109 protein-coding genes and 1 pseudogene are annotated in these 99,356 nt (G+C 63.4%); 46 read left to right on the top strand and 64 right to left on the bottom strand.

The window, feature by feature from the left end; translation table 11 throughout:
• Positions 1 to 80: 80 nt before the first annotated feature.
• The gene (locus NKJ78_RS26765) at positions 81 to 617 is read right to left on the bottom strand and encodes a L,D-transpeptidase family protein (RefSeq protein WP_198026975.1); all 537 of its coding nucleotides are present in this window, start codon (positions 615 to 617) and stop codon (positions 81 to 83) included.
• Positions 618 to 762: 145 nt separating this feature from the next.
• Here NKJ78_RS26765 and NKJ78_RS26760 point away from each other — a divergent pair, with 145 nt between their 5' ends.
• Entirely contained in the window at positions 763 to 1,446 is a 684-nt protein-coding gene (locus NKJ78_RS26760) for a response regulator transcription factor (RefSeq protein ID WP_023670493.1), read from the top strand.
• Between the two features lie 177 nt (positions 1,447 to 1,623).
• Positions 1,624 to 2,079, top strand: coding sequence for a cyclic nucleotide-binding domain-containing protein (locus tag NKJ78_RS26755; protein ID WP_023670494.1), 456 nt, complete (start codon positions 1,624 to 1,626; stop codon positions 2,077 to 2,079).
• A 159-nt stretch (positions 2,080 to 2,238) separates the two neighbouring features.
• On the opposite strand, the gene xth is transcribed toward NKJ78_RS26755, so the two are convergent.
• The 6 genes from xth to tesB form a co-directional block, all read right to left on the bottom strand.
• Complete coding sequence (xth, locus tag NKJ78_RS26750; protein WP_352460309.1) at positions 2,239 to 3,045, bottom strand: exodeoxyribonuclease III; 807 nt, start codon at positions 3,043 to 3,045, stop codon at positions 2,239 to 2,241.
• A gap of 198 nt (positions 3,046 to 3,243) precedes the next feature.
• Positions 3,244 to 3,924 (bottom strand): outer-membrane lipoprotein carrier protein LolA, encoded by a 681-nt coding sequence (locus NKJ78_RS26745; protein WP_023683897.1) that lies wholly within the window; start codon positions 3,922 to 3,924, stop codon positions 3,244 to 3,246.
• Positions 3,925 to 4,061: 137 nt separating this feature from the next.
• Positions 4,062 to 6,731, bottom strand: coding sequence for a DNA translocase FtsK (locus NKJ78_RS26740; protein ID WP_352562734.1), 2,670 nt, complete (start codon positions 6,729 to 6,731; stop codon positions 4,062 to 4,064).
• A gap of 345 nt (positions 6,732 to 7,076) precedes the next feature.
• Entirely contained in the window at positions 7,077 to 8,525 is a 1,449-nt protein-coding gene (locus tag NKJ78_RS26735) for an ammonium transporter (protein WP_373420142.1), read from the bottom strand.
• A gap of 13 nt (positions 8,526 to 8,538) precedes the next feature.
• The gene (locus NKJ78_RS26730; protein ID WP_023670499.1) at positions 8,539 to 8,877 is read right to left on the bottom strand and encodes a P-II family nitrogen regulator; all 339 of its coding nucleotides are present in this window, start codon (positions 8,875 to 8,877) and stop codon (positions 8,539 to 8,541) included.
• A gap of 218 nt (positions 8,878 to 9,095) precedes the next feature.
• Positions 9,096 to 9,971, bottom strand: coding sequence for an acyl-CoA thioesterase II (gene tesB / locus NKJ78_RS26725; protein ID WP_023737983.1), 876 nt, complete (start codon positions 9,969 to 9,971; stop codon positions 9,096 to 9,098).
• Between the two features lie 115 nt (positions 9,972 to 10,086).
• Between tesB and NKJ78_RS26720 the strand changes: the two genes are divergently transcribed.
• Positions 10,087 to 11,343: a ubiquinone biosynthesis hydroxylase gene (locus NKJ78_RS26720; protein ID WP_023737984.1), complete on the top strand. Its 1,257-nt coding sequence runs from the start codon at positions 10,087 to 10,089 to the stop codon at positions 11,341 to 11,343.
• 22 nt (positions 11,344 to 11,365) lie between these two features.
• Here NKJ78_RS26720 and plsY read toward each other — a convergent pair whose 3' ends face one another.
• Both plsY and NKJ78_RS26710 read right to left on the bottom strand, forming a co-directional pair.
• On the bottom strand, positions 11,366 to 12,004 hold the full coding sequence (plsY, locus tag NKJ78_RS26715) for a glycerol-3-phosphate 1-O-acyltransferase PlsY (protein ID WP_031253450.1): 639 nt from the start codon (positions 12,002 to 12,004) through the stop codon (positions 11,366 to 11,368).
• Between the two features lie 16 nt (positions 12,005 to 12,020).
• Positions 12,021 to 12,551, bottom strand: coding sequence for a hypothetical protein (locus tag NKJ78_RS26710; protein ID WP_023670503.1), 531 nt, complete (start codon positions 12,549 to 12,551; stop codon positions 12,021 to 12,023).
• 197 nt (positions 12,552 to 12,748) lie between these two features.
• On the opposite strand from NKJ78_RS26710, the pseudogene NKJ78_RS26705 reads away from it, so the two are divergent.
• Positions 12,749 to 13,339 (top strand): annotated as a pseudogene (locus tag NKJ78_RS26705) (FGGY-family carbohydrate kinase); the annotation flags it as partial.
• Complete coding sequence (locus tag NKJ78_RS26700) at positions 13,336 to 14,943, top strand: GMC family oxidoreductase (RefSeq protein ID WP_023737986.1); 1,608 nt, start codon at positions 13,336 to 13,338, stop codon at positions 14,941 to 14,943. The pseudogene NKJ78_RS26705 and the gene NKJ78_RS26700, both read left to right, overlap by 4 nt.
• 12 nt (positions 14,944 to 14,955) lie before the next feature.
• On the opposite strand, the gene NKJ78_RS26695 is transcribed toward NKJ78_RS26700, so the two are convergent.
• A complete protein-coding gene (locus NKJ78_RS26695; RefSeq protein ID WP_023698373.1) occupies positions 14,956 to 15,312 on the bottom strand; it encodes a YciI family protein in 357 nt (118 codons plus the stop codon).
• Positions 15,309 to 15,524 (bottom strand): hypothetical protein, encoded by a 216-nt coding sequence (locus tag NKJ78_RS26690; protein WP_023737987.1) that lies wholly within the window; start codon positions 15,522 to 15,524, stop codon positions 15,309 to 15,311. The genes NKJ78_RS26695 and NKJ78_RS26690 overlap by 4 nt, the downstream gene beginning before the upstream one ends.
• A 220-nt stretch (positions 15,525 to 15,744) precedes the next feature.
• Here NKJ78_RS26690 and NKJ78_RS26685 point away from each other — a divergent pair, with 220 nt between their 5' ends.
• Complete coding sequence (locus tag NKJ78_RS26685) at positions 15,745 to 16,170, top strand: OsmC family protein (protein WP_023726055.1); 426 nt, start codon at positions 15,745 to 15,747, stop codon at positions 16,168 to 16,170.
• A gap of 206 nt (positions 16,171 to 16,376) precedes the next feature.
• Here the strand turns inward: NKJ78_RS26685 and NKJ78_RS26680 are convergent, their stop codons facing one another.
• The 7 genes from NKJ78_RS26680 to NKJ78_RS26650 form a co-directional block, all read right to left on the bottom strand.
• Positions 16,377 to 17,009: a YceH family protein gene (locus NKJ78_RS26680; protein ID WP_023737988.1), complete on the bottom strand. Its 633-nt coding sequence runs from the start codon at positions 17,007 to 17,009 to the stop codon at positions 16,377 to 16,379.
• Positions 17,006 to 17,752, bottom strand: a complete 747-nt coding sequence (locus NKJ78_RS26675) for a nucleotidyltransferase domain-containing protein (protein WP_023737989.1) — start codon at positions 17,750 to 17,752, stop codon at positions 17,006 to 17,008. Before NKJ78_RS26675 ends, NKJ78_RS26680 begins: the two co-directional genes overlap by 4 nt.
• A gap of 65 nt (positions 17,753 to 17,817) precedes the next feature.
• Positions 17,818 to 18,597 (bottom strand): succinate dehydrogenase iron-sulfur subunit, encoded by a 780-nt coding sequence (locus NKJ78_RS26670; RefSeq protein ID WP_023670510.1) that lies wholly within the window; start codon positions 18,595 to 18,597, stop codon positions 17,818 to 17,820.
• A 40-nt stretch (positions 18,598 to 18,637) separates the two neighbouring features.
• Positions 18,638 to 20,467, bottom strand: a complete 1,830-nt coding sequence (gene sdhA, locus NKJ78_RS26665) for a succinate dehydrogenase flavoprotein subunit (protein ID WP_352460312.1) — start codon at positions 20,465 to 20,467, stop codon at positions 18,638 to 18,640.
• 1 nt (position 20,468) lies between these two features.
• Entirely contained in the window at positions 20,469 to 20,867 is a 399-nt protein-coding gene (gene sdhD / locus NKJ78_RS26660) for a succinate dehydrogenase, hydrophobic membrane anchor protein (RefSeq protein ID WP_023683885.1), read from the bottom strand.
• Positions 20,867 to 21,286 (bottom strand): succinate dehydrogenase, cytochrome b556 subunit, encoded by a 420-nt coding sequence (sdhC, locus tag NKJ78_RS26655; RefSeq protein WP_023683884.1) that lies wholly within the window; start codon positions 21,284 to 21,286, stop codon positions 20,867 to 20,869. The genes sdhD and sdhC overlap by 1 nt, the downstream gene beginning before the upstream one ends.
• Positions 21,287 to 21,526: 240 nt before the next feature.
• Positions 21,527 to 21,997, bottom strand: coding sequence for a hypothetical protein (locus NKJ78_RS26650; protein ID WP_023736777.1), 471 nt, complete (start codon positions 21,995 to 21,997; stop codon positions 21,527 to 21,529).
• Positions 21,998 to 22,250: 253 nt separating this feature from the next.
• Between NKJ78_RS26650 and NKJ78_RS26645 the strand changes: the two genes are divergently transcribed.
• Complete coding sequence (locus NKJ78_RS26645) at positions 22,251 to 22,622, top strand: hypothetical protein (RefSeq protein ID WP_023687709.1); 372 nt, start codon at positions 22,251 to 22,253, stop codon at positions 22,620 to 22,622.
• A gap of 37 nt (positions 22,623 to 22,659) precedes the next feature.
• Here NKJ78_RS26645 and NKJ78_RS26640 read toward each other — a convergent pair whose 3' ends face one another.
• Positions 22,660 to 23,856 (bottom strand): GGDEF domain-containing protein, encoded by a 1,197-nt coding sequence (locus NKJ78_RS26640; RefSeq protein ID WP_352460313.1) that lies wholly within the window; start codon positions 23,854 to 23,856, stop codon positions 22,660 to 22,662.
• Positions 23,857 to 24,019: 163 nt separating this feature from the next.
• On the opposite strand from NKJ78_RS26640, the gene NKJ78_RS26635 reads away from it, so the two are divergent.
• Positions 24,020 to 24,331, top strand: a complete 312-nt coding sequence (locus NKJ78_RS26635) for a hypothetical protein (protein WP_023670517.1) — start codon at positions 24,020 to 24,022, stop codon at positions 24,329 to 24,331.
• Between the two features lie 107 nt (positions 24,332 to 24,438).
• Here the strand turns inward: NKJ78_RS26635 and leuC are convergent, their stop codons facing one another.
• From leuC to rplS, 8 genes are all read right to left on the bottom strand, one after another.
• Positions 24,439 to 25,848: a 3-isopropylmalate dehydratase large subunit gene (gene leuC, locus NKJ78_RS26630; RefSeq protein ID WP_023670518.1), complete on the bottom strand. Its 1,410-nt coding sequence runs from the start codon at positions 25,846 to 25,848 to the stop codon at positions 24,439 to 24,441.
• A 72-nt stretch (positions 25,849 to 25,920) separates the two neighbouring features.
• Positions 25,921 to 26,130: a hypothetical protein gene (locus NKJ78_RS26625; protein ID WP_196813720.1), complete on the bottom strand. Its 210-nt coding sequence runs from the start codon at positions 26,128 to 26,130 to the stop codon at positions 25,921 to 25,923.
• Positions 26,127 to 26,762, bottom strand: coding sequence for a class I SAM-dependent DNA methyltransferase (locus tag NKJ78_RS26620; protein ID WP_352460314.1), 636 nt, complete (start codon positions 26,760 to 26,762; stop codon positions 26,127 to 26,129). The genes NKJ78_RS26625 and NKJ78_RS26620 overlap by 4 nt, the downstream gene beginning before the upstream one ends.
• Positions 26,763 to 26,822: 60 nt before the next feature.
• Positions 26,823 to 27,629, bottom strand: a complete 807-nt coding sequence (locus tag NKJ78_RS26615; RefSeq protein ID WP_352562733.1) for an amino acid ABC transporter permease — start codon at positions 27,627 to 27,629, stop codon at positions 26,823 to 26,825.
• Between the two features lie 254 nt (positions 27,630 to 27,883).
• A complete protein-coding gene (locus tag NKJ78_RS26610; RefSeq protein WP_352460316.1) occupies positions 27,884 to 28,684 on the bottom strand; it encodes a transporter substrate-binding domain-containing protein in 801 nt (266 codons plus the stop codon).
• A 234-nt stretch (positions 28,685 to 28,918) separates the two neighbouring features.
• A complete protein-coding gene (locus tag NKJ78_RS26605; protein WP_023683877.1) occupies positions 28,919 to 29,416 on the bottom strand; it encodes a MarR family winged helix-turn-helix transcriptional regulator in 498 nt (165 codons plus the stop codon).
• Positions 29,413 to 29,841: an organic hydroperoxide resistance protein gene (locus NKJ78_RS26600; RefSeq protein WP_352460317.1), complete on the bottom strand. Its 429-nt coding sequence runs from the start codon at positions 29,839 to 29,841 to the stop codon at positions 29,413 to 29,415. The genes NKJ78_RS26605 and NKJ78_RS26600 overlap by 4 nt, the downstream gene beginning before the upstream one ends.
• Positions 29,842 to 29,994: 153 nt before the next feature.
• The gene (gene rplS, locus NKJ78_RS26595) at positions 29,995 to 30,555 is read right to left on the bottom strand and encodes a 50S ribosomal protein L19 (protein WP_023747377.1); all 561 of its coding nucleotides are present in this window, start codon (positions 30,553 to 30,555) and stop codon (positions 29,995 to 29,997) included.
• Between the two features lie 326 nt (positions 30,556 to 30,881).
• Here rplS and NKJ78_RS26590 point away from each other — a divergent pair, with 326 nt between their 5' ends.
• Positions 30,882 to 31,634 carry a sulfite exporter TauE/SafE family protein gene (locus tag NKJ78_RS26590; RefSeq protein WP_023683874.1) on the top strand — a complete coding sequence of 251 codons (753 nt, stop codon included), beginning with the start codon at positions 30,882 to 30,884 and terminating at the stop codon, positions 31,632 to 31,634.
• Here the strand turns inward: NKJ78_RS26590 and trmD are convergent.
• Together trmD and rimM are read right to left on the bottom strand one after the other, a co-directional pair.
• Entirely contained in the window at positions 31,616 to 32,314 is a 699-nt protein-coding gene (trmD, locus tag NKJ78_RS26585; RefSeq protein WP_023726048.1) for a tRNA (guanosine(37)-N1)-methyltransferase TrmD, read from the bottom strand. The two genes, NKJ78_RS26590 and trmD, sit on opposite strands and share 19 nt — an antisense overlap.
• On the bottom strand, positions 32,311 to 32,910 hold the full coding sequence (gene rimM / locus NKJ78_RS26580) for a ribosome maturation factor RimM (protein ID WP_023737996.1): 600 nt from the start codon (positions 32,908 to 32,910) through the stop codon (positions 32,311 to 32,313). The genes trmD and rimM overlap by 4 nt, the downstream gene beginning before the upstream one ends.
• A 96-nt stretch (positions 32,911 to 33,006) precedes the next feature.
• Between rimM and NKJ78_RS26575 the strand changes: the two genes are divergently transcribed.
• Both NKJ78_RS26575 and NKJ78_RS26570 read left to right on the top strand, forming a co-directional pair.
• Entirely contained in the window at positions 33,007 to 33,945 is a 939-nt protein-coding gene (locus NKJ78_RS26575) for a tyrosine recombinase XerC (RefSeq protein WP_023737997.1), read from the top strand.
• A gap of 73 nt (positions 33,946 to 34,018) precedes the next feature.
• Complete coding sequence (locus tag NKJ78_RS26570) at positions 34,019 to 35,080, top strand: TraB/GumN family protein (protein WP_352460318.1); 1,062 nt, start codon at positions 34,019 to 34,021, stop codon at positions 35,078 to 35,080.
• An 849-nt stretch (positions 35,081 to 35,929) separates the two neighbouring features.
• On the opposite strand, the gene lpdA is transcribed toward NKJ78_RS26570, so the two are convergent.
• The 11 genes from lpdA to mdh all read right to left on the bottom strand — a co-directional run bounded on the left by lpdA (position 35,930) and on the right by mdh (position 47,647).
• Complete coding sequence (gene lpdA, locus NKJ78_RS26565) at positions 35,930 to 37,336, bottom strand: dihydrolipoyl dehydrogenase (RefSeq protein ID WP_352460319.1); 1,407 nt, start codon at positions 37,334 to 37,336, stop codon at positions 35,930 to 35,932.
• Between the two features lie 23 nt (positions 37,337 to 37,359).
• Entirely contained in the window at positions 37,360 to 38,115 is a 756-nt protein-coding gene (locus NKJ78_RS26560; RefSeq protein WP_352460320.1) for an SDR family oxidoreductase, read from the bottom strand.
• Entirely contained in the window at positions 38,112 to 38,627 is a 516-nt protein-coding gene (locus tag NKJ78_RS26555) for a hypothetical protein (RefSeq protein WP_352460321.1), read from the bottom strand. Before NKJ78_RS26555 ends, NKJ78_RS26560 begins: the two co-directional genes overlap by 4 nt.
• The gene (locus tag NKJ78_RS26550; protein WP_352460322.1) at positions 38,624 to 39,208 is read right to left on the bottom strand and encodes a hypothetical protein; all 585 of its coding nucleotides are present in this window, start codon (positions 39,206 to 39,208) and stop codon (positions 38,624 to 38,626) included. Before NKJ78_RS26550 ends, NKJ78_RS26555 begins: the two co-directional genes overlap by 4 nt.
• 10 nt (positions 39,209 to 39,218) lie before the next feature.
• Positions 39,219 to 40,511, bottom strand: a complete 1,293-nt coding sequence (gene odhB, locus NKJ78_RS26545; protein ID WP_352460323.1) for a 2-oxoglutarate dehydrogenase complex dihydrolipoyllysine-residue succinyltransferase — start codon at positions 40,509 to 40,511, stop codon at positions 39,219 to 39,221.
• A gap of 47 nt (positions 40,512 to 40,558) precedes the next feature.
• The gene (locus tag NKJ78_RS26540; RefSeq protein WP_023736764.1) at positions 40,559 to 43,546 is read right to left on the bottom strand and encodes a 2-oxoglutarate dehydrogenase E1 component; all 2,988 of its coding nucleotides are present in this window, start codon (positions 43,544 to 43,546) and stop codon (positions 40,559 to 40,561) included.
• A 128-nt stretch (positions 43,547 to 43,674) separates the two neighbouring features.
• Positions 43,675 to 44,580, bottom strand: a complete 906-nt coding sequence (sucD, locus tag NKJ78_RS26535; RefSeq protein ID WP_352460324.1) for a succinate--CoA ligase subunit alpha — start codon at positions 44,578 to 44,580, stop codon at positions 43,675 to 43,677.
• A gap of 12 nt (positions 44,581 to 44,592) precedes the next feature.
• Positions 44,593 to 45,084 (bottom strand): DUF1579 family protein, encoded by a 492-nt coding sequence (locus NKJ78_RS26530; protein ID WP_352460325.1) that lies wholly within the window; start codon positions 45,082 to 45,084, stop codon positions 44,593 to 44,595.
• 3 nt (positions 45,085 to 45,087) lie between these two features.
• Positions 45,088 to 45,459, bottom strand: coding sequence for a cupin domain-containing protein (locus tag NKJ78_RS26525; protein ID WP_352460326.1), 372 nt, complete (start codon positions 45,457 to 45,459; stop codon positions 45,088 to 45,090).
• A gap of 6 nt (positions 45,460 to 45,465) precedes the next feature.
• Positions 45,466 to 46,659, bottom strand: a complete 1,194-nt coding sequence (gene sucC, locus NKJ78_RS26520; RefSeq protein WP_023687692.1) for an ADP-forming succinate--CoA ligase subunit beta — start codon at positions 46,657 to 46,659, stop codon at positions 45,466 to 45,468.
• Positions 46,660 to 46,678: 19 nt separating this feature from the next.
• Positions 46,679 to 47,647: a malate dehydrogenase gene (gene mdh / locus NKJ78_RS26515; RefSeq protein WP_023726040.1), complete on the bottom strand. Its 969-nt coding sequence runs from the start codon at positions 47,645 to 47,647 to the stop codon at positions 46,679 to 46,681.
• A 297-nt stretch (positions 47,648 to 47,944) separates the two neighbouring features.
• On the opposite strand from mdh, the gene NKJ78_RS26510 reads away from it, so the two are divergent.
• Positions 47,945 to 48,307: a GNAT family N-acetyltransferase gene (locus NKJ78_RS26510; RefSeq protein ID WP_352460328.1), complete on the top strand. Its 363-nt coding sequence runs from the start codon at positions 47,945 to 47,947 to the stop codon at positions 48,305 to 48,307.
• 208 nt (positions 48,308 to 48,515) lie between these two features.
• On the opposite strand, the gene zapE is transcribed toward NKJ78_RS26510, so the two are convergent.
• Positions 48,516 to 49,700 carry a cell division protein ZapE gene (gene zapE, locus NKJ78_RS26505; protein WP_352460329.1) on the bottom strand — a complete coding sequence of 395 codons (1,185 nt, stop codon included), beginning with the start codon at positions 49,698 to 49,700 and terminating at the stop codon, positions 48,516 to 48,518.
• A gap of 184 nt (positions 49,701 to 49,884) precedes the next feature.
• Complete coding sequence (locus tag NKJ78_RS26500; RefSeq protein WP_023687689.1) at positions 49,885 to 50,424, bottom strand: protease inhibitor Inh/omp19 family protein; 540 nt, start codon at positions 50,422 to 50,424, stop codon at positions 49,885 to 49,887.
• A 433-nt stretch (positions 50,425 to 50,857) separates the two neighbouring features.
• On the opposite strand from NKJ78_RS26500, the gene NKJ78_RS26495 reads away from it, so the two are divergent.
• The 8 genes from NKJ78_RS26495 (at position 50,858) to NKJ78_RS26460 (ending at position 57,993) form a co-directional block, all read left to right on the top strand.
• A complete protein-coding gene (locus tag NKJ78_RS26495) occupies positions 50,858 to 51,424 on the top strand; it encodes a hypothetical protein (RefSeq protein WP_352460330.1) in 567 nt (188 codons plus the stop codon).
• A 98-nt stretch (positions 51,425 to 51,522) separates the two neighbouring features.
• Positions 51,523 to 51,684, top strand: a complete 162-nt coding sequence (locus tag NKJ78_RS26490) for a DUF1328 family protein (protein ID WP_023671746.1) — start codon at positions 51,523 to 51,525, stop codon at positions 51,682 to 51,684.
• A gap of 73 nt (positions 51,685 to 51,757) precedes the next feature.
• The gene (gene dapF / locus NKJ78_RS26485) at positions 51,758 to 52,642 is read left to right on the top strand and encodes a diaminopimelate epimerase (RefSeq protein WP_352460331.1); all 885 of its coding nucleotides are present in this window, start codon (positions 51,758 to 51,760) and stop codon (positions 52,640 to 52,642) included.
• The gene (gene mtaB / locus NKJ78_RS26480) at positions 52,642 to 53,961 is read left to right on the top strand and encodes a tRNA (N(6)-L-threonylcarbamoyladenosine(37)-C(2))-methylthiotransferase MtaB (protein WP_352460332.1); all 1,320 of its coding nucleotides are present in this window, start codon (positions 52,642 to 52,644) and stop codon (positions 53,959 to 53,961) included. Before dapF ends, mtaB begins: the two co-directional genes overlap by 1 nt.
• Before the next feature lie 12 nt (positions 53,962 to 53,973).
• A complete protein-coding gene (ftsY, locus tag NKJ78_RS26475; RefSeq protein WP_352562732.1) occupies positions 53,974 to 55,959 on the top strand; it encodes a signal recognition particle-docking protein FtsY in 1,986 nt (661 codons plus the stop codon).
• Positions 55,960 to 56,020: 61 nt separating this feature from the next.
• Complete coding sequence (locus tag NKJ78_RS26470) at positions 56,021 to 56,692, top strand: septation protein A (RefSeq protein WP_023745428.1); 672 nt, start codon at positions 56,021 to 56,023, stop codon at positions 56,690 to 56,692.
• A 73-nt stretch (positions 56,693 to 56,765) separates the two neighbouring features.
• A complete protein-coding gene (locus NKJ78_RS26465; RefSeq protein WP_023683854.1) occupies positions 56,766 to 57,386 on the top strand; it encodes a pyridoxamine 5'-phosphate oxidase family protein in 621 nt (206 codons plus the stop codon).
• Between the two features lie 58 nt (positions 57,387 to 57,444).
• Entirely contained in the window at positions 57,445 to 57,993 is a 549-nt protein-coding gene (locus NKJ78_RS26460; protein ID WP_023683853.1) for an NADPH-dependent FMN reductase, read from the top strand.
• An 84-nt stretch (positions 57,994 to 58,077) separates the two neighbouring features.
• Here the strand turns inward: NKJ78_RS26460 and NKJ78_RS26455 are convergent, their stop codons facing one another.
• Positions 58,078 to 58,284, bottom strand: a complete 207-nt coding sequence (locus NKJ78_RS26455; protein WP_023683852.1) for a tautomerase family protein — start codon at positions 58,282 to 58,284, stop codon at positions 58,078 to 58,080.
• Positions 58,285 to 58,449: 165 nt separating this feature from the next.
• Positions 58,450 to 59,370: an SMP-30/gluconolactonase/LRE family protein gene (locus NKJ78_RS26450; protein ID WP_352461008.1), complete on the bottom strand. Its 921-nt coding sequence runs from the start codon at positions 59,368 to 59,370 to the stop codon at positions 58,450 to 58,452.
• Positions 59,371 to 59,656: 286 nt separating this feature from the next.
• Here NKJ78_RS26450 and NKJ78_RS26445 point away from each other — a divergent pair, with 286 nt between their 5' ends.
• A complete protein-coding gene (locus NKJ78_RS26445; RefSeq protein ID WP_023671737.1) occupies positions 59,657 to 59,824 on the top strand; it encodes a hypothetical protein in 168 nt (55 codons plus the stop codon).
• 185 nt (positions 59,825 to 60,009) lie between these two features.
• Here the strand turns inward: NKJ78_RS26445 and NKJ78_RS26440 are convergent, their stop codons facing one another.
• The 4 genes from NKJ78_RS26440 to ccmA all read right to left on the bottom strand — a co-directional run bounded on the left by NKJ78_RS26440 (position 60,010) and on the right by ccmA (position 62,405).
• Entirely contained in the window at positions 60,010 to 60,591 is a 582-nt protein-coding gene (locus NKJ78_RS26440) for a DsbE family thiol:disulfide interchange protein (RefSeq protein ID WP_023726030.1), read from the bottom strand.
• Positions 60,588 to 60,779, bottom strand: a complete 192-nt coding sequence (gene ccmD, locus NKJ78_RS26435; RefSeq protein WP_023738014.1) for a heme exporter protein CcmD — start codon at positions 60,777 to 60,779, stop codon at positions 60,588 to 60,590. Before ccmD ends, NKJ78_RS26440 begins: the two co-directional genes overlap by 4 nt.
• A gap of 122 nt (positions 60,780 to 60,901) precedes the next feature.
• Complete coding sequence (gene ccmB / locus NKJ78_RS26430) at positions 60,902 to 61,567, bottom strand: heme exporter protein CcmB (RefSeq protein WP_023824364.1); 666 nt, start codon at positions 61,565 to 61,567, stop codon at positions 60,902 to 60,904.
• A 229-nt stretch (positions 61,568 to 61,796) separates the two neighbouring features.
• The gene (gene ccmA, locus NKJ78_RS26425; protein WP_023738015.1) at positions 61,797 to 62,405 is read right to left on the bottom strand and encodes a heme ABC exporter ATP-binding protein CcmA; all 609 of its coding nucleotides are present in this window, start codon (positions 62,403 to 62,405) and stop codon (positions 61,797 to 61,799) included.
• 285 nt (positions 62,406 to 62,690) lie between these two features.
• Between ccmA and acnA the strand changes: the two genes are divergently transcribed.
• From acnA to NKJ78_RS26410, 3 genes are all read left to right on the top strand, one after another.
• Complete coding sequence (gene acnA, locus NKJ78_RS26420) at positions 62,691 to 65,381, top strand: aconitate hydratase AcnA (protein ID WP_023738016.1); 2,691 nt, start codon at positions 62,691 to 62,693, stop codon at positions 65,379 to 65,381.
• A 357-nt stretch (positions 65,382 to 65,738) separates the two neighbouring features.
• Entirely contained in the window at positions 65,739 to 66,518 is a 780-nt protein-coding gene (locus tag NKJ78_RS26415; RefSeq protein ID WP_023683845.1) for a DUF1223 domain-containing protein, read from the top strand.
• 609 nt (positions 66,519 to 67,127) lie between these two features.
• A complete protein-coding gene (locus NKJ78_RS26410) occupies positions 67,128 to 67,514 on the top strand; it encodes a DUF2794 domain-containing protein (protein WP_352461007.1) in 387 nt (128 codons plus the stop codon).
• A gap of 110 nt (positions 67,515 to 67,624) precedes the next feature.
• Here NKJ78_RS26410 and NKJ78_RS26405 read toward each other — a convergent pair whose 3' ends face one another.
• From NKJ78_RS26405 to NKJ78_RS26390, 4 genes are all read right to left on the bottom strand, one after another.
• Positions 67,625 to 68,215 (bottom strand): GNAT family N-acetyltransferase, encoded by a 591-nt coding sequence (locus NKJ78_RS26405; protein WP_352461006.1) that lies wholly within the window; start codon positions 68,213 to 68,215, stop codon positions 67,625 to 67,627.
• Positions 68,216 to 68,333: 118 nt separating this feature from the next.
• Positions 68,334 to 69,074, bottom strand: coding sequence for a Bax inhibitor-1/YccA family protein (locus NKJ78_RS26400; RefSeq protein WP_023671726.1), 741 nt, complete (start codon positions 69,072 to 69,074; stop codon positions 68,334 to 68,336).
• 239 nt (positions 69,075 to 69,313) lie between these two features.
• Complete coding sequence (locus NKJ78_RS26395; protein ID WP_352461005.1) at positions 69,314 to 71,863, bottom strand: ABC transporter permease; 2,550 nt, start codon at positions 71,861 to 71,863, stop codon at positions 69,314 to 69,316.
• On the bottom strand, positions 71,863 to 72,564 hold the full coding sequence (locus NKJ78_RS26390; protein WP_023715752.1) for an ABC transporter ATP-binding protein: 702 nt from the start codon (positions 72,562 to 72,564) through the stop codon (positions 71,863 to 71,865). Before NKJ78_RS26390 ends, NKJ78_RS26395 begins: the two co-directional genes overlap by 1 nt.
• Before the next feature lie 86 nt (positions 72,565 to 72,650).
• On the opposite strand from NKJ78_RS26390, the gene NKJ78_RS26385 reads away from it, so the two are divergent.
• Positions 72,651 to 73,313 (top strand): arylesterase, encoded by a 663-nt coding sequence (locus NKJ78_RS26385; RefSeq protein WP_502901629.1) that lies wholly within the window; start codon positions 72,651 to 72,653, stop codon positions 73,311 to 73,313.
• A 270-nt stretch (positions 73,314 to 73,583) separates the two neighbouring features.
• Entirely contained in the window at positions 73,584 to 74,180 is a 597-nt protein-coding gene (gene thpR / locus NKJ78_RS26380; protein WP_023671722.1) for an RNA 2',3'-cyclic phosphodiesterase, read from the top strand.
• Here the strand turns inward: thpR and NKJ78_RS26375 are convergent.
• Complete coding sequence (locus tag NKJ78_RS26375) at positions 74,084 to 74,611, bottom strand: low molecular weight protein-tyrosine-phosphatase (RefSeq protein ID WP_023671721.1); 528 nt, start codon at positions 74,609 to 74,611, stop codon at positions 74,084 to 74,086. The two genes, thpR and NKJ78_RS26375, sit on opposite strands and share 97 nt — an antisense overlap.
• Before the next feature lie 104 nt (positions 74,612 to 74,715).
• Here NKJ78_RS26375 and NKJ78_RS26370 point away from each other — a divergent pair, with 104 nt between their 5' ends.
• From NKJ78_RS26370 to NKJ78_RS26350, 5 genes are all read left to right on the top strand, one after another.
• The gene (locus tag NKJ78_RS26370; RefSeq protein ID WP_023671720.1) at positions 74,716 to 75,012 is read left to right on the top strand and encodes a 4a-hydroxytetrahydrobiopterin dehydratase; all 297 of its coding nucleotides are present in this window, start codon (positions 74,716 to 74,718) and stop codon (positions 75,010 to 75,012) included.
• 117 nt (positions 75,013 to 75,129) lie between these two features.
• Positions 75,130 to 75,492, top strand: coding sequence for a YkvA family protein (locus NKJ78_RS26365; protein ID WP_352461003.1), 363 nt, complete (start codon positions 75,130 to 75,132; stop codon positions 75,490 to 75,492).
• A 315-nt stretch (positions 75,493 to 75,807) separates the two neighbouring features.
• Positions 75,808 to 76,311: an invasion associated locus B family protein gene (locus NKJ78_RS26360; protein WP_352461002.1), complete on the top strand. Its 504-nt coding sequence runs from the start codon at positions 75,808 to 75,810 to the stop codon at positions 76,309 to 76,311.
• A 110-nt stretch (positions 76,312 to 76,421) separates the two neighbouring features.
• Positions 76,422 to 77,654 carry a dual-specificity RNA methyltransferase RlmN gene (gene rlmN, locus NKJ78_RS26355; RefSeq protein WP_352461001.1) on the top strand — a complete coding sequence of 411 codons (1,233 nt, stop codon included), beginning with the start codon at positions 76,422 to 76,424 and terminating at the stop codon, positions 77,652 to 77,654.
• Positions 77,651 to 78,118 carry a hypothetical protein gene (locus NKJ78_RS26350; RefSeq protein WP_352461000.1) on the top strand — a complete coding sequence of 156 codons (468 nt, stop codon included), beginning with the start codon at positions 77,651 to 77,653 and terminating at the stop codon, positions 78,116 to 78,118. The genes rlmN and NKJ78_RS26350 overlap by 4 nt, the downstream gene beginning before the upstream one ends.
• On the opposite strand, the gene NKJ78_RS26345 is transcribed toward NKJ78_RS26350, so the two are convergent.
• The gene (locus tag NKJ78_RS26345; protein ID WP_023694540.1) at positions 78,090 to 78,731 is read right to left on the bottom strand and encodes a LysE family translocator; all 642 of its coding nucleotides are present in this window, start codon (positions 78,729 to 78,731) and stop codon (positions 78,090 to 78,092) included. The two genes, NKJ78_RS26350 and NKJ78_RS26345, sit on opposite strands and share 29 nt — an antisense overlap.
• A gap of 187 nt (positions 78,732 to 78,918) precedes the next feature.
• Here NKJ78_RS26345 and NKJ78_RS26340 point away from each other — a divergent pair, with 187 nt between their 5' ends.
• The 3 genes from NKJ78_RS26340 to NKJ78_RS26330 all read left to right on the top strand — a co-directional run bounded on the left by NKJ78_RS26340 (position 78,919) and on the right by NKJ78_RS26330 (position 81,106).
• Complete coding sequence (locus NKJ78_RS26340) at positions 78,919 to 80,142, top strand: argininosuccinate synthase (protein ID WP_352460999.1); 1,224 nt, start codon at positions 78,919 to 78,921, stop codon at positions 80,140 to 80,142.
• A 145-nt stretch (positions 80,143 to 80,287) separates the two neighbouring features.
• Complete coding sequence (locus NKJ78_RS26335) at positions 80,288 to 80,596, top strand: hypothetical protein (protein ID WP_352460998.1); 309 nt, start codon at positions 80,288 to 80,290, stop codon at positions 80,594 to 80,596.
• 45 nt (positions 80,597 to 80,641) lie between these two features.
• The gene (locus tag NKJ78_RS26330) at positions 80,642 to 81,106 is read left to right on the top strand and encodes a hypothetical protein (protein WP_352460997.1); all 465 of its coding nucleotides are present in this window, start codon (positions 80,642 to 80,644) and stop codon (positions 81,104 to 81,106) included.
• 100 nt (positions 81,107 to 81,206) lie between these two features.
• On the opposite strand, the gene NKJ78_RS26325 is transcribed toward NKJ78_RS26330, so the two are convergent.
• Positions 81,207 to 82,004 (bottom strand): lytic murein transglycosylase, encoded by a 798-nt coding sequence (locus NKJ78_RS26325; RefSeq protein WP_023687663.1) that lies wholly within the window; start codon positions 82,002 to 82,004, stop codon positions 81,207 to 81,209.
• A gap of 293 nt (positions 82,005 to 82,297) precedes the next feature.
• On the opposite strand from NKJ78_RS26325, the gene NKJ78_RS26320 reads away from it, so the two are divergent.
• From NKJ78_RS26320 to NKJ78_RS26290, 7 genes are all read left to right on the top strand, one after another.
• Complete coding sequence (locus NKJ78_RS26320) at positions 82,298 to 83,395, top strand: zinc-binding metallopeptidase family protein (RefSeq protein WP_352460996.1); 1,098 nt, start codon at positions 82,298 to 82,300, stop codon at positions 83,393 to 83,395.
• A 62-nt stretch (positions 83,396 to 83,457) separates the two neighbouring features.
• On the top strand, positions 83,458 to 84,057 hold the full coding sequence (locus tag NKJ78_RS26315) for a DUF1236 domain-containing protein (protein ID WP_023683834.1): 600 nt from the start codon (positions 83,458 to 83,460) through the stop codon (positions 84,055 to 84,057).
• Positions 84,058 to 84,206: 149 nt separating this feature from the next.
• Positions 84,207 to 85,151, top strand: coding sequence for a CPBP family intramembrane glutamic endopeptidase (locus tag NKJ78_RS26310; protein WP_352562731.1), 945 nt, complete (start codon positions 84,207 to 84,209; stop codon positions 85,149 to 85,151).
• A 382-nt stretch (positions 85,152 to 85,533) separates the two neighbouring features.
• The gene (gene ffh, locus NKJ78_RS26305) at positions 85,534 to 87,120 is read left to right on the top strand and encodes a signal recognition particle protein (RefSeq protein ID WP_352562730.1); all 1,587 of its coding nucleotides are present in this window, start codon (positions 85,534 to 85,536) and stop codon (positions 87,118 to 87,120) included.
• Between the two features lie 7 nt (positions 87,121 to 87,127).
• Positions 87,128 to 87,454: a chorismate mutase gene (locus NKJ78_RS26300; protein ID WP_023671706.1), complete on the top strand. Its 327-nt coding sequence runs from the start codon at positions 87,128 to 87,130 to the stop codon at positions 87,452 to 87,454.
• A 105-nt stretch (positions 87,455 to 87,559) separates the two neighbouring features.
• Positions 87,560 to 87,961, top strand: a complete 402-nt coding sequence (gene rpsP / locus NKJ78_RS26295; RefSeq protein WP_023671705.1) for a 30S ribosomal protein S16 — start codon at positions 87,560 to 87,562, stop codon at positions 87,959 to 87,961.
• 88 nt (positions 87,962 to 88,049) lie between these two features.
• Positions 88,050 to 88,895 (top strand): acyl-CoA thioester hydrolase/BAAT C-terminal domain-containing protein, encoded by an 846-nt coding sequence (locus NKJ78_RS26290; RefSeq protein WP_352460993.1) that lies wholly within the window; start codon positions 88,050 to 88,052, stop codon positions 88,893 to 88,895.
• Positions 88,896 to 88,983: 88 nt separating this feature from the next.
• Here the strand turns inward: NKJ78_RS26290 and NKJ78_RS26285 are convergent, their stop codons facing one another.
• From NKJ78_RS26285 to NKJ78_RS26275, 3 genes are all read right to left on the bottom strand, one after another.
• Positions 88,984 to 89,247, bottom strand: a complete 264-nt coding sequence (locus NKJ78_RS26285; RefSeq protein ID WP_023687657.1) for a YMGG-like glycine zipper-containing protein — start codon at positions 89,245 to 89,247, stop codon at positions 88,984 to 88,986.
• A gap of 153 nt (positions 89,248 to 89,400) precedes the next feature.
• Positions 89,401 to 89,928: an SRPBCC family protein gene (locus tag NKJ78_RS26280; RefSeq protein WP_352460992.1), complete on the bottom strand. Its 528-nt coding sequence runs from the start codon at positions 89,926 to 89,928 to the stop codon at positions 89,401 to 89,403.
• 14 nt (positions 89,929 to 89,942) lie between these two features.
• Positions 89,943 to 90,353 (bottom strand): DoxX family protein, encoded by a 411-nt coding sequence (locus tag NKJ78_RS26275; RefSeq protein ID WP_023687655.1) that lies wholly within the window; start codon positions 90,351 to 90,353, stop codon positions 89,943 to 89,945.
• A 356-nt stretch (positions 90,354 to 90,709) separates the two neighbouring features.
• Here NKJ78_RS26275 and NKJ78_RS26270 point away from each other — a divergent pair, with 356 nt between their 5' ends.
• Positions 90,710 to 91,117, top strand: a complete 408-nt coding sequence (locus NKJ78_RS26270; protein ID WP_023671700.1) for an ACT domain-containing protein — start codon at positions 90,710 to 90,712, stop codon at positions 91,115 to 91,117.
• Positions 91,118 to 91,120: 3 nt separating this feature from the next.
• Here the strand turns inward: NKJ78_RS26270 and NKJ78_RS26265 are convergent, their stop codons facing one another.
• From NKJ78_RS26265 to NKJ78_RS26255, 3 genes are all read right to left on the bottom strand, one after another.
• Complete coding sequence (locus tag NKJ78_RS26265) at positions 91,121 to 91,345, bottom strand: GNAT family N-acetyltransferase (protein WP_352460991.1); 225 nt, start codon at positions 91,343 to 91,345, stop codon at positions 91,121 to 91,123.
• 11 nt (positions 91,346 to 91,356) lie between these two features.
• Complete coding sequence (locus NKJ78_RS26260) at positions 91,357 to 91,572, bottom strand: GNAT family N-acetyltransferase (RefSeq protein ID WP_023706770.1); 216 nt, start codon at positions 91,570 to 91,572, stop codon at positions 91,357 to 91,359.
• A 179-nt stretch (positions 91,573 to 91,751) separates the two neighbouring features.
• Entirely contained in the window at positions 91,752 to 92,786 is a 1,035-nt protein-coding gene (locus NKJ78_RS26255) for an aspartate-semialdehyde dehydrogenase (RefSeq protein WP_352460990.1), read from the bottom strand.
• A 423-nt stretch (positions 92,787 to 93,209) separates the two neighbouring features.
• Here NKJ78_RS26255 and NKJ78_RS26250 point away from each other — a divergent pair, with 423 nt between their 5' ends.
• The 4 genes from NKJ78_RS26250 (at position 93,210) to NKJ78_RS26235 (ending at position 97,167) form a co-directional block, all read left to right on the top strand.
• Entirely contained in the window at positions 93,210 to 95,051 is a 1,842-nt protein-coding gene (locus tag NKJ78_RS26250) for a DEAD/DEAH box helicase (protein ID WP_023698853.1), read from the top strand.
• A gap of 323 nt (positions 95,052 to 95,374) precedes the next feature.
• Positions 95,375 to 96,097 (top strand): DUF805 domain-containing protein, encoded by a 723-nt coding sequence (locus NKJ78_RS26245; protein ID WP_023730273.1) that lies wholly within the window; start codon positions 95,375 to 95,377, stop codon positions 96,095 to 96,097.
• Between the two features lie 193 nt (positions 96,098 to 96,290).
• Positions 96,291 to 96,719, top strand: coding sequence for an SRPBCC family protein (locus tag NKJ78_RS26240; protein WP_352460989.1), 429 nt, complete (start codon positions 96,291 to 96,293; stop codon positions 96,717 to 96,719).
• A 49-nt stretch (positions 96,720 to 96,768) separates the two neighbouring features.
• Positions 96,769 to 97,167, top strand: coding sequence for a MarR family winged helix-turn-helix transcriptional regulator (locus NKJ78_RS26235; RefSeq protein ID WP_352460988.1), 399 nt, complete (start codon positions 96,769 to 96,771; stop codon positions 97,165 to 97,167).
• Positions 97,168 to 97,176: 9 nt separating this feature from the next.
• Here NKJ78_RS26235 and leuB read toward each other — a convergent pair whose 3' ends face one another.
• The 3 genes from leuB to NKJ78_RS26220 all read right to left on the bottom strand — a co-directional run bounded on the left by leuB (position 97,177) and on the right by NKJ78_RS26220 (position 99,177).
• On the bottom strand, positions 97,177 to 98,280 hold the full coding sequence (gene leuB, locus NKJ78_RS26230) for a 3-isopropylmalate dehydrogenase (RefSeq protein WP_352460986.1): 1,104 nt from the start codon (positions 98,278 to 98,280) through the stop codon (positions 97,177 to 97,179).
• A gap of 149 nt (positions 98,281 to 98,429) precedes the next feature.
• The gene (locus NKJ78_RS26225; protein WP_352460985.1) at positions 98,430 to 98,780 is read right to left on the bottom strand and encodes a VOC family protein; all 351 of its coding nucleotides are present in this window, start codon (positions 98,778 to 98,780) and stop codon (positions 98,430 to 98,432) included.
• A 13-nt stretch (positions 98,781 to 98,793) separates the two neighbouring features.
• Positions 98,794 to 99,177 (bottom strand): RidA family protein, encoded by a 384-nt coding sequence (locus tag NKJ78_RS26220; RefSeq protein ID WP_023699291.1) that lies wholly within the window; start codon positions 99,175 to 99,177, stop codon positions 98,794 to 98,796.
• Positions 99,178 to 99,356: the final 179 nt, after the last annotated feature.

Genomic DNA, 99,356 nt, shown 5'->3' with positions numbered 1-99,356 from the left:
TCCCTACTCCCTACTCCCTACTCCCTACTCCCTACTCCCTACTCCCTACTCCCTACTCCCTACTCCCTACTCCCTACTCCCTACCTCACCACCCTCACCACCGTCCGGTCCGACACCAGCGGCAACAGCCGCGCCATTGTCCGCGCTGTCACCGCCACGCAGCCTTGCGTCGGTGTGAAGCCTGGGCGCGCCAGATGGAAGAAGATGGCGCTGCCGCGGCCGCGCCGGCGCGGCGCCATGTTCCAGTCGAGCACAAGGCAGGCGTCATAGAGGCGGTCGTCGCGCCGCATTCGCTCATGGCTGGCGCCATAGGGGATTTTCACCGGCCGGTTGTAGTTGCGGTCGTCCGGCACCTCGCACCAGCCGAGATCGGCGCCGATCGGCGCCATCGCCAGCCGGGTTTTGCGGCCGGCCGCGAAATGATCGCCCCGAAAATATCCTGACAAAATCCGCATCTCGCCAAGCGGCGTCGCACCGTCGCCTTCGCGCTTATGGGCCGAGATGCCGCCGCGCCCGAGCGCACAGGCAAACACCTTGCTGCCGGCCTGCAATATCCCCTGGCTGGGGTTGCCCGGCCTCGCCCGAACCACCAGCACACGCAGCCCTTTCGGCAAAATTGCGCCGGCTGCATTGCGATCGCGTTTTTTCTTGTATGATCGTGTCACGGAACAAATCACTGTGATCGGACTGTTGCGCCGGTCAGCTTCCGCATAAATGGGGGGCGGTCAACTGAAAATTCTTTTCAAAACAATGGATTGATCCATGACATCACGTACCATTCTGATCGTTGACGACGATGACGACCTGCGCGGAACCCTCGTCGAGCAACTGGCCCTTTACGAAGAATTCGACGTCTTGCAGGAAGCGACCGCCGCCAAAGGCGTCGCCGCGGCGCGCGGCGGGCTCATCGACCTGCTCATCATGGATGTCGGGCTGCCCGACATGGATGGCCGCGAGGCGGTGAAGATCCTGCGCAAGGGCGGCTACAAGGCGCCGATCATCATGCTGACCGGCCACGATACCGATTCCGACACAATTCTGGGCCTCGAGGCCGGCGCCAACGACTATGTCACCAAGCCGTTCCGCTTCGCCGTGCTGCTCGCCCGCATACGCGCACAACTGCGCCAGCACGAGCAGAGCGAGGACGCCACCTTTTCGGTCGGGCCCTACACGTTCAAGCCCAGCCAGAAGCTTCTGATCGACCAGCGCGGCGGCAAGGTGCGGCTGACCGAGAAGGAAGCCTCGATCATCAAATATCTCTATCGAGCCGACCAGAAGGTGGTGACGCGCGACGTCCTGCTCGAGGAAGTGTGGGGCTACAATTCCGGCGTCACCACGCACACGCTGGAAACTCACGTCTACCGGCTGCGCCAGAAGATCGAGCGCGATCCTTCCAATGCTGAAATTCTTGTGACAGAAAGCGGCGGCTACAAGCTGGTTCCTTAAACTTTTCATTGTTCAATAAGCGGTCGGGGCGGGACTGTTTCGGGGAGGATCCGGCTGGGGGAGCCTGGATCGGCCCGCTGCGCAGATTGAAGTGTTAGAGCGTCCTTTGCGCGTCCAATTGGACGCGCGGCGCTCTAAGGGAGGGATTGGACTGACCGTTCGGGGACGCAGCTAGAGATGGCGCTGGATGACGACATCCGCATCCTGTCCGCCGTGAAGCTCTTTGAGGGTTTCACGCAGGAACAGCTGCGCCTGCTCGCCTTCGGCGCCGAAGCCACCCATCTGCAGGCCGACCGCAAGCTGTACCGCGAGGATGACGAAGCCGACTCAGCCTATATCGTGGTCAGTGGCCGCATCGTGCTCTACCGCGAGCATGACGGCGACCGCATCCCGATCGGCACCGCCGGCCCCGGCACGATCCTCAGCGAACTGGCGCTGATCGCCGACTCAAGACGGCTGACCAGCGCCTCGGCCGAGACCGATTCGGAAGTGATAAGGTTGAGCCGCAAGATGTTTCGCCGCATCCTGGAGGAATATCCCGAAGTGGCGGTGAAACTGCACCAGCGCATCCTCGATGATTTTCAGGCCATGATCGCCCGCATCGAGAAGTTGGCCCCAAGGTTTGGCGGGTAGGTCCCCGCGACCGCGCTCACGCTTGGGTGTGTCGAGATTCAGGTCAGGCCGAGTCGAAAATGGCTGATACCGAGAACCGGAGCGGAGCGTACTCAAAGTACGCACCGGAAGCGCAGGTATCGGCCATTGCAGGCCGGCCTCACCTGAATATCGGCACGCCTAATCCAGGTCGAACCGCGCAATCACCGGCACATGGTCCGAGGGCCGCTCCCAGCCACGCGCCTCTCGCAGGATCTCATAGCCGGCAAAGCTCGGCACCAGGTTCGGTGACGACCAGACATGGTCGAGCCGGCGGCCGCGGTTCGAGGCTTCCCAGTCCCGCGCGCGATAGCTCCACCAGGTGTAGAGCTTCTGCTCTGGCGGCACGTCGAGCCGCATCAGGTCGACCCAGTCGCCGGCGATCCGCATCGCGTCGAAATTTTGCGTCTCGACCGGCGTGTGGCTGACGACGTTGAGCAATTGCTTGTGCGACCAGACATCGTGCTCCTGCGGCGCGATGTTGAGGTCGCCGACCAGGATCGAAGCCGACACCTCGTCATGCGCGGCGTGGATGGCGTTCATCTCGGCAACGAAATCGAGCTTGTGGCGGAACTTGCGGTTGATCTCCGGATCGGGCTCGTCGCCGCCGGCCGGCACGTAGAAATTGTGGACCAGGATTGCCTTGCCGCCGGCCTGCACCTTGACCGACAGATGCCGGCTGTCATCGATCTCGCAGAAGCGCCGTTTCTCGACAATCTCGATCGGCCGCCGCGCCACCGTCGCAACGCCGTGATAGCCCTTCTGGCCATGGAATGCGATGTGCTCGTAGCCGGCCTTGCGGAACGCCTTTTCCGGAAACAGCTCGTCGGGAACCTTCGTCTCCTGCAGGCAAAGCACATCGGGCGCCTGCTCCGTCAGCAGCCGCTCGACGATCGGCATGCGCAGGCGCACGGAATTGATGTTCCAGGTGGCGATGGAGAAGGACATGCGGCGATCCGAACAAGGTCGCCGATCTACTGCCAGCCGAGCGCCACAAACACAAGCCAGCCTTTGCGGGCGGCGGCCCTGATTCAGGTCAGGCCGAGTCGAAAATGGTGGTCTCCGAGAACCGGAGCGGAGCGTACTTAAACCACGTGAGCGCCGGAAGCGCAGGAGATCGCCATTTGCAGGCCGGCCTGACCGGATCTAGCGGTGGTTGGTGTTCAGCTCGCGGTTCGCCGTATAGTCGATGGCGAACGTATCCGCAGGGAAGCTGACGCCTTCCTTGGTGTTGTAGATCATCACCGTGGTGTCCTTGCCCTGCGCGTCGGTGATGGTCCACTGGCGCAGATCATAGGATTTCGGATCGAACATCATGGTGATCTTCGAATTGCCGAACACCGACTTGTCGGCAAGCTGGATGGTGGTGAGGTCGCTCTCTTCCTTGATCGATTTGACGCGGCCGCCCGAGAGGTCGATCTTGGTGTCGAGCAACAGCTTCAGCGGTGTCTTCGACAACGGATAGAGATCGGACGTTTTCAGCCGCTTGTTGAGGATGACCACCGACTTGCCGTCGGAAATCACCCGGAAATTCGACTTGCCGTCATAGTTGAAGCGAATCTTGCCTGGCCGCTCAAGGAAGAACTTGCCGCCGGTCTGCTGGTTGTTGGGGCCGAACTGGACGAACTCGCCGCTCATCGATTTGACCGAGGAGAAATGGTCGGCGATCTTTTGCGCCGTCGGCGGCACCGCCGCCTGCGCCGAGGCCAAGAGCTGGAACCCCGGCACGACGTTGATGGCCGCGGCGCCGGCAAGCATCAGGCCAAGGCCGAGCAACTGGCGACGGTTTGGAGCGAAATCGCTGATCGCGGAAAGATCGTTTTTCATGCCGGTCACTCTCGTGTGGTGTGTGTCTCGTTGCAGTCCGTGGACCCCCAGTTAGACTTAAGTTTGGCGGCCGGACAGCGCTCAGTCGCTGTAACGCGCCAAAAGGTTCAAGGTTGCCGCCGGGCCGTATCGGCTGATCAGAACTTGTCGTCCTCGGTCGGCACCAGAATTTCGCGTTTGCCGGCATGGTTGGCCGGGCCGACAATGCCTTCCTTCTCCATCTTCTCGATGATCGAGGCGGCGCGGTTGTAGCCGATGCCGAGCCGGCGCTGGATATAGCTGGTCGACGCCTTGCCGTCGCGCAGCACGACCGAGACCGCCTGGTCGTAGGGATCGTCGGAATCCTCGAAATTGCTGTTGCCGCCGCCGCCAGCGCCGCCCTTGCCCGACGGCTCGTCATCGTCCTCGCCGTCATCCTCGGTGATGGCGTCGAGATATTCGGGCACGCCCTGCAGCTTCAGATGGGCGACGATCTTCTCGACCTCGTCGTCGGCGACGAACGGGCCGTGCACGCGCTGGATGCGGCCGCCGCCGGCCATGTACAGCATGTCGCCCATGCCGAGCAGCTGCTCGGCGCCCTGCTCGCCCAGAATGGTGCGGCTGTCGATCTTCGACGTCACCTGAAAGGAGATACGGGTCGGGAAATTGGCCTTGATGGTGCCGGTGATGACGTCGACCGACGGACGCTGCGTCGCCATGATGACATGGATGCCGGCCGCGCGCGCCATTTGTGCCAGGCGCTGCACCGCGCCTTCGATGTCCTTGCCGGCGACCATCATCAAATCGGCCATCTCGTCGATGATGACGACGATGTAGGGCATCGGCTCGAGATCGAGGTTCTCGGTCTCGTAGATCGCCTCGCCGGTCTGGCGGTCGAAGCCGGTCTGCACGGTGCGCGAGATTTTTTCGCCCTTCTTTTCAGCCAACTGCACGCGCGCGTTGAAGCCGTCGATGTTGCGCACGCCGACCTTGGACATCTTGCGGTAGCGGTCCTCCATCTCGCGCACCGTCCACTTCAACGCCACCACGGCCTTCTTCGGGTCGGTGACCACCGGCGTCAGAAGGTGCGGGATGCCGTCATAGACGGAGAGTTCGAGCATCTTCGGGTCGATCATGATTAGCCGGCAGTCCTGCGGCGTCAGCTTGTAGAGCAGCGACAGGATCATGGTGTTGATGGCGACGGACTTGCCGGAGCCGGTGGTGCCGGCGACCAGCACATGCGGCATCTTGGCGATGTCGACGATCACCGCCTCGCCATTGATGGTCTTGCCCAGCGCCAGCGCCAGCTTGGACTTGGTCGCCTCGAAATCGCGGCTGGCCAGGATCTCCCGGAGATAGACGGTCTCACGCTTGGCATTCGGCAATTCGATGCCGATGGCGTTGCGGCCGGGCACCACGGCGACGCGGCAGGCAATCGCGCTCATCGAGCGGGCGATGTCGTCGGACAGTCCGATGACGCGCGACGATTTGATGCCGGGCGCCGGCTCCAGCTCATAGAGCGTGACCACCGGGCCGGGCCGCACCGCGATAATCTCGCCCTTGACGCCGAAATCCTCCAGTACGCCTTCGAGCAGGCGCGCATTCTGCTCCAGCGCGTCCTTGGACAGGCTGGCGTCGCGCACCACGTTCTTCGGCTCCGACAGGAAATGCAGCGACGGCATTTCGAATGTTTCCGAGCCGATCAGCGAGGTCTGCGCCTCGCGCTGGACGCGCGCGCCCGGAGCGGGACGCGGCGCAGGTGCGGCGACGCGGGTCGCCGCATCGGAGCGGAAGTTCTGCACCTTGGCGTTCGGCGCGGCACGGCGCTGGACCGGCTCGTCGTCGAGTTCGATCTCCTCGTCGCCATTGTCGAAACCGGCATCGAGGACGTCGTCATCGTCCGGATCGACGGAAACGCTGCGGTCATTGACCATGGCGGCGAAGAATTCCGGCTCGACGCGGGCGCGGCCATCCGGGCTCATCCGCGCTTCGGCGAATTCCGCCGATTCGACCCGTTCGGCGGCGCGGCGCCATGCGGTGGAGCGCTGCTCCATCTCCGGCTCGAACTCGTCGCGCTCCTGCTGGCGGCGCACAGCCCGGCGATGCATCCAGGCGCGGAAAGACAGCCACCAGTGGGTAACGGCGCCGAGCGCCAGTATCCCTTCGTCGCCCTCCTCGTCGTCTTCGTCGAAGAGCAGGTCGTCCTCTCGGGGATCGGGCTCCGCGGTGCGCTCCATGACGGCAAAGCCGTTCTTGCGCGCAATCAGCGCCGAGCCATAGGCAAACAGCCACAGCGCCGGCGCAATGAGCACCATGGCAATGATGCTGGCAACGATGCCGGTCGGGTAGCCGCCAATGACCAGGCCCGGAACATTGAGCACCATGTCGCCGAGCACGCCACCGAGGCCGGTCGGCAACGGCCACGTCTTGGGCGGCACCACGCAGCCGGCCATCGCCGCCGCGAGCAGCGCGAAGCCGAACCAGGCAAGGCCGCGCTTCGGCAGCCTGTCGACGCCGCGCGCCGAAAACAGAAGAAGGCCCCAGATCACCGCCGGCACCAGGGCGGCAACCGCGGCAAGGCCGAAGAACTGCATGGCGAGGTCGGAGAATACCGCGCCCGCATAGCCCATGGCGTTGGTGACGATGTTGTCGGTGGCGTGCGAGAAGCTGGGATCGGCGACGTTCCAGGTCGCCAGCGCCGCGACGCCAAAGGCGACCAGCGCAAACAGGCCGGCGCCGACCAGCCGCCCGACCTGGCGCCGCGCGAATGCCTGGATGCCGTGCCCCGTATCGGTCAGCGCGAGCGGTGCTGAAGCCCCTGAACGCATGCTTCGTTCCCCGTCTGTCATGGACTGGCCGGGCGCATGACGCACTCCGGCAGATTCGGATGTCAGACTATCGGGGGGAAGGTTAAGGCCGCATTAACTATACGCACCCAGAGCCACGATCTTGCTCACTCCACTGTAGGCAGTCTCAACAGTTCGGAACCAATCCGGTCGACGTCTCCCCGCCGGCGGCCATCACTAGAACGTGATTGCGCAGGGACGGAGGCCTGCCAGCACGGTTGCCAAAAAGAGAGGCCCGGAATGACCCGGGCCTCAAAGCGTGAACTCCTTTCGGGAGCGTCACGACGGGATGGGAGAATGCGGGCGGCCGAGGCCGCCCCGCAAGGCTTACGAGTGGTAGGCCGCTTCGCCATGCGAAGTCAGGTCGAGGCCTTCGCGCTCGGCGTCGGCTGTCGGACGCAGACCGATGATCAAGTCGACGACCTTGTAGAGGATTGCGCTGCCGATGCCCGACCACAGCAGGGTTACCAGGACGCCTTTGCCCTGCGCCAGGAGCTGCGTGGCCGTGCCGGCATAGCCGGCGGCGAAGTCGGCCGTCGAATAGTCGACGATGCCGGCGCCGCCGAGGGCGGGATTGACCAGAATGCCAGTGCCTAGCGCACCGATGATGCCACCGACGCAGTGGACGCCGAAGACATCGAGGCTGTCATCATAGTCGAACGTGTTCTTCACCACCGAGACGAAGAAGTAGCAGACGAAGGTGGCGACGATGCCAAGCACGATAGCGCCCATCGGGCCGGCAAAACCTGCAGCCGGCGTAATCGCGACGAGGCCGGTGACCGCGCCCGAAACAGCGCCGAGCATGGAGGCTTTGCCGCGCAGCAGCGATTCAAGCACGATCCAGGCCACTGCCGCCGCCGCCGTGGCGACGAAGGTGTTGATCATCGCCAACACCGCATAGGCGTTCGCTTCGAGGTTCGAACCGGCGTTGAAGCCGAACCAGCCGACCCACAGCAATGAAGCGCCGACCATGGTCAGCGTCATCGAGTGCGGCGCCATGATGTCCTTCTTGTAGCCGATGCGCTTGCCGATCATCAGCGCGCCGACGAGACCGGCAATGCCCGCATTGATGTGAACGACCGTGCCGCCGGCGAAGTCGATGGCGCCGAAGCTGAAGATCAGGCCGGACGGGTCGGCATAGGCGCTCGGGCCGCCCCAGAACCAGACCATGTGCGCGATCGGGAAGTAGATTAACGTCACCCATAGGATAACGAAAAGGATCAAGGCAGAGAATTTGACGCGTTCGGCGAATGCGCCGACGATCAGGGCGGGCGTGATGCAGGCGAAGGTCATCTGGAAGACGACGAACACCAGTTCAGGAATGGCGACGCCCTTGCTGAAGGTTTCCGAAAGCGTCGATACGTTGACGCCGGAGAGAAACATCTTCGAAAGGCCGCCGACGAAGGCGTTGCCCGGGGTGAAGGCGAGGCTGTAGCCGTAGAAGACCCAGATGATCATGACCACGCTGGTGATGGTGAAGACCTGCATCAGCACCGACAGCATGTTCTTGGTACGAACCAGGCCGCCGTAGAAAAGCGCAAGGCCGGGAATGGTCATCAACAGCACCAGCACGGTGGAAATCATCATCCACGTGGTGTCGCCCTTGTCGACGGTAAAAGCCGGCGCTGCTGGCGCTGCCGCCGCGACGGCGGGAGCCGCCTCCTGCGCGAAGGCAGCAACCGTGCCCAATGCTCCGAGCGCTAAGGAGCCCAGCAGCGCGGAGCGCGCCACTGACTTCAAGGTGGAAGGTATATTCATTGAACTCTCCATTGGAATACGTGTTCGCCGCTCAAAGTGCGTCGGTGTCTGTTTCGCCGGTACGGATGCGCACCGCCTGATCGATGCCGAAGACGAAGATCTTGCCGTCGCCGATCTGGCCGGTCTTGGCCGCCGCCGTGATGGCTTCGACGGCCTTGTCGACCAGGTCTGTGCTAACCGCGACTTCGATCTTGATTTTCGGCAGGAAACTGACCGCGTATTCCGCCCCGCGATAGATTTCCGTGTGTCCCTTCTGACGCCCGTAGCCTTTGACTTCGGTGACGGTCAGGCCCTGGATGCCGACGGCGGTGAGCGCTTCGCGCACCTCGTCGAGCTTGAACGGCTTGATGATTGCCATCACGATTTTCATAAGGTTTCACCCTTTGCTGTTGCGGTCCCCCGCGTTTGCACACCTTCACCGATCCCAAAAAGCCCGGAGAGTGCCCAACAGGATTCAAGCTCCGTGCCAGTTGCCGAAGCAGGGTGCTAACTCATTGTAAACAAACGGGTCGCTCGAGTCCCGGCGCCACGGTGCGCACTGTCAACGGACAGTCACTGATTAAAAAGTAGGCAATTTTTCGAAAACGCCTATTCCGCAGGCGGCCGCTTCAGCCGGATCAGGCCTTCCTGGGCAACCGAGGCGATCAGCGTGCCGTCGCGGGCAAACAGCGAGCCGCGGGTGAAGCCGCGCGACCCCTGCGTCGACGGGCTGTCCTGCGTGTACAGGATCCAGTCATCGAGCGGATGGCTGCGATGGAACCACATCGCATGGTCGAGGCTCGCCGCCTGGATGTCGCGGTCGAAAATGGCGCGGCCGTGCGCAAAGGTCGAGGTGTCGAGCAGCGTCATGTCGGAGAGGTAGGCAAGCACCGCCGCCTGGATGCCGCGGTCGGCCGGCACCGGGCCGGTGGTGCGGATCCAGATGTTCTGCTGCGGCTCCAGCTTTTCGCGGCTGGTGTAGTGCTTCAGCATCACCGGCTTCATCTCGATCGGCCGGTCGCGCTCCCAGTAGCGCTTGATGCCGTCCGGCACCGCCTCGCCGAATTTGCCCAGCAATTCGCGCTGCGACAACAGGCTGTCGGGCGGTGGCACGTCGCGTGGCATCGGCAGCTGGTGCTCGAGCCCGATCTCGTCCTGCTGGAACGAGGCCTCCAGCGAAAAGATCGCCTGGCCGTGCTGGATCGCCACCACACGCCGCGTGGTGAAGGAGCCGCCGTCGCGGATGCGGTCGACCTCGTAGACGATCGGCACCTTGGTGTCGCCCGGCCGCATGAAATAGCCGTGCAGGGAATGCACATGGCGCTCGGGCTCGACCGTGCGCTGCGCGGCGACCAGCGCCTGGGCGATGGTCTGACCGCCGAAGACCCGCTGCCAGTCGAGCTTGGGGCTGCGACCACGGTACAGATTGTGTTCAAGCTGCTCGAGGTCGAGAATGCTGAGAAGCTCGTCCATGGCCGCCGTCATGTTTCGTGACCTCGCCGTAAGATGCTATCGCGGTTTCCGACAGGAATGGCGGGCAGTCAAGGCCGGAATATCCTAGCACGGGGCCAAGATGGCCGAGGCTTCGAAAGGAATTGTCATGGCAGACCGCAAGACGGCCGCAAAAACCTCGCTCGACGTGCTGGTCACCGGCGCCGGCTATGTCGGCCTGGCTGCCGCCGTGTCGCTGAAACAGGCGCGACCGGGCCTCGCCGTCGCGGTCGTCGATGCCGCGCCCGCCGGCATCTGGCAGAAAGACGGCCGCGCCTCGGCGATCGCCGCCGCCGCCTGCCGCATGCTCGACCAGCTCGGCGTCTGGCAGGAAATCGTCGGGCAATCGCAGGCGATCACCGAGATGATCGTCACCGATTCGCGCACCGCCGACCCGGTGCGTCCGGTGTTTCTCACCTTCGATGGCGAGGTCGCGCCGGGCGAACCGTTCGCCCACATGGTCGCCAACAAGGACCTGAACGGCGCCTTGCGCCGCCGCGCGCAAAAGCTCGGCATCGACATCATCGAAGGTGTCGCGGTCGCATCGTTCGACGGCAATGGCGCCGGCATCACCGTGCATCTGGCCGACGGCGCGGCGATTGAGGCGCGGCTGCTGGTCGCCGCCGACGGCGTCAATTCCAAATTGCGCGACATGGCCGGCATCAAGACGGTGAAATGGGAATATGGCCAGTCCGGCATCGTCTGCACGGTGGCGCATGAGCGCCCGCACAATGGCCGCGCCGAAGAGCATTTTCTGCCGGCCGGCCCGTTTGCAACGCTGCCGCTCAAGCCCACCGAGGACGGCACCAACCGTTCGTCGCTGGTCTGGGTCGAACGTTCCGAGGATGCCGAAAAGCTGGTCTCGGGCGACGACCTCGTCTTCGAGCAGGAGCTTGAATTGCGCTTTGGCCTGAAGCTCGGCGAAATCCGCGTCACCGACAAGCCGCGCGCCTGGCCGCTCGGCCTGACCATCGCGCGCGCCTTCGTCGCCCCGCGCATCGCGCTTGCCGGCGACGCCGCGCACGGCATCCACCCGATCGCCGGCCAGGGCCTCAATCTCGGCTTCAAGGATGTGGCGGCCCTTGCCGAAGTGGTGGTCGAGGCCGATCGCTTGGGACAGGATATCGGCGCGCTCGACGTGCTCGAGCGCTACCAGCAATGGCGCCGCTTCGACACGGTGCAGATGGGCGTCACCACAGATGTGCTGAACCGGCTGTTTTCCAACGACATCGGCCCGCTGCGCCAGCTCCGCGACATAGGCCTCGGCCTTGTTGAACGGATGCCCAGGCTGAAGGAGTTCTTCATCCGCCAGGCGTCGGGGTTGTCCAACGGCACACCACGGCTGCTCAAGGGTGAGGCGATTTAGGCCGGGAATGAGTGCCGCTTTGTCATAGACGCGGCTCGGCTCCTGACATCAGCCGCGCAATGTTGGCGCGGTGGCGCACGATCACGTAGATGCCGCCGGCGATGACCAGCAACCGGTAGGGCAATGGTTGTCCCATGCCGCCGACGAGGGCGATCGCGGTGAGCGCCGCCAGCATCGAACTCAGGGACACAATTCGGGAAACTGCCAACACCACGGCAAATGCCGTCGCCACGCCTAGACCCACAGGCCAGGACATCGCCAACAAAACACCCAACCCCGTCGCAGCCGATTTGCCGCCGGTAAAATTCAGCCAGATCGAACGGCTATGCCCAAGCAAAACAGCGAGTCCGGCCAGGCATACAATCCAAGGAGCCCAAACGGGCATATCAGATATTGCCGACGGCGGCGCTGCGGAAGACCAGAAACAAAACCAACGGGCAAAGATGACCGCTGCCGCCCCTTTCAGCACGTCCACCAGAAGCACCACCAATGCTGGCCATTTCCCGAGTGTGCGCAATACATTTGTCGCACCGGTGGACTTGGAGCCGTGCTCCCGGATATCGATGCCCTTAAGCAGTTTCCCCGCCAGGTAGCCGGCAGGCGTAGAGCCGATAAGGTAAGCGGCAGCCGATCCTACCACGCTCGCTATCCAGAATGACATGCGCCCGGGCTGTTTCTCAGTTGACCTCAAACCCCAGCTTCTGCCGCAGTCGCAGCATGCGTTGGTCGGCGACCTTGAAACTCTGCTCGCCGCTCTTGGCAACACGATCCAGCATCTGCAGCAGGTCTTCGCGCTCATGCGGATCGAGGCGCTCGCGCAGGAAGGGCGCCAGCTTGTCGATGACGATCGTCGTGTCGTCGATCTGCGCCGCGGCCCATTTGGCGTAGACGACGGCTTCATCGGTCTTCTTCTGGTTGTCCGCAATCTGCGAGATCACCTCGCGGATGACCGTTTCGCGCTTCGGCAGGATCGGGCCGTGCTCCGCTGCCAGTGCGGTGATCAGCGTTGCCGCCGCCACCACCGGATCGTCGATCGCCGTCAGCGGCGACAGCGCCGCCTGCTTGCGCAGCTTCTTGCGCCTTATGTTGCCCTGGACGCGGCCGACGACGTCGGCGACCTCGCGCGCGGCTTCGTTCATGGCCTTCATGCGATACCACCAGAACGCCCCGGCTCCCAGCACGCCGAGAATAGCAATCAGGAAAGGCATGTCGAATTCCCCCGAAAATTGCGGCGACGATAGGAGAACTCCGGCGTTGCTTCAACACGCAGAATTGTATCTGATGAGAAAACAGAGCTGGCCCCCTAATCATCCAGACGCCGAGATCGGACGTCCTGGGTTCAGGTCGCTCGTCACGGGCATCTGATGGTGCAACCGCTTAGCGATAACGCCGACTTCGCATCGAGCGCGGTGCCCATCATGACGATCCGTTCGGCCACTGCAATGCGGCTGTCGGCGCGGTGACGCCGGCCTGGGACGATCCGATGTTCCACCCGTTTCTCTACGGGTCGGGGCATGGGGCGGAATACCGCGCCGGCTTCTACGGCCTTGCCGGCTGGCATAGGGAAGGCCATATGCTGCGCGCGCTGTTCGAGGGCGTGATGTTCGAGCATAGGCGCCACATCAATGTCCTGAAGGACGCCGGTGTCAGCTTCGACAAGGCGGTCCTGTCCGGCGGCGGCTCGCGCAGCGAGCACTGGCCGCAAATCTTCGCCGACGGGCTTGGGGTGCCGATCACCGTGCCTGAGGCGCGCGAGACCGGCGCGCTTGGCGCGGCAATCGGCGCCGGGGTCGCGGCCGGCCTGTTCGCCGACTATGAGGCCGGCGTCGACGCCATGACCCGGTCAAGCGCCGCCTATCGTCCGAACCCGGCCATGCAGGACCATTACAACAGGCGTTATCGCGCCTATTGCGGCCTTGCCGATACGCTGCGATCGTTCTGGGACGAACAGGCGGCAGAACCGAGTAGAACACCGCCGAGTAAACCACCGCAATGACCCAACGGCTCGATGGCGACTACGACTACATCATCGTCGGCGCAGGCACGGCGGGCTGCGTGCTGGCCAATCGGCTGAGCGAAAACCCGGCGACGCGCGTGCTGCTGCTTGAGGCCGGCGGCAGCGACAATTATCACTGGGTGCATATCCCGGTCGGCTATCTCTATTGCATCGGCAATCCGCGCACCGACTGGATGATGAAGACTGCCCCCGAAGCCGGCCTGAACGGCCGCTCGCTGGTCTATCCCCGGGGCAAGGTGTTGGGCGGCTGCACCTCGGTCAACGGCATGATCTACATGCGGGGACAGGCGGCGGACTATGATGGCTGGCGGCAGATGGGCAATGTCGGCTGGGGCTGGGACGATGTGCTGCCCTATTTCCTCAAATCCGAGGACCATCATGGCGGCAAGACCGAGCTGCACGGTTCCGGCGGCGAATGGAAAGTGGCGCGGCAACGCCTGTCCTGGCCGATCCTGAACACCGTGCAGGAGGCGGCCAAGGAATTCGGCATCATGCCGCGCGAGGATTTCAACGACGGCGACAATGAGGGGTCCGGCTTCTTCGAAGTCAACCAGAGCAAGGGCGTGCGCTGGAACACAGCCAAGGCATTCTTGCGCCCGGCGCTGCGACGGCCGAACCTCAGGCTGGTCGTCAACGCGCATGTCGAGACGGTGTTGTTCGAGGGCAAGCGTGCTATCGGCGTTTGTTATCGCGTCGGCGGCCAAACCATCGAGGCAAAGGCCAGGAGCGAGGTGCTGCTGACCGCCGGCTCGATCAACACGCCGAAACTGCTGGAGCTTTCCGGGGTCGGCGAGCCGGATCGCCTCGCCGCGCTCGGCATCGATGTGGTTCACGCCAGCCCCGATGTCGGCGAGAACCTTCAGGACCATCTGCAGATCCGCACTGTCTACAAAGTGTCGTCGGCGCTGACGCTCAACACGCTAGCCAACAGCCTGAGCGGCAAGGCGAAGATCGCGCTGCAATATGCCTTTGGCCGCTCGGGACCGATGTCGATGGCGCCGAGCCAGTTCGGCATGTTCTCGAAATCCGATCCGTCGATGGCGACGCCGGACCTGGAGTACCACGTCCAGCCCTTGTCTACCGACCGGCTGGGCGACCCGCTGCACCCGTTCCCGGCAATCACCATGTCGGTCTGCAATCTGCGGCCCGAGAGCGTCGGCTCGGTGCACGCTACGACGCGCGAGCTGGCCGTGCAGCCGGAGATCCGGCTGAACTACCTCTCTACGGCGCGCGACCGCGAGATCGCGCTGCGTTCGGTGCGCCAGGCGCGCAGCATCATGACCGCCAAGGCTCTTGCCGGCTTCCATCCGGAAGAAATCCTGCCTGGTCTCGCCCACCAGTCGGACGAGGACCTGCTGCACCAGATCGGCTCGATCGCGACGACCATCTTCCACCCGGTCGGCACCTGTAGGATGGGTGTCGATGGCCGCGCCGTCGTCAGCCCGGACCTGCGCGTGACCGGTGTCGAGGGCCTGCGCGTCGTCGACGCCTCGATCATGCCGCGCATCGTCTCCGGCAACACCGCCTCGCCAGTGGTGATGATCGCCGAGAAGGCGGCGGATATGATCCGCCGGCCTGCATGACGTCGCCGCCGCCTATGACCCCGGCACGTCGTAGATCGCCCTGACTTCGACGGTGCCGATTTCGGCCAGCGGAATTTTGCCGGCGATCTCCAGCGCCTTGTCGAGAGTGTCGGCTTCGATCATGACGAAACCAAGCAACTGCTCCTTGGTTTCGGCAAACGGACCGTCAGTGATCAGCCGCTTGCCTTGGCGCCGCCGCACCGTCTTCGACGTCTTCACCGATTGCAGCGCCTGCGCGATGATCAGCTTGCCTTGCTGGTCCAATGACCGATCATAGGCCATCGAATCGGCGTCGAGCTTGGCCAGACGCTCCGGCGTCATGGCATGGAGGTCCTTTTCCTCGCCGTAGACCAGACAGACATATTTCATTTCCAGCTCCCTTGCTGTGACGAAGCATATGCGATCACGGCGCCGGCGGCATCCCTGCCGGCAGCAGCGTGGTCGAGCACGCAGACCGCAATGCCGATCACAGTGACCGCAGCAAGCAGCCGGCCGAAGCCGGAAGGTCGCGAGCAGTCGATCTCGTGTAGACGCGCGCTTTTGTCGGCGTCGTTCCAATGGGCAGAAAACAGATTGTTCATCTTGGATCTCCATCCGCCACGAGAATCCGTGGACGCTCGCAGGACGGCCGGCGCCGATGCAAGTCGACATTTTTGCACGCACATTTTTTCAGAAAAAATTTGCAGGGCACGCCGGCGTCGCATCCCGCCGAAACAGCGCGGTGGTCTTCCCCTGCCGCCGCGCTATAGTTGGAGGGAACGCCGCGTGGCCGGCGCTGTCGCTGTAATCAAGGAGAATTTTATGGACCGCACCGCAAACGCCGTCTGGAAAGGCAATCTGAAGGAAGGCAAGGGCACGCTCGACAGCCAGAGCGGCACCTTGAAGGGCACGCCCTATTCGTTCAAGGCTCGCTTCGAGGACGAGAGCGGCAAATCCGGCACCAATCCCGAAGAGTTGATCGCGGCGGCACACGCCGGCTGCTACGCCATGCAGCTGTCGCATTTCCTGGCCGAGAACGGCACGCCCGCCACTGAACTCGACGCCAAGGCGGTGGTGACGCTGGTCCCCGGCACCGGCATCACCGGCAGCGCCATCACCCTGATCGGCAAGGTACCGGGCATCGATGCGGCGAAGTTCAAGGAATTGGCCGAGAAGGCCAAGGCCGAATGCCCGGTTTCGAAGGCGCTCGGCGCCATCAAAGTGTCGCTCGACGCGAAACTGGGGTGATCCGCCGATTTTGCCCGGGGTAGCGATCCTTCGCGCCCCCCTCTGCCCTGCCGGGCATCTCCCGGGGAGATTGGAAGCTCGGTAGCTGGCACTCTTCTTTCGACGTTCGTAATTGGCGAAGGCCGGCGTGACATCTGATCTCCCCACTTGAGGGGGAGATGGCCGGCAGGCCAGAGGGGGGTGCTGTCCCGCCGACGTCTCGGATACTATTGGGCGCCCAGCGCATCAAGCCGGGCGCGAAGGGCGGCGACTTCCTGCTCCAGAGCCTCCAATCTTGCTTCCAGGTCGGAAGCAGGCAAGGCCGGCGCACTCCGCTGCATCGATAACGCCGCGACGTCCACCGGTCCGGCGAGCAGATGCATAAAACGGTCCTCGCGCTGCCCCGGCCCGCGCGGTATTTCCTGGATCAGCGGCGGTCGGCGGCCGATCAGCATGTCGAGTTCAGCGCGCAGGTCTTCGATCGACGAAAACCGCGCCATGCGCTCAGCTCGCGCCAGCAACTCATGCGCCGTCTGCGGCCCGCGCAGCAAAAGCAGGCCGATCACCGCAGTCTGCGGCCTAGTCAGCGAGAAGCGCTGCGCCATCTGATGCTCATAGCGCTCGACGCGCGAGCCGAACATCTGACGCACCAGCCCCTTCTGCTCGAGCAGCTTCAGCGTCCGATGCACCTCTGTCGGCTCGAGCGCCATCACAGGCTCGCGCGCCGTCTTCTGGTTGGCGGCTGCAAGTGCTGCATTCAGCGTCAGCGGATAGACATCCGGCGTCAGCTCCTTCTTCTCGATCAGGCAGCCGAGCACACGGGCTTCGACGGGATTGAGAATGGGAAGGTCATCGCTCATTGAAGTTCAGCCTCCCGGCGGTAAAATTCGGTTGCAAGGGCATGTTTGCGCGCTTGGCCGGCTTTGTCCCTGACGGGGCCGACTAGGTTCATTTCGTGGTGACCATAGCGGGCTTCGAGATAGCGCGCGATTGCGGTCGGGATGAGGCCCGAGCCCATCTCCCGCGTCCGGCTTTTGCGCTCGATCAGGCCGCGGATTTCGTCGCTGGCTTGAGCCGGTATCTCGGTCTGATCGAGGCATTCGCCAAGGTTCATCGGCGGCAGGCTGGCAAAGCCGCGCTGTTCCATCCAGTCGAGCGCCACGAGCGGGCGGATCAGATAGAACAGCTTCTTCAGCTTCACCTCGCCGGAGAAACTGCCGATCTTGGCGACATGCGAACGCGCAAGGCCGAGATAGTGGTGCGATACCTTCGCCGGATCGACGATCTCGGCCAGCAAATCGAGAAGGCGCTGGCGAAACCCCGAAACCTCCTCATAGACGATCGGCGACTTCGCCCATTCGACTATGACGGCATTGCCGCCAAGCGCCAGCAGCAACGCCTTGCGCAGATCCCAGCCGCCGGCATCGATCTCGCCTTCGATCGGATACTCGATCACATCGCGCGCCTGCTGCAGCACGAGGTGATCGGTTACCGGTCTGATATAGACAAAGCGGCAGTCATAATCGCTGTCGGGAGACGGAAACCCCCAGGCGCGGCTGCCGCTTTCGATGGCAAACAGGATTTTTACAGGCTGGCTTCGCACCAGATCAAGGCGGGCGCGCAGCGCCGCGACGGCGTCCGGCGAAAAGTCGGCGGGTAGCGGTGGCGTCAGACTCTGCGCTCCACCATCATCTTCTTGATCTCGGCAATCGCCTTGGCCGGGTTGAGCCCCTTCGGGCAGGTCTGGGCGCAGTTCATGATGGTGTGGCAGCGGTAGAGCCGGAACGGGTCTTCGAGATCGTCGAGCCGTTCGCCCGTGGCTTCGTCGCGGCTGTCGATCAGCCAGCGATAGGCCTGCAGCAGCGTCGCCGGGCCGAGATAGCGGTCGCCGTTCCACCAATAGCTCGGGCACGAGGTCGAGCAGCAGGCGCACAGGATGCACTCGTAGAGCCCGTCGAGCTTTTCGCGGTCCTCATGGCTCTGCAGCCATTCCTTGGCTGGCTCTGGCGACACTGTCTTCAGCCATGGCTGGATCGAGGCGTGCTGGGCGTAGAAATTGGTGAGGTCGGGCACCAGATCCTTGACCACCTGCATATGCGGCAGCGGGTAGACTTTGACGGCGCCGGAAATGTCGTCGCAGCCCTTGGTGCAGGCCAGCGTGTTGGAGCCATCGATGTTCATGGCGCAGGAGCCGCAAATGCCTTCGCGGCAGGAGCGGCGCAACGCCAGCGTCGGGTCGATCTTGTTCTTGATCCAGAGCAGCGCATCGAGCACCATCGGCCCGCAATCGTCCATGTCGACGAAATAGGTGTCGATGCGCGGGTTCTCGTCATCGTCGGGCGACCAGCGGTAGATGCGGTATTCCCTGAGGTTGGTGGCGCCCTCCGGCTTCGGCCAGGTCTTGCCCGGCTGCACCTTGGAGTTCTTGGGAAGCGTGAGTTCGACCATTACCTCAGATCCTTTCGGATGACGGGCTTCGGCACCATGGTCAGTATACCCTGGCCTTCGGCGCGATCTTGGCAAGACTGATGCCGCCGTCCTTTTCCGCCACCAGCGGCTCGGTGTGCACGGGACGATAGCTGAGGCTCACCTGGCCGTCCTCGCTTAGCCGGGCCAGCGTATGCTTGCGCCAGACAATGTCGTCTCGGGCCGAAAAATCTTCGCGCGCATGCGCGCCGCGGCTCTCCTTGCGCGCCTCGGCGCCGTAGACCGTGGTGATGGCGTTGGCCATCAGATTTTCCAGCTCCAGCGTCTCGACCAGGTCGGAATTCCAGATCGTCGAGCGGTCGGAGACTTTCAGGTCCTTGAGCTCGGTCCATATCTGCGAAATGCGCTTGCAGCCGTTTTCGAGCGACTCCTGTGTGCGGAACACGGCGGCGTCTTCCTGCATCGCCTTCTGCATCTTCTCACGCAGAACGGCGGTTGGCGTCGAGCCATTGGCGTGGCGCAGCCGGTCGAAGCGGTCCATGATGTTTTCGACCGAGGCTTCGTTGGGCGAAGGGATCGCCGAATTGCGGTCGATGACCTGGCCGGCGCGGATTGCGGCGGCGCGGCCGAACACCACCAGATCGATCAGCGAGTTCGAGCCCAGCCGGTTGGCGCCGTGCACGGAGGCACAGCCGGCCTCGCCGACCGCCATCAGCCCGGGTGACACCCGGTCAGGATTCTCGACAGTCGGGTTCAGCACCTCGCCCCAGTAATTGGTCGGCACGCCGCCCATATTGTAGTGCACCGTCGGCAGCACGGGGATCGGCTCCTTGGTCAGGTCGACGCCGGCGAAAATCCTGGCCGATTCCGAAATGCCCGGCAGCCGCTCATGCAGCACGGCCGGATCGAGATGGTCGAGATGCAGGAAGATATGGTCCTTGTTCTTGCCGACCCCGCGGCCTTCGCGGATCTCCAGCGTCATGCAACGCGAGACGACGTCGCGCGAGGCCAGGTCCTTGGCCGACGGCGCGTAGCGCTCCATGAAGCGCTCGCCCTCGGAATTGACGAGATAGCCGCCCTCGCCGCGCGCGCCTTCGGTGATCAGGCAGCCGGCGCCGTAGATGCCGGTCGGATGAAACTGCACGAACTCCATATCCTGCAACGGGAAGCCGGCCCGTGCCGCCATGCCGCCGCCGTCGCCTGTACAGGTGTGCGCCGACGTCGCCGAGAAATAGGCGCGGCCATAGCCGCCGGTCGCCAGCACCACCATCTTGGCGGAGAAGCGATGGATGGTGCCGTCGTCGAGGTTCCAGGCGACGACGCCGGTGCAGGTGCCGTCCGGTTCCATGATCAGGTCGAGCGCAAAATACTCGATGAAGAACTGTGCATTGTTCTTCAGCGACTGGCCGTAGAGCGTGTGCAGGATGGCGTGACCGGTGCGGTCGGCGGCAGCACAGGTGCGCTGCACCGGCGGGCCGTCGCCATAATTCATCATGTGTCCGCCGAACGGCCGCTGGTAGATCTTGCCCTCTTCGGTGCGCGAGAACGGCACGCCGTAATGCTCGAGCTCGTAGACCGCCGCCGGTGCCTCGCGCACCAGATATTCCATGGCGTCGACGTCGCCCAGCCAGTCCGAACCCTTGACGGTGTCGTACATGTGCCACTGCCAGGAGTCCGGACCCATGTTGGACAGCGACGCGGCAATGCCGCCTTGTGCCGCCACCGTGTGCGAGCGGGTCGGGAACACTTTGGTGATGCAGGCCGTGCGCAGGCCCTGCTCGGCCATGCCGAGCGTGGCGCGCAGGCCGGCGCCGCCGGCGCCGACGACCACCACGTCGAACTTGTGGTCGACAAAGGTATAGCCGGTGGCCGATTTCGCGTCCTTGGCCAAATCAGCCTCCGAATGCCAGTTTGAGCAGGGCGAAGATCGAGGCGACGCCGACCGCTATGGTGAAAAACGTGCTGAGTGCGATCAGCGCCAGCTTCATGCCTTCGGCATGCACGTAATCCTCGATAATGACCTGCATGCCGACACGCATATGGGTGAGACCGGAAACGAGCACCAGCGCCAACACCAGCGCCACGAACGGACTGGCGAGCGCCGCCCGCACCTCGGCGAAGCCGGCGCCATTGAGCGCGATCAGGAACCCGACGAAGAACAGTATCAGCGGGATGTTGGCAATGGCCGTCAGCCGCTGTCGCCAGAAATGCCCGGTGCCTTCGCGGGCCGAGCCCAGACCGCGCACCTTGGCCAGCGGCGTGCGCATATCGTTGTTGTTCGTGCCGCTCATCACAAGGTTCCCCGCGCCATGTAGCCGGCGACCCAGATCAGCAGCGTGAGCAGGATGGAACCGGCGAGCGTCGCCCAGGCGATCTTCGATGCCGTGTGTTTCTCCAGCCCGGCGCCGGTGTCCCAGACGAGATGGCGCACGCCGCCCAGCATGTGGTGCATCAGCGCCCAGGTGTAGCCGAACAGGATGAGCCGGCCGAGCCAGGTGCCGAAGGCCCAGTTGATCCAATCGAAAGCGCCTTGCGAACTCGCCGCCGCCATCAGCCACGCGGCGACCAGCAGCGTGCCGAAATACAGCGCCCCGCCAGTGATGCGATGAATGATTGACATCGTCATGGTGATCGGTGGGCGGTAAATCGTCAGGTGCGGCGAGAGCGGCCGTTCACGTCTGGCGGTTCGGGTGGCTGGTGATTTGCTCATGGCTGCCCCAGTTCGATGTCCGGAGCCGCGGTGGAAAGCGGCACTTACCGCCTCGATATATGACTTCAGACAGCCGGTTTCTAATGCTCTTTTTGCACCGCGTCAAAGCCGGAAAATCGTTTTGAAAACGTCATTTAGTCTGACAAAAGGCTGCTGTTTCGCTTCAATCGATTTGGCCACCGTCGAAAGCCGGCGCACCGTTCGCTGCAGTGCGGCATTTCCTTTGCAATCGACGCCAGGCTATCGTTTGCAGGTCTGTGGTGTCGAGCCCCTCTTCATCACCAGCGCCTCGCGCGCGTCGATCACGATTGCGTCATGCGACGCCGCTTCCTGGTAGCGGCTGGACTGGTTGGCGGGTGATGCGGCAAACTCCTCGGTCGTGCCGTCTGGCCTGACAACGCGCAGCGCCGTGCCGAGGTTCTGGATGGTGATCACACCGCCATTGCCGCATCTGTAAGTCGCCGTGCCGACAGCAGACCGCGGGGCCGTAAGGTCGGTGACAATCTTGGCTGGCGGTGCGGCAGGTGCTGCAGGAGCCGTTGCGGAAGCCGGGGGCGCCACAGGTGGGGCGGACTGCTGAGCCGGCGCGGGCGCGACAGTGGGTGGTACGGTATTCACCGCCGTCGGCGCGCCGTTCTGCGGCACGCAGGCTGCGGCAGTCAGCAAGGGGATCGACAACAGCGTCACCCGAAACGTCCGGCGTAACGCCATATGCTGTCCTCCTGCGCGGCTAACTAGCCGCGATGTTCCACCAAGATCAAGCTCACCCGACGTCAGCGTAGTTGTGTGCGTCGCGGCCGATGGTGCGGGCAAGCATGGCCGAATGATGACGCCCGGGTTTTCCATCCCGTCGGATATTAACCATGTTTGGCGAGAGATCGCCGCCGGATGCGCCTGCCCTCTTAACAAAGGTTAAGAAAAGGTTAATTTCCGATTCGATCGGGTCCACAGCAGAGAGGACACCATGCTTTCGAATTCAGGAAGAGCGCGCCTTGCGGCGCTTGTGCTGGCGACAGCCAGTCTCGGCTTCGCCGCCCCGGCAATGGCCTGGTCGCGCCATCATGACCGCGTCTATGCCGATTCCCTGGGCAATCTCGTCATCGACAGCGCCGCCGGCTACAAGCGCATCATTGTCGGCCAAGGCAGGCTGGCCAAGAAATTGTCCGACTACACCAGCGCCGGGCAGCCGGAAGCGGAACCGGAAGTCCTTTATGAAGACGAGGCGGATCACATCTCCAGGCGTGGCTGCTACCAGCCGCCAGTGTTCGTGAAGGGCCGCTCCTATATGTACGGCCTCTCCGATGGCGAAATGCCCAACCTCAGCCCTTGCCGCTGATGATCCGGCACGGCCGAGAGGCCGTTTAAGCGAGACGCTAACCGACGCTGCCTGGATCCGGGATGAACACCGTTTCCGCCCGCTCATAGGACAATCGCACACTGTCGCGGCCGTTCTTCTTGGCCTTGTAGAGCGCTTCGTCGGCGCGCCGCATCAGCGGCTCCAGCCCTTCGTCGCCGGTGCGCGCCGCGACGCCGAAGCTCGCGGTCACCCTGGTGCCCGGCGGCAACCCGTCGACACTGCCGGCCGAATAGTGCGTGCGCACGGCTTCGGCAAACAGCCGCGCCGTGGCAAGATCGCTCAGCGACAGAAGCACGGCGAACTCCTCGCCGCCGATGCGGCCGGCAACCGCACGCGTGCCGGCGGCCGCGCGAAGCTTGGCGGCGAAGTCGGCGATCACCTGGTCGCCCGCGGCATGTCCGTATTTGTCGTTGAGCGCCTTGAAGTGATCGAGATCGGCCAGCACCAGCGCGACCGGCACCTTGGTAACAGCGCAATGCTGCAGCACCAGCAAGGCGCGCTCCTCGAAACCCCTGCGGTTGAGCAGGCCAGACAGCGGATCGGTGTGCGTCTCGGTCTTCAGCGCCTTCATCACGTCGAGCGCAGCTGCCGAGAACAGGCAGAGCGCGATCAGCAACGACAGCAGCGCGTGCGTCAAAAGCGCCGTCGTCCAGTAGGACGAGCCATAAAACCCGTCATAGCTGGTGAACGGCCCGTGCGAGATGACGACGAGCAGCGTGCGGCCGATGAAGTTCAGCCCGGACAGCAGCGACAGTACGAACAGGATTTTTTCCGTCGGGCCGTTCTTGCGCACGGCGCGCAGCTCGGCGGCGACCAGCAGGCTGAGGCCGCCAAAGCCGAAATTGATCGACAGGATGCGCCAAGTTAAGTCCGGCTGGACGAACAGGAACCAGCAGAATGCGACCATCCCGCCACCCGCCAGAATGCCGATCGCGATATAGGGCACGCGCCTGCCGTAGCGCGAGATGATCGCACCGACGAGGCAGCAGGCGGCGAGCGTGAAGCAGAGGTTGGAGACCAGCTTGGTCAGCACCATGCCGCCGGGCAGCGTGAAATACTGCAGCAGGAAGCCGGGCGCGGACACGCAATAGCTCGTGCCGAGCACAGCCAGATAGGGCCGGTGGCGCTGGTAGAACCACAGCACGAGGAACGCCGCGCCGAGCGCCAGCGCGATCGTCGGATTGAGCAGCGCTATGAACAGGCCGGTGTCCAAAGGACGGTGACTTCCCCGCTTGACGTCAGGGAAGACCTTAGAGCGCAAGCCCCAACAAGCGGTTAAGCCGGGACGAAAATGCAAGTCGCCACTCATGAAGCTGCTGCACGGAACCGGGACCTGAGGCAGGCGTTTCGTGACAGCAATCAAGGAGAAGTTATTCATGGCCGACACGATCACGCTGACCGACCACGAAGCAATTCGCTCATGGGCCGCAGGGCGCGCCGGATTTCCGGCGATCGTCGATGTATCGCCCGAGACCGGAACGCAGCCGTTGCTGAGGCTCGTCTTCGGCCAGCACGCCTATCAGGACCAGGATCAGCCTGAACGCCCGGTCAACGCAGGCGGCTACGAGCTGGTCGAATGGGACGAGTGGTTCAAGATCTTCGACGAGCGCGAACTGGCGCTGGTGGTCGCGGCCGACGAACCCGGCAGCCGGGAGGAATTTCATGAAATCATCCGCCGTGCCGGCTAGGGCATATACCCCAAAGGTCTTAGAGCGGCGCGCTTTAAACAAAACCCCGAACGGTTTTGCCGTTCGGGGTTTTGCATACGCTCAGATCAGGCTTGAACCAGTCTGCGCTATTTCCAGTCGCGGATGTCGACGAAATGGCCGGCGATCGCCGCCGCCGCCGCCATGGCCGGCGATACCAGATGGGTGCGGCCCTTGAAGCCCTGCCGGCCTTCGAAATTGCGGTTCGAGGTCGAGGCGCAGCGCTCATGCGGCTTCAGCCGGTCGTCGTTCATGGCCAGGCACATCGAGCAGCCCGGCTCGCGCCAGTCGAAACCGGCGGCAATGAAGATCTTGTCGAGACCCTCGGCCTCCGCCTGTTCCTTGACCAGACCGGAGCCCGGCACGATCATCGCATCGACATGCGCACTCACCGTCTTGCCTTCGACCACCTTGGCCACCGCACGCAGATCCTCGATGCGGCCATTGGTGCAGGAACCGATGAAGACGCGGTCGAGCGTGATGTCGGTGATCTTCGTGCCCGGCGTCAGCCCCATATAGTCGAGCGCGCGGATCTTTGACGTCCGCTTGTTCTCGTCCGTGATCTCTTCCGGATTGGGAACGACGCCCTGCACCGAAACGACGTCCTCGGGCGAGGAACCCCAGGAGACGATCGGCGGCAGCTTGGCCGCGTCGAGCACGATCACCTTGTCGAAATGCGCGCCCTCGTCGGACTGCAGCGTCTTCCAGTATTCGAGCGCGGCGTCCCACGACGCGCCCTTCGGCGCGCGCGGCTTGCCCTTGACATAGGCGAAGGTGGTTTCGTCGGCCGCGATCAGGCCGGCGCGCGCGCCGCCCTCGATCGACATGTTGCAGATCGTCATGCGGCCTTCCATCGACAGCGCGCGGATCGCCTCACCGGCATATTCGATGACATAGCCGGTGCCGCCGGCGGTGCCGATCTCGCCGATGATGGCGAGGATAATGTCCTTGGCGGTGACGCCTTCCGGTAACTGGCCATCGACACGCACCAGCATGTTCTTGGCCTTGCGCTGGATCAGCGTCTGGGTCGCCAGCACATGCTCGACCTCGGAGGTGCCGATGCCATGTGCCAATGCGCCGAAGGCGCCATGCGTCGAGGTGTGGCTGTCGCCGCAGACGATGGTCATGCCGGGCAGCGTGAAGCCCTGCTCCGGCCCGATGATGTGGACGATGCCCTGGCGGATATCGTTTTCGGAGTAATATTCGACGCCGAAATCCCTAGCGTTCTTGGCCAAGGCCTCGACCTGGATGCGGCTTTCCTCGTTCTTGATGCCGAACTTGCGCTCGGGCGAGGTCGAGACATTGTGATCGACCACGGCCAGCGTCTTTTCCGGATGCCGGACTTTTCTGCCGGTCATGCGCAGACCTTCGAAGGCCTGCGGGCTGGTCACTTCATGGACGAGATGGCGATCGATGTAGAGCAGGCAGGTGCCATCATCCTGGCGGTCGACGACATGGTCGTCGAAAATCTTGTCGTAGAGGGTGCGCGGTGCGCTCATGTGCGTAAGTCCGTCGATTTGCAAAAAGGGGAAGGGCAGACGCGCCGAAGCCTTCGGCCCGGCGAAAGCGGCTTAGCTAAGTCGGCTGGTGAGCGCGCCGGAAATGCGCGAAGAGAAACGCGACGGCAGGCGCTTTCTGTCCTGCAGCACGAAACCCTTATAGGCCGGATCGCCAAAAAGCTCTTCCATGGCGTGGCTCATACCAATGTTTTGGCTTTTCGGCAATTGCGGCGTGTTTTCGCTTCTCCCCTTGTGAGAGAAGGCGAAGAGGGCGGCGCTCAAAGCACCTCGAACACAAAAGTCTTTACCAACGCATCCGGCTCGGCGATCGCATAGCAGCGGAACCATGGGCTTTGCTCGACCGGCTGCCATTTCCCGGCCCGTTCCAACTCATCGAACACGTCCTGGAAGCCGCCGCTGTCAAACACCTGGTCGCGCACGGTGAAGATCGCATGTCCGCCCTTGCGGGTGATGCGCACCAATTCATGCAGCCCTGAGGCCGGCGCATGGCTGATGGTGAAAACGCCGGTCGAGAAGAAGGCGCGGAAGTGGCCGTCCGGCCAGGGCAGCGGACCGCCCAACATCGCCTGTTTCAGTTCGCTGTAGGCATTGCGGCTGCCGGCGATCTTCAGCATGTCGTCGGAAAGGTCGAGCCCGGCAATTTCGGAATAGCCCAGCGCCTTGAGAGATGGGCCCGACAGGCCGGTGCCGCAGCCGGCGTCGAGCAGCGGCCCTTCACCAGCCGGCACATGGCGCGCCACCCAGGCGGTGATCAGGAACGGGAGCAAATAGCCGAGCGAAGCAGTCTCGCTGTCATAGGTCGCGGCCCAGTCGGCATAGGCTTTGGCCAGCTCTTCTGGCGTATCGGCTGTGTAGACGGAGTCCAACGCCGCATTGGCCTTGTCGACATTCATCGCTTGCATCCTCCCGGCACGATCTGTTCTTGCGATCGTAGCCGTGTCCGCGCCCGACTTCTATTCCTCCTGCGCCCGCCGCAGTCGCTGCTCCAGCGCCCGCAGCGCCAGCGACAGGCCGACGGTGAGGATGAGATAGATATAGGCGACGATCGAATAGGTTTCGAAGAAGCGGAACGAACCGGCGGCGTAGATCTTGCCCATCTGGGTGATGTCGGCGACGCCGAGCACCGAGACCAGCGAAGAGTCCTTGACCATGGCGACGAAGTCGTTGCCGAGCGGCGGCAATATGGTGCGGATCGCCTGCGGAAAGACGATCAGCCGGAAGCGCTGCGTGCGCGAAAGACCCAGTGCCTTGGCCGCTTCGATCTGGCCCTTCTCGACTGACTGGATGCCGGCGCGAAAAACCTCGGAGATGAAGGCCGAATAACCGATGGTCAGCGCCATGATGGCGCGCCACAACAGCGAGACATCGCGCACCAGCAATTCGCCCATCAGGCCGGCGTTTTGCAATGGCGCGGTCAGCGCGTTCCAGGCAGCGACGAAGGCAGGCGCGCCGGCAAAGGCGATCCAGAACAACAGGACCAGGATCGGCACGCCGCGGATGATCTCGACATAGAAGCGAGCGATCTGCCTGAGCCAGCGCGACCCCGACAGCCCCATCAGCGCAATGCCGAGCCCGATGGCCGATGCCAGCGCGAAGGCAACCACGGTGACGAAGATGGTGATGCCGATGCCTTTGGCGACGGTGGCAAAAACCTGGGCGTAGAGATCGCTGGCGGCAATGGAGAGCGCAGCGACGACGGCGAGCGCGATCGCGGCGGCAAGCCACCAGGGGAAATCGGATTTTGGGGTTGAGGCGAGCATCAATGCCCAACGCTGGTGAACAGCTGCGCTCGCAAGATCTGCCGATCTCCCCCCTTGCGGGGGAGATGTCCGGCAGGACAGAGGGGGGTGCTGTCCCTCCAACCTGTCAAACGGTTACAGTCACAACCTTTGGCCTCTTTGGAAAAGCTCAAAACAAAAGGGAGGCGATCCTTCACACCCCCCTCTGCCCTGCCGGGCATCTCCCCCGCAAGGGGGGAGATCGGCAGCTTCAGCGGCCGTCGCACCAAGACGGCCTACTGCCCCATCTTGTAGTCGAGAAACCACTTCTTGTTGAGCGCTTCCAGCGTGCCGTCAGCCTTCAGCGCCGCGATCGCCGCGTTGACCGGCTTCACCAGATCCGAGCCCTCCGGGAAGATGAAGCCAAAATCCTCGGTGCCGAGCGGGCCGCCGATCAGCTTGAGCTTGCCGCCGGAGGCATCGACATAGCCTTTGCCGGCGGTGCCGTCGGTCAGGACGACATCGACGTCGCCGGATTTCAGTGCCTGCACCGAAGCGCCGAAGGTCTCGAACTGCTTGATGCGCGGGTTCTGCTCATTGCCGTCGAGCACGCTGTAGACGGCGGTGTAGAACGGCGTCGTTCCGGCCTGCGCGCCGATCAACCCGTCGTTGAAGGCGGCGAAGGTCTTGGCGTCGGTGAAGCGGCTTTCATCGGCGCGCACCAGCATGAACTGCTCCGAACGCATATAGGGGTCGGAGAAATCGACCTTCTCCTTTCGGTCGTCCTTGATGGTGATGCCGGTCATGCCAATGTTGTACTGGTTGTCGGAAACCGCCTGGATCATCGCGTCCCAGGAGGTGTTCTGGTACTCCACCTTGAAGTTCAGCCGCTTGGCGATTTCGTCCATCGCGTCATACTCCCAGCCGATCTGCTTGCCGGTCTTGGCGTCGATGAACTGCAGCGGCGGATAGGCGTTTTCCGTCACCACCACGACCTTCTTGCCGCCGAGATCGGGCAGCGCATCGGCCGCCCATGCAGCGACGGGCGCGAGGAAACAGGCCGCGAGGGCGGCCAGCAGCAGCTTCGATTTGGTCATGACACGCTCCAGGATGAGAAGCCCGCTTGCAGCCGGGCTCGCATGAAAATCCAGGCGCGACTTTAGCCGTCCGCAGACGGCTTGCAAGCCGGTCCGGTGCTCAGCGTCCGGTGAAAGCGGATTCCAATGCCTTCAACCAACGCGGGTTTTAGAACGCCCCGTGGTCGGAATTTATTCCGTGATTGCGCCGCCCAGGCCCCCTCCTGGACACACGGGAACCCGTCAGATGACGGATCAGGATGGTGACGTAGCCTCACGCAGCTTGGCGACAAATCCGGTCAAGGTCCGGTGCAGCGACTTCAGCTCCTCGACTTCCAGCGGCATGGCGCAGGCAAGGCCTGCGGATACGTCCTTGATGCGGGCGCGCAGCGCCTGGCCCTTGGCAGTCGGTTCGACCAGCACGCGGCGCTCGTCGGCCGGATCGCGACGGCGGGTGACGAGACCAGCCGCTTCCATCCGCTTGAGCAGAGGCGTCAATGTCGCCGAATCCAGCCCCAGCGCCTCGCCGAGTTCGCCGACCGTGCTCGGCGCATGCTGCCACAGCGCCAGCATCGCCAAATATTGCGGATAGGTCAGGCCGAGCGGGTCAAGCAGCGGCCGATAGAGCTTGGTCATCAGCCCGCTCGCCGAATAGAGCGCGAAGCAGAGCTGCTGGTCGAGGCGCGGAACGGCGATCCTCCCGGCGGTGTCCGCCGGGACTTCGCTGGCCCTGGTTTCGGTCTTCGTCGTCATGCTGCCTTTGCCGGAAGCGCCACGGTCGAAAGCGCCACCTCGACATTGCCTTTGATCGCATTGGAATAGGGGCAAATCTGATGCGCGGCCGATACAAGCGCTTCCGCCGCCGCCTGATCAAGGCCTTTGGTCTCGGCGGCCAGTGCGACACCAAGTTTGAAGCCTTCACCATTGGGAAGCAGGCTGACGGTGGCGCTCACCACCGCATCGTCCAGCGGCAGCTTCTGCTTGCGCGCGACGAAGCGGATGGCGCTTTCGAAGCAGGCGGCATAGCCGACCGCGAACAGCTGCTCGGGATTGGTGGCGCCACCCTGTCCGCCGAGCTCCTTCGGCAAAGCGAGGTCGACCTTCAGCAGGCCGTCGCTGGTCTCGCCGTGGCCGGCGCGGCCGCCGGTGACGCGAGCCTTTGTGGTGTAGAGTGCCATGTCAGTTCTCCATTTGCTTTGTATACGATCATTTAGTGTACAAGATAATTCGAGTCAACAGCCGTGGCGCAACTCTCGGCCGGCAATCGTTCACAGTATGGTGAAACGAAAAAAGGCGGCCGAAGCCGCCTTTTCAAAATCCTTGGACCAGGTTTATTCGGCCGGGGTCGCTTCCGCCGCCTTTGCAGCCTCGTCGGCGGCCTTAGCGGCTTCGTCGGCGGCCTTCTTCTCGGCAGCTTCCTTGGCGGCCGTCTCGGCGGCCAGCGCCTGGGCAGCGGCAACCTTCTCGGCTTCGATGCGGGCCTTCTCGGCGTTCAGCGCGTCGCGCTCCTCATCGTTGAGCTTGCGGGCGCGCACGCCGGTGTTTTCCGAAATGCGGGCCGACTTGCCGCGACGGTCGCGCAGGTAATAGAGCTTGGCGCGGCGCACCTTGCCGCGGCGCACGATCTCGACGCCTTCGACCATCGGCGAGTAGACCGGGAAAACGCGCTCGACGCCTTCGCCGTAGGAGATCTTGCGGACGGTGAAATTTTCCTGGAAGCCGGCGCCGGCGCGGGCGATGACGACGCCCTCATAGGCCTGGACGCGGGTGCGGGTGCCCTCGGTCACGCGGACCTGGACGCGCACGGTGTCGCCGGGCTGAAACTCGGGAAGCTTGCGCTTGGCTTCGATCTTGGCGGCCTGTTCGGCCTCGAGCTGACGGATGATATCCATCTCAATAGTCCACTTCTTGTTCTTCCGACAGTCAGAGCGTCCGACACTCGCCTTGCAGTTCCATGGACCGCTCGGCTATGCCCTTTGTCCCCGAGACATCTTGTCTTCGAAACATTGGGCAGGGGCGACTACACCGTCATTGTTGACGGGTCCGGGAGATTTTTCTCGCCAGTACGGGCGGGCACATACAGCTATTTCACTGACTTGTCACGCCTTGGCCCTGTCTTTTTTGGTCGCATGCCACCACGCAATCGTCCAGTGCAGGGTTGCGCCGGCCCTTCAAGCTTCCTAATCCGGGAGCAGCACACTTGTCCGGCGGCCTCACAATGTCTGTTTTCGACGCAGTCCTGCTCTTCCTCGCGGGTTTTCTGTCAGGCGCCGTCAACGCGGTTGCCGGCGGCGGCACCTTCATAACCTTCGGCGCCATGACGCTGGCCGGCCTGCCGCCGATCGTCGCCAACGCCACGTCCTCGGTGACGCAGTTTCCCGGTTACATCACCTCGACGCTGGCTTACTGGACCGACATCAAGCATTTCTGGCGCGGCGCGCTGCTGCTTTGCCTGATCTCGGCTTTGGGCGCGCTGGCTGGTGCGCTCATCCTGCTGGCGCTCTCAAATCCGTCGTTCCGCGCCCTCGTGCCGTGGCTGCTGCTGGCCGCAACCGCCTTGTTCGCCGCCGGGCCGTGGCTGAAACCAACGCCGAAGCCTGGGCATGAAGCCACGGTCGGCTCTCTGGCCGGTTCTCTGGCGCAGTTCGCTACCGCCATCTATGGCGGCTTCTTCGGCGCCGGCATGGGCGTCATGATGCTGGCGACGCTCGGCCTGACGCAATCCGGCGACTATCACCGGCTGAACGCGCTGAAGAACATGCTGGCCGTGGTCATCGCCGCCGTTGCCATACTGGTCTTCGTTTCCGGCGGCGTTGTTGCCTGGCCTCAGGCAATCGTCATGATCCCCGGCGGCGCGCTCGGCGGCTATGCCGGCGTCTGGATCGCAAAGCGCGTGCCGCAAAACGCAGTACGCGGCTTCGTCATCGCCGTCGGCCTGTTTCTCGCCGTCTACTATTTTGCCAAGGGCTGAGCGGCGAGCAAATCCGGCCGGCGCTCCCTGGTCAGCTTCTCGGACTCGGCGCGCCGCCACGCGGCGATCTTCTTGTGATTACCGGAGACCAGCACGTCGGGGATGGGGCGGCCTTCGAACTCCTGTGGCCGCGTGTAATGCGGGTGTTCGAGCAGGCCGTTCTCGAAACTTTCTTCCTCGCCCGACACCGCATTGCCCATGACGCCGGGCAACAGCCGCACAACGGCGTCGAGCAGTACGAGCGCCGCCGGCTCGCCGCCCGACAGGATGAAATCGCCGATGGAGACCTCTTCCAGTCCACGCGCCTCGATCAGCCGCTGGTCGACGCCCTCGAACCGGCCGCAAACGATGACGGCGCCTGGCCCGCCAGCCAGTTCGCGCACGTGCGCCTGCGTCAGCGGCTTTCCACGCGGGCTCATCAGCAAACGCGGCCGCGGATCGCCCGCCGGCGACGTGTGGTCGATCGCCTTGGCCAGCACATCGGCGCGCATCACCATGCCGGCGCCACCGCCGGCCGGCGTGTCGTCGACGGTGTGATGGCGATCGCTGGCGAAGTCGCGGATCTGGATAGCTTCCAGCGACCATGTCCCGACTTCGAGCGCCCGTCCGGCCAGCGACAGGCCTAGCCCGCCCGGAAACATCTCGGGATAGAGCGTCAGCACCGACGCCTTGAACGTCACCGGTTGCCTCCGGCTTCGCGCGGCCCGCGCGGTCGGCCCTTCGCGTCGAAATCTTCTTCGCGCGGCGCGTCGCCATCCTCATCCTCGACAAGGCCGGCGGCTGCCGGGTCGACGCGGAGAAAACCTTCGGCGATCGAAACCTGAGGCACGGCGGCCTGGGTGAACGGGATCAGCACGCCTTTGCGCCCGCCGAGGGTAACGTCGAGAATGTCGCCGCCGCCGAAATTATGCACCGCCACCACCTTGCCGATGACCGCGCCCTTATCGTCGCGGACTTCAAGTCCGACGAGATCGGCGTGGTAGAATTCGTCCTCCTCGCCATCGTCGGGCAGCATCGAGCGGTCGACGAACAGCTCGGTTCCGGCCAGCGTCTCGGCGGCATTGCGATCGGCAATACCCTTGAAGCGCACCACCACGACGGTGTTGGCGGGCCTTATGTCGGTGATCTGGAAAACGCGGCCGTCCTTGGCATAGAGCGGCCCATAATCGGCCAGCGCCATCGGCTCGCCAGTGAAAGTCTTCACCCGCAATTCGCCCTTGATGCCGTGGGCGGCGCCGATCACGGCCATTTGCACGGGGTTCTGGGGCTTCGACATGGCTGATATCCTTTGCCCTGCTCTAACGCCCTACCGGCGTCATTTCAATGACAGGTTCTTCACCGCTTCCTAACCCGGCTGCCTGACAATGGCGGCATGCAGGAATTTCTCATCCCGGCAAAACCCGACCTCCAGGCAGCGCGCGAAAGTTGGCTGAAGATGCTGGCGCGCGAGCGCCGGCTGTCGCCGGCGACCGTCGAAGCTTATGAGCGCGACACGCGCCAGTTCCTGCATTTCCTCACAGGGCATTGCGGCGGCTCGCCTGGTCTTTCCGACATCGCCACTCTCCGCCCGGCCGATCTGCGCGGCTTTCTTGCCGCGCGGCGCAACGCCGGCGCCGGCGCCCGCACGCTCGGACGCGGCCTCGCCGGCATCCGCTCGCTGCTGCGCTTCCTCGAACGGCGCGGTCTCGCCAATGCCGCCGGTGCCGCGGCGTTGCGCGCGCCGCGCCAGCCGAAATCGCTGCCCAAGCCGCTGACCGCCAGCGATGCCAAACATGTCGTGTCGGTGGAAGGCCAGCTGGCTGAAGAGCCTTGGATCGCCGCCCGCAACGCCGCCGTGCTGACGCTGCTTTATGGATCGGGCCTGCGCATTTCCGAAGCGCTGGGCCTCAGCGCCGCCGACCTGGCATCGGAAGCCGACACCGTGCTGCGCGTCACCGGCAAGGGTGGCAAGACACGGCTGGTGCCAGTGCTGCCGGTGGCGCTGCGGGCAATCGCCGAATACCGAAAACTTTGCCCCTATCATCACGACCCCAAGGGCCTGCTGTTTCGCGGCGCCCGCGGCGGGCCGCTCAACCCGGCCATCGTCCAGCGCGACATGGCCAGGCTGCGCTCGGCGCTGAACCTGCCCGACACCGCGACGCCGCACGCGTTGCGCCATTCCTTCGCCACCCATCTGCTCGGGCGCGGCGGCGACCTGCGCACCATCCAGGAACTGCTCGGCCACGCCAGCTTGTCGACGACGCAGGTCTATACCGGCGTCGACACGGCAAGGCTGCTCGAGATCTACGAATCTGCCCATCCCCGCGCGTGACACTGTATAAGTCCAGGACAATTTCCCCACGCCGGTTAACCGTTTCGCCGCTTTTCAGTCCTAGAACCGCACCATGAAACGCGCCCTTGCCATCGCCGACCGCGCGGCCCTTGTGTCGCTGAAGCTGCTCGTCGCGCTCAACGCCCTGTTTTTCCTGTCTTTTCTCGTCGCGTTGCTGCTTGCCATGGGCAAGGCGCATGCCGAAGCCCCGGCCTGCGCCGGCGCCGATCTGCTATCGGCCTTGCAGAAGGAAGACCCCGCCGCCTATGCCAGGATCGAGACGGAAGCAGCAGCGACGCTGAACGGCAAGGGCCTGTTGTGGAAGTTGGAGAAATCAGGCGAAAAGCCGTCCTTCCTGTTCGGCACCATGCACATGACCGACCCGCGCGTGACCACTCTGCCGCCGGCAGCCAGGAAAGCCTATGACGCTGCCGGCACCATCATCATCGAGACCACCGACGTGCTCGACAAGCAGAAGATGATGGAGGCCATGCTCAAGGAACCCGAGCTGATGATGTTCACCGACAACACGACGTTGTCGTCGCTGTTGTCGCCGGAGGATGCGGCGGTGGTGAACAAAGGGCTCGATGCGCGCGGCATTCCGCCGGCGAGCGTCTCCAAGATGAAGCCGTGGCTGCTGTCGGCCATGGTCGCGCTGCCGGTCTGTGAGGTCGCCCGTCAGGCAGGCGGCGCACCGGTTCTCGACGTCAAGCTGGCGCAGGACGCCAAGGCTAATGGCAAGCCGGTGGAAGGGTTGGAGACCGCAGCCAGCCAGCTGCGCGCCATGGCCTCGCTGCCGCTTGCGTTCCACATCAAGGGGCTGGTCGAGACCCTGAAGCTCGGCGACAAGATAAACGACATCAACGAAACCATGATCGTGCTTTACCAGCGCGGCGACACCGGCACCTTCTGGCCGCTGTTGCGTTCGATCTCGCCCGACGAAGACGACGCAGGTTACGCCGAATTCGACCGGACGATGATCACCGGCCGCAACAAGGTCATGGCCGACCATGCCGCACCGATCCTGGCCAAGGGCAATGCCTTCATGGCCGTCGGCGCCATGCATCTTCCCGGCCCCGAAGGCCTGGTCGAGGATTTTCGCAAGGCCGGCTATACCGTCACCGCCGTCGACTGAGCAGCGCCCGTCTTGAATACCGAATCACGTAAGCCCGGCTCTGTGCGGTGCGCAACTGATTCGCAAAGCGGAGGCGGTTGGCCCTATTTTTGGCGGAAAAGGCCAGCTAAGCTCGTTCTACCTCGTTCGTGATTGATTTTGCGGGGGAAATACAGGCCAACAAGCGGTTGCGAATCAGAATTTTCCTGCGTTCGTCAATTTGAAGGCCTAGTATGAACCCGTTCAACGGTTGCGCGTTGAGGGGTGTTGATTGATGCTTTTCATCCACGGAGGACACTTTTATGGCGAACCCTAACGATCCAGCGCCCAGGTCGGGTGGTGGCAGCGGCTGGCTGATTGCGCTGGTCGTCGTCATCCTTGCGATTGTCGCGTACTATGTTTTCGGCAGAAGCGGCGAACATCCTGCGCCCGCAGAGCCGCCGGCAGCCAGCACACCGGCGCCCGCACCTGCACCGGCTGAGCCGATGAAGCCCGCCGAACCGGCTCCCGCACCAGCCCCTGCGCCCGCACCGGCTCCTGCGCCAGCCCCGGCACCCGCGCCCGCTCCGGCGCCGAGCCCGTAATCTGGCCAACTGATCTGGCATCTTGATTCCAGCCAAGAACGGCCCGCTGAAAAGCGGGCCGTTGTGTTTGGGGCACCTATCGGCGAGCGTCGCGATTCTTCACCGCCCCCTCTGTCCTGCCGGACATCTCCCCCTCGAGAGGGGAGATCGGCTGTCTCACGAACAGCGCCGGGTTAGAAACGTGAGAAACTTGAAAGCTCGCGACGCGGCGGTGAAGTCCAATCTCCCCCCTTGAGGGGGAGATGGCCGGCAGGCCACAGGGGGGTGCTGTCCCTCCAGCGTTTCCTTAAATATGGATCGGCTTGAAGAACGTCGCCAGCGCTGCTTCCTTCACCGCTTCCGACATTGTCGGATGCGCGTGGCAGGTGCGGGCGAGGTCTTCGGATGAGCCGCCGAATTCCATCAGCACCGCCGCCTCATGAATCATCTCGCCGGCGCCGAAGCCGACAATGTGGACGCCGAGCACGCGGTCGCTGGCTTTGTCGGCGAGGATCTTCACGAAGCCGTCCGTGTGCAGCATGGCGCGCGCGCGGCCGTTGGCGGTGAACGGGAATTTGCCGCTTTTGTAGTCGATGCCGGCCTTCCTCAGCTCTTCCTCTGTCTTGCCGACCGAAGCGATTTCCGGGCTGGTGTAGACGACGCTCGGAATGACGTCGTAATTCACATGGCCGGCCTGGCCGGCAATGGTCTCGGCCACCGCCACGCCTTCATCCTCGGCCTTGTGCGCCAGCATCGGCCCGGCGATGACGTCGCCAATGGCGTAGATGCCGGCCACGTTGGTCCTGAGATGCCCGTCGGTCTTGACCCGGCCGCGCTCGTCGACCTCGACGCCGGCTTCTTTCAACCCGAGGCTGTCGGAATAGGCCCGGCGTCCGGTCGAGATCAGCACCGCGTCGGCCTCGATGGTCTCGGCCGCACCACCCTTGACCGGCTCGAAGGTAACGGCGGCGCCCTTTTTGGCCTTGGTCACCCCTGTCACCTTGGTGCCGAGCTTGAACTCGAAACCCTGCTTGGAAAGCAGGCGCTGGAACTGCTTGGAGACCTCGCCGTCCATGCCGCCCAGGATGGTGTCGAGGAATTCGACCACGGTGACCTTGGCGCCGAGCCGTGCCCAGACCGAGCCGAGCTCCAGACCGATGACCCCACCGCCGACAACCACCAGATGTCCCGGCACCTTCTCCAGCGACAGCGCGCCGGTCGACGACACGATCACCTTCTCGTCGATGTCGACCTTGACGCCGGGAATGCCGGCGACATCGGAGCCCGTGGCAATAACGATATTTTTCGTCTCGATCTCCTCGACCTTGCCGTCCTCAGCCGTCACCGACGCCTTGCCGGCCGCAACCACCTTCCCGGTGCCACGGAAACTATCGATCTTGTTTTTCTTGAACAGGAAGGCGACGCCATTGACGTTGGCCGAAACGGTCGCGTCCTTGTGCGCCATCATCTTCTTCAGATTGAGTTTCGGCGCCGGTATCTCGACGCCCAGCGCATCGAAGGAATGGCCGGCCTCGGCGAACATCTCCGAGGCATAAAGCAGCGCCTTGGATGGGATGCAGCCGATGTTCAGGCAGGTGCCGCCGAAAGTGGCGTTCTTCTCGACCACCGCGACCTTGAGCCCGAGCTGTGCCGCCTTGATGGCACAGACATAGCCGCCCGGCCCCGACCCGATGATAACGACATCATAAGCCATGTTCGTTTCCCTTAGCTTGGGGCTCAGCGGCCGCCGCTTACATTCAGGATTGCGCCCGTCGTGTAGGACGCTTCATCCGACAAAAAATAGAGAACGGCATGCGCGACTTCATCCGCCGTGCCGGCTCGTTTCATCGGCAGCATGTCGCGGAACCGCTCGACCCGGTCCGGCTGGCCGCCCGAAGCGTGGATCTCGGTGTCGATGATGCCCGGCCGTATCGCGTTGACGCGCACGCCTTCGGTCGCGACTTCGCGCGCCAGGCCGAGCGTAAAAGTGTCGATCGCCGCCTTGGACGCTGCATAGTCGACATATTCGCCGGGCGAGCCGTGTAGCGACGCCGCCGACGAGATGTTGACGATGGCGCCGCCCTGGCCGCCATGCTTGCTCGACATGCGCCGCACCGCTTCGCGGGCGCACAGAAACGAGCCGATGACATTGATGCGCATCATGCGCTCCAGCCGCGCCAGGCTCATCTCGTCGACACGCGCCTTGACGTCGACGATTCCGGCATTGTTGACCAGGGCGTCGAGCCGGCCATAGGCGCTATCGACGGCTTCAAACACGGCGACGATGTCAGCCTCGACGCCGACATCGCCCTTGACCGCTATCGCTTCACCGCCACCGGCCTCGATCTCGGCGACCAGCGCCTGGGCCGCGGCCTCGTTTGCGGCATAGTTGACCGCGACGCGGTAGCCGGCCTTCGCCGCAAGCCGGCAAGTGGCCGCACCAATGCCGCGGCTGCCGCCGGTGACCAGAAGAACTTTCTTCGCCGCGCTCATTCCTGGCAACCTTTCAGCAAAAACACATCCCACGGCAGTTTCGAAAAACCGTTGGAGCCAAAGGCGGACGACATCTGCAACGATGGACCCAGGTCGGGGAAGATCAGGCTCTGCGGCGCGTCCGTGCCTTCGGCCGCCAGCAGCGCAATGTTGCCCTTGTCGTCGGCGCTGTAGACCACGCCCTGCCAGACCGTGCAGGCGGCAAGCTCGTCACCGGTGACGTCGCCGGTCGGGCATTTGTACATCAGCGAGCCATGCGGTCGCGAAACACCGGAGGTCCACATCACAAGGCCGTCGAGCACGATGCCCTTGTCGAGCACCATCTCGAAGGTATTGGTGACGGTGGCCGCACCCATCGTCGGCCGAAAATCGATTCCGGCATCGCTCTCGGCATCGCCATAAACGGCAAGCGCCAGAGGGCAGGCGGCGTGTGCGGGGATCGGCGTCGCCACCGCTGCTGCTAGCGACAGGGCCAGAACACGCTGCGAAATGCGGAAGGACCGGATTGTCATTCGTCGCCCTGAACATCCCGGTCGACAAGGAAGACCGCTGCTAGAAAGTAATCTATCTCAAAGACAATTTTCGCATCCCCGTCCACCGGAATGGTGTTGATCTCATACTTGAGGGTCAAATAGCGGGAGCCTTCCGACAGTTCGATATAGATGTCGCGCTCATCGCCGCCACCGATTGTCCAATTGAACTCAGGCTTGTTCAGGACCTGCAGCGCTTTCGGCAACGCGTGAAATGCAATCGGGTCGTTGCCAGCCAGAATGGTTGGATGTCTTCCCAGATTGAGTGCGAAATCGCCGCGCCAGGTCGCCATCATGCCATTGAGTGCCAAGGCGGTCTTGGAAGGCTCGACGCTGATCGATCGCAAGCGAAAATCGGGGCTGAAGAAGAATTCGCAATTGGCGCCATAGATACACCACGCGGACTCCGTGTCCCCGTGGCGATAATGACCGTCCGCCCGCACATCCTCCGCCTCGATCAGTTGTCGAACCGCCTCACGGCTGCTTTTGCCGAGTTCGAGAGGACCCGCGCGGCCAGTCGTCAGGAGTTCGAAAAGATCGATCGGCTGGGCGGGCTCGGCCATCCCGGATCACTCACAGATCGAGCACCAGCCGTTCGGGATCCTCCAGACTATCCTTGACGCGGACCAGGAAGGTCACAGCTTCCTTGCCGTCGACAATGCGGTGATCGTAGCTCAGCGCCAAGTACATCATCGGCCGGATCACGATCTGGCCGCCGACCACGACCGGCCGGTCCTGGATCTTGTGCATGCCCAAAATCCCGGACTGCGGCGCATTGAGGATCGGCGTCGACATCAGCGAGCCGTAGACGCCGCCGTTGGAGATCGTGAACGTGCCGCCTTGCATGTCGGCGACGGAGAGCTTGCCGTCACGCGCGGCGATGCCCAGCCGGCCGATATCCTTCTCGATCTCGGCAATCGACATTTGGTCGGCATTGCGCACCACTGGCACGACGAGACCCTTTTCGGTGCCGACGGCAACGCCGATATGGGCATAGTTCTTGAAGATGATGTCGGTGCCGTCGATCTCGGCATTGACCGAGGGGATTTCCTTCAATGCGTGCGTAACCGCCTTGGTGAAGAAGCCCATGAAGCCGAGCTTCACGCCATGCTTCTTCTCGAAGATGTCCTTGTACTTGGTCCTGAGCGCCATCACCGCCGACATGTCGACCTCGTTGAAGGTGGTCAGCATGGCGGCGGTCAACTGCGCTTCCTTCAGCCGGCGCGCAATGGTCTGGCGCAGCTTGGTCATGCGCACGCGCTCCTCGCGCGACGCATCGTCGCCCGAGGACGGCGCACGCACGGCGACCGGAGCCGGTGCGGCCTTCGGAATTTCGGCCGGCTGCGACGGCGCGCCCTTGGAAATCGCGTCGAGCACATCGCCTTTCAGCACCTGGCCGCGCTTGCCCGAGCCAGAAACCTGGTCGACCGACAGATTGTTCTCGGCGATCAGCTTTGCGGCAGCTGGCGCCGGCGGCATGGCGCGCGGCTCGACCGGCCCGGCATCGCCGGCAATCTTGGCGGTCTCGGCCGCGGCCTGCTTGGTCGTATGTGCCGCGTCGGGGCTCGACGCCTGCGACACAGCTTGCGGCTTGGTCTCCTGCTTGGACGCCGGGGCGGCGGCAGCGCCTCCAGCCGAGATCGAACCGAGCAGCGCACCGACGCCGACGGTCTCGCCTTCCTTGGCGGTGATCTCGCCCAGCGTGCCGGCGGCGGCGGCAGGCACTTCCACCGTCACCTTGTCGGTTTCGAGCTCGACCAGCGGCTCGTCGACGGCAATGGCATCGCCGACCTTCTTGAACCACTTGCCGATGGTCGCCTCGGTGACGGATTCGCCGAGAGTGGGAACGCGGATTTCGGTAGCCATTGTGCCTGTCCGTTTCTTCTCTGTCTGTTCTATTCGCCGGGTTTGTTCTATTCGCCGAGCGCGTCTTCGAGCAGGGCGGCGAGCTGCGCCAAATGCTTCGACATCAGACCGGTCGCCGGCGATGCCGCCGCCGGCCTGCCGGTGTAGCGCACCCGCTGATGCTTGGCGTCGATATGCGCCAGCACCCATTCCAGATAAGGGTCGATGAACGACCATGCGCCCATGTTCTTGGGTTCTTCCTGGCACCACACCATCTCCGCATTGCGGAAACGCGACAGTTCGGTGATCAGCGCCTTGGCCGGGAAGGGATAGAGCTGTTCGACGCGCAGCAGGTAGATGTCGTTGATGCCGCGCTTCTCGCGCTCCTCGTAGAGGTCATAATAGACTTTGCCCGAGCACAGCACGACGCGGCGGATCTTGGAATCCTTGGTGAGCTTGATCGCTTGGTTCTGCAGCAGCTGGGCATCGTCCCACAAAAGCCGGTGGAACGAGCTTTCGCCCGAAATTTCCGGCAGCGTCGACACTGCCCGCTTGTGGCGCAGCAGCGACTTCGGCGTCATCAGGATCAGCGGCTTGCGGAAGTCGCGCTTCAGCTGCCGGCGCAATATGTGGAAGTAGTTGGCCGGCGTGGTGCAGTTGGCGACTTGCATATTGTCTTCGGCGCAAAGCTGCAGAAAGCGCTCGAGCCGGGCCGAGGAATGCTCTGGACCCTGGCCTTCATAGCCATGCGGCAGCAGGCAGACCAGGCCTGACATTCTGAGCCACTTGCGCTCGCCCGACGAGATGAACTGGTCGAACACCACCTGGGCGCCGTTGGCGAAGTCGCCGAACTGCGCTTCCCAGAGCGTCAGCGCCTTAGGCTCGGCCAGGCTGTAGCCATATTCGAAGCCGAGCACCGCCTCTTCCGACAGCATCGAGTTGATGACTTCGTAGCCGGCCTGTGCCGCCGACAGATTGTTGAGCGGGATGTAGCGGGTCTCGTCGCGCTGGTCGTAGAGCACGGAATGGCGCTGCGAGAAGGTGCCGCGTTCGGAATCCTGGCCGGAGAGCCGGATCGGATTGCCGTCGAGCAGGATGGCGCCGAAGGCCAGCGCCTCGGCCGTCGACCAGTCGATGCCTTCGCCGGAGTCGATCGCCTGGCGGCGGTTTTCGAGGAAGCGGATGATGGTCTTGTGCGCCTCGAAACCCTTCGGCACCTCGGTCAGTTTCTTGCCGATGTCCTTCAGCACCTTGACCGGCACGGCCGTCTTGCCGCGGCGCTGTTCGTCCTGGTTGTCCGCGGTGCGCAGGCCAGACCAGGCGCCGTCCAGCCAGTCGGCCTTGTTGGGCTTGTAGTGCTGGCCGACTTCCCATTCGGATTCCAGATGGGCGCGCCAGTCGGCCTTCATCTTGTCGAGTTCGGCCTGGCTGATATGGCCCTCGGCGATCAGCCGCTCGCCATAGATCTGCACCGTCGTCTTGTGGTTGCGGATGTTGGCGTACATGATCGGCTGGGTGAAAGCCGGCTCGTCGCCCTCATTGTGGCCGAAGCGGCGGTAGCAGAACATGTCCACCACCACCGGCTTGTGGAACTTCATGCGGAATTCGATCGCCACCTTCGTGGCGTGCACCACCGCTTCCGGGTCGTCGCCATTGACGTGGAAGATCGGCGCCTCGATCATCTTGGCGACGTCGGACGGATAGGGCGACGAGCGCGAGAAGCGCGGATTGGTGGTGAAGCCGATCTGGTTGTTGATGATGAAATGCAGCGTGCCGGCGACGCGGTGGCCGCGCAGGCCCGACAGGCCGAGAATTTCCGCGATTACGCCCTGGCCAGCAAAGGCGGCGTCGCCATGCAGAAGCAGCGGCAGCACCTTGGCGCGCTCTTCCAGCGGCACGATCTCCTCGCGGCTGCGGCCGAACAGATAGTCCTGCTTGGCGCGCGCCTTGCCCATCACAACCGGATCGACGATTTCCAGATGCGAAGGATTGGCGGTCAGCGACAGATGCACCTTGTTGCCGTCGAATTCGCGGTCCGACGAGGCGCCGAGATGGTACTTGACGTCGCCCGAGCCCTCGACCTCGTCAGGAGCGGCCGAGCCGCCCTTGAATTCGTGGAAGATGGCGCGATGCGGTTTGGCCATCACCTGGGACAGCACGTTCAGCCGGCCGCGATGCGCCATGCCGAGCACGATCTCCTTCATGCCGAGCTGGCCGCCGCGCTTGATGATCTGCTCCAGCGCCGGGATCAGGCCTTCGCTGCCATCGAGGCCGAAGCGCTTGGTACCCTTGTACTTGACATCGATGAACTGCTCGAAGCCTTCGGCCTCGACCAGCTTCTGCAGGATCGCTTTTTTTCCTGTAGCGGTGAAGGAAATCTCCTTGTCGGCACCCTCGATGCGCGCCTGGATCCAGGCCTTTTCCTCGGGGTCGGAAATGTGCATGAACTCGACACCGAGCGTCGAGCAATAGGTGCGGGTCAGGATCTCCAGCATCTGCCGGATGGTGCCGAATTCGAGGCCGAGCACATTGTCGAGGAAGATCGGCCGGTCGTAGTCGGCTGCGGTGAAACCGTAATTTTCCGGGGACAGCTCGTTATAGTCCTCAAGCGGCTTGGCGATGCCGAGCGGGTCGAGATTGGCGTGCAGATGGCCCCGCATGCGGAAGGCGCGGATCATCATGATGGCGCGCACCGAATCGCGCGTCGCCTGATGCACGTCGGCATCCGACAGCACGACGCCATTGGTGACCGCCTTGTCCTTGACCTTCTTTTCCAGATGCTTCTCGACGATGCCCCAATTGCCGTCCAGCGCCGACACCAGTTCGCCATTGGCTTGCAGCGGCCAGGACGGCTTTGCCCAGGAAGCGCCCTTGGCGTTCTTGCGGACATCGCCGGCGTCGTCCTTCAGCCCGGCGAAGAAGTCCTGCCATTCGGGGTTTACCGACTCTGGATCATCCTCATAGGACGCGTACAGCGCGTCGATATAGTCGGCATTGCCGCCATACAGGAAAGAGGTGAGCGAAAATTGGTCGTTGGCCTGATCTTGTCTTGCCATTTTTGTCCGCGGAGCCTGGCTCCGTCTCCTTTTCAAAAGCGAATAGTGAGTAGCGAATAGCGAGTAGGGATTTTTCCCGGGTCGCGCCGTTGCTCTCTTTTCCCTATTCGCTATTCAGTACTCGCTACTCACTTAGCCTTGATCGCCTCAACCAGCGTCGTGCCCAGACGCGCCGGCGATGGCGATACTTTAATATCGGCCGATTCCATCGCCGCGATCTTGTCTTCCGCGCCGCCCTTACCGCCGGAGATGACCGCGCCCGCATGGCCCATGGTGCGACCGGCCGGCGCGGTGCGCCCGGCGATGAAGCCGGCCATCGGTTTCCTGCGGCCGCGCTTGGCCTCGTCCTTGAGGAACTGCGCGGCGTCTTCCTCGGCCGAACCGCCGATCTCGCCGATCATGATGATCGACTTGGTCTCGTCGTCGGCGAGGAACATTTCGAGCATGTCGATGAACTCGGTGCCTTTGACGGGGTCGCCGCCGATACCGACGGCGGTGGTCTGGCCGAGGCCGACATTGGTGGTCTGGAACACTGCCTCGTAGGTAAGCGTTCCCGAGCGCGAAACAACGCCGACCGAGCCCTTGCGGAAGATGTTGCCGGGCATGATACCGATCTTGCATTCGTCGGGGGTGAGCACGCCGGGGCAGTTCGGGCCGATCAGCCGCGAGGTCGAGCGGTCGAGCCGCGCCTTGACCCTGACCATGTCCATCACCGGAATGCCTTCGGTGATGCAGACGATCAGCGGGATCTCGGCTTCGATGGCTTCGAGGATGGCTTCGGCGGCGCCCGCCGGCGGCACATAGACCACCGAGGCATTGGCGCCGGTCTTTTCCTTGCCCTCGGCAACGGAAGCGAAGATCGGCAGGTTTTCGCCCTTGGCGCTGGTCCAGGTCTCGCCACCCTTCTTGGGATGGATGCCGCCGACCATCTTGGTGCCGTGATAGGCCAAGGCCTGCTCGGTGTGGAACGTGCCGGTCTTGCCGGTCAGGCCCTGAACCAGCACCTTGGTGTTCTTGTCGATGAGAATGGACATCGGAGCCCTTTTCTAAAAACCGTTGATCGAGGAAGGCGAAACGCGCCGGTAGACGCCGCTCACCATGTCTTGCCAGCTGTCGATGCCGGCAGGTTTGAAATGCAGTCGCATCCGGTAGGCATCGACATTGTCGAAAATATACGTCACGCGTGCTGAGCCACGCGGCGACGACCGCTCCAGAACCAGCTCATCGCCGTTCCACGTTCCTGTGGCCGGCGAGGCCGGCACAAAACCCATGGAGTCGAACTGGTGCATGGTGAAGAGCCTGTTTGGCTGGTCGAAGCCGAACACGCTGTGCGAGCCGAACGAGACCGTGCCGTCGCGGCGCTGGCGATAGCGCTGCACCACGAACAGGCCGCCGAACTGTGGCTCTGCCAGCACTTCCGACGCCGCCGGTCCGCCATCGGCCCACTGCGTTTCCGCCACCTCTTCCTCGCCGCGCCAAGCGCCGACCAGTGCCTGCAGGCGCTGGTGATCGGCCGAGAGCGAGGAGAACGCGTTCATGGGTCAGAGCCGCTTCAGGTCGGAGACGGTGAGGTCGCTCTTGGCGTTGCCGGTGTTGAGCGTCGTTGCCGGCTCGAACATCAGCACCACCGGCTCGGCGGTCAGCGACCGCGGCCGATGCTCGACGCCCTTAGGCACGACGATGAAATCACCCTCGCCGAGTTCGACCGGACCGTCACGGAAATCGATGGCGATCTTGCCCCGCAGGACGAGGAAGGCTTCGTCCTCATGCTCATGCGCATGCCAGTCGAAGGTCTCGCCGAACTTGGCGACCTTGGCCTGGCTGTCATTGACGTCGCCGGCGATATGCGGATCGAAGACCTTGGTGATCTTCGCGTCCGCCGCCTCGACGAGGTTTATCATGCGCGGAGGCATTCGCCTTCAGCCCTTCACCGCCGCCACGATCTTCTTGGCTGCGTCGTCGAGATCATCGGCCGACACCACGTTCAGGCCGCTGTCGTTGATGATCTTCTTGCCGAGTTCGGCGTTTGTGCCTTCGAGGCGCACCACCAGCGGCACTTCCAGGCCGACTTCCTTGACCGCGGCAATGACGCCCTCGGCAATGATGTCGCACTTCATGATGCCGCCGAAGATGTTGATCAAAATGCCTTTGACCGCCGGGTCCCTGGTGATGATCTTGAACGCTGCCGTCACTTTTTCCTTGGACGCACCGCCGCCGACATCGAGGAAGTTGGCGGGCTCGGCGCCGTAGAGCTTGATGATGTCCATCGTCGCCATCGCGAGGCCGGCGCCATTGACCATGCAGCCGATATTGCCGTCGAGCGCGACATAGGCGAGGTCGTATTTCGACGCCTCGATCTCCTTCTCGTCCTCTTCCGTGGTGTCGCGCAATTCCATCAGTTCGGGGTGGCGAAACAGCGCGTTGTTGTCGAACGACACCTTGGCGTCCAGCACGCGCAGGCGGCCGTTTTTCATCACTATCAGCGGGTTGACCTCGAGCAGGCTCATGTCCTTCTCGACAAAGGCCTTGTAGAGGATCGGGAACAGCGTGCCGGCATCCTTGGCGGCATCGCCGGTGAGGCCCAGCGCTTCCACCAATATGTCGACGTCGATGGTCGTCACGCCGGCCAGCGGATCGATGGCGCGGGTGATGATCTTTTCCGGTGTGTCGTGGGCGACGCCTTCAATGTCCATGCCGCCCTCGGTCGAGACGACGAAAGCGATGCGGCCGACCGAGCGGTCGACCAGGATCGACAGATAAAGCTCGCGATCGATGTCGGCGCCGTCCTCGATATAGAGGCGGTTGACCTGCTTGCCGGCGGGGCCGGTCTGCTTGGTCACCAGCGTGTGGCCGAGCATCTCATTGGCGTTGGCAACGACTTCGGCAACCGACTTAGCCAGCCGCACGCCGCCCTTTGCGTCGGGCGACAGTTCCTTGAACTTCCCCTTGCCGCGGCCGCCGGCATGGATTTGGCTCTTCACCACATAGAGCGGACCGGGAAGCGCTTGTGCCGCGGCTTCCGCTTCGCTTGCCTTGAACACCGGCACGCCTTCGGCCACCGGCGCGCCAAAGCTCTTCAGCAGCGCCTTGCCTTGATATTCATGGATGTTCATCTGGATGGTCTCCGGAGGATTATTTCGAGGCGAGATGCGGGGCGATCTTGACGCAGGCCTCGGTCAGGCCCTGCACCGTCGCCACCGAAGCGTCGAACATCTTCTGCTCGGCCTTGTTGAGGTCGATCTCGATGATGCGCTCGACGCCGCCGGCGCCGATGACCACGGGAACGCCGACATAGGTGCCCTTGACGCCATACTGACCCGAGAGATGCGCCGCACAAGGCAGCACACGCTTCTTGTCCTTGAGATAGGATTCGGCCATCGAAATTGCGGAAGCCGCCGGCGCATAGTAGGCCGAGCCGGTCTTCAAGAGGCCGACGATCTCGGCGCCGCCATCGCGGGTACGCTGCACGATCTGGTCGAGCTTTTCCTTCGAGGTCCAACCCATCTTGATGAGGTCGGGCAGCGGAATGCCCGACACCGTGGAATAGCGGATCATCGGCACCATGGAATCGCCGTGGCCGCCAAGCACGAAGGCGGTAACGTCCTCGACCGAGACCTTGAATTCCTCGGCTAGGAAATAGCGGAAGCGCGCGCTGTCGAGCACGCCGGCCATGCCGACGACATGGGTCTTGGGCAGGCCCGAAAACTTCTGCAGCGCCCATACCATGGCGTCGAGCGGGTTGGTGATGCAGATGACGAAGGCCTTGGGTGCATATTTCTTCAGCCCGGCGCCGACCTGTTCCATGACCTTGAGGTTGATGCCGAGCAGATCGTCGCGGCTCATACCCGGCTTGCGCGGCACGCCGGCAGTGACGATGCAGACATCGGCGCCCTCGATCCCGGCATAATCATTGACGCCGGTCAGCCGGGAGTCAAAACCATCGACCGGCGAAGACTGCGCGATATCGAGCCCCTTGCCTTGCGGGATGCCCTCGGCAATATCGAATAGCACCACGTCGCCGAGGTCCTTGAGGCCGATCATGTGAGCGAGCGTGCCGCCGATCATGCCGGAGCCGATGAGCGCTATCTTGTTGCGTGCCATGTGAGGAAATTTTCCCTTTGTCTGTGACGACGCCCAAATCTGGTGATCTGGTTGACGGCGCCGAGGAAGAGGCCGGAATGCTGTGGTCTCAGCGAGATTTCGCCGCATCCAGTAGCCTTGGTGGAAAATATATTCAATCGATTATTTTCGAGTGAACAATTTCAATCGGTTAGAAACATTGGGATTTACGTAAACGTCAAAGTTTGTAAGCCGACTTGAGAGATTTTACACAATGAACGTGGAAATCAGAAGACTATATCCAGGCGATGACGCCCTTGTGAAGCGCATCGCCGAGACGTGTTCGATGAACCGGTACGGGCCGACAGACTGTCCGCCTACCTCGCCTCCTCAGGTCATATGATGATTGTGGCACTGACCGATGGCGTCGTCGTCGGCCAGTGTGCTGCCGTCATCCACCGCCACCTGGACAAGGTCAGCGAACTCTACATCGTCGAGGTCGGCGTCTCACCCGCCTACCAGCGCCATGGCATCGCGCGAAAGATGCTCGACGCCATGTTCGCGCTCGGCCGCGAGCAGGGATGCGGCGAAGCCTGGGTCGGCACCGAACCGGACAATGTCCCAGGGCGCGCGCTATATGAATCGCGCAAGGAGGTGCATGGGCCGGCGGAGTCGTTTGTGATGTATGTGTACGAGCTTTAGGCGGCGGCGGGACAGCGCCCCCTCTGCCTTGCCAGGCATCTCCCCCACGAGGGGGGAGATCGGACGTCACGCGACCTTTCGCCAATCTCCAATGGCCGCAGGAATGAGCGGAGCGCCGAAACCGCCAATCTCCCCCCGTGTGGGGGAGATGTCCGGCAGGACAGAGGGGGGGCGCGAAGGATCACTACATAATGACCTCTTGGAACCCTCAGACCTGCGCTTCCGCGTTGTCCTTCTGCCGTTCCGCCCAGTCCTCCAGCCAGTCGCGGCTTTGCATCTCGATCAGCCGCGAGGCGGTGCGTTCGAATTCGAACACCTCGACGCCGCGCCTGGCCGTATAGAGCTCCGGCGGCGAGGCGTCGGCGCTTACCACCAGCCGCGTGTGATGATCGTAGAGCGTGTCTATCAGGAGGATGAAGCGCTTGGCCTCGTTGCGCTTGCCTTCGCCCAGCACCGGCACGTGATCGATGAAGACGGTCGAGAAGCGGCCGGCAATGGCCAGAAAATCGCGCGCGCCGAGCGGCTTTTCGCAGAGGTCGGCGAAGGAAAACCGCGCTGCATCCCCGGCGGCAGCCGGTATCCTCACTTGCCGCCCCTTGAGCGTCAGCGAGGTCTCGGCCGTCAGCGCTCCACGCGTCATCGCCTGCCAGGCCTCGTCGAGCACACGGTCGGCTTCGGCATCCGCCGGGGTGACATAAACCGGCGTGCGGGCGAGCTTTTCCAGCCTGTAGTCCTTGTCGGCATCAAGCGTCAGCACATGGGCGTGGCGCTCGAGAATGCTGATGAAGGGCAGGAAGAGCTGGCGGTTCAGCCCGTCGCGATAAAGGTCCTGCGGCGCGACATTCGAGGTGGCGACCAGAACCACGCCATTGGCGAACAGCGCCGAAAACAGCCGCGACAGGACCATCGCATCGGCAATGTCGGTGACCGAAAACTCATCGAAGCACAGCACCCAGGCCTGTTCGGCAAGCTGAAGCGCGACCGGCGGGATCGGGTCGTCCTCCTTGACGTCGCCGTTCTTGCGCGCCTGCCGGTGCTTCTGGATGCGGTCCTGCACATCGGCCATGAAGTCGTTGAAATGAACGCGGCGCTTGCGCCTGACCGGCAACAGCTCGAAGAACATATCCATCAGCATGGTCTTGCCGCGACCGACGCCGCCATGAATGTAGAGGCCCTTGACGACCTCGCGCGTCTCGCGCTTGCGGGCAAACAGCCAGCCGAGCGCGCTCGACTTGTGCGCCAGCCGCTTGACCGAGATCTCGTCGGTCAGCCGGTCGAGCGCGGCGGCGATGCGCTCCTGCGCAGGATCGCGCTCGATGGCGCCGGTTGCGACCAGATGGTCGTAGCGCTGCCTGACGGTCGCATGGGTCTGGAGGCCGTCACGCAGATGCATCGGTCACGTCGCTTACTTTGAGCGGATTGCTCCAGGAAAGATCAGGGTGTGTTGAGGTTCAGGTCAGGCCGAGCCGAGAATGGTGGCTCCTGAGAACCGGAGCGGAGCGTACTTAAGTACGCACCTGAAGCGCAGGAAGCCGCCGTTCGCAGGCCGGCCTCACCTGAATATCAGCATACCCTGCCTACCTTGTAAGCGATATCGGCAAGCCGTTGGTAGTCTGGCCGTCGAATTTCGAACCGCCCGAGGAATAGAGCCGCGCCAGCGTGCCGCCATTCTCGTCATAGAGCGTCAGCTGCTTGCCGGCGACGTTCCACGATTTGATGCCGTCGATGGGCGGCGGGCAATGCAGCGGCCCGGCGCGGAAGCCGGCGCCGAATTTGGTCTGCGGCGTCGCCACCTTGCAGCTCTGTCCGGACACGCTGGCGTTCCAGACGCCGGCAACGCTCGCAGCGGTAAGGTCGGAGGCTCCGGCCGGCGCCGATCCGTCCGGCGGCAGCGAGGCGACCTGCGCGCCTGCCGGCGCGGTCGGGAATTGCGATGGGTCGGTGGTGCCCGGCGCTGCCGGGGGCGGCAGTTGGCTTCCGCTCACCGTGCCGGCGGGCGCGGGCTGCAGCGGGGCGGGCTGCTGGTCATCCATCGATGAAAAACGCGAGGTCGAACAGCCGCTCGCAACGAGCGCTGCCAGCGATACGGCCATCAGCCCGCTTCTCGAAAAAATCATTCAAACCTCCGTCGGATCCGGCTGGGGGGAAGCCGTCCGCACAATCTCACCCCTCACCAAGATGGAGAAGGTGGCGAAATTTCAACCCGATATGGTTAAAATAGGGTTTGCACCACGAATTGTTGTAAATTTGTCGCAAAATGGCTGGCGGACAAAAGGCATGTCTTCGCTCTAGCGCGGTTCCAACCGGTACATTGGTTGCGAAAGCGGCACCGGAGCCCGCAGCAGGTCGGCGCATCGGCGGTCGAGCGCAACTGCCGGCGCAAAACTGACTGAAGCGCTTGAGGCGCAAGGCCTGGCGCGTGAGCGGTTTCGCGCCTTGCGTCCGGGCGAGGTTTGGGACGTTCCCGAGATCGAGCGCGGCTGGAGTCTGCATTTGGCCGTTTACGGCACTGCCATTTTAGCCGATGGTCTATCGCAATAGGGGGAACAGATGAAATCAATCTTGGCAGTTTTGATCGCGCTGGTAATTTCGACGCCGGCCGCTTTCGCGGGTGAAATCACCGATCGCGCCGCTGAAGCCGAAAAGGCACTGCAGGCGGGTGATGGCGCCGGCGCGCTGGACAAATTCCGCAGCGCCGAGGACGCTCTGTGGCAAGCGATGCCGCTTGGCGTGCAAAATGTGAAGCATATCCTGTCGGCCAGCGGGTTCGGCGCCTACGCCGAGCGCCCGAACCATGTCTACAAGCCGGGCGAAGAGATTGTGCTTTATATGGAGCCGGTCGGTTACGCCTACGGCTCGGATGGGCTCGGCAACAACCAGATCGCGCTTTACGTTGACCTTACCGTGCTTTCCCAGTCGGGCGAGAAGCTGGGAACCGACGAAAAGCTTGGTCGGGTCCAGCTCGCCTCGCGCTCGCATAACCGAGAGATGTTCTTCAAATTAAACGTCTCCCTGGATGGCGTTCCCCCCGGCAAATACCGCGCGGATTTCCTCATGCACGACGAGAACTCGCCAAAGACGGCGCCTTTCACGACCGACTTCGAGATTGCCGAATAGCGCACCCAGTCGGAAAGAGCCTCGCGGCAACGGAACCAGAGCGCCGCAGATGCGTTCTTAAGCCGGCTGCAGGCCAGTCAATTTGCGAGGCATTGTCCATGATCAAATGGATCATCATTCTTCTGATCGTTGCTGCCGCCGCCAGCCTGCTCGGCATGCCGGCGCTGGCCGGTGCCGCCGCCACCGGCGCGCGCCTGCTGATCGGCATCGTTCTCGTCATCTTCCTGCTGATCGTACTCGGCGTTTTCGCGGTAACCTAGACGCAGCCCACACTGGTAATTCCCGCCCGTTTCCGCCATATAGCGGCGAAACGTACAGGAATTACCTCAGATCATGGCAGGCACTGCCCCCTTCGCCAAGATGAACGGCATCGGCAACGAAATCATCGTCGCCGACATGCGTGGCCGTGCCGATAGGGTCACGGCGGCGTCGGCTGTCGCGCTGAACGCCGATGCGGCGACCAGGTTCGACCAGATCATGGCGATCCACGATTCGCGCACGCCGGGCACCGCCTTTTACATCGACATCTTGAATTCCGACGGCTCGGGCGCGCAGGCCTGCGGCAACGGCATGCGCTGTGTCGTCCAGGCGCTGGCTGCCGAAACCGGCCAGAAGACTTTCACCTTCGAGACCCGCGCCGGCATCCTCAACGCCGTCGAACATGCCGACGGCACCATCTCGGTCGACATGGGCACGCCGCGCTTTGGCTGGCAGGACATTCCGCTGGCCGAGGAATTCCGCGACACCCGCATGATCGAGTTGCAGATCGGCCCCATCGACGCGCCGGTGCTGCATTCGCCTTCGGCTCTCTCGATGGGCAACCCGCACGCCATCTTCTGGGTCGACAACGATGTCTGGTCCTACGAACTCGAGCGTTTCGGCCCGCTGCTCGAAAATCATCCGATCTTCCCCGAGCGCGCCAACATCACCATCGCCCAGGTAACGTCGCCGGAGACGATGATCATCCGCACCTGGGAGCGCGGCGCCGGCCTGACTAAGGCCTGCGGCTCGGCCGCTTGCGCTTCCGTCGTCGCCGCTGCCCGCACCCGGCGCACCGGCCGCAGCGTTACGCTGATGACGCCCGGCGGCGGCTCGCTGCATGTGGAATGGCGCGACGACGACCACGTCATCCTGACCGGCGCCGCCGAATGGGAATTTTCCGGCAGTTTCGATCCGTCGACCGGCAGCTGGGCCCGCGACACCGAAAGCGCGGCCTGATGTCTGCACTTGCCGATACCAAGGGCCTCAACTCCCAAGGCATAGACGTCGTCACCTTCGGCTGCCGTCTCAACACCTATGAATCCGAGGTGATGCGGCGCGAGGCCGAAAGTGCCGGCCTCGGCGTGCTCAAAGGCGGCGCCATCATCTTCAACACCTGCGCCGTCACCGCCGAAGCGGTGCGCCAGGCCAGGCAGTCGATCAGAAAGGCCCGCCGCGAAAATCCGGCGGCGCGCATCATCGTCACCGGCTGCGCCGCGCAAACCGAACCGCAGAATTTTGCCGCCATGGACGAGGTCGACCTCGTGCTTGGCAACGAAGAGAAGCTGAAGGCCAACTCCTACCGCGCGCTGCCGGATTTCGGCGTCAACGACAGCGAGAAGGCGCGCGTCAACGACATTTTCTCGGTGCGCGAGACCGCCGGCCACATGGTCGACGCCATTGAGGGCCGGGCACGTGCTTTCGTCCAGGTGCAGAACGGCTGCGACCATCGCTGCACCTTCTGCATCATCCCCTATGGCCGCGGCAACTCACGCTCGGTGCCGATGGGCGCGGTTGTCGAGCAGGTCAAGCGTCTCGCCGGCAACGGCTATGCCGAGATCGTGCTGACCGGCGTCGACATGACCTCTTTCGGCGCCGACCTGCCGGGCGCGCCGAAGCTGGGAAAGCTGGTGAAGACCATCCTGAAGCAGGTGCCTGATGTGAAGCGGCTGCGGCTGTCCTCCATCGATTCGATCGAGGCGGATGATGATCTGCTCGACGCCATCGCCACCGAACCCAGGCTGATGCCGCATCTGCATCTGTCGCTGCAATCAGGTGACGACATGATCCTGAAGCGCATGAAGCGCAGGCATTTGCGCGACCAGTCGATCCGCTTCTGCGAAGATGTGCGCAAATTGCGCCCGGCAATCGTCTTCGGCGCCGACATCATCGCCGGCTTCCCGACCGAGACCGAGGAAATGTTTCAGAATTCGATAAAGATCGTCGAGGAATGTGGGCTGACGCACCTGCATGTCTTCCCGTTTTCGCCGCGCGAAGGCACGCCCGCCGCGCGCATGCCGCAGGTCCGCCGCGAACTGGTCAAGCAGCGCGCGGCCCAGCTGCGCGCCGCTGGTGAGACTGCGTATCGCCGCCATCTGTCGTCGCTTCCCGGAACGCGCCAAACGATCCTTATCGAGCGCGACGGCCTCGGCCGCACCGAAGGGTTCACGCTTGCCGCGCTCGGCACAGGCGCGCCGGGCGAGATCGTCGAGGCAGACATCACCGGCCATGACGGCGTGCGCCTAATAGCGGCGCCGCTCACTGCCTGCGCCGCCTGAGACGATTGAAGCATGGCCGGTTTTTTCAAGAACATATTTTCGTTCGGCAAGAAGGAAGTCGTCGAGGAGCGCATCGACGAAACCGCTCCCCTGCCGCCGATCAAATGGGATGCGCTTGAGGCGCTGAAGCCGGCGGCCGAGCAGGTCGTTCCGGAGTTCTTGAAGCGCGAGGAGCCCGAGCCGCCGACGCCCCACCCTCCCCTCGATGGGGAGGGTCGCCACGAAGTGGCGGGGAGGGGTGAGAGCGCCGACGCCGGCGCCACTCACCCCCACCCCCAAGCTTCGCTTGGGACCTCCCCCATCGAGGGGGAGGTAAAGCCTGCGCCGCAGTCGGCGCCAGAAGAACCGAAGCCCGAACCCGCGCCGACCATCCCGCCCGCGCCGGAACCGGTCGTCCCATCCGAGCCGGAACCGTTGCCGGAGCCCGCGCCGGTAGAAGAACCGCAGCCTGAGCCGGAGATACCCGAGCCGCCTGCACCGGAAGAAGTTCCTGCGCCGCCAGCCGTTCCGGAGCCGGCTCCCGAGCCGCAACCCCAAGAAGTGCCGCCGGCGCCGGCCGAGCCGGAGATCGAACCATCGCGTCCGGAACCGCAGCTGGAGCCGGCTCCCGTCGAAGTGCCGACGCCTGCCGATACTCCAGCAGAACCGGCCGCCCCGATCGAAGTGCCGCAACCGTCCGCGCCTCCCGCACAGCCTACCTCAGAGGTCAGCGCCGCCCCTCATCCGCCTGCCGGCACCTTCTCCCCGTATAGCCACGGGGAGAAGGACGAGGCGCCCCACCCTCCCCTCGATGGGGAGGGTCGACGCGAAGCGGCGGGGTGGGGTGATGGCGCCGACGCCAGCGCAAATCACCCTCACCCCCAAGCTTCGCTTGGGACCTCCCCCATCAAGGGGGAGGTAAAGCGCACGTCGGTTGAAGCTGTACCCGCGCCGGTCGAAGCCAAGACCATCGTTGCCGAGCTAGCGCCCGCGCCGGCCCCGCAACCTTCGCCACAGTCAAAACCAGCTCCCGGCAAAGTCACCGTCACCAAAAAGGTCGAGCAGAAAGCCGAGCCGCGAAAGGCGCCCGAACCGGCGCCGCGACGCTCCTGGTTCCAGCGCATGCGCGACGGGCTTGCCCGCTCCTCGAAAGAACTCACCGGCAACATCGCCGGCGTCTTCACCAAGCGAAAGCTCGACGAAGAGACGCTACAGGACCTCGAAGACGTGCTGATCCGCGCCGATCTGGGCATGGAAACAGCCTTGCGCGTCACCGATGCCCTCGCTGCCAGCCGCTACGGCAAGGATGTCTCCGACGCGGATGTCCGCACCATCATGGCGGCCGAGGTGGAGAAGGTGCTGGCCCATGTCGCCATGCCGCTGGAGCTCGACCTGTCGCACAAGCCGCATGTCATTCTGGTGGTCGGCGTCAACGGCACCGGCAAGACCACGACCATCGGCAAGCTCGCCGCCAAACTGACCGATGGTGGCCTGTCGGTGATGCTGGCCGCCGGCGATACCTTTCGCGCTGCAGCCATCGAGCAGCTGAAGATCTGGGGCGAGAGGACGAAGTCTCCGGTCATCGCCTCGAAGATCGGCGCGGATGCCGCCGGCCTCGCCTACGACGCTTTCGAACGCGCCAAGGAGGCCGGCTCCGACGTACTGATCATCGACACCGCCGGCCGGCTGCAAAACAAGACCGAACTGATGGCGGAGCTGGAAAAGATCGTGCGCGTGCTGGGCAAGCTCGATCCGGAAGCGCCGCATACCGTGCTGCAGACGGTCGACGCCACCACCGGCCAGAATGCGCTCAACCAGGTCGAGATCTTCCGCAATGTCGCCGGCGTCAACGGCCTGGTGATGACCAAGCTGGACGGCACGGCGCGCGGCGGTATTCTGGTCGCGATCGCGGCAAAGCACAAACTGCCGGTCTACTTCATCGGCGTCGGCGAACAGGTCGACGACCTCGAACCATTCTCGGCCGGCGAATTCGCCAGGGCGATCGCCGGCGTAGCGTAACAGGCAATGATCCCGAAGAGCTGACGGCTTTTTGGACAAGATCATGCGTCAGAAGGAAGTCATGAACTCACCCATCCTCGAACGCGACCCGTCCGATCCGCGAAAGAAGAAAGAAAGCGTCAATCCGCTGCTCAAGCTGGTGCTGGAACTCGGGCCGCTGATGGTGTTCTTCTTCGCCAATGCACGCGGCGCCTGGCTGGTGCAGAAATTTCCTGTCCTGGCCGAATTCGGCGGGCCGATCTTCGTCGCCACCGGCCTTTTCATGGCGGCGACGGCGATCGCGCTGATCGCCTCCTGGCTGCTGCTGCGCACCTTGCCGATCATGCCGATGGTCTCGGGCGTCGTCGTCTTCATCTTCGGCGCGCTGACGCTCTATCTGCAGGACGACGTGTTCATCAAGATGAAGCCGACCATCGTCAACACCCTGTTCGGCGGCGTGCTGCTCGGCGGTCTGTATTTCGGCCGATCGCTGCTCGGCTATGTCTTCGATTCGGCCTTTCGCCTCGATGCCGAAGGCTGGCGCAAGCTGACTTTCCGCTGGGGCCTGTTCTTCCTGTTCCTGGCTCTTGCCAATGAAGTGGTGTGGCGGAATTTTTCCACCGACTTCTGGGTTACCTTCAAGGTCTGGGGCATCATGCCGATCACCCTGTTGTTCACCTTCAGCCAGATGCCGCTGATCCTGCACCATTCGATCGAGGATAAGGCCGAGAAGGTGGAAGAAGCCGGCAAGTAGAGCAATTCCAGGAAGCAATTCCAGGAAAAGTGTGAAGCCGTCCGGAATTGCGTCAGAATAAACGGAGACGGCCATGGAATTCGTCACCACGCGCGATGAACTGAGGACGATCTACAAGACGCCGCGGCCGACCGACACCTCGATGCGCAAGGAACTCAGGGCGCTCGACGGCCACTGCCGCTCTTTCATCGGCAAGAGCCCTTTCGTGCTGATCGGTTCTTCCGACGGCGCCGGCAATGCCGACGTGACGCCGAAAGGCGACAGACCGGGCTTTGCCCTTGTCCTCGACGACAGGACCATCGCCATTCCCGACCGGCCCGGCAACAACCGGCTGGACACGCTGGAAAACATCCTGCTCAACCCTTCGGTCGGGCTGCTTTTTCTCATCCCCGGCATGAACGAGACGCTGCGCATCAATGGCGACGCCCGCATAACCGTCGATGCCGGTTTGCGCGAGCGCCTCACCGTCGACGGCAAGCAACCGCAAAGCGTCGTCGTGGTGAGCGTCAAGGCCGCTTACATGCACTGCGCCAAGGCCTTCATGCGCTCCGAATTGTGGAAGCCGGACAGCTGGCACGACCGCGCGACGTTGCCGACGCTCGGTCAGATCCTGTCCGATCAGATGGCGCATGCCGAAACTGCCGACGATTTCGACCGCTCGCTGGACGAGGCCTACAGCAAGACCCTGTGGTAAATTTCGCGTACGATTCGCCATTGCAGTCCTTTGCCGGTTTCCCTAGCCCTGTTTCCCCGTGATCGAACTCCTCGCCATCTCCGGCAGCCTGCGCGCCGCCTCCACCAATTCGGCGCTGCTGGCGGCGCTGTCCGCGAACGCGCCTTCGGATTGCCGCGTAACTGTCTATGACGGGCTCGGCCTGCTGCCGATCTTCAACCCGGATGACGAAGGCGAGCGCACACCGGCCGAGGCCATGCGGCTGATCGAGGCCGTCACCAGCGCCGACGGCATCATCGTCTCCTGCCCCGAATATGCCCATGGCGTGCCCGGCGGCATGAAAAACGCGCTCGACTGGCTGGTCTCGCGCGACGCCGCCGTCGGCAAGCCCGCCATGCTGGCCCACGCCTCCGCGCGCTCGCTCTATGCCCGCGCCGCGCTGGCCGAGATCATGCGCACCATGTCGTTCGCGCTTTGTGAGAATGCGGTTCTGGAGATTGCCTTGCTCGGCAAGAAACCGCCGGAGATAGAAGCGATCCTGGGAGAGGACGAGAACCTGCGGGCCATGCGCGAAGCGGTGCAGGTTTTCGCGAGTTTTATACGCGCAAACGTTGCCTCGTCATCCTAGGGCGGAGCAAGGAGCGAAGCGACGCGGCGCAGACCCTAGGATGACGAACGAAAGGGTGCGGCCGCACCCCAACGTGCCGCTGTGCTACCCCTTCCGCAACGTCTCGACATCGGTCACACCGACATACCAGTCGCGCGCGTTGACCTCTTCGAACACCACCCAGACGTCGTCATTGCTAAGCCCGGTGGCGTCCATGATGGCCGCCGTGACCTTTTTGGCGATGTCGGCCTTCTTGCCAGCGGGATCAGCGGCGATCACTTCCTTGACGATGCGGATGTTGACGAATGGCATGACGTCCTCCCCTTGAATTGTGTCTGATACCGCCGCCGCTGGGCGGCTTCGAAATCCGCTCCGGCGAACCGCTTGGCGGCGGTTCCGGCGGCCGCCGCGCAACAGGCGCCGCGGACATGCGCAGAAACGCCATCAAGGGCCGCCAGAGAAGCGTTTCCAGCAGCCTCAATACGTCTTCGCCCCGTTCACCATCAGCCGCACCATGTAGAGCGACGTGGTGCCGGCGATGTAGAGGCAGTTCAGCTTGTTGCCGCCGAACACGCAATTGGCGGTCACTTCCGGCACCTTGACCTTGCCGATCAGCGTGCCGTCGGGGTCGTAGCAATGGATGCCGTCGGCGGCACTGGTCCAGATGCGGCCGGCCTCGTCGAGCCGGAAGCCGTCGAACAGGCCGGCCGTGCAGTCGGCGAACACCTTGCCGCCCGACACCTTCTTGCCGTGCTTGCCGACGTTGAAGACCCGCATATGCGCCGGGTTCTGCGCGCCATGGGTGCGGCCGGTGTCGACGACATAGAGCTGGCTTTCATCCAGTGAAAAGGCAAGCCCGTTCGGCCGGACCATGTCGGTGATGACGGCTTCGACCTCGCCCGAGTCGGGATCGACCCGGTAGACATTGCAAGCGCCGATCTCGCTTTCGGCCTTGTCGCCCTCATAGTCGGTGTCGATGCCGTAGCTCGGATCGGTGAACCAGATCGAGCCGTCGGATTTCACGACTGCGTCGTTGGGCGAGTTCAGCCGCTTGCCTTTCCATTCGGCCGCGATGGTGGTGATCGAGCCGTCATGCTCGGTACGGCTGACGCGGCGGCCGGAATGCTCGCACGTCACCAGTCGGCCCTGGCGGTCGACGGTGTTGCCGTTGGAATTGCCGGAGGGCTGACGGAACACGCTGACATTGCCGTCGGTCTCGTCATAGCGCAGCATGCGGTTGTTGGGGATGTCGGACCAGACGACATAGCGGCCGGCGGCGAACCAGGCCGGCCCTTCCGCCCACTGACATCCGGTAAACAGCTTTTCCACCTGGGCGTTGCCGTTGAATAGCCGCGCGAAACGCGGATCGAGAATTTCGTAATAGTCTGCGGTCGCCATGCATTTCCTCCGGGCATCACGTGACGCGCGGATCAAGCCAGCCTGCGGGCGCGATGGCAAGGTGGCGCAGGCGCAATTTGTAAGACAAAAGGTGCCCGGCCGGCATGGCCCGCCAGCCTGTCCGGCCGTTTATGGTGCTGTAGCGCTGTATTAACCCGCTATGCGCCCTGTGCAATGGTGCATTGCAACATCTTCTTTTCGCATCGCACCATTCCTATGTCATGGTGCGAACGACCAAGGGAGGAACAAATTCACCGCTGATATGCGGCACGAAAGGACCCTTGCTATGGCTTTTGACAACCTCTTCTCCCGCGCGCGCACCTCCATGGCCAAGCGCCGCCACTACAACCGCCTCGTCGCGGAAATCGAAAACCTGACGAGCCGCGATCTGGCCGACCTGCGCGCCGACCGCTCGGAAATGCTCTACCAGGTCCACAGGCAGATCTACGGCTGAGCATTTCAGACCTCAGCGGGGCACCGCCCCCTCACCCGGATTGCCAAACCGAATTGCATGAGCAATTCGGGCAATCCGACCTCTCCCCCCGGGGAGAGGAGCTAGCCTGTGCCGATGCTTCCCTCTTCTCCCCCACGGGGAGGAGGGGGCGCGTAGCGGCCCGATGAGGGGGCATGGCGCCAACGTCAGCCCGGTGCCGCGAGCGCCTTTTCAATCTGCGGCAACAGAACATCCCTAGCCGACTCCCCTGTCAGCGGCCCGACATGCTTGTAGGCAATCTTGCCGTCCTTGCCGATGACGAACGTTTCCGGCACGCCGTAGACGCCCCAGTCGATGGCCGTGCGGCCAGCCTCGTCGACACCTATCGCCTGGAATGGATTGCCGAGATCACCAAGGAACCGGCGCGCGTTTTGCGCTTGGTCCTTGTAGTTTAGCGCGGCCATGACGAAGCGCTTGTCCTGCGACAGCGCCAAGAGCACCGGATGCTCTTCCCGGCACGGCGCGCACCACGATGCAAAGACGTTGACCAGCGTTACCTTGCCGGCGAAGGCTTTCGAATCCAGCCCGGGCAGGTTTGACCCTTCCAGCGCCGGCAGGTTGGTCTGCGGCGCCGGCAGGCCGATCAGCGCCGACGGCACTGCCGCCTCGTCGCGTCCCGACAAAAGCTGCGACAGGAACAATCCGGCGAGGCCGAGAAAAACCAGCAACGGCAACAGCACGATCAGGCGGCGGCGCGGCGACGCCGGCGTTTCGCTTTCCGTGCTCATGGCTTGCTGGCCCCAGTGCTGGCCCCAGTACCGGCTTTGTCCGAGCGACGCCGCACGCCGGCCGCTTCGAGGTCTGCCAGTTCGCGCTTGCGGGTCCGCTGGTCGAGCAGGATCCAGCCGATCAGCCCGGCCAGCACGATCGCCGTGATGCCATAGGCGGCCGCGACATAGAGTGCGTGTGCACTCATGCGCTTCGCTCCCCTTCCACCGTCACTTCGTCGTGCTCGATCATGGCCTTCCCATGGCTTTGCGGCCTTCTTAGCTTTGCGGCTGGGGCTTCGCAATTGATCGTCGCGCCGGAGCGGTCATATCAATCCGTTCCATGCCGCAGCGCCAGCGCCGCCGCCACCGGACCCAGCACGGCAAGAAACAGCGTCAGCGCGGCAAGAATGAGGAAGGGCTGCAGGAACGGATCAGGATCGGCCACCGCGCCGTAGCTCGCCGACACCCCGAAGATCAGCACCGGGATGGTCAGCGGCAACACCAGCACCGAGATCAGCAGCCCGCCGCGCGGCAGCGCCACCGCCACCGCCGCCCCGACCGCGCCGATGAAAGTGATGGCCGGCGTGCCGACCAGCAGCGTGAGCGCGGTGGCGCCGATGCTGAGCGGCTCCATGTTCATGAACAGGCCGAGCAGAGGTGCCGCAACTACCAGCGGCAGAACGCTGCCCATCCAGTGCGCCAGGCACTTCACCAGCACCGTCAGCGCCAGCATGTGGCGGTCATTGCCCAGCACCAGAAGATCGAGCGAACCGTCTTCGCGATCGGCCTGAAACAGCCGGTCGAGGCCGAGCAGGCAGGCGAGCAGAGCGCCGATCCAAAGGATCGCCGGACCGATGCGGGCGAGCAGCTTCAGGTCCGGTCCGACACCGAAGGGGATGGTGGCGATGACGGCGAGGAAGAAGATGACGCCGGTGAGCGCCCCGCCCCCGGCACGGATTGAGAGACGGACGTCGCGCAGGAAGAGGGCTAGCATTGGCGAGCCGCCCTTAAGGTTCGATCGCCTTCTCGCCGAAGGTGGCGCTCCGTCACACCCCCCTCTGTCCTCCCGGACATCTCCCCCGCAATGGGGGAGATTGGCAGTTCCGTTGCTGACGCCTCTTTTTCAATGCCGGTGATTGGCGAAAGCCGGCATGACATCTGATCTCCCCCCCTGCGGGGGAGATGCCCGGTAGGGCAGAGGGGGGTGGGCGGGAATGCCGACATCACCCTGTTGCTCCCATCCTCAATTCCTTCGCCCCATCCAATCCCAGCGGCAAGTGCGTCGCCGCGACAATCATCCCGCCCTCCGCGCAATGCCTCGTCATCAGCCCCGCAAACCGCGCCTCCGAGGCCTTGTCCAGCCCAGCCGTCGGCTCATCCAGCAGCCACAGCGGCTTATGACTGACCAGCAATTTCGCAATGGCCGCCCGCCGCCTTTGCCCGGTCGACAAATATCCGAAAGGCAGATGGCCGATGCCGCCGAGACCAACCGTCTCCAGCGCCTCCCCCACACCCGACTGCCCGTCGCCGTTGAAATCGCGCCAGAAGCGCAGATTCTCCGCCACGCTGAGCGCCGTCTTCATTGCATTGAGGTGGCCGAGATAGTGGACCGCCGAAGCGATCGTCGGAAACGTCTCGCCGCCGCCCTCGATGCGCACGTCGCCTTGCACCTTCGGCAGCAGCCCGGCGATGACCCTGAGCAGCGTCGATTTGCCCGAACCGTTCGGCCCGGTGACGACCAGCACCTGGCCCTTGTCGAGCGCAAAACCGATGCCGGAAAAGACCGTCTCGCCGCCGCGTTCGCCGCCCAGATTTTCGGCAATCAGCCGCATGCCTGCCCGTCCCGAAAACTTTACCGCGCGATAGCTGCCGCATCGCACAAATTTGCTCCGCAACTGTCTAGAACTATTCCAGAAAATTCTCTATATGCGGGACATCCGTGCCAGCGGTCGGCACGGGAACAGAATTTGCGCCGAACCAGCGCACGCGCCGCCTTGAGCGGCTCGGGTTGGCTGGGAACGGACAGCGGAAATGGCCGTACCCGCACCTTTGCGCGTGATTGCATGCCCATCGGCGTCCGTTCCCTTTCAGGCTGAACAGACAAGGACGGACCGCACGTGTCAAAATCCCTCGACAGTTTCAATTGCCGCCGCACCCTCACCGTGGGTCGCGCGGACTATGTCTATTACAATCTGGTCGAGGCCGAGAGGAACGGCCTCACCGGCATTGCCCAGCTGCCTTATTCGATGAAGGTGCTGCTGGAAAACCTTTTGCGCAATGAAGACGGCCGCTCCGTCACCAAGGACTCTATCCAGGCTGTGGCCGGCTGGCTGACGGACAAGGGCACCGCCGGCGTCGAGATCGCCTATCGCCCGGCGCGTGTCCTGATGCAGGATTTCACCGGCGTCCCGGCGGTGGTCGACTTGGCCGCCATGCGCGACGGCCTCAAGGCGCTCGGCGGCGATCCGCAGAAGATCAATCCGCTGGTGCCGGTCGACCTCGTCATCGACCACTCCGTCATCGTCGACGAATTCGGCACGCCACTGGCCTTTGCCAGGAATGTCGAGCTCGAATATGAGCGCAACGAAGAGCGCTATAAATTCCTGAAATGGGGCCAGCAGGCGTTCCGCAATTTTCGCGTCGTGCCGCCCGGCACCGGCATCTGCCATCAGGTCAACCTCGAATATCTCGGTCAGGTCGTCTGGACCTACACGGAAGACGGCGAAACCACCGCTTATCCCGACACCTGCGTCGGCACCGATTCGCACACCACCATGATCAACGGCCTTGGCGTGCTCGGCTGGGGCGTCGGCGGCATCGAGGCCGAGGCGGCGATGCTCGGCCAGCCGGTTTCCATGCTGTTGCCCGAAGTCATCGGCTTCCGCCTCACCGGCAAACTTAGGGAAGGCATCACCGCCACTGACCTGGTGCTGACCGTCACCCAGATGCTGCGCAAGAAGGGCGTCGTCGGCAAGTTCGTCGAGTTCTTCGGCCCGGGCCTGTCCAACATGACGCTGGCCGACCGCGCCACCATCGGCAATATGGCGCCCGAGTATGGCGCCACCTGCGGCTTCTTCCCGGTCGACGGCGAGACCATCCGCTACCTCACAATGTCGGGCCGCGAGGAAAGCCGCATCGCCCTGGTCGAGGCCTATTCCAAGGCGCAAGGCATGTGGCGTGACGCCGGCTCGGCCGACCCTGTCTTCACTGACCTGCTCGAACTCGAGCTCGACAGCGTCGTGCCGTCGATGGCAGGTCCCAAGCGCCCCGAAGGCCGCGTTCCGCTCGAAGGCATTCCGGCCGGCTTCGCAAAGGCGATGGAAACCGAGTACAAGAAGGCTGTCGAAATCCACAAGCGCTATGCCGTCGAAGGCACCGACCATGATCTCGGTCATGGCGATGTCGTCATTGCCGCCATCACGTCCTGCACCAACACCTCCAACCCGAGCGTGCTGATCGGCGCCGGCCTCTTGGCGCGCAACGCCAACCGGCTCGGCCTCAAGCAGAAGCCGTGGGTGAAGACCTCGCTGGCGCCGGGCAGCCAGGTGGTCGCCGAATATCTGGAAAAGTCCGGCCTGCAGAAGGAGCTCGACCAGATCGGCTTCAACCTGGTTGGTTTCGGCTGCACCACCTGCATCGGCAATTCCGGCCCGCTGCCGGCGCCGATCTCCAAGACCATCAACGATAAGGGCCTGATCGCCGCCGCAGTGCTCTCCGGCAACCGCAACTTCGAAGGCCGTGTTTCACCTGACGTGCAGGCGAACTATCTGGCGTCGCCGCCGCTGGTGGTAGCCCATGCTTTGGCCGGCACCGTCACCAAGGACCTGACCACCGAGCCACTCGGCGAAGGCCGCGACGGCAAGCCGGTCTATCTCAGGGATATCTGGCCGAGTTCGGCCGAGATCCAGGAGTTCATCGAGAAGAACGTCACACGTGAGCTGTTCGCCCGCAAATATGCCGACGTCTTCAAGGGCGACGAATACTGGCAGAACGTCAAGGCGCCGGAAGGCCAGACCTATGCCTGGGACGACAACTCGACCTATGTGCAGAACCCGCCCTATTTCGCCGGCATGACCTCCGGTTTCGGCAAGATCGGCGACATCAAGGGCGCGCGCGTGCTCGGCCTGTTCGGCGACAAGATCACCACCGATCACATCTCACCGGCGGGTTCGATCAAGGCCGCTTCCCCGGCCGGCAAATACCTCACCGACCATGGCGTCGGCGTTGCCGACTTCAACCAGTACGGCACAAGGCGCGGCAACCATGAGGTGATGATGCGCGGCACCTTCGCCAACATCCGCATCCGCAACCATATGCTGGGCGAGAACGGCCGCGAGGGCGGCTACACCATCCACTACCCGTCGAAGGAAGAGGAATCGATCTACGACGCGGCGATGAGGTACAAAAAGGAAGGCGTGCCGCTGGTCATCTTCGCCGGCGTCGAATACGGCAACGGCTCCTCGCGCGACTGGGCAGCTAAAGGAACGAATCTCCTCGGTGTCCGTGCCGTCATCGCCCAGTCCTTCGAGCGCATCCATCGCTCCAACCTGGTCGGCATGGGCGTCATCCCCTTCGTCTTCGAGGAAGGCACCTCATGGGCCTCGCTCAACCTCAAGGGTGACGAGCTGGTCGAGATCGACGGCATAAGCACCATCAAGCCACGCCAGACGATGATCGCCAAGGTGACCTATGGCGACGGCACCGTGAAGAACGTGCCGATCATCTGCCGCATCGATACGCTGGACGAACTCGACTACTTCAAGAATGGCGGCATTTTGCAATACGTGCTGCGCGATCTGGCCGCGTAGCGGCCAGGGCTTAGGCAGTAGGGATTGGGCGGTAGCGGGGAACGACATCCCCTACTCCCTACTCCCTACTCCCTACTCCCTACTCCCAGTCTTTCCAAAGCATTGCCCGACCCGATCGAAGCCCCGCCCTGTACGACAGGAGTAAAAACCGGCTGGGCTCAGCAAGATCTGCCCCACGCTCCTGATGCCATGCTCCCGATCGAACCGGGCGGTGAAGTGCTCCCCCTGTGATGGCCATACCCATGGTTGCGGCAGCAAAAATTTCACCGCAACGTGACTTCCCGTTGACTGTCGCTTCTGCCACAAATCTGGGCAACCAGAACAAGGCCGGCGTCACCGGCGGGAATCGGAACGATCATGGCACCTCGACACCCTCTCCGGCTTGCGGCTTTTGCGCTGGCCTTCTCGGCGCTTGCCGGGACCGGGTTCGCCGAGGAATCGGGAACGACCCAGACCGACAAACCGCAGATTGACAGGCCCTTGGGCGTGGTCGAGCTGTTCACCAGCCAGGGCTGCAATTCCTGCCCGCCGGCGGACGCTTTCTTTGCCGAGCTGGCGGCCAAGGACAACGTCGTCGCGCTCGCCTACCACGTCAATTACTGGGACTATCTCGGCTGGCAGGACACGCTGAGCAGCAAGGACAATACCGACCGGCAATATGACTATATGCGCGCCTTCGGCACCCGCTCCGTCTACACGCCGCAAGCCGTCATCAATGGTCGCAGCCATGTCAACGGCGCCAGCCGCAAGGAGGTCGACGGCGCGCTTGCCCGCATGGAGAAATCCGGTGAAGGCATGCGGGTCAGCGTCAAGGTCAGCCGCACCAGCGATCGCGTCATGATCGATGCCGGCGACGCCGGTAGCGGCCCCAGCGACGCCCATGTCGTCATCGTCTATTTCGAACCACCGCAGACGGTGACCATCGCCAAGGGCGAGAACACCGGCCGCAGCATGACCTACTGGAACGCCGTCACCGGCATCCAGACCGCCGGCATGTGGCACGGCAAGGCGCAGCGCTACGAATTGCCGATGACCGAGATCGCCAAGAAAGGCGGCTGCGCCGTGCTGCTGCAATCGGTCGGCAAGGACGGCCTGCCGGGGCCTATTCTGGGCGCGGCGTTTATTCACAAGCCTTAAGAGGCTGGTCCATATCTTTTGATATCGGCGGGACAGCACCCCCCTCTGGCCTGCCGGCCATCTCCCCCGCAAGGAGGGAGATTGGCAGCTTCGCCACATCCGCCATCCTGTCCCACGTTTGAGATTGGCGAAAGCAAACGCGAAATCTGATCTCCACCCTTGCGGGGAGATGTCCGGCAGGACAGAGGGGGTGTGAAGGATCACGACGACAAGTGTCTGGCGCCGCCCAACAAAAAAACCGACGTCAGCTTGCTTCTGACGTCGGTCATTTAGGCTTTGGGATCGTCGCACCCGGTCTCTCCCTGAGGAAAGTCCGAGGTTGGTTCGATCCGACGCAGACCCGTGGGCGGGGGGCTTGGGGTTTACGAGCCGGTGCCGGACCGAACCGTCTCAGGCAACGCCGGTAAATTCGTCGGACATTGGGGCATGAGCGCGGATAAAAAAAGGCGGAAATGTGGCGAGGCATCACCAATTCAAACACCGCGTTTTATAAAAGTGACTGGACGTTGCGAAAACAGCGCGGTCCCGGGATGGTTAGCCGGGCCTTGCAATTCCACGGCGAACACGCCAACTTCTGCAAGCGAGATTCATTTTCAAAGGGATCGCGGGATGACCGATCGCAGCGGTGGGACGGAGGATGGGGACGCATCCGCAATATTGATCCCGCTGCACGAGGCGCGACGCGAACGCCTCGACCAGCCGGTCCGTTTCGACCGGCGTGAACTCGACGAGATCCTGAGGCTGTACGGACGCATGGTCGCCGCCAACGAATGGCGCGACTATGCCATCGATCATCTGTCTGATCGGGCTGTGTTTTCAGTCTTCCGCCGGGCCAGCGAAGTGCCGCTGTTCCAGATCGTCAAGGATCCGAAACTGGCACGCCGGCAAGGCGCCTTCGCCGTCATCGCCGCCAGCGGCCGAATCCTCAAGCGCGGCCAGGAACTCGGTCGCGTGCTCAACGTCTTCGATGCTAAGCTGAAGATTGTCCAGGCCTAATTGAAAATTGGGGAATTGAAGAGCTGAAGAATTGAAAAAAGAGGATGTAACGGTCGAAATACCGCCGGGTTTGTTCTCAGCTATTCGGATCCTCAATTCTTCAGTTCTCTTCAGTTCTCCTCAATTCCCCTCCTCAGGCTCTCACGAAACTTCCGCTCCGGCAGCGAATGCGGATCGGGCGGAACCGTTACGCCGCCATTCAGCGACAGCTGCATGAACACCGTGTCAAGCCAGCGCCCATGCTTGTAGCCGGAGCCTTCCAGGCGACCGGAATGGCGAAAGCCGAGCTTTTCATGCAGCCGCACCGAGGCGCTGTCTGCATGGCCGTCACCGATCACCGCGACGATCTGGCGAAAGCCCGCCATACGGCAGGCTTCAATCAGCGCCTGCATCAGCAGCAGCCCGACGCCCTGGCCCTTCGCATCAGGCGCGACATAGACGGAATCCTCTACGATGAAGCGGTAGGCCGGGCGCGGCCGGAACGCGCCGGCATAGGCGTAGCCGAGCAGCGCGCCATCTCGTTCCGCCACCAGATAGGGAAAGCCCCCCGCCGTCAGGCTGTCGAAGCGCGCACCCATCTCAGTGCGGCTGGGCGCCTCCAGCTCATAGCTCGCGGTGCCATGCGTCACGGCATCGCCGTAGATCTCGGTGATTCGGCCGAGGTCGCCTTCCATGGCCGCGCGGATGGAAATAGTGCTCATAAATTATGCAGACGATTCATCTGCCTCCATGACAGCAAAGGCCGGCACAAAAGGAAAGGGCGGCCGTTGGGCCGCCCTCTTGATATCAGCTGGTCCAGTTGCCTGATGGGAAGACCGCCTACCGGCGATCGCCCATGAACTGCAGCAGGAACATGAACAGGTTGATGAAGTCGAGATATAGCCTCAACGCGCCCATGATCGCCTTGCGGCCGGCAACGTCGGCCTGATCGCCTTCGTAGTACATTTCCTTGATGGTCTGCGTGTCGTAGGCGGTGAGGCCGGCGAAGATCAACACGCCGATCGCCGAGATAGCGAAGCCGAGCGCCGACGACTGGAGGAAGATGTTGATCAGCATGGCGATCACAAGGCCGACGACGCCCATGACCAGGAACGAGCCGAAGGCCGAAAGGTCACGCTTTGTCGTGTAGCCGTAGAGCGACAGCGCGCCGAAGGCGGCCGCCGTGGCAAAGAAGGTCTGGGTGATCGAGGCGCCGGTGTAGACCAGGAAGATGGTCGACAGCGACAGGCCGACCAGGCCCGAATAGACCCAGAAGGTGGTTTGCGCCGCGGCCACGCTCATCGACTGGATCCTGAACGACAGGAAGAAGACGGCGGCGAGCGGAGCCAGGATGACCACCCAGCGGAAGGCGCTGGCATAGATCAGCGTGCCGAAAGCGGTCAGCTGTCCGTCGCCGGTGACGGCGAGCTGGAAAGCGCCCCAGGCGGCGACGCCGGTGATGAGGAGGCCAAGCCCCATCAAATTGTAGACCTTGAGCATGTAAGTGCGCAGGCCTTGGTCGATGTCGGCGCGCGCGCCCGGCACGGCCGAAGTCTGGTAGTTGCGAATGGGCTCAGCCATTGGAATCCTCTGTTGCTTCTGCCCCGTACGGTGTCAGGCCCTTTCGGACCTGGGCGCCGCTGGCGGGGCTCCAGCATGCCTGTGGCGAAATATGATGGTTCTTGACGTCAAGAACAAGACCGTAACGGGCTGCAACGCTTGGTGAATCTCCGGAAGCCGGTTTTCTTGGGCTTCCATGACTGCACATTACCAAGATTTAATCGGAAACGGCAGATTCGGCCAACCTTGCCGTTTGGGGCCTAGAGGTCGCGCAGCACCGGCGCCGCCTTGTGCCCGAGCACCCGCCAGGTGCCGGCAAGGCCGATGCCGACTGTGATCACCAGCGCAAACACCAAGGTCGCCACTGCCACCTCCGGCATGAAATGCGACGGCAACGTCATGATGCGGGCAACGATGTACCAGGCGGCGATGCCGCCGGCAGCCAACGCAAACACCGCGGTGGCCAGGCCGATCAGCATGTATTCCAGCGAAAACGCCGCGATCAGCGTGCGCCTCGTGGCGCCCAGCGTCTTCAGCACCACGGCATCGTGGATGCGGGCGCGATTTCCCGCGGCGAGCGCGCCGGCCAGCACCAGCACCGAAGCGATCAGCGCCACGCCGGCCGCCGCCCGGATCGCCGTGCCGAGCTGGCCGACCAGCCGGTTGACGACGTCGAGCGCGTCCTTGACCCGAACTGTCGTCACCGCCGGGAGGGCGCGGGTGACGGCGTTGAGCAGGCGGGCATCCTCTGCTGCCGTGGCATCCTTTTCGGTCAGCGTCGCCAGCCAGCCATGGGGCGCGCCTGCAAAAGTGTTGGGCGAGAACACCATGACGAAGTTGATGCCCATCGTCTCCCATTGCACCTCTCGGAAATTGGCGATCCTGGCCGTCACATTGCGTCCGAGCACATTGACGGTGACGGTATCGCCGAGCTTCAGGCCGAGCGCCTTGCCTTCATCGTTGGAGAACGAGACCAGCGGTTCGCCGCTGTAGTTCTCCGGCCACCAGCTGCCCTCGGTCAATGTCGCATTGGCCGGTTGTTTGGCGTCGTAGGTCAGGCCGCGATCGCCGCGCAGCACCCAGGCGCCTTCCGATGGCACATTGGCCTTGTCGACACTAACGCCGTTCAGCGCCATCACCCGGCCGCGCAGCATCGGCACCTTGACCAGCGTTCCCTTCGGCGCCTCATTGCCGATCAATGTCGAGAAGGCATCGACCTCGCTATTCTGGATGTCGACGAAGAAGAAATTCGGCGCCCGTTCCGGCAGACTGCCGGAGATCTGCTGCCTGAGATTGCCGTCGATCAGCGCCAGCGTCACCAAAAGCGTCAGCCCGAGGCCCAGCGACAGCACGACGGACGGCGTCAGCGCGCCGGGCCGGTGGATGTTGCCGATGGCGAGCCTGAGCGCGACCGAGCGCACACGCGGGCTTTTGCGCGCCACCCACTGCACCAGCGCACCGACCAGGCGCAACACCAGAAAGGCAAAGACCGTCGCGCCGACGAAGATCAAGGCGATGCGCCGGTCGCCGGAAAACAGGATGGCGAGCGCCGCCAAAGCGACCGCGATGCCGACCGCCGTGGCAAGATAGGGCAGGCGTGGAAAGCCGCGGCCCTCAAAACCCATTTCGCGAAACAGCGCGGTCGCCGGCACATCGCGGGCGCGGCCGAGCGGCAACAGCGCGAAGGCAAGCGTCACCAGCAGCCCGAACAGCGCGGCAAGAGCCAGCGCACCGGGATAGAAGCCGCCTTTAGCCGGCACCGGAATGACCGACTGGAGCTCAGCGCTGGCTGCAAACGGCATGGCGGCGCCGAGGATGAGGCCAAGCGCGATGCCGAGGCCGGCGATCATCAGGATTTGCACGAGATAGACGGTGAAGACGAAGCCGCCCGAGGCGCCAAGGCTCTTGAAGGTGGCGATGACGCCGCGCTTGCCGTCGAGATAGGCGCGCACCGCATTGGCAACGCCGACGCCGCCGACCACCAGCGCCGTCAGCCCGACCAGCGTCAGGAATTGCGAGAAGCGCTCGATGTTGGCCGACAGCGCCGGCGCCGCATTGGAACGCGTGCGGATCGACCAGCCGGCTTCAGGGAAATCGCTCGCCGCCCGATCCTGGATGGCTTTGAGATCGGCTTGGCTGGCGCCGGCCGGCAGCCGAACCTTGTAGGCATTCTCGACCAGGCTGCCCGGCTGGATCAGGCCGGACGCGGCAAGCCCCGCGGTCGAGACCATCAGCCGCGGCGCGAAGCCGAAACCGTCCGACACCGCATCCGGTTCGCTCACCAGCCTGGCCCGCAATTCGAATGTCGCGCTGCCGACCTTCAGCCGGTCACCGATCTCCACATTCAGCCGGTCGAACAACAGGTCGGGCGCGGCGGCGCCAAAGACGCCTGATTTCTCGCCGAACAAATCCTTTCTGCCAAGCTGCGGCGCGGTCTCGATCGCGCCATAGAGCGGATAGGCGTCGTCGACGGCCTTGGCCTCGACCAGCGCCTGGTCGGAGCCGTCTTCCAGCCGCGCCATCGAGCGCATATTGGCGCTGTGCGACACAGTGCCGAGGCGGTCGAGGAAGGTGCTTTCGGCTGGCGTCGCATCGCGCTGGTTGAGCTGGAAGCGCAAGTCGCCGCCAAGCAGCGTCTGGCCCTGGTCGGCAACGCCTGCGGTGATCGCCTGCGCCACCGAATTGACCCCGCCGATTGCAGCGACGCCGAGCGCGATGCAGGCAAGGAAGATCATGAAGCCGGACAGTCCGCCGCGCATCTCGCGCAGCGAAAAGCGGAACGCGAGCTTCAGCGTCTGCGACAGTGGCATCAGGCCGGCACCTTGACCTGCGCTACCGGCGCATCCTCGATGCGGCCGGAGCGCATCGACACCTGGCGCGAGCAGCGCGCCGCAAGGGCCGGATCGTGCGTGACCAGCACCAAGGTCATGCCGCGCTCGGCCGCCTTGGCGAACAAAAGGTCGGCGACCTGCCGCCCCGTCGCCTGGTCGAGATTGCCGGTCGGCTCGTCGGCAATCAGAATGCGCGGCGACGGCGCCAGCGCGCGGGCGATCGCCACGCGCTGCTGTTCGCCGCCGGAGAGTTCGCCGGGATAGTGGGTGACGCGGTCGCTCAGGCCGACGGCCGCCAACTCCCGCGCGGCGACGCCGAACGGATCGGCATGGCCGGCCAGTTCCAGCGGCACCGCGACATTTTCGAGCGCCGTCATGTTGGGAATGAGATGGAAGGACTGAAAGACGATGCCTATGTTTCGGCCCCGAAACGAGGCGATCTGATCCTCGCTTTTGCCGTTCAGCAATTCGCCGGCGATCCGCACCGTCCCCGAATCGACCCGCTCAAGCCCGGCCAGCACCATCAGCAAGGTCGACTTGCCGGAACCCGAAGGGCCGACAATGCCGGTCGCCTCGCCGCGCGTCACGTCAAGGCTGACGCCTTTCAGCACATGCACAGACGAAGCCCCTTGGCCCAGGGTCAGGGATATGTCTTTCAGCGCGATGACGGCTTCTGTCACAATTAAAGCGACCTATATCAGGATGAAGGCTCTGCTTGCCGGAAGCCGTCGCCGGAAGAATTCCTCGGGTATATGGGGCCTGCCACATGTCTTTCAAACGGAAGATATCTTTCAAACGCTTGAATGCCGCAGGGCTCGTCTTTTTCGTCACCCTTTGCGGCGCCATTTCGTCGGTACGCGCCGAGACGTTCACCATCGTCGGGTTCGGCGACAGCCTGATGGCCGGTTTCGGCCTCGGGCCTGGCGATGGCTTTACCGACAAATTGCAAGCTGCGCTGCGGGCCAAAGGCCATGACGTCACCGTAGCCAACGCCGGCGTTTCAGGCGACACCTCGAGCGGCGGCTTGGCACGGCTTGACTGGTCGGTACCGGATGGGACAAGGCTGGTTATCCTCGAACTCGGCGCCAACGACATGCTGCGCGGCGTCTCGCCCAGCATTACGGAAAAGAACCTGGACGACATGCTGGCGAAGCTGAAAGCGCGCAAGATCGCGGTGCTTTTGGCCGGCATGCGCGCCGCTCCCAATCTCGGCGCCGACTACCAGAACGCCTTCGATGCGATCTATCCAAAGCTTGCCGCGAAATACGATGTGCCGCTCTATCCGTTTTTTCTCGATGGCGTCGCCGGGCAGTCCGGCCTGCAGTTGGAGGATGGCCTGCATCCCAATCCGAAGGGCGTCGCAGCGATGGTCGAGCGCATCCTGCCCGCCGTGGAGAAGGCGATTGCGGCAGTTCAGGGTGGCGGTTGAACGCCGGCGTGACGAGAATAACACGCGGCGATCATTTTGACCGGTGTGGCCAAAAAGGACATATAGCCTCCAAAAGGAGGGTCATATGGCCATTATCATCAAGAGAGAGGACGCTGTTCGCCTCGCGCGAACTTTGAAACAAAAGACCGGGCTGCAGAGGGCCCGGGTCGCCTGTTCGTAAAAATGCCTGCAACCAACAAACCACTTGCCCCGTTTGACTATCGATGATTCGCTAGGGGCACAGTTCGATTCGAGGAAGGGAGGCTCACCATGCCGCGTCTTTTCACCGCCCTCGAAATACCGCGTGACGCCGCTCTTTCGCTGTCCCTGCTCAGGGGCGGCCTGCCCGGAGCCCGCTGGATCGATGTCGAAAACTACCATCTGACGCTGCGCTTCATCGGCGACGTCGAAGGCCATATCGCCGACGAAATCGCCAACGCACTCGACCGGGTGCACCGCCCATCCTTCTCGCTCACCCTGTCCGGAGTTGGCGCTTTCGGCCAGAAGAAGCCGCACGCCGTCTGGGCCGGCGTCTTCGCCTCGCCCGACCTTTCGGCGCTGCAGAGCGAAATCGACCGCATCTGCCAGCGGCTCGGCCTGCCCGCCGACCCGCGCAAGTTCACCCCGCATGTTACGCTGGCACGCTTGCGCAATTCGAGCCCGCTCGACGTCGCCCAGTACCTGTCGGCGCGCGGCAATTTTGCGACGCTACCGTTTCGCGTCGGCCGCTTCGTGCTGATGTCGTCGCGCGATTCGGTCGGCGGCGGTCCCTACATTGTCGAGGAGGCGTGGCCGCTCTCCGGCGTCGACGCCCGCGCCACCAATCTCGTCGCCAGCGCCTCCGACGCTTCGCGGATCATGCGGTAGACCGAAGCAAACGCTTCGGCCCCGTCATAATAGGGATCCGGCACGTCGCGGGTTTTGCCCTGCGCAAACTCTGCCAAGAGATGAATACGTTCGCGCGCACCGGCCGGCGCCAGCGCCTTGAGGTCGCGGACATTCTGCCGATCCATGCCGAGGATCAGGTCGAAGCGCGAAAAATCCCCCGGCCTGACCTTGCGTGCCCGCTGCCCTGATATGTCGATGCCGTGGCGGGCCGCAATCGCGATCGAGCGCGGGTCGGGCGCTTCGCCGAGGTTCCAGCCGCCGGTCGCCGCAGAGTCCAGCACGATATCGTCCAGCACCATGTCGCGGCCGCGTTCCGCCAGCACGGCGCGAAACACGCCTTCGGCCAGGGGTGAGCGGCAGATGTTGCCGAGGCAGACGAAGAGTATGGAATTTATCGGCTTTACGCTCATTCGATATGCGCCGTTCGTGCATTTGGAAGCCCAAAACGCAAAGGACTTTTGGGCGACTTGCATTATGGTGAGGGTCGATATCTGGGATAGCACGGGAAATCATCATGACGAGAGAGAAACTCAGCAAGGACGCCATCGCCGCCGCACTGGCCGAACTGGCCGGCTGGTCGCAGGCAGCCGATGGCGCCTCCATCAAGCGCAGCTTCGACTTCAAGAATTTCTCCGAGGCCTTCGCCTTCATGACCCGCGTTGCGCTGGCCGCCGAGAAGATGGACCATCATCCCGACTGGTCGAACGTCTACAAGACTGTCGACGTGACGCTCAACACCCATGATGCCGGCGGTGTCACCGCGCTCGACATCGCGCTGGCCAAGAAGATGAATGGGTATGCAGGCGGCTGAACGCTGGGGCGGCAACGCCAAATCGGCGCCATCCTCTTGCAGTGGACCGGGGCTTTCACCACATTTTCCATGGCAGCCGCGCAACACGCAGCGCGACGGCCGGCAAGGAGAGGATTGATGGCGCAGCAGCCCGGTTTTGATTTCTTCGGCTTCGGCAGCAAGCTCGGCGACGAAAGTGAAGTGCGCGCCAAATTCTGGCGCACGGCCAAGAAGGCCGCCCGACAGATTCCGTTCATGGAAGAGGTCGTCGCCGGCTATTACTGCGCGCTCGACAGGAAGACGCCTTTGCGTGCCAAGGGCATATTGCTGGCAGCGCTTGGCTATTTCGTGCTGCCGGTCGATGTCATCCCCGATTTCGTCTTCGGCCTCGGCTTCACCGACGACATCGCCGTGCTGACCGCCGCGATCACCGCCGTAAGCGCCCATATCACCCCTGCGCACCGGAAGGCCGCCAAGGAGGCGATCGCCGACAAGAGCTGAATCGGCGGTCGCGTTAACAACTGGGTTCAGAAGAAATCCTCTGCTCAAACAGGACGATAGCGGCTTGGCTTCGGGTTCCGCTGCGGCCGTTCAAAAAGTCAAACTCTTGCCGCTTTCGTGGCCTCCAAGTCGCCGCAGGGACATTGCGAAAGCCGTTTTTTCAAGAAGCGGCGCGGAAATGGCGGTGGTTTCCATGGGTGAATGTCCTTTTCCGAGGGAAATTCACCGTTTGGTAACCCAGATTAAATCAAAATGAAGCGACGGGCAGGACGCCAAGCCGGCCTGCCCCGCACCATTTGGAATACGGGAAAAGCGATGCGCGGATTGATTGCACTAGTCTCGAGCCTGGTCCTGGTGGCCTTTGCCGCGCCGGCGCTGGCGCAGCAGGCGACCAAGATCGGCCAGCACAATGCCTGGGGCACCTACAGCTACCAGGCGCAGGGCGGCAAGGTCTGCTATGTGCTCACCGTGCCGACCGACAAGCAGCCGCCGACGCTCAATCACGGCGACATGTTCTTCTTCGTCAGCCAGCGGCCGGGCCAGCAAGTGTCCTACGAGCCGCAATTCATCGCCGGCTACACATTCCAGGAAGGCTCCAAGGCCACCGTCACCATCGACAAGAAGACGTTCTCGATGTTCACCCGGGGCAAGTCGGCCTGGGTCGAGAACGCCGCCGAAGAGCCGGTGCTGATCGCCGCCATGAAGACCGGCACCGACATGAAGGTCTCGGCGAAGTCCGGCCGCGGCAATCCGACGACCTATGTGTTTTCGCTGAAAGGCATCTCGGCCGCGCTGACGTCGATCGCCAAGTGCAAGTAGGCTAGCGCGGTTCCCGCCGCATGACTCTCGCCGCAACCTGTGCTATGCGCCGCGCTTCTTTTCGGCACGACGGATGAAATCGGCCGCAATTCGCTTATATTGGCGCTGATATGACCCTTTCCTTCCATCTCACCACTGAGGGCGCACGCGACGCGTTGCGCGCTCGCGCCACGCCCGAGAAGCCGTCGCTGATCGGCCTGACCCGGGCCGAGCTCGGTGAAGCCCTTGTCAGTGCCGGCATCGTGCCCGAGCGCCAGGCGAAAATGCGCGCCCAGCAGCTCTGGCACTGGATATATGTGCGCGGCGTCTCCGATTTTGCCGGCATGTTCAACATCTCCAAGGATCTGCGCGCCGAACTGGACAAGCATTTTACCGTCGCCCGGCCCGAAATCGTCGAGGAGCAGATTTCCTCCGACGGCACGCGCAAGTGGCTGTTCCGCTTTCCGCCTCGCGGTGCCGGCCGTCCCGTCGAAATCGAGACCGTCTATATCCCCGAAGAAGGCCGCGGCACGCTGTGCATCTCCTCGCAGGTCGGCTGCACGCTGACCTGTTCGTTCTGCCACACCGGCACGCAGAAGCTTGTGCGCAATTTGACGGCCGAAGAGATCCTGGCGCAATTGCTCACCGCCCGCGACCGGCTCGGCGATTTCCCCGACCGCGACACACCCGACGGCGCCATCGTCCCTGCCGAGGGCAGAAAAGTCTCCAACGTCGTCATGATGGGCATGGGCGAGCCGCTCTACAATTTCGATGCGGTGAAGAAGGCGCTGCTGATTGCCTCCGACGGCGACGGACTGTCGCTGTCGAAGCGCCGCATTACGCTCTCGACCTCCGGCGTGGTGCCCGAGATCTTCCGCACCGGCGAGGAGATAGGGGTCATGCTGGCGATTTCGCTGCACGCCACCAATGACGATCTGCGCGACCTGCTTGTGCCGATCAACAAGAAGTATCCGCTGAAGGAACTGATCGAGGCCTGCCGCGCCTATCCCGGCCTGTCCAACGCCAAGCGCATCACCTTCGAATATGTGATGCTGAAGGACGTCAACGATTCCATCGAGGACGCCAAGGGGCTGATCAAGCTGCTCAAAGGCATTCCAGCCAAGATCAATCTGATCCCGTTCAACCCGTGGCCGGGCACCAACTATCAGTGCTCGGACTGGGAGACGATCGAGAAGTTTGCCGACTACATCAACAATGCCGGCTATGCCTCGCCGATCCGCACGCCGCGCGGCCGCGACATCCTGGCCGCCTGCGGCCAGCTCAAATCCGACTCCGAACGCATGCGCAAGGTCGACCGCCTGGCGCTGGAAGCCATGATGATTGCGGGGCATGGCGAGGCGTGAGCCGCCTCTTCGCCTACCTCGTCCGCTTCACCGTCATCCTGTTCGGCTATGTCGTCGCCTCATTGGCGGCGAGCGCCTTTCTCAACGTGCTGTTCCTGGCTTCCGTCGGTTATAAGCCGAACGATGCGCACCCGATGATGGCCACGGCGCTCTATTTTTCGATTCCGTTCGTGGCGCTGCTTGTCGCCTATTTCGCTTTCATACCGGCGGTGGTCGCAATCCTGATCTCCGAGGTCCTCAGCCGCCGCGACTGGCTGTTCTATGCACTCGCGGGCGGCGTCGTGGCCGCGGCCTTCCTCGGCTTCGTCCATCAGAACGTGGATGTCGACGTCACCAAACCGCACGCCATCGCCGCGGTGATCGGCTGCGGCATGGTCGGCGGCATCTTCTACTGGCTAAGCGCCGGCCGCTGGGCCGGAAGCTGGTGGCAGGCCGCTACTTCGCCTGAGCTGTCAGGATCTTGAGCGCGAAGGCCGAAAACACACCGGCAAAGAGATAGTCTACCACCCGCGTCACCCGCGGGCTGGCCTTCATCGCCGCCGAAAACCTTTCCGCAGCAAACACCATCGGCGCTGTCACCGGGACCGACAGCACGATGAACATGAGGCCGAGGAAGAACAGTTTTCCCGGCGCGTTCGGATCGTGAGCGGAGACGAACTGCGGCAGAAACGTCATGAAGAACAGGATGATCTTCGGGTTGAGCAGATTGACGCCAAGCCCGGCAGCCCAGCTGCGGAACAGCGAAATCTGCGGCCCGTTCTTCTTCTGCGGTGAAAACGCCGAGCCCTTGGTGATTGCCTGCCAGGCCAGGAACACCAGATAGGCGGCGCCGAACGTTTTCAGCACGAGGAAGGCCATTGGCGAGGCGACGATCAGCGCCGAGATGCCGACCGCCACCAAAGTTGTGTGGATCAGCGTGCCGAACAGAGCACCCGCCAGCGAGGCAAAGCCGGCGGCGCGGCCCTGGCTCAGTGTGCGCGAGACGAACAGCGTCATATCCGGCCCCGGCGTGATCGCCAGGATCATGGTGGCGATGGCGAACTGGATCAGCGTGGTGGTGTCGGGAATGAAGGACATCGGTGGGCCCTGGCGAATGATCGTCGGTCTATAACGCAGCCTCCCGGCTCACGCCAGCAACTGACTGGCGTGGCATCTGGTCCAGCGGCTGCGGCGGTCGGAGCCCGTTCATCCCTTGCGCTGGCCGGAAATGCCGTGATACCTCGCCCGCGAAACTCATCGCGGAACCGCCAAAATGTCCCCAGCAATGCCCAAGACAAAAGACGTCAAGAAGGTCGTGCTCGCCTATTCCGGCGGTCTCGACACCTCCATCATCCTGAAATGGCTGCAGACCGAGCTCGGCGCCGAAGTCGTCACCTTCACCGCCGATCTCGGCCAGGGTGGCGAGTTGGAGCCGGCGCGCAAGAAGGCCGAGATGATGGGCATCAAGGATATCCGCGTCGTCGATGTGCGCGAGGAATTCGTCGCCGACTTCGTGTTCCCGATGTTTCGCGCCAATGCCGTCTATGAAGGCACCTACCTGCTCGGCACCTCGATCGCCCGGCCGCTGATCTCCAAACACCTGGTCGAGATCGCCAGGGAGACCGGGGCCGATGCCATTGCGCATGGCGCCACCGGCAAGGGCAACGACCAGGTCCGTTTCGAGCTTTCCGCCTATGCGCTGAACCCCGACATCAAGGTCATCGCGCCGTGGCGCGACTGGTCGTTCAAGTCGCGCACCGACCTGATCAACTTCGCCGAGCAGCACCAGATCCCGGTGGCCAAGGACAAGCGGGGGGAGGCGCCGTTCTCGGTCGACGCCAACCTTCTGCACTCCTCTTCCGAGGGCAAGGTGCTGGAAGACCCGTGGAGCGAGCCACCGGAATTCGTCCATCAGCGCACCGTCTCGCCAATGGACGCGCCGGACAAGGTCACCGAGATCGAGATCGAATTCTTGAAGGGCGACCCGATCGCGCTGAACGGCAAGCAACTGTCGCCGGCCGCCATGCTGACGGCGCTTAACGATCTTGGCCGCGACAATGGCATCGGCCGGCTCGATCTGGTCGAGAACCGCTTCGTCGGCATGAAATCGCGCGGCGTCTACGAGACCCCCGGCGGCACCATCCTGATCGTCGCCCACCGCGCCATCGAATCGATCACGCTCGACCGCGGCGCCGGCCACCTCAAGGACGAGTTCATGCCGCGCTACGCCGAGCTGATCTACAACGGCTTCTGGTTCTCGCCCGAGCGGCTGATGCTGCAGGCGATGATCGACAAGAGCCAGGAAGACGTCGAAGGCACGGTGCGCCTGAAACTCTACAAGGGCAATGTCATGGTCACCGGCCGGAAGTCCAAGAAGACGCTCTATTCCGACGCGCTGGTCACCTTCGAGGATGACCGCGGCGCCTACGACCAGAAGGACGCCGCCGGCTTCATCCGCCTCAACGCGCTGCGGCTGAGAACGCTGGCCGCGCGCAACCGCAAGGGTTGAGCCCAACTACTATTCCAGGAAAACCCGGCGGAGATGCCTGGTTTTATTTGCGCCCAACTATTGCAAAAGACGTACCCGCCTTTTAATGCTTGATATTTGCGCAGCCGTATCTAGCCTCTCATCATGATCGATGGGGGCATTTGACATGAAGCCGTGGTTTTTAGTGTTGCCTGCAATGGCCGCCATGCTTGCCGGTTGCCAAACCGGACAGGAGCAAGTGAGTGAGTATCCCAAGGCGGCGTACGAGCGCTGCATCAGCAAGGTGGCCATATCGAACATATCGGCCAAACACGAGATCGCCGCTTTCATGGGCGTTTCCCTGGAACGCATGCCGCCTTTGCTATGCCGGCGCCTTGTCGATGCCATGAAGAGCGGCCGGCTGACCTTCTCCGACATAAACCGCCTCCAGTTCGACCAGTCCACGGACATCTGGAAGGTCATCAAAGGCGATTGACAGCGGTCCGATCTAAATTACGTGCTGGACAGAGGAAGTTCGACAATGAAGACCAGTATTTTTCTCTTGCTTTCGGCCGCAATCGTCTTTGGCGGATCGCAGGCCCTGGCAGCACCGCAGTTGCGCACCTGCAAAAGTTTTGACGGCCCCTTCCAGATTCCCGCGTCCCAGAAATGCCCGTTAAGCGGCTACGCGCATTCCGACCAACCGACCTCGGTGGACATTAAAGGCAAGCCAAAGGCTGCCACGCGCGCCAAGACGACACGGGCGTCCAACTTGCGTAGCTGCAATGGTTTTGACGGCCCCTTCCAGATTCCCGCGTCCCAGAAATGCCCGTTAAGCGGCTACGCGCACGCGGACCAACCGACAGGAGTGGATATTAAGGGCAGGTCAAGGGCGAAAGCCACCGCGCCGCGAACGTCCAAGTACCGCAACTGCAGCGGTGTCGATGGCGCCTTCCAGGTTCCCATCTCCCAAAAATGCCCGTTGAGCGGCTACGCGCATTATTGAGAGCAGTGTGCAGGAGTCGTTTCGAGCGATTGGATTCTGACGTTCTCATTAACAAAGAGCCCGGCACATGGCCGGGCTCTCCATCGAATAGAGGTTTCTATCAGTTGCCGTCGATTGCGTCGGCGATCTGGGCGATGGCCTGCTGGTAGACGCTGGCGGAATTCCAGCCGGCGATGGCGCCCATATTCGCACTCGCGCTCGCACCCGCCCGCCAGCCATGAGCCTTGAGGAAGTTGGCCGTCGAAGCCAAGGCCGTCGCCTTGTCGCGCAGATTTCCGTTGCCGACGCCGTACTTCAGGACATTGCCGGGCAGGAACTGCGTATGGCCGATCTCGCCATGCGCAGCCCCAACCGACGAGGCGCTCAGCGCGCCGCGATCGACCAGCTTCAGCGCCGCAATGGCATGCGGGTAAAAGAACCCCGGGCGACGGCAATCATAGGCAAGCGTCAGAATGGCGGAGACCGTGTTCTGGTTGCCCAGGGAGGCTCCGAAGCCGGTTTCCATGCCCCAGATGGCCAGCAACACGCCCGGCGACACCCCGTAATTGCTCTCGATCCTGTCGAACATCGCTGCATTCGACTTCTTCAGCGCACGGCCCCTGGAAATGATCGCAGCTCCGCCACGACGCTTCATGAAGGCGTCCACCGAACCGCTGAACGCCTTGTGGATGGCGCGGTCGACGGAGATTGTCTTTGTCGCGTAGCTGGCACCGGCCAGAGCAGCCAGACCCTTCCCGCCGACACCTTCGGACCTGGCCTGCGCGGCAAAGTCCTGCTTCCACGCCTCGAAGCCCGCGCCGGTCTTGCCGCAGCTGGCCGCCGCCTGCGCGCCCGTCGCCAGCGCAAGTACCGCGACCACCGCGGCAGCAATAATCTTTCCCTTGGCAAGCAATGCCATGCTTTCTCTCCTGATTGCCTGAATCACGTCCCGGTTGCGAACTTGCCAGCGAAACGCGCCATTGTCACCGTACCCCCGGCGCTACCCTGGCCAATGCAGCGGAATTTGCTTACGATCAAGTGCTTATTGTGGCCGAAACGCCCGGCGCCGGGCAGGCGAATTCGCTGCTCGGGTAAAAAGAGGTGACGGGGGCATGGAACGGCGGCCCGTGGCGGGCGTTTGGGCGAGGCGCCGCTCCGCACCATATTCCTCCTCTGACGCCATACGCCAACGCCTGACGCATCGAGATCGACATGAAACTGTTCGACTGCCCGCATTGCGGCCACCGCCTCTACTTCGAGAATGCGCAGTGCCTGAATTGCGGGAGTCTCGTGCTTTACGATCCCGAGCATGCGCGCTTTGCCTTGTCTGATGTCGACGGCATCTTCCACTGCACCAATGCGGATGAATGCGCCTGCAACTGGATGGCCGAACCGGGCCATACCTACTGCCGCGCCTGCGTGCTGAACCAGCTGATCCCCGACCTCTCCGTCGACGGCAACCGCCGCCGCTGGATTCGCGTCGAGGCGGCCAAGAAGCGCGCCGTCTATTCGCTGCTCGCCTTCGGCCTTCCGGTAGCGCCCAAGCACAAGCACGGCGATGAAATCGGCCTCGCCTTCGACTTCATTGCCGATCCGATCGGCGGCGGTCCCGGCGGCGAACGCATCCTTACCGGCCACGACAACGGCCTGATCACGCTCAACGTCGCCGAGGCGGACTCGGCCGAGCGCGAGCGGCGGCGCGTCGAGATGGGCGAAAATTACCGCACGCTGCTTGGTCATTTCCGTCATGAGCTTGGCCATTACTACTGGGACCGGCTGATCCGCGACGTGCCGCAACGGCTCGAAGCCTTCCGGGCGCTGTTCGGCGACGAACGCCCCGACTACGAGCAGGCGCTGAAGGCCTATTACGCCAATGGCGCTGCGCCCGACTGGCAGCAGAACCACATCTCCGCCTATGCGACGTCGCATCCATGGGAGGACTGGGCCGAGACCTGGGCGCACCATCTCCACATCACCGACACGCTGGAGATGGTGCACGCGCTGAATTTTCCACTCGGCCAGCTTGAGACGATGGAGACCAATGTGCTGCCGCAAGGCGACACCGGCGGCCGGTTGCAGGCGGCGCCCGCGGAACCCAACGCCGTGCCCGAGCCGTTCGAAAAGATTCTCGCCCGCTGGCTGGTACTCTCGGAAGCCTCCAACTCGATCAACCGCTGCATGGGCCTGCCCGACCTTTATCCCTTCGTCATTTCGGACGTGACGGCGCAGAAACTCAGCTTCGTGCATGAGCTTTTGACCGGTTTGCCGAAAGAAATCGGAACAAATCGTGAGCTGGCGTCGGTATTTTAGCCGGAACGCATGCGCTCTGGTTTCGTTTGGTGTCGCGAGGGACCATGAAAGGGAGAGAAACCATGAGACGCATATTGTTTCCGGCCGTCGCCGGGGCGCTTGTCGCGATGTCGGGTGCGGCACTCGCCGATACCGCCGTCTCGGCCGTCACCGACCTTAATGTGCGCGCCGGCCCCGGCCCGCAATATCCTGTGATCGGCGTGCTCGCCGCCGGCCAGTCGGCGACGCTCAATGGCTGCATCGAAAACAGCAAATGGTGCACCATTGCCGAAGCCGGAGGCCAGGGCTGGGTCTATTCCGACTATGTCACGGCCGATTTCGGCGGCAACCGGGTCGTTCTGACACGCCGCCCCGCCGACGCCGCCATCACCGTGGTTACACCGCCGCAGGATGATTATCCCGATACCTATACCGGTGCGATTCTGTCCGACGACGGCCCCGTCGACGCCATCGACAGGCCACCGGCGGAAGTCGGCACCTATGTCAGCACGCACCGGCTCGATCCTGTCTATCTCGAGGGCGAGGTGGTGACCGGTGCCACCTTGCCCGACACGGTCGAACTACGCGAAATCCCCGACTATCGCTACCGCTACGTCTATGTGAATGGCCAGCAGGCGCTGGTCGACCCGCAGACACGGCGCATCATGTACGTCGTGCGCTGATTTTGCCTGGAAAGAATGACAAGTGAACTCGTGCCGCCCTCCTGCCGAGGCTGAGGGCGGCACAAGGGCTCGCTGAAGCAGCAGCAATTGCGCGAGAGCCGACGATCCCCTAGATCATGCGACCCGATGCGTTCGGCAGAGGAACTCGCGTGATATCAGATCCAACCGCCTTCAAGCGCTATCGCAACACGGCCACCGAAAAGACGAACCTGCCGCGGCTGATAATCGGAACGGCGGTCGTCGTCCTGTTCTGGGTGGCGATCACCCTGGTTGTGGTGCTTGGCGGCACCTATGTCGCCATCCTCTGGCATGTATTGCCGGGCGGTCCGCCGCTTCAGGGCTTTCTGGCCTCGCCCATCGGCATACTCACCGCACTCACCTCGTTTGCCGGCATCTGGCTCGGCCTCTGGCTTGCCATGCGTTTCGTCCATGGCGAGCCGCTCTCGGCGCTTTTCGGTGCCAGCCGCCGCGTGTCCTTGTCGGGCTTCCTCAAGGGCCTGGTCGCGGTGCTGATCACATCGGCGCTTTCCGAAATCCTGCTCTACTGGCTACAGCCCGAAATCGCCCGCGGCACGATCAACCTGTCGACCTGGTTGCTGTTCCTGCTCCCGATCGTGGCGCTTACCCTGCTGCAAACCTCGTCCGAGGAGATGCTGTTTCGCGGCTACCTGCTGCGCGGCCTGGCCAAGTGCTTCGAGAGCCCTTACGTGTGGGCGCTACTGCCCGCTTTGCTGTTCACCTCCTTGCATTGGAGCCCGGGCTCGACCCCCGCCATCAACGCCTGCGTGCTGGCCTCGATCGCCGCCTTTGCCTTGCTGTTGACGCTGGTGGTTTATGTCACCGGCAATCTCGGCGCCGCCTTCGGCGCCCATCTCGGCAACAATCTCACCGGCTTCCTGTTGATCTCGCATCAGGAGAACTACAATTCCTTCGCCCTGTTCAACGCCAAGCCGCTGGAAGGTCCGGACTGGACGACGATGGATGCCGTCATCATCGCCGCCATCGGTATCGTCTGCACCTTGCTGACGATCCTGCTGCTTCTGCACCCGCGCTCGCCGCTGAAGGTTACGGCCGACCCTCGGGATGCAGGGTGAACTAAACAGGGACCGACCCAGAGACCGGCAAGCCGCCTTGTCTTGACTCTTCGGCCGATTTCCTGTCTACAGCCCCGAAATCCGCGACGAGTATCCCTCCGAGCAAGCCGACCAGGACGCCAAAACCTTTTGAGGTGGGTGCTGTAAACAGATCCCGGAGGCCAACACCCGGCAGCGCTGAGCGCCCCCGGGTGCTTTTTGGTTTTGAGCTTTGCTTGGATGAGCGGCGCGAACGCACTACCTCTCGGGCACCATCGGGGTGCCTGAGAAAAAGGAAACGGAATGTTTGAATCGCTGCAGGAGCGCACAAGAGGCGTGGAGGGCCATCGGCCCGACAGGGATCACCATGAATCCGAGGCGCTCTCGCGCGGCGGGTTGACCAATGTTTGAATCACTTCAGGAGCGCCTTGGCTCCATCCTGAACGGCCTGACCGGCCGCGGCGCGCTGTCGGAGGCTGATGTCTCGGCGGCGTTGCGCGAGGTGCGCCGTGCGCTGCTCGAAGCCGACGTTGCGCTGGAAGTGGTGCGTTCCTTCACCGACAAGGTGCGCGAGAAGGCCGTCGGCGCGGCTGTCGTCAAGTCGATCAAGCCCGGGCAGATGGTCGTCAAGATCGTCCATGACGAGCTGGTCGACATGCTCGGCGCCGAGGGCGTCGCCATCGACCTCAATGCGCCGGCGCCGGTCGTCATCATGATGGTCGGCCTGCAGGGCTCCGGCAAGACGACGACCTCGGCCAAGATCGCCAAGCGCCTGACCGAGCGCCAGAACAAGAAGGTTCTGATGGCCTCGCTCGACACGCGGCGGCCCGCGGCACAAGAGCAGCTGCGCCAGCTCGGCGAGCAGGTCAAAGTCGCGACGCTGCCTGTCATTGCGGGCCAGAACCCGGTCGACATCGCCAGGCGCGCCGTCCAGGCAGCCAAGCTCGGCGGTCACGACGTCGTCATCCTCGACACCGCCGGCCGCACCCATATTGACGAGCCGCTGATGGTGGAGATGGCCGACATCAAGAAGGTGTCGAGCCCGCACGAAATCCTGCTGGTCGCGGATTCGCTGACCGGCCAGGACGCCGTCAACCTCGCCAAAAGCTTCGACGAGCGCGTCGGCATCACCGGTCTGGTGCTGACCCGCATGGACGGCGACGGCCGTGGCGGTGCCGCGCTTTCGATGCGCGCCGTCACCGGCAAGCCGATCAAGCTGATCGGCACCGGCGAAAAGATGGACGGGCTGGAGGAATTCCACCCAAAGCGCATCGCCGACCGCATCCTCGGCATGGGCGACATCGTCTCGCTGGTCGAAAAGGCCGCCGAAAACATCGACGCCGAGCAGGCGGCGGCGATGGCCAAGAAGATGCAGTCGGGCAAGTTCGACCTGAACGACCTTGCCGGCCAGCTTCAGCAGATGTCGAAAATGGGCGGCATGGGCGGCATCATGGGCATGATGCCCGGCATGGGCAAAATGAAGGACCAGATGGCCGCCGCCGGCCTCGACGACAAGATGTTCGGCCGCCAGCTCGCCATCATCTCGTCGATGACCAAGGCCGAGCGCGCCAATCCGGACATGCTGAAACATTCGCGCAAGAAGCGCATCGCCGCCGGCTCAGGCACGGATGCGGCCGAGATCAACAAGCTCTTGAAAATGCATCGCGGCATGGCCGACATGATGAAGGCGATGGGCGGCAAGGGCAAAGGCGGCGGCCTGATGCGCGGCATGATGGGCGGCCTTGCCTCCAAGATGGGCCTCGGCGGCATGATGCCGGGCGGCCCCGGGGGCATGATGGGCGGCGGCATGCCCGACCTCTCCAAGATGGATCCCAAGCAGCTCGAAGCCTTGCAGAAGCAGATGCCCGGTCTTGGCGGCATGAAGGGCCTGCCCACCCCGAGCGGCGGTGGCCTGCCCGGTCTGCCCGGCGGCATGAAGCTTCCCGGCCTTGGCGGCGGTGGTCTGCCCGGCCTCGGAAGGAAGAAGTGAGGACGCTATGAACGAAGAAAAAGACATGGCCGACGCACGCACCATCCTGGCCGGCTATCGCGCCTCGATCGACAACATCGACGCCGCCCTCATCCATATGCTCGCCGAGCGCTTCCGCTGCACCAAGGCGGTCGGCGTGCTCAAGGCCGAGCATGGCCTGCCGCCCGCCGACCCGGCGCGCGAGCAGGAGCAGATCACCCGCCTTCGCCAGCTGGCGAAGGACGCCCATCTCGACCCCGATTTCGCGGAAAAATTCCTCAACTTCGTCGTCCGCGAAGTGATCCGCCATCACGAGCAGATCGCCGCGTCCAACGGCGCAAGCAAAACCGGCTAACAAAGTGCATGTCGCCCAAAAGTGCGCAGCGGTTTTGGGACAACGACCTGCACCAGACAAAGCCATTAACCCAACACTGAGATCAGAAATTTTAGGAGAAATGAAATGCCCTTGAAGATCAGACTGGCCCGTGCGGGCTCGAAGAAGCGCCCTTACTACCACGTCGTCATCGCCGACGCCCGTTCGCCGCGCGACGGCCGGTTCATCGAGTCGATCGGCTCGTGGAACCCGCTGCTGCCCAAGGACGGCGAGCGCGTCAAGGTCGACGCCGACCGCGTCAAGCATTGGCTGTCGCACGGCGCCCAGCCGACCGACCGCGTGCTGCGCTTCCTCGATGAGGCCGGCCTCCTCAAGCGCGAAGCCCGCTCCAACCCGAAGAAGGCCGAGCCCGGCAAGAAGGCGCAGGAACGCGCCTCTCTGCTGAAGAAGGCCCAGGAAGACGCTGCCGCCGCCGTTGCCGCCGCTGCTGCAGCCCCGGCCGAAGCGGAAGCCGCCACCGCCGAATAAGCATCGCGTCATCGCATCGACAAAACGGCGGGCCTCTGCCCGCCGTTTTGCTATTGTGCGGCGATGTCATATGGCGTTCGAACGAAAGATGACTGAGCGGACCGTCACGGAAGAGGCCCTTTTCGGCGGCGTAGCCGGAACGCTGTTGCGATGCGCCGGCGCCACGACAGGCGTCGTCGTGCTGAGCGGATCGAGCGGCCGCATCGACGTCACCCGCGCCCGGCTCTTTGCCAAGGAAGGAGCATCCGCTCTCGCGCTGCAATGGTTTGGCGGCGAAGGTCAGGTGCCCGGCATTTGCGAGATCCCGCTCGAAACGTTTTTCGCGGCGACCGGCTATCTTGTCCAGATGGGATGCCGGCGCATCGTCTATGTCGGGACCTCGAAAGGCGCCGAGGCCTCCCTGCTTGCGGCGGCTCACGATCCACGCATCGGCCTCGTGGTTGCGATCAGCCCGACATCGGTGGTCTGGGGCAATATCGGGCCGGGCCGCGACGGCGTCAGCTGGCCGGAACGATCGTCGTGGACGCTCGAGGGGATTCCTTTGCCGTTTGTCCCAAGCAATCCCGCTTGGAACGCTGAGTATGTCGATGGTCTGGTGTCCTACCGGGGGCTCTTCCTGCGTGCCTTGCAAACCTTCAAGGACGCAGCGGCCAAGGCTGCCATTCCCGTCGAAGCTATTTCAGCCGACATTGTTCTGGTTGCGGGCGGCGACGACGCGCTATGGCCATCGCTGGATTTTGCCCAGTCGATCGTTCGGCGTCGCCAGGACACCGCAATGACCACCTGCCTCGTCTCAGTGCCCGACGCCGGCCACCGCATTCTGCTGCCGGGCGAAATCACGCCGCGCTCGAGGCTGCATGCCCATGGCGGCAATGACGACGCCGACACGCGCCTGGGCCGCCTGGCTTGGGAGCATATCCGGGGATTGCTGTAGCGCACGCAGCCAATGGTCCAGCTGCCTTAGGCAACAGCGAAACCGGCGATCTATAGCCGCCGGTTTCCGATGTTGGACCTGGCTGTGTTCAATAACCGTCGGGGCAGCTGGCGATATAGGTGCGCCCGTTCCGGCCGCGGTAGCGACATTGACCGCTTTCGCTGGCACGGCCGATCAGCGCGCCGGCCACGGCGCCGACGGCGCCGCCGACGACGGCGCCCTGAACCGGATCATTTGCCACAGCTGCGCCAACCGCCGCGCCGCCGAGGCCGCCGACCGCGGCACCCTTTTCGGTTTGCGAGCACGCACCCAGTGCGGTCGCCAGTACCAGAATGATCATCGCTCTTTTCATTATCGTTCCTCTCTCACGCGGATCGCCGTCCTCGCCGCCACGGCTCTAACTCCCAGACGGCTGATTTGATCCCGATGACGTGAGAGATCGCGGTGTCCGCGCCGGTCACATTCGTGCCGACCGCCGCCGAGCTTGTTGAAAATCCAGGCTTTTCTACCTTTCGGCTGCCTTTTTCAGATTGGCGAGGCCAGCCTCGAAATCCTTGCCGATCAGCGTATCGAAACTCATGAACAGGCCCATCAGCTTGGCAATGAAGGGCCGGTTGCCGCGCATTGCCCAGGTGACAGCGGTGGTGTCGCCCGAGGGCTTCAGGGTGAAGTCGACGCTGTTGCTGGCCCGGAACGGCTTCTCGAAGTCGAGCTTCAGCGACACCAGCGAGGATGGCACGGAATTGACGATCTCCATGCGTCCCTTGCCGGCCTTGGCATTGCCTTCCCAGGCGTAGGCGGCGCCCTTGCCGGCATCAGCGCCCGACAGCGTGCGCTTCATCAGCGGGTCGAGCTTTTCGTAGGGTGACCATTCCGGCCACTGCTTGAAATTGTTGATCAGCGGAAAGATCGCTTCCGGCGCGGCCTTGATGCTGGCGGTGCGGGCGGTGACGAAATCATTCGACCTCGTCGCCGCATAGATGAGCACGGCGGCGATGATGACGACCAGGAGGATGAGAATGGTGCTGAGCATGTTTTTCTCCTCGCTTAACGGCTGAACGGGATCAGGGCGCGCACGCTTGGGTCGCGCAGATAGAGACCGCCCCACAGGATGATGCCGAGATAGACGCTAAACAGCGTGTGCGAAAACAACGGGCTGCCGACGCGCATATTTGTGGCGATGGCGCCGCCGAGATAGCCGGTGAGCAGGATGGCGCCGAGCACCGAGGTGCGGGGCAGCGCATAGAGCGCGGTCGAGATCAGCCCGATAATGCCGAGCGTGCGCGCGACATTGACATCGGCCGGCCAGCCGAGCGGCACCATGGTCTGGGTGACGACATCGAGCGGCGGCAGCTTGATGACGCCGTCGAAGATCATGAACAGGATGATGAGGCCGCTGAGCACGCGGCCGGTCCACAGGGCGCCCGACGAGACGGGCATGGTTTGAGAAATACTCACGGTGTTCCCTCCTAAGCGGTTCGAGCCGTTTGCTGGCTTCGGACCAAGGACGAGCGATGGGGCGGCGATCCTACAGGGTGCGGATTCTTTTTGGGTAGCAGCAAGCAAAAGCCGCTGCGTGGCGATCCTTCACACCCCCCTCTGGCCCGCCGGCCATCTCCCCCGCAAGGGGGGAGATTACACGCTCGACCGCTTCGGCAATGTTCCATGAATGAGCGGAGCATCGAAACCGCCGATCTCCCTGCTTGCGGGGGAGATGCCCGGCAGGGCAGAGGGGGGCGCTGTCCCTCCACCTTGACGGACTATCGACATCCACCAGTCACGGCTATTGATAGGGCTGGGCGAGAGACGAGCGAATGGCCGGCGAGACTGATCTGAAAAAGCTGCTGGCGGCGATGACGCCGGAACTGCTGCCGGACGTCTACGTGTTCGCTACGCTCACACCTGGAATCAGCCGGCAGGCAGGCCTCGATCCCGTGATGGTCTTTCGCGAGCGCGAGGGTGTGACACTGATCGTGACCGAGGACGCGGCACGGGCGGCCGGGCTGACCGCTTCGTTCCGCTGCCGCATGATCACCCTGAACGTCCACTCCTCGCTGGAAGCCGTCGGCTTCCTCGCCGCCATCACCGCCCGGCTGGCCGCCGCCGGCATGGGCGTCAATCCGGTCTCTGCTTTCTATCATGACCATCTGTTCGTGCCCGCTGAGCGGGCCGAGGAAGCGATGGAGTTATTGCGCCAACTGGCCAAGGATAACGCCGGCTGAATATCAAGCTCGACGCACGTAGAGAATATCCGGCAGGCCTTCTTCGTTGGTGGTGCCCGCGCCGAACGCCTCGGGGCGAAAGCCATGGCGCTCGTAGAAGCGACGCGCGCCGGTGTTGGCCTGGAAGCAATGCAGTTTAACGATCCGTAGCGGGGCGGTCGCTTGCACCAGCAGCCGGCTGCCGATGCCTTGCCCCATCCAGGCGGGGTCGAGATAGAGCTGTTCCACCCAATCGCCGCTCAGGGCAATGAAGCCGACAATGCCGTGCCGGCCTCGGCGACCGTCACCTGCTGCCGGGACAGCACGATCTCGCGGATGAAGGCAAGATCCTCATCCGGCGTGTGGATGACCGGCATCCAGGAGAACGAGCCAAGTGCGGCCCGCATGACAATGGCGATGGTCGCGGCATCCAAAGCCGTGGCGGGGCGCAGCACGATTTTGGTGGGATCGTTCAAAGGCGTTTCTCAACAAAGGTCAGCGCTGCCCTCATCCCCCTGCCGGGACCTTCTCCCCGTGAACGGGGAGAAGGAAGGCTTCGGCCGAAGGCGAGCCCGCGACTGCGGGCCGCCGGCTTTCCGGCGCCCCCGCGGAGGGCCCGCCGCGGCAGCGGCGATACGGCCCTTGAGCGAATAAACTATGCCGCCTTCTTCTTCGGCTGGATCAGGCCGCGCTCGACCAGCAGCTCGGCGATCTGCACCGCGTTCAGCGCCGCGCCCTTGCGCAGATTGTCGGAGACAATCCACATCGACAGGCCGTTGTCGATGGTCGAATCGTCGCGGATGCGCGAGATGAAGGTGGCGTCCTCGCCGGCCGATTCCAGCGGCGTGATGTAGCCGCCATCCTCGCGCTTGTCCAAGACTTGGCAGCCCGGCGCTTCGCGCAGGATGTCGCGCGCCTCGTCGGCGGTGATCGGCTTTTCGAACTCGATGTTGACGGCTTCGGAATGGCCGATGAACACCGGCACGCGCACACAGGTCGCCGTCAGCTTGATCTTGGGGTCGAGCATCTTCTTGGTCTCGGCGACCATCTTCCACTCTTCCTTGGTCGAGCCGTCGTCGAGGAAGACGTCGATATGCGGAATGACGTTGAAGGCGATGCGCTTGGTGAACTTCTTGACCTCGACGCCATCGGCGACGAACACCGCGCGGGTCTGTGTAAAGAGTTCGTCCATGCCCTCCTTGCCGGCGCCGGATACCGATTGATAGGTGGCGACGACGACGCGCTTGATGGTGGCGACATCGTGCAGCGGCTTCAGCGCCACGACCAGCTGCGCCGTCGAGCAGTTCGGATTGGCGATGATGTTCTTGCGGGTGAACAGCGAGATCGCATCCGGGTTCACTTCCGGCACGATCAGCGGCACGTCCTGGTCGTAGCGGAAGGCCGACGAGTTATCGATGACGACGCAGCCCTGCTTGCCGATCTTCGGCGACCACTCCTTCGAGACGTTGCCGCCGGCCGACATGATGCAGATGTCGGTGTCGGAAAAATCATACTGGTCGAGCGTCTTGACCTTCAGCGAACGGTCGCCGAACGACACTTCGGTGCCCTGGCTGCGCCGCGAGGCCAGCGCCACGACTTCGCTTACCGGAAAGCCGCGCTCTTCCAGTATGTTGAGCATTTCGCGACCCACATTGCCCGTGGCGCCGACTACCGCAACCTTGAAACTCATCAGAAATCTCCTGTCCCTCTCCGCTTGGTTTTTGGAGAAAACCCGCCGGCCAATGCGGGTTTCGTCCCCCGGGCCGGACCCGGGAGAGGGTGGTTAGGCCAAGGGAATCACACCGTTTTGGTGGTGGTTTTGGCCATAGTTTTGCTGGAACGGTAAGACGCGCCAACGCGCCCGGCCCCATGATTGTGGCCGGGGAAGTCGAATGCAAGAAGAGCCATCAGAAGGCCGCGCATCGAAAATGATCCCGTTCGATGCCGGCTTTTACGCGGTTTGCGTCAGGAGTCAATTGCGGCCAGGCACACGCCTGCCCTGTACAATAGCGGCCGCAAGAAGTACGAACGCCCAAATAGTGTTTGGCTGGCGTGCGTCAGCCCCGGCATGTGCTCCATGATGAGCCCAGACCCTGAATTCCGAAAGAGTGAGATGTCCAATTTCGAAGCTATTGTTCCTGCGCTGGCAGAAGCGCTGGAAAAACGCGGCTATACCGAGCTGACGCCAGTGCAGAAGGCCGTGCTGGAGCTCGGCGAGTCCGACGCTCTGGTGTCGGCGCAGACCGGCTCAGGCAAGACCGTCGCCTTCGGCCTCGCTTTGGCGCCGACCCTTCTTGGAAGCGCCGAACGTTTTGACCAGGCTGGCGCACCGCTGGCGCTGGCCGTGGCGCCGACGCGCGAGCTCGCTTTGCAGGTGATGCGCGAATTGCAATGGCTCTACGCGCCGACCGGCGCCACCGTCGCGTCCTGCGTCGGCGGCATGGACATGCGCTCCGAACGGCGCGTGCTGGAGCGCGGCGCCCACATCGTCGTCGGCACGCCCGGCCGCCTGCGCGACCACATCACCCGCAACTCCCTCGACATGTCGGCGCTGAAAGCCGTGGTGCTGGACGAGGCCGACGAGATGCTCGACCTCGGCTTTCGCGAGGACCTCGAATTCATCCTCGATGCCGCACCGGCTCAGCGCCGCACGCTGATGTTTTCGGCCACCGTGCCGCGCTCGATCGCCACGCTGGCGCAGGGCTATCAGCGCGACGCCGTGCGCATCTCGGCCGGCGGCGAGGAAAAGCAGCATCTCGACATCGAATACAGGGCGCTGAATGTCGCCTACCCAGACCGCGAGAACGCCATCATCAATGTGCTGCGTTTCTACGAAGCTAAGAACGCGCTGGTGTTCTGCAACACCCGCGCCGCCGTCAATCATCTCACGGCACGCTTCAACAACCGCAATTTTTCGGTCGTGGCGCTGTCGGGCGAACTCAGCCAGAACGAGCGCACCCACGCTCTGCAGGCAATGCGCGACGGCCGCGCCAAGGTCTGCATCGCCACCGATGTCGCCGCGCGCGGCATCGACCTGCCCAATCTCGAACTGGTCATCCACGCCGACCTGCCGACCAATCCCGAAACGCTGCTGCACCGCAGCGGCCGCACCGGCCGGGCGGGACGCAAGGGCGTCAGCGCGCTGATCGTACCCAACGGCGCCCGCAAGCGCACCGAGCGCCTGCTGCAGAATGCAGGGCTGAAGGCGACATGGGCGAGCCCGCCCTCGGCCGACGACGTGATCAAGCGCGACGACGAGCGCATCCTTGCCGATCCAGCCTTCGACGAGCCGGTGGCCGAGGACGAGCGCGGCTTCATCGACGCGCTTCTGGCCAGGCATGGCGCCGAACAGATTGCGGCCGCCTTCGTGCGCCAATGCCGCGCCAGCCGCTCGGCGCCCGAGGAGCTTACGGATGTCGCACCGTTCACGCCTTCGCGTGACAAACCGGCGGGCGAAAAATTCGAGCGCCGCGATGAAGCGCCAGGCCGGCGCGACGATTTCGGCGACAGTGTCTGGTTCTCGCTGTCGATCGGGCGCAAGCAGAATGCCGAGCCGCGCTGGCTGATCCCGATGCTGTGCCGCACCGGCAACATCTCCAAGCGCGAGATCGGCTCCATCAAGATGCAGCAGGATGAGACCTACGTGCAGATCGCGGCCGACTGGGCCGATCGCTTCCTCGCCGCCATCGGCCCCGACAAGAAGCTGCAGGGCAACATCGTGGTGAAGCGCCTGGACGGCACGCCCGACCTGTCGCGGGCCGGCTACCAGGCGCCGAAGCCGGACAAGAAACCGCATCGCGGCAAGCGACCGTTCGAGGCGCCGCAAAGCGCACACAAGCCGAAATTCGAGAAGCGGGAACGGCCCGCCGGCGATGCAAAGCCTTGGGCCGGGAAACCGAAATTCGACAAGGCGGGACCGCCGAAGAACAAGAAGCCGAAGAAGCGGCCGGTTTGAGGCTCTTATCGGCCAATTACAAATGCAGGCGCTGCCCCTCATTGCCCTGCCGGGCATTTCTCCCCGTATAGTGACGGGAGAAAGGGCGGACCGCAGCCTTGGCGCTCTTCTTGCAGCGTTGGTGATTGGCGGAATCGTCGATAACAGCGACCCCTCTCCCCGTCACTATACGGGAGAGGATGCCGGCAGGCAGGTGAGGGGCAGCGCCAACGCACCGGAAAATAAAGCAACTCATGCCTGAACCGTTTGCCCTCCATTTCGTCCACCCCCTTGCAGTCCGCCGCAACTTTGAACAGTCTGTGCCTGCACGGGGGCGAGGCTAAATGCGCGGCGAAGTTCTTCACTATGACGAGGCCCAGGGTTTCGGCTTCATCACCGGGGCGGACGGCAACCGCTACACCTTCGCGCGCGAGGATCTGCGCCGTGATACCGTGATCGCGAACGGCGCAGTGGTCGAGTTTCTGCCGGCAAGCGGTCAGGCGCGCGACGTTTTTTCAATCCGCGCCCAGCCCGCCAGTCCCGCCACCGCTGCGCCAGCGGCAAGCGCCGCGCCGCCCAAGGCGGCTGCCGCTTCAGCCGCGCCACAGCATTTCGGCCGCCTGGCGGAAGACGGCGCGGTTCGCGATAGCGGACTGCCGGGTTATTTCTGGCGAGGCGTGACGCGCAACTACATCAACTTCGCCGAACGCGCCCGCCGCAAGGAATTTTGGGGCTACTGCCTGTTCTGGACCGTCAGCTTCATCCTGGTCGGAATTGCCGGCGCCCTCGCCGACCAGGCCGTCGGCAATTTCGATGCCGGCAACTGGCCGATTGTGATGATCGGCGTCTGGGGGCTGTTTTGGCTGGCGACGTTCCTGCCCTGGGTCGGGCTCGTCGTGCGCCGCTTGCACGACATCGGCCTGACCGGCTGGCTGGCAATACCTTACTTCGCAATCACCTTCATGTTCGCTCCGGCTACGCTGATCCTCGCGCTGATACTCGGATTGATCCCGACCCAGGCCCACGAAAACCAGTGGGGGCCGGTGCCTAGAGGAGGCGGAGCCTAGACCCGCACCAAGAAATGAGCAGCCGGCTGTTTGCGGACAGCCGTGCTATAACAATGGCTTAGGTCGCAGCCGGGAAGGCAGCTGCTGTTTTGACCGAACGAACGAAATATTTCTCTTGCCATTTAGTCTGTGCACAGATAATCTGTGCAATCATCAAATCGACGATCGAAAACGGATGATGGGGCCAAGACAAATGTGGACCAACGAGTACACCGCAATTTCCCCCCTTTCGGCGCAGGCCATCTGGAACGCGCTCAAGGCGCTGCACGAAGGCCGCCTCACCTACGAAGGGTCCGATACCTTCGTGCTGCACGGCCCGTTCGCCAAGGGCACCCGCGTCTCTGTAACGCCCGTCGGGCAGGACACCTTCGAATCGACGATCGTCGACCTCGTCGACGCTGTAACCTATGCCGACGAGACCTCGTTCGGCGACACGAAACTGCTGTTCAGGCATACGCTGACGCCGGTCGAGGGTGGCACTCAAGTGACTCATCGCCTCGAAATTTCCGGCCCATCGGTCGCCGAGGTCGGACCAGAGCTCGGGCCGCAGATCAGCGGCGATTTCGACACTTCGATGGCCAAACTGTTCGAGCAGGCAAGGGTGTTGGCGAACGGTGGCTGATCGGGGGGATCTGAACACGCGCTTCAGCGGACCATCCGAGAGCCCCGGCTTGCTGCTCTGGCGAACCACCATGCGCTGGCAGCGCGTCATGACGGCGGCGCTGGCCCCGCTTGACCTTACCCATGTCCAGTTCGTGCTGCTGGCTTCGGCGATGTGGCTCGGCCGCTATGGCGAGCCGCCCAACCAGGTGCAGCTCGCCGCCCAGGCCGGCACCGAGGTGAAGATGACATCGGACGTCGTCGCCCGGCTCGAGGCAAAGGGACTGATTGTGCGGGACACCAACCCGCGGGATTCCCGCGCCAAGGTGATCCGCGTCTCCACGACGGGGACGGCCGCAGTCCAGCGCGCTATCGTCGCCGTCGAAGCCGCCGACGCTGCTTTTTTTTCAACCGTGGACGAGGCGCAACTCGTCGGCCTGCTGAGACGGCTAGCCGGCGAGATCCGCTGAGTTTGGCCGCTAAGCCAGGAATTTGGCGATGATGGCGTCACCCATCTCGACAGTGCCGACTTCGGTCATGCCGTCGGACAAAATATCCTTCGTCCGGAGCCCGTCGTCGAGCACGGCGGCTATGGCGCCTTCGAGCTTGTCGGCCTCATCGACCATCCCGAACGAATATCGCATGCACATGGCAAACGACGCGATCATGGCGATCGGGTTGGCGATGCCCTGTCCCGCAATGTCGGGCGCCGAGCCATGCACCGGCTCGTACAGCGCCTTGCGCTTCTTGGTCTTCACATCGGGCGCGCCGAGCGAGGCCGACGGCAGCATGCCGATCGATCCGGTCAGCATGGCGGCGATGTCGGACAGCATGTCGCCGAACAGATTGTCGGTGACGATGACGTCGAACTGCTTTGGCCAGCGCACCAGCTGCATGCCGCCGGCATCGGCCAGCATGTGGTCGAGCTTGACGTCGGCATAGCGAGTCTTCTGGGTCTGGGTGACAACCTCGTTCCACAGCACCCCGGATTTCATGACGTTGCGCTTTTCCATCGATGTCACGTGGTTCTTGCGCGTGCGCGCCAGCTCGAAGGCGACGCCGGAAATGCGCTCGATCTCGAACGTGTCGTAGACCTGCGTGTCGATGCCGCGCTTCTGGCCGTTGCCGAGATCGATGATCTGCTTCGGCTCGCCGAAATAGACGCCGCCGGTAAGCTCGCGCACGATCAATATGTCGAGGCCCTCGACGACTTCCTGCTTCAGCGAGGACGACGCGGCCAGCGCCGGATAGCAGATGGCGGGCCGGAGATTGGCGAACAGCTCCATATCCTTGCGCAGCCGTAGCAACCCGGCCTCGGGACGCACCTCGTAAGGCACCTTGTCCCATTTCGGCCCGCCGACGGCGCCGAACAGCACGGCGTCCGCAGCCATCGCCTTTGCCATGTCGGCATCCGAAATCGCCGCGCCATGCGCATCGTAGGCGCAGCCGCCGACCAGACCCTCATCGGTGACGAAATCACTGCCGAGCTTGACGTTCATGGCTGCGATCAGCTTCTTCACCTCGGCCATCGCCTCGGGGCCGATGCCGTCGCCGGCGAGCAGGAGAAGATTTTTCGAAGCCATGGAGAACCGTCCCAACACTGTTTGGAGAAACCGCGGCCTTGCTAAACGCCAAGAGCTTGCGGCGCAAGGGGATGAAGAACGCTACGACGGCGCCCGCCTCTCAGAACCTGGGTTCCTCGCCCTCGACAGAGGAGGGGGAGAGGAACAAATCACTTATGCGACAAAATATTCACCAACCGGCCGAACGGATCGCGCAGATGAAACCGCCGTACGCCCCACGGCTCGTCGGCCGGACCGTATTCGACGGCAAAGCCGGCGGCCTTCATGCCTTGCAGCGCCGCATCGACATCGTCGACCTCGATGGAGAGGTCCGGCACCGGCGTGCCGGAGCCGCCCTGGGCCATGAAGCTGATCTGCACCTGCATCCGTTCGTCGGACCCGTAGGTGACGATCCAGCCCTGATCCATCAGCACATCGAGGCCAAGCACGTCCTGATAGAAGCGTTTCGCCGCCGCCGCGTCCTGCGTCCCGATATTGGCTACGATGCGCCGGACCGTCATGGCTTTGGCCTCCTCAAGCCGTGCGCCGCAGCGCCGTGACTTCGATCTCGATCTTCATTTCCGGCTTGTTGAGCTGGCACACGATCATCGTCGCCGCCGGCCTGATCTCGCCGAAAGCCTCGCCGAGGATGGGGAAGACGACGTCCGCGATGGCCTGGTCGGTGATGTAGTAATGCGCCCGCACCACATCGGCCATGTCGAAGCCGCCATCCCTCAGCGCCTCGGCGATGGTCGCCAGGCAATTGCGCGTCTGCGCCTCCACCGTTTCCGGCATGGCCATCGTCGCATAGTCATAGCCGGTAGTTCCCGAGACGAAGCACCAGTCGCCCTGCACCACCGCGCGCGAATAGCCGGCGGTTTTTTCGAAGGGCGAACCGGTGGAGATGAGCGTGCGCATGGAGCCTCGCTGTGGTTTCGGACACTTTGCAGGAAAAGGGCCGGCCGGGCCATGGGCCAAGTCAGGTGCAAATCTTGGTCGTCGGCGGGACAGCACCCCCCTCTGTCCTGCCGGACATCTCCCCCTCAAGGGGCCCGTTGCGTTATAGGCTTTGGGCGTGGAGAGAGACGGCAAGGGCA

The sequence above is a fragment of the Mesorhizobium sp. M0037 genome, assembly GCF_040323635.1.
Classification (GTDB): Bacteria; Pseudomonadota; Alphaproteobacteria; order Rhizobiales; family Rhizobiaceae; genus Mesorhizobium.
This window is presented reverse-complemented; position numbering and strand designations above follow the sequence as displayed.

Coding starts and splice junctions, on each gene's coding strand:
- NKJ78_RS26760 (WP_023670493.1), top strand. CDS start 763: ATGACATCACGTACCATTCTGATCGTTGACGACGATGACGACCTGCGC.
- NKJ78_RS26755 (WP_023670494.1), top strand. CDS start 1,624: ATGGCGCTGGATGACGACATCCGCATCCTGTCCGCCGTGAAGCTCTTT.
- xth (WP_352460309.1), bottom strand. CDS start 3,045: ATGTCCTTCTCCATCGCCACCTGGAACATCAATTCCGTGCGCCTGCGC.
- NKJ78_RS26745 (WP_023683897.1), bottom strand. CDS start 3,924: ATGAAAAACGATCTTTCCGCGATCAGCGATTTCGCTCCAAACCGTCGC.
- NKJ78_RS26740 (WP_352562734.1), bottom strand. CDS start 6,731: ATGCGTTCAGGGGCTTCAGCACCGCTCGCGCTGACCGATACGGGGCAC.
- NKJ78_RS26730 (WP_023670499.1), bottom strand. CDS start 8,877: ATGAAAATCGTGATGGCAATCATCAAGCCGTTCAAGCTCGACGAGGTG.
- tesB (WP_023737983.1), bottom strand. CDS start 9,971: ATGACGGCGGCCATGGACGAGCTTCTCAGCATTCTCGACCTCGAGCAG.
- NKJ78_RS26720 (WP_023737984.1), top strand. CDS start 10,087: ATGGCAGACCGCAAGACGGCCGCAAAAACCTCGCTCGACGTGCTGGTC.
- plsY (WP_031253450.1), bottom strand. CDS start 12,004: ATGTCATTCTGGATAGCGAGCGTGGTAGGATCGGCTGCCGCTTACCTT.
- NKJ78_RS26710 (WP_023670503.1), bottom strand. CDS start 12,551: ATGCCTTTCCTGATTGCTATTCTCGGCGTGCTGGGAGCCGGGGCGTTC.
- NKJ78_RS26700 (WP_023737986.1), top strand. CDS start 13,336: ATGACCCAACGGCTCGATGGCGACTACGACTACATCATCGTCGGCGCA.
- NKJ78_RS26695 (WP_023698373.1), bottom strand. CDS start 15,312: ATGAAATATGTCTGTCTGGTCTACGGCGAGGAAAAGGACCTCCATGCC.
- NKJ78_RS26690 (WP_023737987.1), bottom strand. CDS start 15,524: ATGAACAATCTGTTTTCTGCCCATTGGAACGACGCCGACAAAAGCGCG.
- NKJ78_RS26685 (WP_023726055.1), top strand. CDS start 15,745: ATGGACCGCACCGCAAACGCCGTCTGGAAAGGCAATCTGAAGGAAGGC.
- NKJ78_RS26680 (WP_023737988.1), bottom strand. CDS start 17,009: ATGAGCGATGACCTTCCCATTCTCAATCCCGTCGAAGCCCGTGTGCTC.
- NKJ78_RS26670 (WP_023670510.1), bottom strand. CDS start 18,597: ATGGTCGAACTCACGCTTCCCAAGAACTCCAAGGTGCAGCCGGGCAAG.
- sdhD (WP_023683885.1), bottom strand. CDS start 20,867: ATGAGCGGCACGAACAACAACGATATGCGCACGCCGCTGGCCAAGGTG.
- sdhC (WP_023683884.1), bottom strand. CDS start 21,286: ATGAGCAAATCACCAGCCACCCGAACCGCCAGACGTGAACGGCCGCTC.
- NKJ78_RS26650 (WP_023736777.1), bottom strand. CDS start 21,997: ATGGCGTTACGCCGGACGTTTCGGGTGACGCTGTTGTCGATCCCCTTG.
- NKJ78_RS26645 (WP_023687709.1), top strand. CDS start 22,251: ATGCTTTCGAATTCAGGAAGAGCGCGCCTTGCGGCGCTTGTGCTGGCG.
- NKJ78_RS26635 (WP_023670517.1), top strand. CDS start 24,020: ATGGCCGACACGATCACGCTGACCGACCACGAAGCAATTCGCTCATGG.
- leuC (WP_023670518.1), bottom strand. CDS start 25,848: ATGAGCGCACCGCGCACCCTCTACGACAAGATTTTCGACGACCATGTC.
- NKJ78_RS26620 (WP_352460314.1), bottom strand. CDS start 26,762: ATGAATGTCGACAAGGCCAATGCGGCGTTGGACTCCGTCTACACAGCC.
- NKJ78_RS26615 (WP_352562733.1), bottom strand. CDS start 27,629: ATGCTCGCCTCAACCCCAAAATCCGATTTCCCCTGGTGGCTTGCCGCC.
- NKJ78_RS26610 (WP_352460316.1), bottom strand. CDS start 28,684: ATGACCAAATCGAAGCTGCTGCTGGCCGCCCTCGCGGCCTGTTTCCTC.
- NKJ78_RS26605 (WP_023683877.1), bottom strand. CDS start 29,416: ATGACGACGAAGACCGAAACCAGGGCCAGCGAAGTCCCGGCGGACACC.
- NKJ78_RS26600 (WP_352460317.1), bottom strand. CDS start 29,841: ATGGCACTCTACACCACAAAGGCTCGCGTCACCGGCGGCCGCGCCGGC.
- rplS (WP_023747377.1), bottom strand. CDS start 30,555: ATGGATATCATCCGTCAGCTCGAGGCCGAACAGGCCGCCAAGATCGAA.
- NKJ78_RS26590 (WP_023683874.1), top strand. CDS start 30,882: ATGTCTGTTTTCGACGCAGTCCTGCTCTTCCTCGCGGGTTTTCTGTCA.
- rimM (WP_023737996.1), bottom strand. CDS start 32,910: ATGTCGAAGCCCCAGAACCCCGTGCAAATGGCCGTGATCGGCGCCGCC.
- NKJ78_RS26575 (WP_023737997.1), top strand. CDS start 33,007: ATGCAGGAATTTCTCATCCCGGCAAAACCCGACCTCCAGGCAGCGCGC.
- NKJ78_RS26570 (WP_352460318.1), top strand. CDS start 34,019: ATGAAACGCGCCCTTGCCATCGCCGACCGCGCGGCCCTTGTGTCGCTG.
- lpdA (WP_352460319.1), bottom strand. CDS start 37,336: ATGGCTTATGATGTCGTTATCATCGGGTCGGGGCCGGGCGGCTATGTC.
- NKJ78_RS26560 (WP_352460320.1), bottom strand. CDS start 38,115: ATGAGCGCGGCGAAGAAAGTTCTTCTGGTCACCGGCGGCAGCCGCGGC.
- NKJ78_RS26555 (WP_352460321.1), bottom strand. CDS start 38,627: ATGACAATCCGGTCCTTCCGCATTTCGCAGCGTGTTCTGGCCCTGTCG.
- NKJ78_RS26550 (WP_352460322.1), bottom strand. CDS start 39,208: ATGGCCGAGCCCGCCCAGCCGATCGATCTTTTCGAACTCCTGACGACT.
- odhB (WP_352460323.1), bottom strand. CDS start 40,511: ATGGCTACCGAAATCCGCGTTCCCACTCTCGGCGAATCCGTCACCGAG.
- NKJ78_RS26540 (WP_023736764.1), bottom strand. CDS start 43,546: ATGGCAAGACAAGATCAGGCCAACGACCAATTTTCGCTCACCTCTTTC.
- sucD (WP_352460324.1), bottom strand. CDS start 44,580: ATGTCCATTCTCATCGACAAGAACACCAAGGTGCTGGTTCAGGGCCTG.
- NKJ78_RS26530 (WP_352460325.1), bottom strand. CDS start 45,084: ATGAACGCGTTCTCCTCGCTCTCGGCCGATCACCAGCGCCTGCAGGCA.
- NKJ78_RS26525 (WP_352460326.1), bottom strand. CDS start 45,459: ATGCCTCCGCGCATGATAAACCTCGTCGAGGCGGCGGACGCGAAGATC.
- sucC (WP_023687692.1), bottom strand. CDS start 46,659: ATGAACATCCATGAATATCAAGGCAAGGCGCTGCTGAAGAGCTTTGGC.
- mdh (WP_023726040.1), bottom strand. CDS start 47,647: ATGGCACGCAACAAGATAGCGCTCATCGGCTCCGGCATGATCGGCGGC.
- zapE (WP_352460329.1), bottom strand. CDS start 49,700: ATGCATCTGCGTGACGGCCTCCAGACCCATGCGACCGTCAGGCAGCGC.
- NKJ78_RS26500 (WP_023687689.1), bottom strand. CDS start 50,424: ATGATTTTTTCGAGAAGCGGGCTGATGGCCGTATCGCTGGCAGCGCTC.
- NKJ78_RS26495 (WP_352460330.1), top strand. CDS start 50,858: ATGAAATCAATCTTGGCAGTTTTGATCGCGCTGGTAATTTCGACGCCG.
- NKJ78_RS26490 (WP_023671746.1), top strand. CDS start 51,523: ATGATCAAATGGATCATCATTCTTCTGATCGTTGCTGCCGCCGCCAGC.
- dapF (WP_352460331.1), top strand. CDS start 51,758: ATGGCAGGCACTGCCCCCTTCGCCAAGATGAACGGCATCGGCAACGAA.
- mtaB (WP_352460332.1), top strand. CDS start 52,642: ATGTCTGCACTTGCCGATACCAAGGGCCTCAACTCCCAAGGCATAGAC.
- ftsY (WP_352562732.1), top strand. CDS start 53,974: ATGGCCGGTTTTTTCAAGAACATATTTTCGTTCGGCAAGAAGGAAGTC.
- NKJ78_RS26470 (WP_023745428.1), top strand. CDS start 56,021: ATGAACTCACCCATCCTCGAACGCGACCCGTCCGATCCGCGAAAGAAG.
- NKJ78_RS26465 (WP_023683854.1), top strand. CDS start 56,766: ATGGAATTCGTCACCACGCGCGATGAACTGAGGACGATCTACAAGACG.
- NKJ78_RS26455 (WP_023683852.1), bottom strand. CDS start 58,284: ATGCCATTCGTCAACATCCGCATCGTCAAGGAAGTGATCGCCGCTGAT.
- NKJ78_RS26450 (WP_352461008.1), bottom strand. CDS start 59,370: ATGGCGACCGCAGACTATTACGAAATTCTCGATCCGCGTTTCGCGCGG.
- NKJ78_RS26445 (WP_023671737.1), top strand. CDS start 59,657: ATGGCTTTTGACAACCTCTTCTCCCGCGCGCGCACCTCCATGGCCAAG.
- NKJ78_RS26440 (WP_023726030.1), bottom strand. CDS start 60,591: ATGAGCACGGAAAGCGAAACGCCGGCGTCGCCGCGCCGCCGCCTGATC.
- ccmD (WP_023738014.1), bottom strand. CDS start 60,779: ATGAGTGCACACGCACTCTATGTCGCGGCCGCCTATGGCATCACGGCG.
- ccmB (WP_023824364.1), bottom strand. CDS start 61,567: ATGCTAGCCCTCTTCCTGCGCGACGTCCGTCTCTCAATCCGTGCCGGG.
- ccmA (WP_023738015.1), bottom strand. CDS start 62,405: ATGCGGCTGATTGCCGAAAATCTGGGCGGCGAACGCGGCGGCGAGACG.
- NKJ78_RS26415 (WP_023683845.1), top strand. CDS start 65,739: ATGGCACCTCGACACCCTCTCCGGCTTGCGGCTTTTGCGCTGGCCTTC.
- NKJ78_RS26410 (WP_352461007.1), top strand. CDS start 67,128: ATGACCGATCGCAGCGGTGGGACGGAGGATGGGGACGCATCCGCAATA.
- NKJ78_RS26405 (WP_352461006.1), bottom strand. CDS start 68,215: ATGAGCACTATTTCCATCCGCGCGGCCATGGAAGGCGACCTCGGCCGA.
- NKJ78_RS26400 (WP_023671726.1), bottom strand. CDS start 69,074: ATGGCTGAGCCCATTCGCAACTACCAGACTTCGGCCGTGCCGGGCGCG.
- NKJ78_RS26395 (WP_352461005.1), bottom strand. CDS start 71,863: ATGCCACTGTCGCAGACGCTGAAGCTCGCGTTCCGCTTTTCGCTGCGC.
- NKJ78_RS26385 (WP_502901629.1), top strand. CDS start 72,651: ATGTCTTTCAAACGGAAGATATCTTTCAAACGCTTGAATGCCGCAGGG.
- thpR (WP_023671722.1), top strand. CDS start 73,584: ATGCCGCGTCTTTTCACCGCCCTCGAAATACCGCGTGACGCCGCTCTT.
- NKJ78_RS26375 (WP_023671721.1), bottom strand. CDS start 74,611: ATGAGCGTAAAGCCGATAAATTCCATACTCTTCGTCTGCCTCGGCAAC.
- NKJ78_RS26370 (WP_023671720.1), top strand. CDS start 74,716: ATGACGAGAGAGAAACTCAGCAAGGACGCCATCGCCGCCGCACTGGCC.
- NKJ78_RS26365 (WP_352461003.1), top strand. CDS start 75,130: ATGGCGCAGCAGCCCGGTTTTGATTTCTTCGGCTTCGGCAGCAAGCTC.
- NKJ78_RS26360 (WP_352461002.1), top strand. CDS start 75,808: ATGCGCGGATTGATTGCACTAGTCTCGAGCCTGGTCCTGGTGGCCTTT.
- rlmN (WP_352461001.1), top strand. CDS start 76,422: ATGACCCTTTCCTTCCATCTCACCACTGAGGGCGCACGCGACGCGTTG.
- NKJ78_RS26345 (WP_023694540.1), bottom strand. CDS start 78,731: ATGTCCTTCATTCCCGACACCACCACGCTGATCCAGTTCGCCATCGCC.
- NKJ78_RS26340 (WP_352460999.1), top strand. CDS start 78,919: ATGCCCAAGACAAAAGACGTCAAGAAGGTCGTGCTCGCCTATTCCGGC.
- NKJ78_RS26335 (WP_352460998.1), top strand. CDS start 80,288: ATGAAGCCGTGGTTTTTAGTGTTGCCTGCAATGGCCGCCATGCTTGCC.
- NKJ78_RS26330 (WP_352460997.1), top strand. CDS start 80,642: ATGAAGACCAGTATTTTTCTCTTGCTTTCGGCCGCAATCGTCTTTGGC.
- NKJ78_RS26325 (WP_023687663.1), bottom strand. CDS start 82,004: ATGGCATTGCTTGCCAAGGGAAAGATTATTGCTGCCGCGGTGGTCGCG.
- NKJ78_RS26320 (WP_352460996.1), top strand. CDS start 82,298: ATGAAACTGTTCGACTGCCCGCATTGCGGCCACCGCCTCTACTTCGAG.
- NKJ78_RS26315 (WP_023683834.1), top strand. CDS start 83,458: ATGAGACGCATATTGTTTCCGGCCGTCGCCGGGGCGCTTGTCGCGATG.
- ffh (WP_352562730.1), top strand. CDS start 85,534: ATGTTTGAATCACTTCAGGAGCGCCTTGGCTCCATCCTGAACGGCCTG.
- NKJ78_RS26300 (WP_023671706.1), top strand. CDS start 87,128: ATGAACGAAGAAAAAGACATGGCCGACGCACGCACCATCCTGGCCGGC.
- rpsP (WP_023671705.1), top strand. CDS start 87,560: ATGCCCTTGAAGATCAGACTGGCCCGTGCGGGCTCGAAGAAGCGCCCT.
- NKJ78_RS26290 (WP_352460993.1), top strand. CDS start 88,050: ATGACTGAGCGGACCGTCACGGAAGAGGCCCTTTTCGGCGGCGTAGCC.
- NKJ78_RS26285 (WP_023687657.1), bottom strand. CDS start 89,247: ATGAAAAGAGCGATGATCATTCTGGTACTGGCGACCGCACTGGGTGCG.
- NKJ78_RS26280 (WP_352460992.1), bottom strand. CDS start 89,928: ATGCTCAGCACCATTCTCATCCTCCTGGTCGTCATCATCGCCGCCGTG.
- NKJ78_RS26270 (WP_023671700.1), top strand. CDS start 90,710: ATGGCCGGCGAGACTGATCTGAAAAAGCTGCTGGCGGCGATGACGCCG.
- NKJ78_RS26255 (WP_352460990.1), bottom strand. CDS start 92,786: ATGAGTTTCAAGGTTGCGGTAGTCGGCGCCACGGGCAATGTGGGTCGC.
- NKJ78_RS26250 (WP_023698853.1), top strand. CDS start 93,210: ATGTCCAATTTCGAAGCTATTGTTCCTGCGCTGGCAGAAGCGCTGGAA.
- NKJ78_RS26245 (WP_023730273.1), top strand. CDS start 95,375: ATGCGCGGCGAAGTTCTTCACTATGACGAGGCCCAGGGTTTCGGCTTC.
- NKJ78_RS26240 (WP_352460989.1), top strand. CDS start 96,291: ATGTGGACCAACGAGTACACCGCAATTTCCCCCCTTTCGGCGCAGGCC.
- leuB (WP_352460986.1), bottom strand. CDS start 98,280: ATGGCTTCGAAAAATCTTCTCCTGCTCGCCGGCGACGGCATCGGCCCC.
- NKJ78_RS26225 (WP_352460985.1), bottom strand. CDS start 98,780: ATGACGGTCCGGCGCATCGTAGCCAATATCGGGACGCAGGACGCGGCG.
- NKJ78_RS26220 (WP_023699291.1), bottom strand. CDS start 99,177: ATGCGCACGCTCATCTCCACCGGTTCGCCCTTCGAAAAAACCGCCGGC.